At 68.7% G+C, this 114403-nt stretch carries 108 protein-coding genes, 1 tRNA gene, 2 pseudogenes and 2 riboswitches (2 of these 113 only partly in view); of the genes and pseudogenes, 76 read left to right on the top strand and 35 right to left on the bottom strand.

What is annotated here, in order from left to right; translation table 11 throughout:
• Together IEZ09_RS15205 and IEZ09_RS15200 are read left to right on the top strand one after the other, a co-directional pair.
• Positions 1-506 carry the 3' portion of a hypothetical protein gene (locus IEZ09_RS15205; RefSeq protein ID WP_229812575.1) on the top strand. The gene continues 445 nt to the left of window position 1, outside the view, so the window shows 506 of its 951 coding nt (coding positions 446-951); its start codon lies off the left edge, out of view; the stop codon is at positions 504-506.
• Complete coding sequence (locus IEZ09_RS15200) at positions 478-1311, top strand: alpha/beta fold hydrolase (RefSeq protein ID WP_189254314.1); 834 nt, start codon at positions 478-480, stop codon at positions 1309-1311. Before IEZ09_RS15205 ends, IEZ09_RS15200 begins: the two co-directional genes overlap by 29 nt.
• On the opposite strand, the gene soxR is transcribed toward IEZ09_RS15200, so the two are convergent.
• Positions 1308-1754: a redox-sensitive transcriptional activator SoxR gene (gene soxR, locus IEZ09_RS15195; RefSeq protein WP_229812580.1), complete on the bottom strand. Its 447-nt coding sequence runs from the start codon at positions 1752-1754 to the stop codon at positions 1308-1310. The two genes, IEZ09_RS15200 and soxR, sit on opposite strands and share 4 nt — an antisense overlap.
• 73 nt (positions 1755-1827) lie before the next feature.
• Here soxR and IEZ09_RS15190 point away from each other — a divergent pair, with 73 nt between their 5' ends.
• The 6 genes from IEZ09_RS15190 (at position 1828) to priA (ending at position 7277) form a co-directional block, all read left to right on the top strand.
• Positions 1828-2490 carry a thiamine pyrophosphate-binding protein gene (locus tag IEZ09_RS15190; protein WP_229812574.1) on the top strand — a complete coding sequence of 221 codons (663 nt, stop codon included), beginning with the start codon at positions 1828-1830 and terminating at the stop codon, positions 2488-2490.
• Complete coding sequence (locus tag IEZ09_RS15185; protein WP_189254312.1) at positions 2490-3383, top strand: transketolase family protein; 894 nt, start codon at positions 2490-2492, stop codon at positions 3381-3383. The genes IEZ09_RS15190 and IEZ09_RS15185 overlap by 1 nt, the downstream gene beginning before the upstream one ends.
• A 166-nt stretch (positions 3384-3549) precedes the next feature.
• Positions 3550-4362 carry a hypothetical protein gene (locus IEZ09_RS15180; protein WP_189254311.1) on the top strand — a complete coding sequence of 271 codons (813 nt, stop codon included), beginning with the start codon at positions 3550-3552 and terminating at the stop codon, positions 4360-4362.
• A gap of 10 nt (positions 4363-4372) precedes the next feature.
• Positions 4373-5008, top strand: coding sequence for an imidazole glycerol phosphate synthase subunit HisH (hisH, locus tag IEZ09_RS15175; RefSeq protein ID WP_211337202.1), 636 nt, complete (start codon positions 4373-4375; stop codon positions 5006-5008).
• Entirely contained in the window at positions 5005-6549 is a 1545-nt protein-coding gene (locus IEZ09_RS15170; RefSeq protein WP_189254310.1) for a LamG-like jellyroll fold domain-containing protein, read from the top strand. The genes hisH and IEZ09_RS15170 overlap by 4 nt, the downstream gene beginning before the upstream one ends.
• Entirely contained in the window at positions 6546-7277 is a 732-nt protein-coding gene (priA, locus tag IEZ09_RS15165; protein ID WP_189254309.1) for a bifunctional 1-(5-phosphoribosyl)-5-((5-phosphoribosylamino)methylideneamino)imidazole-4-carboxamide isomerase/phosphoribosylanthranilate isomerase PriA, read from the top strand. Before IEZ09_RS15170 ends, priA begins: the two co-directional genes overlap by 4 nt.
• Here the strand turns inward: priA and IEZ09_RS15160 are convergent.
• Positions 7243-7944 (bottom strand): Clp protease N-terminal domain-containing protein, encoded by a 702-nt coding sequence (locus tag IEZ09_RS15160; protein WP_229812573.1) that lies wholly within the window; start codon positions 7942-7944, stop codon positions 7243-7245. The two genes, priA and IEZ09_RS15160, sit on opposite strands and share 35 nt — an antisense overlap.
• 38 nt (positions 7945-7982) lie before the next feature.
• The gene (locus tag IEZ09_RS15155; protein ID WP_189254308.1) at positions 7983-8366 is read right to left on the bottom strand and encodes a PPOX class F420-dependent oxidoreductase; all 384 of its coding nucleotides are present in this window, start codon (positions 8364-8366) and stop codon (positions 7983-7985) included.
• Positions 8367-8411: 45 nt separating this feature from the next.
• Here IEZ09_RS15155 and hisF point away from each other — a divergent pair, with 45 nt between their 5' ends.
• The 3 genes from hisF to hisI are packed head-to-tail and all read left to right on the top strand — an operon-like array spanning position 8412 to position 9873.
• Positions 8412-9170 carry an imidazole glycerol phosphate synthase subunit HisF gene (hisF, locus tag IEZ09_RS15150; protein WP_189254307.1) on the top strand — a complete coding sequence of 253 codons (759 nt, stop codon included), beginning with the start codon at positions 8412-8414 and terminating at the stop codon, positions 9168-9170.
• The gene (locus IEZ09_RS15145) at positions 9167-9526 is read left to right on the top strand and encodes a hypothetical protein (protein ID WP_189254306.1); all 360 of its coding nucleotides are present in this window, start codon (positions 9167-9169) and stop codon (positions 9524-9526) included. The genes hisF and IEZ09_RS15145 overlap by 4 nt, the downstream gene beginning before the upstream one ends.
• The gene (gene hisI / locus IEZ09_RS15140) at positions 9523-9873 is read left to right on the top strand and encodes a phosphoribosyl-AMP cyclohydrolase (protein WP_189254305.1); all 351 of its coding nucleotides are present in this window, start codon (positions 9523-9525) and stop codon (positions 9871-9873) included. Before IEZ09_RS15145 ends, hisI begins: the two co-directional genes overlap by 4 nt.
• On the opposite strand, the gene IEZ09_RS15135 is transcribed toward hisI, so the two are convergent.
• Positions 9870-10481, bottom strand: coding sequence for a TetR/AcrR family transcriptional regulator (locus IEZ09_RS15135; protein ID WP_189254304.1), 612 nt, complete (start codon positions 10479-10481; stop codon positions 9870-9872). The genes hisI and IEZ09_RS15135 overlap by 4 nt on opposite strands.
• A gap of 38 nt (positions 10482-10519) precedes the next feature.
• Between IEZ09_RS15135 and IEZ09_RS15130 the strand changes: the two genes are divergently transcribed.
• The 6 genes from IEZ09_RS15130 (at position 10520) to IEZ09_RS15105 (ending at position 16350) form a co-directional block, all read left to right on the top strand.
• Complete coding sequence (locus IEZ09_RS15130; protein WP_189254303.1) at positions 10520-12058, top strand: anthranilate synthase component I; 1539 nt, start codon at positions 10520-10522, stop codon at positions 12056-12058.
• Complete coding sequence (locus IEZ09_RS15125) at positions 12048-12449, top strand: Trp biosynthesis-associated membrane protein (protein ID WP_229812572.1); 402 nt, start codon at positions 12048-12050, stop codon at positions 12447-12449. The genes IEZ09_RS15130 and IEZ09_RS15125 overlap by 11 nt, the downstream gene beginning before the upstream one ends.
• A 132-nt stretch (positions 12450-12581) precedes the next feature.
• Positions 12582-13391: an indole-3-glycerol phosphate synthase TrpC gene (gene trpC, locus IEZ09_RS15120; protein WP_189254302.1), complete on the top strand. Its 810-nt coding sequence runs from the start codon at positions 12582-12584 to the stop codon at positions 13389-13391.
• 21 nt (positions 13392-13412) lie between these two features.
• Positions 13413-14633: a tryptophan synthase subunit beta gene (trpB, locus tag IEZ09_RS15115; RefSeq protein WP_189254301.1), complete on the top strand. Its 1221-nt coding sequence runs from the start codon at positions 13413-13415 to the stop codon at positions 14631-14633.
• The gene (gene trpA / locus IEZ09_RS15110; RefSeq protein ID WP_370467712.1) at positions 14633-15421 is read left to right on the top strand and encodes a tryptophan synthase subunit alpha; all 789 of its coding nucleotides are present in this window, start codon (positions 14633-14635) and stop codon (positions 15419-15421) included. The genes trpB and trpA overlap by 1 nt, the downstream gene beginning before the upstream one ends.
• A 359-nt stretch (positions 15422-15780) precedes the next feature.
• Entirely contained in the window at positions 15781-16350 is a 570-nt protein-coding gene (locus tag IEZ09_RS15105) for a Uma2 family endonuclease (protein WP_189254300.1), read from the top strand.
• On the opposite strand, the gene IEZ09_RS15100 is transcribed toward IEZ09_RS15105, so the two are convergent.
• Complete coding sequence (locus IEZ09_RS15100; RefSeq protein WP_189254299.1) at positions 16347-17495, bottom strand: FAD-dependent monooxygenase; 1149 nt, start codon at positions 17493-17495, stop codon at positions 16347-16349. The two genes, IEZ09_RS15105 and IEZ09_RS15100, sit on opposite strands and share 4 nt — an antisense overlap.
• Before the next feature lie 123 nt (positions 17496-17618).
• Here IEZ09_RS15100 and lgt point away from each other — a divergent pair, with 123 nt between their 5' ends.
• The 3 genes from lgt (at position 17619) to IEZ09_RS15085 (ending at position 20774) form a co-directional block, all read left to right on the top strand.
• On the top strand, positions 17619-18596 hold the full coding sequence (gene lgt, locus IEZ09_RS15095; RefSeq protein ID WP_189254360.1) for a prolipoprotein diacylglyceryl transferase: 978 nt from the start codon (positions 17619-17621) through the stop codon (positions 18594-18596).
• A gap of 3 nt (positions 18597-18599) precedes the next feature.
• Positions 18600-19262 (top strand): response regulator transcription factor, encoded by a 663-nt coding sequence (locus IEZ09_RS15090; RefSeq protein ID WP_189254298.1) that lies wholly within the window; start codon positions 18600-18602, stop codon positions 19260-19262.
• A gap of 162 nt (positions 19263-19424) precedes the next feature.
• Positions 19425-20774: a sensor histidine kinase gene (locus IEZ09_RS15085; protein WP_189254297.1), complete on the top strand. Its 1350-nt coding sequence runs from the start codon at positions 19425-19427 to the stop codon at positions 20772-20774.
• Here IEZ09_RS15085 and IEZ09_RS15080 read toward each other — a convergent pair.
• Positions 20764-21663: a TAXI family TRAP transporter solute-binding subunit gene (locus IEZ09_RS15080; RefSeq protein WP_189254296.1), complete on the bottom strand. Its 900-nt coding sequence runs from the start codon at positions 21661-21663 to the stop codon at positions 20764-20766. The two genes, IEZ09_RS15085 and IEZ09_RS15080, sit on opposite strands and share 11 nt — an antisense overlap.
• 111 nt (positions 21664-21774) lie before the next feature.
• Between IEZ09_RS15080 and dctA the strand changes: the two genes are divergently transcribed.
• The 6 genes from dctA to IEZ09_RS15050 all read left to right on the top strand — a co-directional run bounded on the left by dctA (position 21775) and on the right by IEZ09_RS15050 (position 32385).
• On the top strand, positions 21775-23124 hold the full coding sequence (dctA, locus tag IEZ09_RS15075) for a C4-dicarboxylate transporter DctA (RefSeq protein ID WP_189254295.1): 1350 nt from the start codon (positions 21775-21777) through the stop codon (positions 23122-23124).
• A gap of 544 nt (positions 23125-23668) precedes the next feature.
• The gene (gene gltB, locus IEZ09_RS15070; RefSeq protein WP_189254294.1) at positions 23669-28192 is read left to right on the top strand and encodes a glutamate synthase large subunit; all 4524 of its coding nucleotides are present in this window, start codon (positions 23669-23671) and stop codon (positions 28190-28192) included.
• Complete coding sequence (locus IEZ09_RS15065) at positions 28185-29690, top strand: glutamate synthase subunit beta (RefSeq protein WP_189254293.1); 1506 nt, start codon at positions 28185-28187, stop codon at positions 29688-29690. Before gltB ends, IEZ09_RS15065 begins: the two co-directional genes overlap by 8 nt.
• A gap of 404 nt (positions 29691-30094) precedes the next feature.
• Positions 30095-30412, top strand: a complete 318-nt coding sequence (locus tag IEZ09_RS15060; RefSeq protein ID WP_189254292.1) for a hypothetical protein — start codon at positions 30095-30097, stop codon at positions 30410-30412.
• Between the two features lie 154 nt (positions 30413-30566).
• Entirely contained in the window at positions 30567-31043 is a 477-nt protein-coding gene (locus IEZ09_RS15055; RefSeq protein ID WP_229812571.1) for a carbonic anhydrase, read from the top strand.
• Positions 31044-31056: 13 nt separating this feature from the next.
• A complete protein-coding gene (locus tag IEZ09_RS15050) occupies positions 31057-32385 on the top strand; it encodes a SulP family inorganic anion transporter (RefSeq protein WP_189254290.1) in 1329 nt (442 codons plus the stop codon).
• 44 nt (positions 32386-32429) lie between these two features.
• On the opposite strand, the gene IEZ09_RS15045 is transcribed toward IEZ09_RS15050, so the two are convergent.
• Positions 32430-33314, bottom strand: a complete 885-nt coding sequence (locus tag IEZ09_RS15045; protein ID WP_189254359.1) for a tetratricopeptide repeat protein — start codon at positions 33312-33314, stop codon at positions 32430-32432.
• A gap of 81 nt (positions 33315-33395) precedes the next feature.
• Complete coding sequence (locus tag IEZ09_RS15040) at positions 33396-34616, bottom strand: CHRD domain-containing protein (protein ID WP_189254289.1); 1221 nt, start codon at positions 34614-34616, stop codon at positions 33396-33398.
• A gap of 167 nt (positions 34617-34783) precedes the next feature.
• Here IEZ09_RS15040 and IEZ09_RS15035 point away from each other — a divergent pair, with 167 nt between their 5' ends.
• Together IEZ09_RS15035 and IEZ09_RS15030 are read left to right on the top strand one after the other, a co-directional pair.
• On the top strand, positions 34784-35236 hold the full coding sequence (locus IEZ09_RS15035) for a COG4315 family predicted lipoprotein (protein WP_189254288.1): 453 nt from the start codon (positions 34784-34786) through the stop codon (positions 35234-35236).
• An 81-nt stretch (positions 35237-35317) separates the two neighbouring features.
• On the top strand, positions 35318-36130 hold the full coding sequence (locus IEZ09_RS15030) for a DNA/RNA non-specific endonuclease (protein ID WP_189254287.1): 813 nt from the start codon (positions 35318-35320) through the stop codon (positions 36128-36130).
• On the opposite strand, the gene IEZ09_RS15025 is transcribed toward IEZ09_RS15030, so the two are convergent.
• Both IEZ09_RS15025 and IEZ09_RS15020 read right to left on the bottom strand, forming a co-directional pair.
• Positions 36120-38987: an NACHT domain-containing protein gene (locus IEZ09_RS15025; RefSeq protein WP_189254286.1), complete on the bottom strand. Its 2868-nt coding sequence runs from the start codon at positions 38985-38987 to the stop codon at positions 36120-36122. The two genes, IEZ09_RS15030 and IEZ09_RS15025, sit on opposite strands and share 11 nt — an antisense overlap.
• A gap of 52 nt (positions 38988-39039) precedes the next feature.
• Entirely contained in the window at positions 39040-40959 is a 1920-nt protein-coding gene (locus tag IEZ09_RS15020; RefSeq protein ID WP_189254285.1) for a helicase-associated domain-containing protein, read from the bottom strand.
• Between the two features lie 75 nt (positions 40960-41034).
• On the opposite strand from IEZ09_RS15020, the gene IEZ09_RS15015 reads away from it, so the two are divergent.
• Positions 41035-41682: a DUF2461 domain-containing protein gene (locus IEZ09_RS15015; RefSeq protein WP_189254284.1), complete on the top strand. Its 648-nt coding sequence runs from the start codon at positions 41035-41037 to the stop codon at positions 41680-41682.
• On the opposite strand, the gene IEZ09_RS15010 is transcribed toward IEZ09_RS15015, so the two are convergent.
• The gene (locus IEZ09_RS15010; RefSeq protein ID WP_189254283.1) at positions 41630-41974 is read right to left on the bottom strand and encodes a VanZ family protein; all 345 of its coding nucleotides are present in this window, start codon (positions 41972-41974) and stop codon (positions 41630-41632) included. The two genes, IEZ09_RS15015 and IEZ09_RS15010, sit on opposite strands and share 53 nt — an antisense overlap.
• Before the next feature lie 64 nt (positions 41975-42038).
• On the opposite strand from IEZ09_RS15010, the gene pyk reads away from it, so the two are divergent.
• From pyk to IEZ09_RS14990, 4 genes are all read left to right on the top strand, one after another.
• Positions 42039-43463 carry a pyruvate kinase gene (pyk, locus tag IEZ09_RS15005; protein WP_189254282.1) on the top strand — a complete coding sequence of 475 codons (1425 nt, stop codon included), beginning with the start codon at positions 42039-42041 and terminating at the stop codon, positions 43461-43463.
• A gap of 9 nt (positions 43464-43472) precedes the next feature.
• Positions 43473-44369, top strand: a complete 897-nt coding sequence (tesB, locus tag IEZ09_RS15000) for an acyl-CoA thioesterase II (RefSeq protein WP_189254281.1) — start codon at positions 43473-43475, stop codon at positions 44367-44369.
• 144 nt (positions 44370-44513) lie between these two features.
• Positions 44514-45038 (top strand): Uma2 family endonuclease, encoded by a 525-nt coding sequence (locus IEZ09_RS14995; RefSeq protein ID WP_189254280.1) that lies wholly within the window; start codon positions 44514-44516, stop codon positions 45036-45038.
• Between the two features lie 22 nt (positions 45039-45060).
• Positions 45061-45384: a hypothetical protein gene (locus tag IEZ09_RS14990; RefSeq protein ID WP_229812570.1), complete on the top strand. Its 324-nt coding sequence runs from the start codon at positions 45061-45063 to the stop codon at positions 45382-45384.
• Positions 45385-45387: 3 nt separating this feature from the next.
• Here the strand turns inward: IEZ09_RS14990 and IEZ09_RS14985 are convergent, their stop codons facing one another.
• The gene (locus IEZ09_RS14985; protein ID WP_189254278.1) at positions 45388-45894 is read right to left on the bottom strand and encodes an Lrp/AsnC family transcriptional regulator; all 507 of its coding nucleotides are present in this window, start codon (positions 45892-45894) and stop codon (positions 45388-45390) included.
• 59 nt (positions 45895-45953) lie between these two features.
• On the opposite strand from IEZ09_RS14985, the gene IEZ09_RS14980 reads away from it, so the two are divergent.
• Positions 45954-46547 carry a LysE family translocator gene (locus IEZ09_RS14980; RefSeq protein ID WP_189254277.1) on the top strand — a complete coding sequence of 198 codons (594 nt, stop codon included), beginning with the start codon at positions 45954-45956 and terminating at the stop codon, positions 46545-46547.
• Here the strand turns inward: IEZ09_RS14980 and IEZ09_RS14975 are convergent.
• Entirely contained in the window at positions 46544-46831 is a 288-nt protein-coding gene (locus IEZ09_RS14975; RefSeq protein WP_189254276.1) for a DUF2218 domain-containing protein, read from the bottom strand. The genes IEZ09_RS14980 and IEZ09_RS14975 overlap by 4 nt on opposite strands.
• Before the next feature lie 121 nt (positions 46832-46952).
• Between IEZ09_RS14975 and gnd the strand changes: the two genes are divergently transcribed.
• Together gnd and dacB are read left to right on the top strand one after the other, a co-directional pair.
• Entirely contained in the window at positions 46953-48383 is a 1431-nt protein-coding gene (gene gnd, locus IEZ09_RS14970; RefSeq protein ID WP_189254275.1) for an NADP-dependent phosphogluconate dehydrogenase, read from the top strand.
• Positions 48380-49924 (top strand): D-alanyl-D-alanine carboxypeptidase/D-alanyl-D-alanine endopeptidase, encoded by a 1545-nt coding sequence (gene dacB / locus IEZ09_RS14965; RefSeq protein WP_189254274.1) that lies wholly within the window; start codon positions 48380-48382, stop codon positions 49922-49924. Before gnd ends, dacB begins: the two co-directional genes overlap by 4 nt.
• Positions 49925-49994: 70 nt before the next feature.
• Here dacB and IEZ09_RS14960 read toward each other — a convergent pair whose 3' ends face one another.
• Both IEZ09_RS14960 and IEZ09_RS14955 read right to left on the bottom strand, forming a co-directional pair.
• Positions 49995-52208 carry a SulP family inorganic anion transporter gene (locus IEZ09_RS14960; RefSeq protein ID WP_229812569.1) on the bottom strand — a complete coding sequence of 738 codons (2214 nt, stop codon included), beginning with the start codon at positions 52206-52208 and terminating at the stop codon, positions 49995-49997.
• Positions 52209-52625: 417 nt separating this feature from the next.
• Entirely contained in the window at positions 52626-52943 is a 318-nt protein-coding gene (locus IEZ09_RS14955; RefSeq protein WP_189254272.1) for a hypothetical protein, read from the bottom strand.
• Positions 52944-53091: 148 nt separating this feature from the next.
• Between IEZ09_RS14955 and IEZ09_RS14950 the strand changes: the two genes are divergently transcribed.
• The 11 genes from IEZ09_RS14950 (at position 53092) to IEZ09_RS14900 (ending at position 68875) form a co-directional block, all read left to right on the top strand.
• The gene (locus tag IEZ09_RS14950; RefSeq protein WP_189254271.1) at positions 53092-53940 is read left to right on the top strand and encodes a helix-turn-helix domain-containing protein; all 849 of its coding nucleotides are present in this window, start codon (positions 53092-53094) and stop codon (positions 53938-53940) included.
• A gap of 32 nt (positions 53941-53972) precedes the next feature.
• Positions 53973-54155: a DUF397 domain-containing protein gene (locus IEZ09_RS14945; protein ID WP_229812568.1), complete on the top strand. Its 183-nt coding sequence runs from the start codon at positions 53973-53975 to the stop codon at positions 54153-54155.
• 321 nt (positions 54156-54476) lie between these two features.
• Positions 54477-57311, top strand: coding sequence for an AfsR/SARP family transcriptional regulator (locus IEZ09_RS14940; protein ID WP_189254270.1), 2835 nt, complete (start codon positions 54477-54479; stop codon positions 57309-57311).
• A 71-nt stretch (positions 57312-57382) separates the two neighbouring features.
• Positions 57383-57538 (top strand): hypothetical protein, encoded by a 156-nt coding sequence (locus tag IEZ09_RS14935; RefSeq protein ID WP_189254269.1) that lies wholly within the window; start codon positions 57383-57385, stop codon positions 57536-57538.
• An 11-nt stretch (positions 57539-57549) separates the two neighbouring features.
• Entirely contained in the window at positions 57550-60531 is a 2982-nt protein-coding gene (locus IEZ09_RS14930; RefSeq protein ID WP_189254268.1) for a helix-turn-helix transcriptional regulator, read from the top strand.
• 119 nt (positions 60532-60650) lie between these two features.
• A complete protein-coding gene (locus IEZ09_RS14925; RefSeq protein ID WP_189254267.1) occupies positions 60651-61409 on the top strand; it encodes an ABC transporter ATP-binding protein in 759 nt (252 codons plus the stop codon).
• A gap of 5 nt (positions 61410-61414) precedes the next feature.
• Positions 61415-63937 (top strand): ABC transporter permease, encoded by a 2523-nt coding sequence (locus tag IEZ09_RS14920; protein WP_189254266.1) that lies wholly within the window; start codon positions 61415-61417, stop codon positions 63935-63937.
• 463 nt (positions 63938-64400) lie between these two features.
• Positions 64401-65663, top strand: a complete 1263-nt coding sequence (locus IEZ09_RS14915; protein WP_189254265.1) for an ABC transporter substrate-binding protein — start codon at positions 64401-64403, stop codon at positions 65661-65663.
• A 74-nt stretch (positions 65664-65737) separates the two neighbouring features.
• Positions 65738-66637 (top strand): carbohydrate ABC transporter permease, encoded by a 900-nt coding sequence (locus tag IEZ09_RS14910; protein WP_229812579.1) that lies wholly within the window; start codon positions 65738-65740, stop codon positions 66635-66637.
• A 2-nt stretch (positions 66638-66639) separates the two neighbouring features.
• A complete protein-coding gene (locus tag IEZ09_RS14905) occupies positions 66640-67464 on the top strand; it encodes a carbohydrate ABC transporter permease (RefSeq protein ID WP_189254263.1) in 825 nt (274 codons plus the stop codon).
• Between the two features lie 4 nt (positions 67465-67468).
• A complete protein-coding gene (locus IEZ09_RS14900) occupies positions 67469-68875 on the top strand; it encodes a GH1 family beta-glucosidase (RefSeq protein ID WP_229812567.1) in 1407 nt (468 codons plus the stop codon).
• A 79-nt stretch (positions 68876-68954) separates the two neighbouring features.
• Here IEZ09_RS14900 and IEZ09_RS14895 read toward each other — a convergent pair whose 3' ends face one another.
• On the bottom strand, positions 68955-70142 hold the full coding sequence (locus IEZ09_RS14895) for an esterase-like activity of phytase family protein (protein ID WP_189254262.1): 1188 nt from the start codon (positions 70140-70142) through the stop codon (positions 68955-68957).
• 164 nt (positions 70143-70306) lie between these two features.
• On the opposite strand from IEZ09_RS14895, the gene IEZ09_RS14890 reads away from it, so the two are divergent.
• Positions 70307-71332, top strand: a complete 1026-nt coding sequence (locus tag IEZ09_RS14890) for a GNAT family N-acetyltransferase (RefSeq protein ID WP_189254261.1) — start codon at positions 70307-70309, stop codon at positions 71330-71332.
• Positions 71333-71413: 81 nt separating this feature from the next.
• Entirely contained in the window at positions 71414-72433 is a 1020-nt protein-coding gene (locus IEZ09_RS14885) for a LacI family DNA-binding transcriptional regulator (RefSeq protein ID WP_229812566.1), read from the top strand.
• 1 nt (position 72434) lies between these two features.
• Here IEZ09_RS14885 and IEZ09_RS14880 read toward each other — a convergent pair whose 3' ends face one another.
• Together IEZ09_RS14880 and IEZ09_RS14875 are read right to left on the bottom strand one after the other, a co-directional pair.
• Complete coding sequence (locus IEZ09_RS14880) at positions 72435-72821, bottom strand: hypothetical protein (RefSeq protein ID WP_189254259.1); 387 nt, start codon at positions 72819-72821, stop codon at positions 72435-72437.
• Between the two features lie 137 nt (positions 72822-72958).
• Positions 72959-73309, bottom strand: coding sequence for a hypothetical protein (locus IEZ09_RS14875; protein ID WP_189254258.1), 351 nt, complete (start codon positions 73307-73309; stop codon positions 72959-72961).
• Positions 73310-73370: 61 nt separating this feature from the next.
• Here IEZ09_RS14875 and IEZ09_RS14870 point away from each other — a divergent pair, with 61 nt between their 5' ends.
• Together IEZ09_RS14870 and IEZ09_RS14865 are read left to right on the top strand one after the other, a co-directional pair.
• On the top strand, positions 73371-73895 hold the full coding sequence (locus IEZ09_RS14870; RefSeq protein WP_189254257.1) for a DM13 domain-containing protein: 525 nt from the start codon (positions 73371-73373) through the stop codon (positions 73893-73895).
• 216 nt (positions 73896-74111) lie between these two features.
• The gene (locus IEZ09_RS14865; protein ID WP_189254256.1) at positions 74112-75062 is read left to right on the top strand and encodes an AraC family transcriptional regulator; all 951 of its coding nucleotides are present in this window, start codon (positions 74112-74114) and stop codon (positions 75060-75062) included.
• Here the strand turns inward: IEZ09_RS14865 and IEZ09_RS14860 are convergent.
• From IEZ09_RS14860 to IEZ09_RS14850, 3 genes are read right to left on the bottom strand one after another with little or no spacing between them, the layout of a single operon-like run.
• Positions 75059-77089, bottom strand: coding sequence for a 3-hydroxyacyl-CoA dehydrogenase NAD-binding domain-containing protein (locus tag IEZ09_RS14860; protein ID WP_189254255.1), 2031 nt, complete (start codon positions 77087-77089; stop codon positions 75059-75061). The two genes, IEZ09_RS14865 and IEZ09_RS14860, sit on opposite strands and share 4 nt — an antisense overlap.
• A gap of 1 nt (position 77090) precedes the next feature.
• A complete protein-coding gene (locus tag IEZ09_RS14855; protein ID WP_189254254.1) occupies positions 77091-78293 on the bottom strand; it encodes an acetyl-CoA C-acetyltransferase in 1203 nt (400 codons plus the stop codon).
• A gap of 56 nt (positions 78294-78349) precedes the next feature.
• The gene (locus IEZ09_RS14850) at positions 78350-78784 is read right to left on the bottom strand and encodes a GNAT family N-acetyltransferase (protein WP_189254253.1); all 435 of its coding nucleotides are present in this window, start codon (positions 78782-78784) and stop codon (positions 78350-78352) included.
• Positions 78785-78891: 107 nt separating this feature from the next.
• On the opposite strand from IEZ09_RS14850, the gene IEZ09_RS14845 reads away from it, so the two are divergent.
• The 8 genes from IEZ09_RS14845 to glyA all read left to right on the top strand — a co-directional run bounded on the left by IEZ09_RS14845 (position 78892) and on the right by glyA (position 86201).
• A complete protein-coding gene (locus tag IEZ09_RS14845; RefSeq protein ID WP_189254252.1) occupies positions 78892-80028 on the top strand; it encodes an acyl-CoA dehydrogenase family protein in 1137 nt (378 codons plus the stop codon).
• Entirely contained in the window at positions 80025-81149 is a 1125-nt protein-coding gene (locus IEZ09_RS14840) for a CaiB/BaiF CoA transferase family protein (protein ID WP_189254251.1), read from the top strand. The genes IEZ09_RS14845 and IEZ09_RS14840 overlap by 4 nt, the downstream gene beginning before the upstream one ends.
• Positions 81150-81484: 335 nt before the next feature.
• On the top strand, positions 81485-81664 hold the full coding sequence (locus IEZ09_RS14835) for a hypothetical protein (RefSeq protein ID WP_370467711.1): 180 nt from the start codon (positions 81485-81487) through the stop codon (positions 81662-81664).
• 164 nt (positions 81665-81828) lie between these two features.
• A complete protein-coding gene (locus tag IEZ09_RS14830) occupies positions 81829-82323 on the top strand; it encodes a transcriptional regulator (protein WP_109633389.1) in 495 nt (164 codons plus the stop codon).
• Between the two features lie 475 nt (positions 82324-82798).
• Positions 82799-83182, top strand: coding sequence for a hypothetical protein (locus IEZ09_RS14825; RefSeq protein WP_189254249.1), 384 nt, complete (start codon positions 82799-82801; stop codon positions 83180-83182).
• A 14-nt stretch (positions 83183-83196) separates the two neighbouring features.
• A complete protein-coding gene (locus tag IEZ09_RS14820; RefSeq protein ID WP_030466691.1) occupies positions 83197-83499 on the top strand; it encodes a DUF3817 domain-containing protein in 303 nt (100 codons plus the stop codon).
• A 45-nt stretch (positions 83500-83544) separates the two neighbouring features.
• Positions 83545-83635: riboswitch (glycine riboswitch) on the top strand.
• Between the two features lies 1 nt (position 83636).
• Positions 83637-83722, top strand: a riboswitch (glycine riboswitch).
• A gap of 99 nt (positions 83723-83821) precedes the next feature.
• Positions 83822-84916: a glycine cleavage system aminomethyltransferase GcvT gene (gene gcvT, locus IEZ09_RS14815; protein WP_189254248.1), complete on the top strand. Its 1095-nt coding sequence runs from the start codon at positions 83822-83824 to the stop codon at positions 84914-84916.
• A gap of 13 nt (positions 84917-84929) precedes the next feature.
• A complete protein-coding gene (glyA, locus tag IEZ09_RS14810) occupies positions 84930-86201 on the top strand; it encodes a serine hydroxymethyltransferase (protein ID WP_189254247.1) in 1272 nt (423 codons plus the stop codon).
• A 157-nt stretch (positions 86202-86358) separates the two neighbouring features.
• Here the strand turns inward: glyA and IEZ09_RS14805 are convergent, their stop codons facing one another.
• Complete coding sequence (locus tag IEZ09_RS14805; protein ID WP_229812565.1) at positions 86359-87042, bottom strand: COG4315 family predicted lipoprotein; 684 nt, start codon at positions 87040-87042, stop codon at positions 86359-86361.
• Between the two features lie 126 nt (positions 87043-87168).
• On the opposite strand from IEZ09_RS14805, the gene IEZ09_RS14800 reads away from it, so the two are divergent.
• From IEZ09_RS14800 to IEZ09_RS14790, 3 genes are all read left to right on the top strand, one after another.
• Positions 87169-88194 carry a class I SAM-dependent methyltransferase gene (locus IEZ09_RS14800; protein ID WP_370467710.1) on the top strand — a complete coding sequence of 342 codons (1026 nt, stop codon included), beginning with the start codon at positions 87169-87171 and terminating at the stop codon, positions 88192-88194.
• The gene (locus tag IEZ09_RS14795) at positions 88191-88961 is read left to right on the top strand and encodes a DUF1295 domain-containing protein (protein WP_189254245.1); all 771 of its coding nucleotides are present in this window, start codon (positions 88191-88193) and stop codon (positions 88959-88961) included. Before IEZ09_RS14800 ends, IEZ09_RS14795 begins: the two co-directional genes overlap by 4 nt.
• A 101-nt stretch (positions 88962-89062) precedes the next feature.
• Positions 89063-91111 carry a S9 family peptidase gene (locus IEZ09_RS14790; protein WP_189254244.1) on the top strand — a complete coding sequence of 683 codons (2049 nt, stop codon included), beginning with the start codon at positions 89063-89065 and terminating at the stop codon, positions 91109-91111.
• Positions 91112-91262: 151 nt separating this feature from the next.
• On the opposite strand, the gene IEZ09_RS14785 is transcribed toward IEZ09_RS14790, so the two are convergent.
• From IEZ09_RS14785 to IEZ09_RS14770, 4 genes are all read right to left on the bottom strand, one after another.
• Positions 91263-92078, bottom strand: a complete 816-nt coding sequence (locus IEZ09_RS14785) for a spermidine synthase (protein ID WP_189254356.1) — start codon at positions 92076-92078, stop codon at positions 91263-91265.
• Between the two features lie 29 nt (positions 92079-92107).
• Positions 92108-92503 carry an adenosylmethionine decarboxylase gene (gene speD / locus IEZ09_RS14780; protein ID WP_030466682.1) on the bottom strand — a complete coding sequence of 132 codons (396 nt, stop codon included), beginning with the start codon at positions 92501-92503 and terminating at the stop codon, positions 92108-92110.
• Between the two features lie 33 nt (positions 92504-92536).
• Positions 92537-93703 (bottom strand): type III PLP-dependent enzyme, encoded by a 1167-nt coding sequence (locus tag IEZ09_RS14775; RefSeq protein WP_189254243.1) that lies wholly within the window; start codon positions 93701-93703, stop codon positions 92537-92539.
• Between the two features lie 108 nt (positions 93704-93811).
• Positions 93812-94981 carry a metallophosphoesterase gene (locus tag IEZ09_RS14770; RefSeq protein ID WP_308202396.1) on the bottom strand — a complete coding sequence of 390 codons (1170 nt, stop codon included), beginning with the start codon at positions 94979-94981 and terminating at the stop codon, positions 93812-93814.
• A gap of 188 nt (positions 94982-95169) precedes the next feature.
• On the opposite strand from IEZ09_RS14770, the gene IEZ09_RS14765 reads away from it, so the two are divergent.
• The 3 genes from IEZ09_RS14765 (at position 95170) to pabB (ending at position 98605) form a co-directional block, all read left to right on the top strand.
• Complete coding sequence (locus IEZ09_RS14765) at positions 95170-95667, top strand: SigE family RNA polymerase sigma factor (protein ID WP_189254242.1); 498 nt, start codon at positions 95170-95172, stop codon at positions 95665-95667.
• Entirely contained in the window at positions 95664-96515 is an 852-nt protein-coding gene (locus tag IEZ09_RS14760; protein WP_189254241.1) for a hypothetical protein, read from the top strand. The genes IEZ09_RS14765 and IEZ09_RS14760 overlap by 4 nt, the downstream gene beginning before the upstream one ends.
• A 92-nt stretch (positions 96516-96607) precedes the next feature.
• Complete coding sequence (pabB, locus tag IEZ09_RS14755) at positions 96608-98605, top strand: aminodeoxychorismate synthase component I (RefSeq protein WP_189254240.1); 1998 nt, start codon at positions 96608-96610, stop codon at positions 98603-98605.
• Positions 98606-98725: 120 nt separating this feature from the next.
• On the opposite strand, the gene IEZ09_RS14750 is transcribed toward pabB, so the two are convergent.
• Positions 98726-99067 (bottom strand): histone-like nucleoid-structuring protein Lsr2, encoded by a 342-nt coding sequence (locus IEZ09_RS14750; RefSeq protein ID WP_030466676.1) that lies wholly within the window; start codon positions 99065-99067, stop codon positions 98726-98728.
• 323 nt (positions 99068-99390) lie between these two features.
• Here IEZ09_RS14750 and IEZ09_RS14745 point away from each other — a divergent pair, with 323 nt between their 5' ends.
• The 3 genes from IEZ09_RS14745 to IEZ09_RS14735 all read left to right on the top strand — a co-directional run bounded on the left by IEZ09_RS14745 (position 99391) and on the right by IEZ09_RS14735 (position 100808).
• On the top strand, positions 99391-99672 hold the full coding sequence (locus tag IEZ09_RS14745; RefSeq protein WP_189254239.1) for a metal-sensitive transcriptional regulator: 282 nt from the start codon (positions 99391-99393) through the stop codon (positions 99670-99672).
• Between the two features lie 51 nt (positions 99673-99723).
• Positions 99724-99797, top strand: a tRNA-Leu gene (locus IEZ09_RS14740).
• A gap of 423 nt (positions 99798-100220) precedes the next feature.
• The gene (locus IEZ09_RS14735) at positions 100221-100808 is read left to right on the top strand and encodes a hypothetical protein (protein WP_189254238.1); all 588 of its coding nucleotides are present in this window, start codon (positions 100221-100223) and stop codon (positions 100806-100808) included.
• Between the two features lie 650 nt (positions 100809-101458).
• On the opposite strand, the pseudogene IEZ09_RS46430 reads toward IEZ09_RS14735, so the two are convergent.
• Positions 101459-102042 (bottom strand): annotated as a pseudogene (locus IEZ09_RS46430) (DUF5753 domain-containing protein).
• Between the two features lie 559 nt (positions 102043-102601).
• On the opposite strand from IEZ09_RS46430, the gene IEZ09_RS14720 reads away from it, so the two are divergent.
• Positions 102602-103153: a transposase gene (locus IEZ09_RS14720; RefSeq protein ID WP_268247626.1), complete on the top strand. Its 552-nt coding sequence runs from the start codon at positions 102602-102604 to the stop codon at positions 103151-103153.
• A gap of 556 nt (positions 103154-103709) precedes the next feature.
• On the opposite strand, the pseudogene IEZ09_RS14715 reads toward IEZ09_RS14720, so the two are convergent.
• The 6 genes and pseudogenes from IEZ09_RS14715 to IEZ09_RS14685 all read right to left on the bottom strand — a co-directional run bounded on the left by IEZ09_RS14715 (position 103710) and on the right by IEZ09_RS14685 (position 110642).
• Positions 103710-104918 (bottom strand): annotated as a pseudogene (locus IEZ09_RS14715) (IS110 family RNA-guided transposase).
• Positions 104919-105117: 199 nt separating this feature from the next.
• Positions 105118-106113, bottom strand: a complete 996-nt coding sequence (locus IEZ09_RS14710; protein WP_189254234.1) for a zinc-dependent alcohol dehydrogenase — start codon at positions 106111-106113, stop codon at positions 105118-105120.
• Positions 106110-106985: an alpha/beta fold hydrolase gene (locus IEZ09_RS14705; RefSeq protein WP_189254354.1), complete on the bottom strand. Its 876-nt coding sequence runs from the start codon at positions 106983-106985 to the stop codon at positions 106110-106112. Before IEZ09_RS14705 ends, IEZ09_RS14710 begins: the two co-directional genes overlap by 4 nt.
• Before the next feature lie 12 nt (positions 106986-106997).
• Positions 106998-109451, bottom strand: a complete 2454-nt coding sequence (locus IEZ09_RS14700) for an acyl-CoA dehydrogenase family protein (RefSeq protein ID WP_229812564.1) — start codon at positions 109449-109451, stop codon at positions 106998-107000.
• A gap of 142 nt (positions 109452-109593) precedes the next feature.
• Positions 109594-110010: an ImmA/IrrE family metallo-endopeptidase gene (locus IEZ09_RS47870; protein ID WP_368856149.1), complete on the bottom strand. Its 417-nt coding sequence runs from the start codon at positions 110008-110010 to the stop codon at positions 109594-109596.
• Positions 110001-110642, bottom strand: coding sequence for a helix-turn-helix domain-containing protein (locus IEZ09_RS14685; RefSeq protein WP_189254232.1), 642 nt, complete (start codon positions 110640-110642; stop codon positions 110001-110003). The genes IEZ09_RS47870 and IEZ09_RS14685 overlap by 10 nt, the downstream gene beginning before the upstream one ends.
• 383 nt (positions 110643-111025) lie before the next feature.
• Here IEZ09_RS14685 and IEZ09_RS14680 point away from each other — a divergent pair, with 383 nt between their 5' ends.
• The 7 genes from IEZ09_RS14680 to IEZ09_RS14660 all read left to right on the top strand — a co-directional run bounded on the left by IEZ09_RS14680 (position 111026) and on the right by IEZ09_RS14660 (position 114377).
• Positions 111026-111883, top strand: a complete 858-nt coding sequence (locus tag IEZ09_RS14680) for a cellulose-binding domain-containing protein (RefSeq protein ID WP_229812563.1) — start codon at positions 111026-111028, stop codon at positions 111881-111883.
• Between the two features lie 77 nt (positions 111884-111960).
• Positions 111961-112728, top strand: coding sequence for a hypothetical protein (locus IEZ09_RS14675; protein WP_229812562.1), 768 nt, complete (start codon positions 111961-111963; stop codon positions 112726-112728).
• On the top strand, positions 112725-112859 hold the full coding sequence (locus tag IEZ09_RS47445) for a hypothetical protein (protein ID WP_268247625.1): 135 nt from the start codon (positions 112725-112727) through the stop codon (positions 112857-112859). The genes IEZ09_RS14675 and IEZ09_RS47445 overlap by 4 nt, the downstream gene beginning before the upstream one ends.
• On the top strand, positions 112856-112993 hold the full coding sequence (locus IEZ09_RS14670) for a hypothetical protein (RefSeq protein WP_189254231.1): 138 nt from the start codon (positions 112856-112858) through the stop codon (positions 112991-112993). The genes IEZ09_RS47445 and IEZ09_RS14670 overlap by 4 nt, the downstream gene beginning before the upstream one ends.
• Positions 112990-113121, top strand: a complete 132-nt coding sequence (locus IEZ09_RS47440) for a hypothetical protein (protein WP_268247624.1) — start codon at positions 112990-112992, stop codon at positions 113119-113121. The genes IEZ09_RS14670 and IEZ09_RS47440 overlap by 4 nt, the downstream gene beginning before the upstream one ends.
• 57 nt (positions 113122-113178) lie before the next feature.
• Positions 113179-113793, top strand: a complete 615-nt coding sequence (locus tag IEZ09_RS14665; protein ID WP_189254230.1) for a ClpP family protease — start codon at positions 113179-113181, stop codon at positions 113791-113793.
• Entirely contained in the window at positions 113790-114377 is a 588-nt protein-coding gene (locus IEZ09_RS14660; RefSeq protein WP_189254229.1) for a ClpP family protease, read from the top strand. Before IEZ09_RS14665 ends, IEZ09_RS14660 begins: the two co-directional genes overlap by 4 nt.
• On the opposite strand, the gene IEZ09_RS14655 is transcribed toward IEZ09_RS14660, so the two are convergent.
• On the bottom strand, positions 114374-114403 hold the 3' portion of the coding sequence (locus IEZ09_RS14655; RefSeq protein WP_189254228.1) for a helix-turn-helix domain-containing protein. The gene runs 291 nt beyond the window's last position; 30 of the gene's 321 nt are visible here — the last part of the coding sequence; the start codon falls outside the window, past its right edge; its stop codon occupies positions 114374-114376. The two genes, IEZ09_RS14660 and IEZ09_RS14655, sit on opposite strands and share 4 nt — an antisense overlap.

The following is a 114403-nucleotide window of genomic DNA, read 5'->3' as shown; positions in this document are numbered from 1 at the left end:
CGTTCGTGTTCTTCGGCAACTACTCCGAGGAGCACTTCCTGGCGCGGTGGTGGCAGTTCGCCTACGCGGGCCTGGCCATCGTGGTGCTGATCGTTTTCGCGTTCCGGGTCCGGGTGGCCGGCGAGCGGCCCGGTGCCGCGCCATCACCACTGCTGGTCGGCTTCGCGTCGGTGGTGGGCACCAGCGCGTACTGGGGCTCGGTCACGCTGATCGGCGCCGACTGGTTCGAGTGGGTGGGTGTGGCGATCTGGTGCGTGGTCGTGGCGCTCGGGATCGTGCTGGTGACGCGCTGGTCGCGGCAGGCGGGGTGGGATCAGCGGCACCGGTTCGCGCTGGCCGCCGGTGCCGTGCTGACCTACGTGTGGTGCTCGTTCCCGGTGAAGCCCGAGCTGGGCGGCACCGAGGCGGGGGATTTCGTGTTCAGCGGCATCGCGCTGGTGCTGCTGCTCTGGTGTGTGGTGAAACTTCGGGGGGAACGTGTTCCGCGAACGAATGGTGCCCGGTGAGCCGGAGATCTTCGTGGCCTGGCAGGAGGGGACGACCGATCGGACGCTGCTCGCGATCCACGGCGGCCCCGACTGGGACCACAGCTACCTGCGCGACCCGCTGGAACGCCTGGACTGCCGCCTGCTGATGCCGGACCTGCGCGGCTGCGGGAGGTCGGGCCGCGTGCCGGAGGAGGAGTACCACCCGGACGGCATGATGCGCGACCTGGTGCGCGTGCTGGACGAGTTCGGCGTCGAGCGTGCGGACGTGCTGGGCCACTCGTACGGCGGCATGGTCGCGCAGCGGTTCGCCATCACCCACCCGTCCCGCGTGCGCAGCCTGATCGTGTCGGGCAGCAGCGTGCTGCCGGTGCCGCCGGACGCCTTCGCCGGGTGGACGGAACGCGACGAGATCCTGGCCCGCCAGGAAAACCCGTGGCAGCGCGAGGACCTGACGCCGGAGGAGTGCGTGCGAGCCGAGGCGTTCGCGGCCGTCGCCGCCAACGTCCGGCGCGCCGAGGCGGTCCCCGGCTACCTGCGGCGCCTGGAGGAGGTCCGGTTCAGCGCCCAGTATCTGCGGCCGTACCTGGCCGGAACGCTGGTCACGCCACGGCTGCCCGACGCGGCACAGCGGATCGCCAAGCTCGGCCTCCCGGTGCTCCTGCTGCACGGCAGGCAGGACATGACGTTCCCGGTGAGCCTGGTCGAGCCCACGCTGGAGCTGATCCCGCGGGCCCGCGCCGTCGTGCTGGAGGCGGGGCACATGCTGCACGTCGACGATCCGGACGGATACCTGGCCGCGGTGCGGGAGTTCCTCGCGGCCTAGAGGGTGCCGCCCTCCAGCACCGGCTTGAGCTTCGGCGCACCCGGCCCGTGCGAGGCCTGCTCGTCGTCGATGTTCTGCAGCGCGCAGCTGCGCAACGACAGGCAGCCGCACCCGATGCACCCGGTCAGCCGGTCGCGCAGGCGGAACAGGGCGTCGATGCGGGCGTCGAGCTCGGCCTTCCACGAGCGGGACAGGCGTTCCCAGTCGGACTTCGTGGGCGTGCGGTTGTCGGGGAGCTGCGCGAGGGCGTCGCGGACGTCCTCGAGGCTCAGGCCCACGCGTTGCGCGGTGCGGATGAAGGCGAGGCGGCGCAGCACCGAACGCTGGTAGCGGCGCTGGTTTCCCGCGGTGCGGACGGAGGAGATGAGGCCCCTCTCCTCGTAGAAGCGCAGGGCGGTGTGGGGGACGCCGCTGCGTTCGGCCACCTGGCCGATGGTCAGCATTTCCGGCAACTTGCTCACGAGATCATCGTAACCGCTTGACCTCCAGCATGGTCGAGGTTGAACAGTTGGTGGCATGCAACGGATACCAGAGCTCTTCGCGAGGATGACCGGGGACGAGAAGCACGAGTGGGCGGCAGCATCCACGATCGACGTGCTCTGGGTCCTCTACGACCGCGTCCTCAACGTCACGCCGGCCACCGTCGACGACCCCGACCGCGACCGGTTCCTGCTCTCCAAGGGGCACGGGCCGATGGCGTACTACGCGGTGCTGGCCGAGAAGGGGTTCATCAGCGAGTCCACTTTGGACGATTGGACGTCGTGGGACAGCCCGCTCGGCCAGCACCCCGACCGGGTGCTCGTCAACGGTGTCGAGATCAGCAGCGGCTCGCTCGGTCACGGCCTGCCGATCGCGGTGGGCACGGCGCTCGGGCAGCGGATCGCAAAGAGCACCGGACGGACGTTCGTGCTGGTCGGCGACGGTGAGCTGGACGAGGGCAGCAACCACGAGGCCATCGCGGTGGCGGCACGGCTGAACGTCGCGAACCTCACCGCGATCGTGATCGACAACCAGAACTCGATGCACGGCTGGCCCGGTGGCATCGCCAGCAGGTTCGCCGTCGAGGGCTGGCAGACCGCCGAGATCGACGGTCGCGACCACGAGGCGATCTTCACCGCACTGACCGCGCCGCACGACCGCCCGTACGCGGTGGTCGCCAAGATCGAGAAGAGCAGCTGATGACGACGATGCGCGAGGCCTTCATCACCACGGTCAACGAGGAGCTGGAGAACGACCCCCGGATCGCCGTGGTCACCGCGGTGATCTCCGCCAGCAATTTCCCACGGGACCGCGAACGCGTGGTGGACGTCGGAATCCGTGAGCAGACCATGGTCGGCGTGGCGGGCGGTCTGGCGTTGGCCGGTCTGCGGCCGGTCGTGCACAGCTACGCGCCGTTTCTCGTTGAACGGCCGTACGAGCAGATCAAACTCGACATCGGCCATCAGGACGTGGGTGCGGTGTTCGTGAGCATCGGGGCGTCCTATGACGACCCGGTGTGGGGGCGCACGCACCAGTCTCCTGGGGACGTCGCGTTGTTCGACACGTTGCCCGGCTGGACCGTGCACGTGCCCGGGCACGCGGACGAGGTCACGCCTCTCCTCAGGCAGGCGCTCAAGGACGACAACCGGGTCTACGTCAGGCTTTCGCTGCACGAGAACGCGCAGGCGTATCCGGTGGGTGAGGGATTCACCGCGTTGCGTCACGGAAAACGCGGTGTGGTGCTCGCAGTCGGACCGATGCTCGACCGTGTGCTGAAGGCAGTCGACGCGGAAAACGCCGACCTCACGGTGCTTTACGCGGCCACGGTTCGACCGTTCGACTCGGACGGACTGCGCAGGGCGGTGGAGGAGACGGACCACGCCGACGTCCTGGTGGTGGAGCCGTACCTCGAGGGAACTTCAGCTCATCTGGTTTCCGAGGCACTGCAACAAATCCCGCACCGCGTTCGTTATGTGGGTGTCAAACGACACGCAGAACTCCGCAACTACGGCACGGCAGAGGATCACGACGCCGCGCACGACCTCGACGTGGTGGGGCTGGGGAGCGCTGTGCGGAGTTTCTTCAGGGGGTGAAGAAACATGTTCGCAGTCATGGGGGATGACTGGACCGGCGCGCCTTCCCGCGCCGTGTAGGTGACGCGTGGTGCCGTGGCCGCCTCCCCGGCGGTCACGGCACGAACGTGAAGTTTCTGGCATGTCTGGCCCGGACCTGGGCGACGGACCAGGAATGATGTTGCGCGTGAGAATGCTGATCTGGACCCCGTTGAACGCCGCCGAGCTGCAGCAGGCCATGCACAGCGGCAACGTGGGCCCCGCGGCGCTGGTCCCGGTGCAGTCCGGCACGGTGCTGTTGCCTCCGCCGGCGACCAAGCTCAGCGAGGCCGCCTACATGGCGAACAGGGTGCGCAAGATCGCGGGCGGGGCCGCGCTGGCGGTGTGGAACGACGCCGCCGCCTTCCTCTACCTCTTCACCACGTCGATCGGCCGTGCCTCGATGTGGGGCTCGCGCGAGGCCGTGCTGGAGCTGTCGGCCCAGGCCAAGCAGTCGGGTCCGATCGGCAGGTTCTTCGACCGCACCACCGCGGGCCTGGTGAACCTGCGCGAGAAGGAGAAGTGGCAGCTCGACGCCATCGACAAGCTCACCGCGCTGTACCCGGCGGCCGGCCGCAAGGCCCCGCTCGAACGCATCCGCGACTTCTCGAACGCCGACCAGGCGATCCCCGACTTCTTCCGCGCGGCGGGCCTGCCGGAGGTCGCGCAGGTCGCCGAGCTCACCGAGCAGGGCCGTGCGGACGGCGTGCTCCAGCCGCTGGAGCCGCCGCGCGCGCAGATGTGGCCGCTGGCCGCGTTCCTGCCGTTGATGGTCCTGACGGCGTTGGCCACCGTCCTGCTCAACATCCCGCCGGTCGTCTACTACGGCATCGGTGCCGCGCTCGTGGCATTGCTGGCCACCGTCCTGGTGGTGCTGAGGCGGCGGCTCGTGCGCAGGAAGCCGATCAACACGGTGTTGCCGGTCATACCGGTGACGCAGGGTGCGGTTCCGACCGACTAACCTGGTCGTCGTGGCACGTGTCGTCGTACTTGACTATGGCTCCGGCAACCTGCGCTCGGCCGAGCGCGCGCTCCAGCGGGTCGGCGCTCATGTCGAGGTGACGGCAGACCCGAAGGCCGCGCGCGAGGCCGACGGCCTGGTCGTGCCCGGCGTCGGCGCCTACGCCGCGTGCATGGAGGGCCTCAACTCCGTGCGCGGCGCCCGCATCATCGGCGAGCGCCTCGCCGGTGGCCGCCCGGTGCTCGGCATCTGCGTGGGCATGCAGATCCTGTTCGAGCGCGGTATCGAGCACGGCGTGCTGACCGAGGGCTGCGGCGAGTGGCCGGGCACCGTCGAACGGCTCGAAGCGCCGATCGTGCCGCACATGGGCTGGAACACGGTTCGCGCGCCCGAGGGCTCGCAGCTCTTCGCGGGCCTCGACAAGGACACCCGCTTCTACTTCGTGCACTCCTACGGCGTGCGCAAGTGGGAGCTGGAGGCCGCGGACCACATCAAGCCGCCGCTGGTCACGTGGGCCGATCACGCCGGTGACGAGTTCGTCGCCGCCGTCGAGAACGGCCCGTTGTGGGCGACGCAGTTCCACCCGGAGAAGTCCGGTGACGCCGGGGCGCAGCTGCTGAAGAACTGGTTGACTACCTTGTCGTGATCACACGACTGCTGACGGTGGCCGCGCTCGTCGTTGCCTCCGTCGCTGTGCCTGAGGGTGCGCACGCCGCGCCGCGACCGTTCCACGACAACTTCGACAACGCCGTCGACGCCGATCCGACGTACGGCCTCAACGACAACCTCAGGCAGCGACAGGGCACCGGCGCTGTCACGTACAGCCGCGTGTCCGGCAAGTGGAACACCGGCGAGGTGCCACGCCCGTGGTACGCGCAGGTCAACCATCCGAACCACCCCGGCACGCTGTCGATGCACCTCGGCACGACCGCGGTGCGGCTCGACGCGCCGTCCACCGGGTCGTCCATCTCGGCGCGGCTCACGCCGGTCGCGGGCGACCGCACGTCCGGCGACTGGTCGTCGATCGTGCTCAGCCGCTCGGCGAACAGCTGGGGGTACGTGTCCAATCAGGACGTCGATCTCGGCTTCCTGGTGCGGGCCAACGGCGGCGTGCAGCTCTTCCAGCCGGGCAAGCCGGTCGTGAGCATGCCCGCGTTCGCCTCCGCGCACTCCGACGGCTCGTTCGACGTCACACTGACGCTCTCGGGCGGCACGCTCGACCTCGCCGTCAACGGCAGTCGCAGGGCGATCGCGCTGGGCACGCCGGTGCCGACCGACAGGCTGTGGGTCTACCTCGGCCGCTACTCCGACGTGAGCACGACGGTCAGCCGGGTCGACGACCTGCGCATCGAGCGGCTGAACTCCGACGACCTGCGCAAGCGGCCGGGTTCGAACCTGCGCTACCACGGCTACTTCGGCGCTCGTCTGAACAAGGCAGGCGGTAACCACCTGCCGGAGGTGCGCGGCCGCAGCAATCTCAACTGGGTGCAGATCAGCGACGCCGACGCCTACCGTCCCGAGGTGCTGAACGACTGCGCGCCCGAGGGCTGCGTGATCCACACCGGCAACGAGTTCTTCGACTGCGATGCGGCCGGGTGCCCGCTGTACCCGAACGCCGCCGCCCGCTGGCAGGTTCTCGCCGACAAGGTGCGCCCGTACCTCGACCGCGTCGCCGGATTCGTGCTGCAGGACGAGCCTTTCCACCACGGCGCGAGCTTCGCGGACGTCGAGCACTCGGCTCAGCAGATCAAGAAGACCTTCGGGGACAAGAAGGTCATGCTGATCGAGGCCGGCATCGAGGTCGACGACAGCTTCACCGTGCCCGCCGACGTCGACTGGGTGGGTTTCGACGAGTACTGCGTCGGCTACGACCAGCTCGAAGCGCGCATGACCAAGCTCGAAGAGCGCGCGCCGGGCAAGGAGCTCTTCGTGCTGCCGGAAGCGGCGCCGCAGTCGTGGTGCGCTGGCAGGACCGACGCGGACCTCGAAAGCACCCAGTACCTGTACCGGGCGCTGGTGGAGCAGCACCCGCGGTTCGTGGGAATCATGGTCTTCGGGCCGTGGACGGGCGTCGGGCCAGCCGCGACGGGCCCAGGCACCCCGGTTCCCTCGAAGTTCCCGCGCGCCACCGACGCCCAGGAGCGCGTGGCCGCGTTCGTGCTGGGGGACGCTAGGCTGAGCGGGTGACGTTCACACTCCTCCCCGCTGTTGACGTGGCCGATGGCAAGGCCGTCCGGCTCGTGCAGGGCGAAGCCGGTACCGAGACGAACTACGGCGAGCCGCTGGACGCGGCGTTGCAGTGGCAGCGCGACGGAGCGGAGTGGATCCATCTCGTCGACCTCGACGCCGCGTTCGGCCGCGGCTCGAACCGCGACCTGATCGCCCGCGTCGTCGGCGAGCTCGACGTGAAGGTCGAGCTGTCCGGTGGCATCCGCGACGACGCCTCGCTGGAGGCCGCGCTGGCCACCGGCTGTGCCCGCGTGAACCTGGGCACAGCGGCCCTGGAAGACCCGGAGTGGTGCGCGAAAGCCATCGCGGCGTACGGCGAGAAGATCGCGGTGGGCCTCGACGTCCGCATCACCGAGCAGGGCCACCGGGTCAAGGGCCGCGGCTGGACGTCCGACGGCGGCGACCTCTGGGAGGTCCTCGACCGGCTCGACCGCGACGGCTGCGCGCGTTACGTCGTCACGGACGTGTCGAAGGACGGCACGCTGACGGGCCCGAACCTGGAGCTGCTGAGCGAGGTCTGCGCCCGCACCGACGCCCCGGTCATCGCGTCCGGCGGTGTGTCCACTGTGGACGACCTGGTCGCGCTGTCGAAGCTCTCCCGCGACGGCGTGGAGGGCTCGATCATCGGCAAGGCCTTGTACGCCGGCGCTTTCACGCTCCAGGAAGCACTCGCTGCGGTCCGTTGACGACACTCTCGATGTGAGCGGCCGCGGCCGCGTGCGTGACTCCGGTGGAGTGCAGCACTGCGGCCGCGGTCCCGTCCTCTTCGAGCAGCACGCCGAGCAGGATGTGCTCGGTGCCGATGAACATGTGGCCCATCCGCAGCGCCTCGCGGACGGCCAGTTCGAGCGACTTCTTGCAGTGCGTCGAGTACGGCTGCTTCTCCGGGCGCTGTCTCGCCTCGGCGTCGAGCCGGTGCAGCACGGCGATGCGCGTGCTCCCCTCACCGGACTCCAGCTTCGCGATGGTCTTGGCCGCGAGCCCGCCCGACTCGTCGAGCAGTCCCAGCAACAGGTGTTCGGTGCCGATCCGCTCGCTGAACCGCGCGTGGTGCCGCGCCAGCGCGATGACCCGGCGCGACCGCTGGGTGTAGCGCTCCATCGACGGCTTGGACAGCTCCGGCGACTCCCTGGGCACGAACCGCTTCTGCGCGGCCTGCTTCGTGACGCCGAGGCTCTCGCCGATCTCCGCCCAGCTGGCACCGCCGCGCCGGGCCTCGTCGACGAAGTGGCCGATGAGGTGGTCGCCGAGCTCGGTGAGCTGGCCGCTCATCTCCACGGCCTTCGCGAGGCGCGCGAGGGCGTCGTCGGCTTCTTGAGCGACCCTGACGATGAGGTCGGTCAACTGGATCACGCGTCAACTCTAGGTTGACGCGGTTCCACGGGTCAACCTCAGGTTGACGCCGGGGTGATCTCGATGCCGACGGTGCCCGTCCGGCCGCGGCGCAGCTTGCTGCCCGTCATCGTCAGCCAGCCGATGAAGCCGTACTTCTTCACGATGCGCGCACGGACGTCGTCGCTGGCGTTGTCGTCGAGCAGCCTCGCGCGCGCCTTGACGGGCTCGCCCTCGGGGTTGCCGCGGAAGTCGCACGCGCCGATCTCCACGTCCCCGCTGCGCCGGATCCGCTTGACCTTGCCGGTGTCCTTGGCGCTCCAGGCGTAGATGACGTCGTCGCTCGGGCCGGGCGCGACCCAGACCGGCGTGGGCACCGGGGTGCCGTCCTTGCGGAACGTCGTCAGCAGCAGGTACTGGCCGCGGCCCAGCTCGGTGATCATGGTGTCCCAGCGTAGTCCTCGGGCGTCCCTTGTAGGCTTTCGCGCATGTCAGTGGCTGTTCGCGTCATCCCGTGCCTCGACGTCGACAGGGGCCGGGTGGTGAAGGGCGTCAACTTCACCAACCTCGTCGACGCGGGCGATCCCGTCGAGCTCGCCAGGGCGTACGACGCCGAGGGAGCCGACGAGCTGACGTTCCTCGACGTGACGGCGTCGAGCGGTGATCGCGAGACGACGTACGACGTGGTCCGGCGCACGGCCGAGCAGGTGTTCATCCCGCTCACGGTCGGCGGTGGCGTCCGCAGCCCCGAGGACGTGAACAAGCTGCTGCGCGCGGGGGCGGACAAGGTCAGCCTCAACACCGCGGCGATCGCCCGTCCCGAGCTGCTGCGCGAGTGCTCAGAGCGGTACGGGGCGCAGTGCATCGTCCTGTCGGTCGACGCGCGGCGCGTGCCCGGCGGCACCGGGTTCGAGGTCACCACGCACGGCGGGCGCAACGGCACGGGCATCGACGCCGTGGCCTGGGCCGCGAAGGGGCAGGAGCTGGGTGTCGGCGAGATCCTGCTGAACTCGATGGACGCCGACGGCACCAAGGCCGGGTTCGACCTCGAGCTCATCGAGCTGGTGCGGCGCGAGGTCGACGTGCCGCTGATCGCGAGCGGTGGCGCCGGCGCGATCGACCACTTCCCGCCCGCCGTCGCGGCCGGTGCGGACGCGGTGCTCGCGGCCAGCGTGTTCCACTTCGGACAGCTCCGCATCGGCGAGGTCAAGGACGGCCTGCGCGCGGCCGGCGTCGTGGTGCGATGACACCGGTCGAGGTGCGGGTGGCCTCGACGGTCGCGTTCGGCGGGGCGTTGGTGTTCTTCGTGGTGGGGCTCGTGCTGTGGCGCTCGACGGGCGACGCGGACGTGCTGAAGCTGCCGTCGTTCGTCGCGCTGGTCGAACTGCCCGTGGCGGCGGCGTTGTTGCTGCGCCTGCGGTTGGTGCACTACCCGGCGATGGTCCTGTTCATCCTCATCGCGCTGCTGCACCTGGTGATCGTGCTGGCCGACGGACCGGCGTGGGCCCGTGTCGCGTCCGGCGTGCTGTCCGCTGTGCACATCTACGGAGTGGTCCTGCTCAACACCGGACCCGCTCGCGAACACCTGGGAGGCCCCCGTTGAGCAGCCCGCTCGATCCGGCTCTGTCGGCCAAGCTCAAGCGCACCCCGGACGGCCTGGTGTGCGCGGTCGCCCAGCAGCGCGGCACCGGCGAGGTGCTCATGGTGGCGTGGATGGACGACGAGGCGTTGCACCGCACGTTGACCACGCGCCGTGCGACTTACTACTCGCGCAGCCGTCAGCAGCTGTGGGTGAAGGGCGAGACGTCCGGCCACACCCAGTACGTCCACGAGGTGCGGCTCGACTGCGACGGGGACACGCTGCTGCTGGTCGTCGACCAGGTGGGCGCCGCGTGCCACACCGGTGACCGCACGTGCTTCGACGCCACGGTGCTGCTGGCGGACGCCTAGTCCAGATCGCCGGTCAGGTAGCGCTGCATGTTCGGTGCGATCGCCTTGACCACCGTGTCGACGTCGACCGACGCGAGCGGTTCGAAGTGGACGACGTACCGGACGATGCCGAGTCCCACCATCTGGGTCGCGCACAGGGTCGCCCGCAGCTCCCGTTGTTCCGCCCCGATCTCCGTCAGCAGGTTCTTGAAGATGGCGTTGACGAAGAACGACTTCAGCGCGTTCGCCACCTCCTGCTGGCTCGTGACGCTGCGGATCAGCGCGGCGAACGTGCCACCGCCGGTCGCGTCCCAGATGGTCACGAAGTTGCGGATGATGCGCTCGCCTGCCTCTTCCACCGGGCCGTCGACCAGGCGTTTGAGGATCTCGGCCGGGTCGAACGGGAGCTGCAGCACGGCCTGGCCGAACAGGCCCTCCTTGCCGCCGAACCAGTGGTTGACCATGGCGGCGTCGACACCGGCCTTGGCGGCGATCGCGCGGACCGTCGCGCCGTCGTAGCCCTTCTCGACGAACACCTCGCGCGCCGCCGCGATCAGCGCCGCCCTGGTGTCCTCGCCCGCGGCGCGGCGGCCGCGCCGTTTCTGGTTGACTTGCTCCACACGGGTCATAGTTCAACAGATGTTGAATTTATGCAACAATGACTGTCATGGTGAGCGTCATCGGGGCTGTGGCCGCCGCTGGTCTGGGGGCCGTGAGCCCAACGCGTGAGGAGTTCCGCGAGCTCGCGGTCAACCGCCGGGTCATCCCGGTGGTGCGCAGGCTGCTGGCGGACGCGGAGACCCCGGTCGGTCTGTACCGCAAGCTCGCGGCCGACCGGCCTGGCACGTTCCTCTTCGAGTCGGCCGAGAACGGCCGCTCGTGGTCGCGATGGTCGTTCATCGGCGTGCGGTCCTCGGCGGCGCTCACGGCAACCGGTGGCGAGGCGTACTGGACGGGTACGCGGCCCGTCGGCCTGCCGGACGGCGGCGACCCGTTGCAGGCCCTGCGCGAGACCGTCGAGGTGTTGCGCACCGACCCGTTGCCGGGGCTGCCCCCGCTGACCGGCGGCATGGTCGGCTACATCGGCTACGACGCGGTGCGGCGGCTGGAGCGGCTGCCGGTCATCGCCGAGGACGACCTGAAGATCCCCGAGCTGGTCATGCTGCTCGCGACCGACATGGCCGCGCTCGACCACCACGAGGGCACCGTCACGCTCATCGCGAACGCGATCAACTGGGACGACTCGCCCGAGCGCGTCGACGAGGCGTACGACGACGCGGTGCGCCGCCTCGACGAGATGACGACGCAGCTGCACACGCCGGCGCCGCCGACCGCCGCCGTGTTCTCGCGGCCCAAGCCCGAGTTCCGGCGCCGCCGCACGCAGGCGGAGCACTTCGCGGCCGTCGAGAAGGCCAAGGAGGCCATCCGGGCGGGCGAGGCGTTCCAGGTCGTGGTGTCGCAGCGGTTCGAGATCGAGACCGACGCCGACGCGCTCGACATCTACCGGGTGCTGCGCGCGACGAACCCGAGCCCGTACATGTACCTGCTGCGCCTCGACGGCTTCGACATCGTGGGGTCGAGCCCCGAGTCGCTGGTCACGGTGCGCGACGGCAAGGCGACCACCCACCCCATCGCGGGCACGCGCTGGCGCAGCGAGGACCCGGAGGAGGACGCCCTGCTGGAGAAGGACCTCCTCGCCGACCACAAGGAACGCGCCGAGCACCTGATGCTCGTCGACCTCGGCCGCAACGACCTGGGCCGCGTCTGCAAGCCGGGTTCGGTGCACGTCGTCGACTTCTTCAAGGTCGAGCGGTACAGCCACGTCATGCACATCGTGTCGACCGTGACCGGTGAGCTGGCCGAGGGCAAGACGGCCTACGACGCCGTGGCGGCCTGCTTCCCGGCCGGCACGCTGTCCGGTGCGCCCAAGCCGCGCGCGATGGAGCTGATCGAGGAGCTGGAGCCGACCCGTCGCGGCCTCTACGGCGGCGTCGTGGGCTACTTCGACTTCGCCGGGGACGCGGACACCGCCATCGCCATCCGCACCGCTCTCGTGCGCGGTGGGGTGGCGTACGTGCAGGCCGGTGGTGGCATCGTGGCCGACTCCGACCCGCTGGCCGAGGACAACGAGTGCCTGAACAAGGCGGGCGCGGTGCTGGCCGCGATCGCCACCGCGCAGACGATGGCCCCCGCTGTTGACCGGTAGCCGTCCACTGTGGATCGCCGCGCTCCTGTTGGTGGGCGCGGCGGGTGCCTTCTGGGGTGCGGGTTCCGTGCCGCTGGCGTTGCTGAGCCTCGCGTCCGTCGCCGCGGTGGTGGCGCTCAGCGGCGTGGCGCGCCGGATTCTCGGTGTGCTGCTGGTGGCCGTGGGCGTTGCGGCGGCGTTCACCGGCCATTGGCTCGCGATCGCCGGTGGCGTGCTCGTGGCGGGCTCCGGCGTGCTTCAGGTAGCACTCGGGGCCCGGATGCCGAAGATCGGTGTGGGCGGGCAGAAGACCCGCACGCGGGATCAGGAGACGGACATGTGGCGCGCGCTGGAGCGTGGGGATGATCCGACCGACGATAAGGCGCCCGGCGGGGCGTCCTCGAACGAGTGAAGATCATCCATCCGCGTTCCCGCATGTGACACGTGCACAACCACGGCTAGCTGCATCGACAGTGAACCCCCGGTGGCTGGGGCCTTACTCCGCCGGGGTTAGCATCCCCATAGCGGGAAGGGGAGCAAGACTGTGACGGTTCTCGAGTCGATCCTCGAAGGTGTGCGTGAGGATCTCGCCGCTCGCGAGGCTCAGTTGTCCTTCGACGTCGTCAAGGAGCGCGCGGCCAAGGCAGCCCCGCCGCTCGACGTGATGTCAGTGCTGCGCGGGCCGAACGTGGGTGTCATCGCCGAGGTCAAGCGCCGCAGCCCCTCCAAGGGCGCGCTGGCGGAGATCCCGGAGCCGGCCGAGCTCGCGTCCGCCTACGAGGCGGGTGGCGCGTCGGTCATCAGCGTGCTGACCGAGCAGCGCCGGTTCGGCGGGTCGCTCGCCGACTTCGACGCCGTGCGCAGAGCGGTGAAGATCCCCTTGCTGCGCAAGGACTTCGTCGTCTCGCCGTACCAGGTGCACGAGGCGCGCATGCACGGCGCGGACCTGGTGCTGCTGATCGTGGCGGCGCTGGAGCAGAACGCGCTGGTGTCGCTGCTCGACCGGGTCGAGTCCCTCGGGATGACGGCGCTCGTCGAGGTGCACACCGCCGAGGAGGCCGACCGCGCGCTGGAAGCCGGTGCGTCGGTCATCGGAGTGAACGCGCGCAACCTCCACACGCTGGAGGTCGACAAAGACGTTTTCGGCAGGATCGCTCCCGGACTACCCTTCGAGACGATCAAGATCGCCGAGTCGGGCGTGACCGGGCCCGGCGACCTGATGTCCTACGCAGGGGCGGGCGCCGACGCGGTGCTCGTCGGTGAAAGCCTCGTGACCAGCGGCGACCCCAAGGCCGCCGTGAACAAGCTCGTGACCGCCGGCTCGCACCCCGCCTGCCCCCGGCCGAGTCGATAACAGCGCTAGAGGAGCTATCCGATGGGCCAGTTCTCGCCCACGCCGCACGATCCCGACGCACGTGGCCACTTCGGCCCGTGGGGCGGCCGGTTCGTCCCGGAGGCCCTGATCGCGGCGGTGGACGAGCTGGCCACCGAGTACGACAAGGCGCGCGTCGACCCCGACTTCGTGAACGAGTTCCAGCGCCTGCTGAAGGACTTCGCGGGCCGCCCGTCGCTGTTGACGGAGGCGCCGAAGTTCGCCGAGCACGCCGGGACGCGCGTCTTCCTCAAGCGCGAGGACCTGAACCACACCGGCTCCCACAAGATCAACAACGTGCTCGGCCAGGCGCTGCTCACCAAGCGCATGGGCAAGAAGCGCGTGATCGCCGAGACTGGCGCCGGCCAGCACGGTGTCGCGACCGCGACGGCCTGCGCGCTGCTGGGCCTCGACTGCGTCGTCTACATGGGCGAGGTCGACACCGAGCGGCAGGCGCTGAACGTCGCGCGCATGCGCCTGCTGGGCGCCGAGGTCATCCCGGTGAAGTCCGGCTCCCGGACGCTGAAGGACGCGATCAACGAGGCGTTGCGCGACTGGGTCACCAACGTCGACGAGACGCACTACCTGCTCGGCACGGCGGCGGGCCCGCACCCGTTCCCGCTGCTGGTCCGCGACTTCCACCGGATCATCGGCATCGAGGCGCGCGAGCAGATCCTGGAGAAGGCGGGCCGTCTCCCCGACGCCGTCGTGGCGTGCGTCGGCGGCGGGTCGAACGCGATCGGCATCTTCCACGGCTTCATCGACGACGCGGACGTGCGTCTGATCGGCGTCGAGCCCGGCGGTTCCGGCCTGGACAGCGGCAGCCACGGCGCGACGCTGACGGCTGGCACGCCCGGCTCGCTGCACGGCGCGATGTCGTACGTGATGCAGGACGAGGACGGCCAGATCACCGAGGCGCACTCGATCTCCGCGGGCCTCGACTACCCCGGCGTCGGCCCCGAGCACTCGCACCTGAAGGACATCGGCCGTGCCGAGTACTTCCCGGTGACCGACGCGGAGGCCATGGAGGCGTTCGCGCTGCTGTCCCGGACCGAGGGCATCATCCCGGCGATCGAGTCCTCCCACGCCCTCGCGGGCGCGCTGAAGCTCGGCCCGTCGCTCGGCCAGGACGGCCTGCTGGTCGTGAACCTCTCCGGCCGCGGCGACAAGGACATGGACACGGCCGTGAAGTACTTCGGCCTCGCTGATGGGGGACAGGCCTGATGTCACTGGCAGACGTTTTCGCCACGGCGCGCGCCGAGTCGCGGGCCGCCCTGGTCGGCTACCTGCCCGCGGGATTCCCGACGGTCTCGGGCTCCAAGGGCTACCTCCGTTCGATGATCGATTCCGGTTGCGACCTGCTCGAGATCGGCCTGCCGTTCTCCGACCCGGTGATCGACGGCCCGACGATCCAGGCGGCGGCCGAACAGGCCCTGAGCGCCGGGTTCCGCGTGCGCGACCTGTTCGACGTGGTGTCCTCCGTCGCCGACGCCGGTGGGCGCGCGGTTGTCATGACGTACTGGAACCCCGTGCTGCGCTACGGCGTGGACGCGTTCGCGCGCGACCTCGCCGCGGCGGGTGGCCTCGGGATGATCACGCCCGACCTCATCCCGGACGAGGCCGACGACTGGATGGCGGCCTCCGAGGCGCACGGGCTGGACCGGATCTTCCTGGTGGCGCCGTCGTCGACCTCGGAGCGCATCGCCATGACGGCGCGTGCCTCTTCCGGGTTCCTGTACGCCACCGCGGTCATGGGTGTCACCGGTGCTCGGGACGTCGTGTCGTCCGAGGCTCCTGAGCTCGTTGCCCGGGTTCGGGAGCACACCTCCATTCCGGTCGGGGTCGGGCTCGGCGTGCGGTCCGGGGCGCAGGCCGCGGAGATCGCCGGGTTCGCGGACGGGGTGATCGTCGGGTCGGCGTTCGTGTCCGCTGTGGCCGAAGGTGATTCGGCGGTGCGGGCGTTGGCCGCTGATCTGGCCAAGGGCGTGCGGTCGGCTGCCGCGGCTGTGTGATCCCTCCTCGGTTTGTGGAACCGCTCGGCTCTCCGGGGCTGGGCGGTTCTGCTTTGTCCGCGCGGCGAAGCCGACTCTGCAGCGACGGCTTCACCTCTGGTTGTCGGGTGGCGCGGTAGAGCTTCGAACGGTGTCGAACTGTGCCCGTAGGGGAGAAGTGCCTCCTTTCGGAGTCCTTGGAGTACCTCCAACAGCATGACATGGATTCGAACACCTGATCGAGTGAAGTTGTGTCGGTTGGGGGCAAAAACCGGGTTTCATGTCGGTCTGACCTGCGATCGTGGTGCTGTGCACAAGCCAGCTGTCCACCCGGCGTGCCACACTGGTACTGGCCGGGCGGACTTCGGAGGTGATGTTCAGTGGCGGCTCCAGCCGAAGCCAAACCTGACTACCTGCTGCCCAACCACGAGGGCCCCTGGACGCTCGAAGACGTCCTCGCGCTGCCGGAGGACAACAGTCAACGCATCGAACTCGTTGACGGGATGCTCTACGTGAGCCCGCTGGGGACCTCCGAGCACCAGCACCTGGTGTTCGAGGCGGCGTCCTGTTTGCGTGGAGCATGTCCGAAAGAGCTCCAGACCACCATCGAGCTGAACGTCCAGTTCGACGGCGATCGGCTGTTCATCCCCGACTTCACAGTGCTGAAGCGCAGGGGTCTGAAGGGCCTGGCCGTGCCGGCGGCGGACGTGCTCCTCATCGGCGAGGTGATCTCTCGGACCACGAAGGTGAACGATTTGGTGCTCAAGCGCCAGATGTACGCGGAAGCCGGCGTGCCCTACTACCTGATCATCGATCCGGCCAACGGCGCCCCCAAAGCGAAGTTGCTCGAACTCGGAGAAGAAGGGAAGTACGTCGAGATCGCTCGTAGCGAGAACGGCGTGCTGGAGATCGAGCGACCGTTCCCGGTCACGATCGAACTGCCCTCTTAGCCGTAGAGCCACTCCAGCCGGTCGTGCAGGTCAGCCGTGGTCCACGAGGCGAACATCGCGTCACGGGCCGCAGCGGCGTCACCGGCCGGGTGGTAGACCTCCCGTCCCATCAACCGCGAGACGTGATGGACGCGCGCGGTCCGCGCATGACGCATTGAGACATAACGCGCAAAAGAGCCATCCACGTCCCGCGAATCGAACACCGACGAGAGGCACACGGCGTCCTCCAACGCCTGGCACGCCCCCTGCGCGGCGTACTGCAGCACGGGGTGAGCGGCGTCCCCGAGCAACACGACCCGCGCGTCCTGCCACGTCGTGACCGGCTCCCGATCGCACAACACCCACGCCCGCCACTCGCTGGCGAGGTCCACGACCCGCGCGGCGTCGTCGCACAACGGCGAGAAGTGCCGCAGCACCTCTTCGTGCTCGACGGGCTTGCCCGTCATGGGGTCAGTGGCGCCGTTGTCGGTCGTGGCCACGAGGTTGACGTAGCGCCCGCCGGCGATCACGTACCAGACGACGTGGTAGCGCGGCCCGGCCCAAAGCGTGACCACGTTCTCCTTCAGGTCCTGCGGCACGTCCTGGGCGGGGATCACGGCGCGGAACGTCGTGTGGCCGGAGACCTGCGGGTCACCGTCCCCGACGAGCTGGCGGCGCACGGCCGATCGCAGGCCGTCCGCGCCGATCAGGGCCGAGCCCCGCACGCGGTCGCCCGACCTCAGCACCGCGGTGACGCCCAGGTCGTCCTGCGTGTAGGACTCCACGCCGCTGTTGACGCGGAGGTCGACCCGTTCGTCGTTCTGGCAGGCGTCGAGCAACGGTGTCAGCACGTCGTTGCGGTGCACCACCGCGTACGTGCCGAACCGCTCGCGAAACCCGGTGTCGATCGGCAGCTGGGCGATCACCTCGCCGGAGATTCCGCAGCGCAGACGCAGGGCGTCCACGTGCACGGCCCGTGACCGCACGACCGGTCCCACGCCCAGTGCGTCGAGCATGCGGAAGCCGTTGGGACCTACCTGGATACCTGCGCCGATCTCCTCGAACACCGCGGCGGCCTCCAGCACCGTCACGCGGTGCCCGGCCCGCGCGAGGCCGAGCGCTGTCGCCAGGCCACCGATACCGCCGCCGACCACCAGGACCGTCATGCGTCCGAGTATCTCGGCTCGGCGATCACGAACCCCCTAGGTTGACCGTCAAGGTCGCGAACCTCTAACGAAGGTGCGTCCGGGCGAGACGGGATCGGGGCCACCGGTACGGTGGTCGCTGTGTTGAACGCCGTCCTGGCCACGATCCCGAGCCCCGACCAAGGTGTGTGGTACCTCGGTCCGCTCCCCATCAGGGCCTACGCGCTGTGCATCATCGCCGGCATCATCGTCGCCATCTGGTGGGGTGAGCGTCGCTGGGTCGCCCGTGGAGGCATCAAGGGCGAGGTGACCGACATCGCCGTGTGGGCGGTGCCGTTCGGCCTCGTCGGCGGGCGGCTCTACCACGTCATCACCGACAACCAGAAGTACTTCGGGCCCGGGAAGAACCCGCTAGCGGCGCTGGAGATCTGGAACGGCGGCCTCGGCATCTGGGGTGCCATCGCGCTCGGTGCCGTCGGTGCGTGGATCGGGTGCCGGCGCAAGGGCATCCCGCTGCCGGCCATGGCCGACGCGCTGGCGCCCGGCATCGTCACGGCGCAGGCCATCGGACGGCTCGGCAACTACTTCAACCAGGAGCTCTACGGCGGCGACACGACGTTGCCGTGGGGTCTGGAGATCTACCGCCGCGTCACGCCGGAGGGCAGGGAGGACGCGCTGGCGGGTGTGGCGATCGACCACACGCCGATCCAGGTCGTGCACCCCACGTTCCTCTACGAGCTGCTGTGGAACCTCGGTGTCGCGCTGCTGATCGTGTGGGCCGACCGCAAGTTCCGGCTGGGTCACGGGCGGACGTTCGCGCTGTACGTGGCCGGGTACACGGCCGGGCGGTTCTGGATCGAGCTCATGCGCACCGACGAGGCGACGCTGATCTTCGGCCAGCGCGTCAACGTGTTCGTGTCCGGGCTCGTCTTCATCGGTGCGGTGATCTATTTCGTCCTCGCCAGGTCGCGCGGCGAGCGTGAGGACATCGCCGCTCTGCGCGCCACCGCGGAACCGGAGTCCCAGGCCGTCGTGGAGAAGAACGAAGAGACCGACGACGCCGAGGAAGAGAAGACCTCCTCGGAGTCCGTCAACTCCCCGGAGTCCGTCAAACCGGAGTGATCTGTGCGCGTGCTCGTCGTCGAAGATGACGACCGGGTGGCCAGAGGCCTGCTGACCGCGCTGCGGCACGCCGGCTACGAGGTGCATCGGGTGGCCACGGCCGCCGACGCCCTCAAAGCCGCACCGGCCGACGTCGTGCTGCTCGACCTCGGGCTGCCCGACCGCGACGGCCTGGACGTGCTGCGCGAGCTGCGGCACCGTCCGGGCACCGCGGTGATCACCGTGACGGCCCGCGGCGAGGAGCGCGAACGCGTGCTCGGGCTGCGCGCGGGTGCCGACGACTACGTGGTGAAGCCGTTCGGCACGTCCGAGCTGCTGGCCCGCATCGAGGCCGTCCTCAGGCGGACGCGCGCTCACCGTGCCGAGCCGGAGAGCGACGGTCCGATCCAGGTCGGCGCACTGGAGATCTCCGCGTCCACGCGCGCTGTCACACTGGCCGGCGCGCCGTTGTCGTTGACGCGCAAGGAGTTCGACCTCCTCGCACTGCTCGCCGCCAGGGCGGGCGAGGTCGTGAGCCGCGACTTCATCGTGGATCAGGTGTGGCAGGCGCACTGGGAGGCGCCGTCACGGACGCTCGACACCCACATCGCGGCGTTGCGCGGAAAGCTCGGCGAGCACGTCAAGATCGAGACGGTGCGCGGGGTCGGGTACCGGCTCGCGGGATGACGAACTGTTCGGTGTCCGTGGAGATCACCCGCGCCGATCCCGAGCCCGCTGGAAACCTGGACAAGACCCGGATCGTGGCGGACTCACGTCCACTCGCACGTCGGGTAACGGTGACGAAGCTCCGCAAGACATCCACTGGCGGGTGCGGAACAATCGCGGCTGATGCTCCGCCGACTGCTTGTCATCACCGTCCCGTTGCTCGTCGCCCTGGTCGCGGCGCTCGGCATCCCGCTGGCGTCCGCGGTGGTGCAGCGCGAAACGCAGACCACCTACCTCGACCGGCTCGGTGACGCGCGGCGGTTCGCCTCGCTCGCGGAGAGCGCGCTGCAGTCGGACCGGCTTCTCGCGCTCGACTTCGAGATCCAGCGCTACGACCAGCTCTTCGACATCCCCGTCGCGCTGGTCAGCGCCGACCGGCGGCTCCTGCTCACCTCCCGCCGCGGCTTCAACCCCACCAACGATCCCGAGGTCGTCGCGGTCCTGGCCGAGGCGCTCAACGGGATCCAGCCCGACACCGACTACGCGGCCTGGCCGTGGCGGACCGGTCCGATGGTCGTCGTCGAACCCGTCGGGCGCGACAGCGAGGCCGTCGCCGCGGTCGTCACCGTCTCGCCGACGGGTGCGCTCAGGGGCGAGGTGCTGCGCCAGTGGGGGCTCATGGCGCTGGCGGGGCTCGCCCCGATGCTGGCCGTGGTCGCCGCCGCCTGGCCCATGTCGCGGTGGGTGCTGCGGCCGGTCCGCAGGCTCGACGAGGCCACCGCGGCGGTCGCGGCCGGCAACCTCGACGTGCGGGCGGACGAGGTCGGCGGGCCTCCTGAGCTGCGCAGGCTCGCGAGGAGCTTCAACACCATGGTCGACGTCGTCGGAAAGGCGCTGAACAGGCAGAAGGCGTTCGTCGCCGACGCGTCGCACCAGCTGCGCAATCCGCTCGCGAGTCTCCGGCTCGCCGTCGACAACCTCGCGCCGCACGTGGACGACGAGCACGGCAAGGAGGCGCACCAGATCGCCGTCGACGAGGCCGAGGAGATGGGCCGCGTGCTCGACACGCTGCTCGCCGCGACCCGCCTGGACAGTGCCCGGCAGACCGAGCCCGTCGAGATCGACCAGCTGCTCGTGACCCACAAACCCGCCTGGGAGGCGCTCGCGGCGAAGTCGGGCGTCACGCTGAAGATCGACGTGCCGGCCGGCCTCACCATGCAGGAACCGCCCGGCGGGCTCGGCAGCGTGCTGGACGAGCTGGTCAGCAACGCGATCCGGCTCGCGGGCGCCACCGAGGTCCGGATCACCGGCAAACCCGGCGAGCTGCACGTCGTCGACAACGGCGAGGGTCTCTCCGCCGACGAACGCGAGCTGGCGCTGCAGCGGTTCTGGCGCGCCACCAAGCACCAGAACATCGCGGGCACCGGGATGGGTCTCGCCATCTGCGCGGAACTGATCGAGTCGGCGGGCGGGACGCTCACGCTGCACGACGCCGGGCCCGGCCTCGACGTGAAGGTCTCGCTCAGCGCTTGACGGACCGGAACCAGCGCGCGGCGCCGTCGTGCAGCGGCACCCGGCCGGTGGCGATGCCGGTGCGGACGTTGATCCGCGCCGCCTCGGGATGTCCCTCGACGATCCGCGCGGTCTCGGTGAACACCGTGCGGGTCACGACCTCGACGACGTCCGCGCTCAGCGTCTCGTGCGCGAGCAGCAGGTTCGGCACCGCGAACGTCTTGTTCGACGGCAGCGCCTCGTAGGTCTTCGCGGGGATCGTCGCCGGGATGTACGGGCCGCGGAACGTGTCGGAGAACTCGATCGCCTCGTCCGGGATGTCGATCAGCCGGACGTTGCCGCGCAGATCGGTGATCGCGGGCGTGGGGATGCCCGTCAGGGCGAGCATCGCGTCCAGTGATCCCTCTGCCACCCGGCGCGAGGCCTCCGCGTGCGCCATGCGTTCGGCCACTGTGGACACGCCGAAGTGGTTCAGCATCCGCGTGCCGGTGAACTCGGTGCCGGAACCGATGGGGCCCAAGGAGATCCGCTTGCCCGCGAGGTCGCGGAACTTCTCGACGGGGGAGATCGCCGGGACCGCGATCTGCATGAAGCTGTCGTAGAGCCGCCCGACCGCGCGGACCTTCTCCGGCTCGTCGATGGGGTCCAAAGAGGACAGGGCGAGCTGGGCACCGCCGGACTTCAGCAGCCGGAGGTTCTCGACGGAGGCCGCGGTCGGCAGCGGGATGACCTTCGTGCCGGGCAGCTGCTCGGCCAGCGCCTCCGCCAGTGCGCCGCCGACCTCGCGGAACACGGCGCCGTCCGGCCCGGTCGCGAGCACCAGTTCTGCGGGTGCCTCGACCTTGCGCGGGGTACACCCGGCCAGAGCCAGGCCGGCCCCTAACAGAAGTGTGCGACGGCTGAGCGACACGGAAGAAGACTAGCTGTTACGTCAGAGCTGTCTGAAGTTTCCGTGTGTCGCCTTGTCGCTGTGCGTGGCGCGGCTCACCCTCCTACCCAACACGAAGTTCGAGGAGGAACCGTGGCGACCACCACAGCAGGCCGCAAACCGATCTACAAGCACCTGTACTTCTGGGTGCTGGTCTCCATCGTGCTGGGCGCAGCGGTCGGCTTCCTGTTCCCGAAACAGGCATCCGAGATGAAGTGGCTCGCCGACCTGTTCGTCAACCTCGTCAAGGTCGTCATCGCGCCGACCATCTTCGCGACGATCATCGTCGGCATCGCCGGTCTCGGAAACCTGGCCAAGGCGGGCGGGCTGGCGCTGCGGACGATTCTCTACTTCACCGCGATGACGACGGTGGCGCTCGCCATCGGTCTCATCGTCGTGAACATCGTGCAGCCGGGTCACCACGGCGGTGAGATCGAGCTGAACGCGAAGGCCGCCGACGCCACGCTGAAGTCGGCCTCGAGCGCGGAAACCGGTGTCACCGGCTTCATCCTGAGCCTGATCCCGAAGTCGTTCGTCAGTGCCTTCACGGACGGTCAGCTGATCCAGGTCCTCGTCATCGCGATCCTCGTGGCCGTCGCCGTCGCGGGCATGGGCGAGCGCGGTGCCAGGGTCGTCTCCGCGATGGAGACCCTGTCCAAGGTCATGTTCGGCATCATCAAGATCGTCATGTACGCGGCGCCGATCGGTGCCTTCGGCGGCATCGCCTACACGGTCGGCAAGTTCGGCGGCGGCATCCTCAGCAAGCTGCTGTGGCTGATGGGTTCCTTCTACGCCACCTGTTTGCTGTTCATCGTCGTCGTGCTCGGCATCGTGGCGAGGATCGCGGGCTTCAGCCTGTTGAAGTTCCTGCGCTACATCAAGGACGAGATCCTCATCGTGCTCGGCACGTCGTCCAGCGAGTCCGTCCTGCCGCGCATGATGGTCAAGCTGGAGGCGGCGGGCGCCCAGAAGTCGGTCGTCGGCCTCACCATCCCGACCGGCTACTCGTTCAACCTCGACGGCACGTGCATCTACCTGACCATGGGCGCGATCTTCATCGCCCAGGCCACCGGGCACGACGTGTCGATCGGCGTGCAGATCGGCCTGCTGCTGTTCATGCTGATCGCGTCGAAGGGCGCGGCGGGCGTCACCGGCGCCGGTCTCGTCACCCTGGCCGCCTCGCTGCAGGCCTTCGAGGCCCACTCGGCCATCCCCGCGGTCGGCATCGCGCTGATCGTCGGCATCGACCGCTTCATGTCCGAGGCCCGCGCCATCACCAACGTGATCGGCAACGGTGTGGGCTCCCTGGTCGTCGCCGCCTGGCAGAAGGGCCTCGACAAGGAGCGCCTGAACGAGGTGCTGGACAACCCGGACCTGGTCGACGTGGACCACCTGCTCGAGCAGCAGCACGCGGAGTCCGACAAGGCGGCTGCCGCCCACTGAGAAACGTCCGTGACCGGAGGCGTCTCTCCCCGCCTCCGGTCACGAGACCATCGACCTCCATGTATGCCGAGGTCCCGCTCTCCCCGCATGCGGCGCGGGGTGAACGGGACCTCGGTCTCGTTTGGTGGAAAACAATCCCGGTTAACGCGAATGGACGGTGCGCACACGGCTACGGGCAGCGATGTGAGCGTCCGCTAACTGAGACGGTAGGCGGCTGACCAGCCAACATGCTCGGGTACCCGGCGGATCCAGTGGTAAACCGCGAATGTCGCGCAGCTCTCATCAGCCTGGATGACCTTGAACGTTCGGTTACGCTTACCCGGATGTAACGAACCTCGACGTCCGCTGCAATGTCGCTCAGCGCTGGGAAATCGTTACGCTTCCATGACCTAGATCACCCATTGGCGGGTGTCCCTGGGTTTCGCGGCTGTTAAAGTCGCGTCAACACGCGGGCCATCGTCGTCCCGTGCTCCACCTGTTGGTTCGAGGTCTGAGCACGAGGACTTTAGTTCTTTACGCGAGGACGACGAAGGAGGTCTGCGCAGTGATCTTCTCCGCCATCCCCGGCCCCCCGGGTCTCTACGACCCCGCTGACGAGCGCGACGCCTGCGGTGTCGCCATGGTGGCCGACATCCAGGGCAGGCGTTCGCACGGCATCGTGAGCGATGCCCTGACAGCGCTGGCCAACCTGGAGCATCGTGGCGCCGCCGGCGCCGAGCCCACCTCGGGTGACGGTGCCGGCATCCTTCTCCAGCTGCCGGACGAGTTCCTGCGCGCCGTGGTCGACTTCGACCTGCCGGAACGCGGCCGGTACGCGGCGGGAATCGCCTTCCTGCCGTTTGAGGCCGAAGAACGTGCTGCGGCGGTGGAACAGATCGAGCGCATCGCCGAGGAAGAGAACCTGGTGGTTCTCGGCTGGCGCGACGTGCCCGTCGACCCGGAGACGGCGAACGTCGGCCCGACCGCGCTGTCGGTGGCGCCGCACTTCGCGCAGCTGTTCGTCAAGGGCACGCGCGACGAGGCCGGCATCGCGCTGGACCGCCTGGCGTTCTGCCTGCGCAAGCGGGTCGAGCACGAGGGCAGCGTGTACTTCCCGTCGCTGTCCGCGCGCACGATCGTCTACAAGGGAATGCTGACGACCGAGCAGCTGCCTGCGTTCTTCCCCGACCTGCACGACGAGCGCCTCTACACGGCGATCGCGTTGGTGCACAGCCGCTTCTCCACGAACACCTTCCCCTCGTGGCCGCTCGCGCACCCGTTCCGGTTCGTCGCGCACAACGGTGAGATCAACACCGTGCGCGGCAACCGCAACCGCATGCGCGCCCGCGAGGCGTTGCTGGACAGCGATCTCATCCCCGGCGACCTCGCGCGGCTCTTCCCGATCTGCGACCCGGACGGCTCGGACTCGGCGTCGTTCGACGAGGTGCTGGAGCTGCTGCACCTCGGTGGCCGCAGCCTGCCGCACGCGGTGCTGATGATGATCCCGGAGGCGTGGGAGAACCACGCCACGATGGACCCGAAGCGCCGTGCGTTCTACCAGTTCCACGCCTCGCTGATGGAGCCGTGGGACGGCCCGGCGTGTGTCACGTTCACCGACGGCGAGATCGTCGGCGCGGTGCTCGACCGCAACGGCCTGCGTCCCGCCCGCTGGTGGCAGACCGCGGACGGCCGCGTCGTGCTGGCATCCGAGACCGGTGTGCTCGACGTGCCGTCCGACCAGGTGGTCGCGAAGGGCAGGCTGCAGCCGGGCCGCATGTTCCTGGTGGACACCACCCAGGGCCGCATCATCGACGACGACGAGCTCAAGTCGGCGCTCGCCTCGGAACAGCCCTACGACGAGTGGCTGCACGCGGGTCTGCTCGACCTCGCCGACCTCGCCGACCGCGAGCACGTGGTGCAGAGCCACGAGTCGGTCGTGCGCCGTCAGCTCACCTTCGGCTACACCGAGGAGGAGCTGCGGATCCTGCTCACGCCCATGTCGATCTCGGGCGCCGAGCCGCTCGGCTCCATGGGCACGGACACGCCGGTCGCCGCGCTGTCGCAGCGTTCCCGGCTGCTCTACGACTACTTCGTGCAGAACTTCGCCCAGGTCACCAACCCGCCGCTGGACGCGATCCGCGAGGAGATCGTCACGTCCGTCAAGCGCGTGATGGGGCCTGAGCAGAACCTGCTCGACCCCGGCCCGGTGTCGTGCCGCCACATCACGCTCGACTACCCGGTCATCGACAACGACGAGCTCGCCAAGCTCATCCACATCAACGACGACGGCGACCTGCCGGGCTTCGCGTGCACCGTCCTGTCCGGACTGTACGAAGTGGACGGTGGTGGCGAGGCTCTCGCGGCGGCGATCGAGCGCGTGCGCCGCGAGGCGTCCGAGGCGATCGCGAACGGTGCCCGCACGCTGGTGCTGAGCGACCGCGACTCCGACCACCGGATGGCGCCGATCCCGTCGCTGCTGCTGGTCTCCGCGGTGCACCACCATCTGGTGCGCACCAAGGAACGCCTGCGCGTCGCGCTCGTCGTCGAGTCCGGCGACTGCCGCGAGGTCCACCACGTCGCCGCGCTGCTGAGCTACGGCGCCGCCGCGGTGAACCCGTACCTCGCGTTCGAGACGATCGAGGACCTGATCAGCCAGGGCGCCATCACCGGCGTGCCCGCGCACAAGGCGATCCGCAACTACGTCAAGGCGCTCGTCAAGGGCGTCCTGAAGATCATGTCGAAGATGGGCATCTCGACGGTCGGCGCCTACACCGCGGCGCAGATCTTCGAGGCCGTCGGCCTGTCCAACGACCTGCTGGACGAGTACTTCACCGGCACGCAGTCCAAGCTCGGCGGTGCCGGGCTGGACGTGCTCGCCGAGGAGGTCGCGCTGCGCCACCGCCGCGCGTTCCCGGACAACCCGACCGACCGAGCGCACCGCAAGCTCGAGGTCGGCGGCGAGTACCAGTACCGCCGCGAGGGCGAGCTGCACCTGTTCACGCCGGAGACGGTGTTCCTCCTGCAGCACGCCACGAAGACGCGCAAGGAGGACGTCTTCCGCCGCTACACCGCGGAGGTCGAGCGCCTCTCGCGGCAGGGTGGCACGCTGCGCGGGTTGTTCAAGTTCCGCACCGAGGGCCGCACGCCGATCCCGATCGACGAGGTCGAGCCGGTCAGCTCGATCGTCAAGCGCTTCAACACCGGCGCCATGTCGTACGGCTCGATCTCGGCGGAGGCGCACGAAACCCTCGCCATCGCGATGAACCGCCTCGGCGGCCGGTCGAACAGCGGTGAGGGCGGCGAGGACCGCGAGCGCCTGTACGACCAGGAGCGCCGTTCCGCGGTCAAGCAGGTCGCGAGTGGACGGTTCGGCGTCACGAGCGAGTACCTCGTGAACTCCACGGACATCCAGATCAAGATGGCGCAGGGCGCGAAGCCCGGCGAGGGCGGTCAGCTGCCCGGCTTCAAGGTCTACCCGTGGATCGCGCGCACCCGGCACTCGACGCCGGGCGTCGGCCTCATCTCGCCGCCGCCGCACCACGACATCTACTCGATCGAGGACCTGGCGCAGCTCATCCACGATCTGAAGAACGCGAACGAGCAGGCGCGGGTTCACGTGAAGCTCGTCTCGTCGATCGGTGTCGGCACGGTCGCGGCGGGTGTCGCCAAGGCCCACGCGGACGTCGTGCTGATCTCCGGCTACGACGGCGGCACGGGTGCCTCGCCGATGAACTCGCTCAAGCACGCGGGAACGCCGTGGGAGATCGGCCTCGCCGAGACCCAGCAGACGTTGCTGCTCAACGGTTTGCGCGACCGCATCACCGTCCAGGTCGACGGCGCGCTGCGCACCGGCCGTGACGTCGTCGTCGCGGCGCTGCTGGGCGCGGAGGAGTTCGGCTTCGCCACGGCACCGCTGATCGTCGCGGGCTGCGTGATGATGCGCGTCTGCCACCTGGACACGTGCCCGGTCGGCGTCGCCACGCAGAACCCCGACCTGCGCGCCCGCTACACCGGCCAGGCCGACCACGTCGTGAACTTCTTCGAGTTCGTGGCGCAGGAGGTCCGCGAGCTGCTGGCGGAGCTCGGTTTCCGCACGATCGACGAGGCCGTCGGTCACGCCGAGCTGCTCGACAAGGACGAGGCGATCGAGCACTGGAAGACCGCGGGCCTCAACCTGAACCCGGTCTTCGAGGTGCCGGAAACCCCGTACCCGACGGCGAAGCGCAAGATCCGCGAGCAGGACCACGGCCTGGACAAGGCGTTGGACCGCACGCTGATCCAGCTCGCCGAGGCGGCGCTGGAGGACGCGCACCAGGTCAACCTGGAACTGCCCGTCCGCAACGTCAACCGCACCGTCGGCACGCTGCTCGGCGCCGAGGTCACCCGCCGCTACGGCGGCGAGGGCCTGGAGGACGACACGATCCGGGTGAAGCTCACCGGATCGGCGGGCCAGTCGCTCGGCGCGTTCCTGCCGCGCGGCATCACGCTGGAGATGGTCGGTGACGCGAACGACTACGTCGGCAAGGGCCTGTCCGGCGGCCGGATCATCGTCCGCCCGCACGACGACGCGCCGTTCCGCGCCGAGGACCAGGTGATCGCGGGCAACGTGATCGGCTACGGCGCCACGTCCGGCGAGGTGTTCCTGCGCGGCCGCGTGGGTGAGCGCTTCTGCGTCCGCAACTCCGGCGCCCTGCTGGTGGCGGAAGGCGTTGGCGACCACGCGTTCGAATACATGACCGGCGGCCGGGCCGTGGTGCTCGGGCCGACCGGGCGCAACGTCGCGGCCGGCATGTCCGGCGGCATCGCGTACGTGCTCGACCTGGACCCGTTGTCGGTGAACCAGGAGATGGTGCAACTGCAGCGCCTCAGCGCCGAGGACCTGCGTTGGCTCAAGGACGCCGTCACCAAGCACTACGAGCACACCGGCTCTGCCGTTGCTGCTTCGCTGCTCGGTGACTGGACCCGACGGGCCGGTGCGTTCACGAAGGTCATGCCCGGCGACTACCAGCGCGTTCTCGAGGCCATGCGCCTCGCCCGCGCCGAGGGCCGGGACGTCGACCAGGCTGTCATGGAGGCGTCTCGTGGCTGATCCACAGGGTTTCATGAAGTACACCCGCTCCGACGCGCCGAAGCGTCCGAAGCCGGAACGGTTGCAGGACTGGAACGAGGTCTACCTCCAGGAGGCCCCGGAGGAGCGCAACGCCGCCGTGCAGACGCAGGCGACGCGCTGCATGGACTGCGGCATTCCCTTCTGCCACAGCGGAACCGCGGGCTGCCCGCTCGGGAACCTGATCCCAGAGTGGAACGACCTGGTGCGCCGCGGCGACTGGGAGCTCGCCTCCGACCGCCTGCACGCCACCAACAACTTCCCGGAGTTCACGGGCCGGCTGTGCCCGGCGCCGTGTGAGGCCGCGTGTGTTCTCGCGATCTCGCACGACGCGGGTGGTGCCGTCGCGATCAAGCGCGTCGAGGAGACGATCGCGGACATGTCGTGGGAGAACGGCTACGTCCAGCCGTTCACGGCCGCGGTGTCCTCCGGCAAGCGCGTCGCGGTCGTCGGCTCCGGTCCGGCAGGTCTGGCCGCCGCACAGCAGCTGACCCGCGCCGGGCACGAAGTCGTGGTGTACGAACGGGACGACCGCCTCGGCGGCCTGCTGCGGTACGGCATTCCCGAGTTCAAGATGGAGAAGAAGGTCCTCGACCGCCGTCTGGCTCAGCTTCGCCGTGAGGGCACCAAGTTCGTCACCGGCTGCGAGGTCGGCGTCGACGTCACGGTCGAGCAGCTGCGTGCCGAGTTCGACGCCGTCGTGCTGGCCGTCGGTGCTCTGCGCGGCCGCGACGACAAGTCGACTCCTGGGCGTGAGCTCAAGGGCATCCACCTCGCGATGGACCACCTGGTTCCCGCGAATCGCGCCTGCGAGGGCGACGGCCCGTCCGCGATCTCGGCAGAGGGCAAGCACGTCATCGTCATCGGCGGTGGCGACACGGGCGCCGACTGCTACGGCACCGCGACCCGCCAGGGCGCGCTGTCGGTGACGCAGCTCGACCAGTACCCGATGCCGCCGACCGTCCGCGACGACGAGCGCTCGCCGTGGCCGGTGTGGCCGCACATCCTGCGCACGTACCCGGCGCACGAGGAGGCGGGCGAACGCCGCTTCACCGTGGCGGTCAAGCGTTTCGTCGGCGACGACGACGGTCACGTGCGCTTCATCGAACTGCAGCAGGTGCGCGTCGAGAAGGACTCGTCCGGCCGCCGCTCGGTGATCCCGGTGTCCGACGAGATCGAGATCCTGCCCGCGGACATGGTGCTGCTGGCGATCGGCTTCGAGGGCGTCGAACACATGCGCCTGCTCGACGACCTGGGCATCTCGCTGACGACGCGCGGCACCATCTCGTGCGGCTCCGACTGGCAGACGACCGCGCCCGGCGTGTTCGTGTGCGGCGACGCCCACCGCGGTGCTTCGCTCGTGGTGTGGGCGATCGCGGAGGGGCGGTCCGTGGCCAACGCCGTGGACAAGTTCCTCACGGGGTCCTCGAACCTGCCCTCGCCGGTGATTCCGAACCAGCTTCCGCTCGCTGTGGTCTGACAACGGGGTCAGATCAGCGGAGAGCAGCATGACGCCCCGGCCGACAACGGAGTCGACCGGGGCGTTCGCCTTCTCTGCGGTGGACGGTCATGAAACCTCGCCTCGATCCGCAGCGAGTTCAGAGGCGCGCTCTGGGACGCCCCGAGCCTCGGCGTGCTCGCCCTACGCGGTGTGCACCTTTCTCGCGACTGCGGTCGGCCGCATTCATGAAGCCTGGTGTGGCAAGGGGGCATCGGACGAATACGGGGCGAATTCTGTGACTAGCCGTTCCATTGAGTGAGACCAGAAGTTCTTTCGGGTGAATTCGACGCGTGATACGGGCGATCTACGTCTCGCATATCGCGCAACTTGTCCCGTTCGGGCGAAACTGGTAGCTGTAGATCAACTCGGTCGGGGGGTGTGTCGTGCGCAGTGTGCTGCTGGCGGTCGTCATCGCCCTGTGCGCCGTGCTCGCCCCCGCCGTGACGCCCGTGTCGATCGGCGCGCCGCCGCCGAAGTCGAAAACCTCCGTGCCCAAGGAGGAAGCGCCCCGCGAGGAGCGCGAGCCGAGCCGGCTCCGCCTCACCGTGACCCCCGTCGACCGCGTGACCAGCGTGGCGAGGCCGTCGGAAGTGACGGCGCACGCGCACCGCGAAGAGCACGGCGTCGTCGTGCTGGTGTCCGCGGCCGAATCGACAGCGGTGTGGCGCACACCGCCCGCATTGCAGGTGTTCCGGAACTGATCGGTCCCCACTGTCCGATCAAAACCGAACATTTTCCTAGCAGTGAGGGATTCCCATGGACTTCCATCGCTTTGTTCAGCATGCCCGGGCACACGCCAAGACGCGTTCCCGTGCCGCTGGTCAGAAGCTCGCGGCTGGTCAGCAGCCCACGACGATGTTCATCACGTGCGCCGATTCCCGCATCGTGACGGCCGAGATCACCGGGGCCGAGCCGGGTTCGCTCTTCGAATTGCGCACCGCGGGCAACGTCATTCCTCCGTACTCGCTCACGGCGCCCACCAGCGAGATGGCCACGATCGAGTTCGCGGTGCTGCAGCTCGGGGTCAGCGAGATCGTCGTCTGCGGCCACTCCTACTGCGGCGCGGTCATGGCGCTGAACGGCGCGAAGATCGACCACCTGCCGGCGATGCGGGGCTGGCTGCGCCCACGGCAGCGGACGCGGCAGCCGAGCGACCCGGCGATGCGCGCGGAGGGGCAGGAGCACGTGCGCGAGCAGCTGGACGTGCTGCTGGCGTACCCGTTCGTCGCCGAGAAGGTGGCGAACGGCGAGCTGCGCGTGCACGGCTGGTTCTACGACATCGAGACCGGTGAGGTCTCGGCCTGTGCCGAGCAGGCTTTCCTTCCGCTGTAGGGGTTTCGCGCAGATGAAGAAGTATTGGGCCGATCTCGGGGCGTCGGTCGTCGTGTTCCTCGTGGCGCTGCCGCTGTGCGTTGGTGTGGCGGTCGCGTCCGGGGTGCCGGCCGAGCTCGGCATCGTGACCGGTGTGGTGGGCGGCATTGTCGTCGGCATGCTGCCGGGAAGCAGCTTGCAGGTGAGCGGGCCGGCGGCCGGGCTCACCGTTCTCGTCGCGGATGCCGTTGCCAGGCACGGCATCCAGGCGCTTGGTGTGATCGTGCTGGGGGCCGGCCTGCTCCAGGTCGCGCTGGGCTTAGCCCGGTGCGGACGGTGGTTCCGCGCCATCTCGCCGTCGGTCGTGCAGGGCATGCTGGCGGGCATCGGGCTGGTGCTGATCTTCGGGCAGCTCAAGCACGTGGTGGTGTCGCCGGTGGCGATGGCGCTGGGCGTGCTCACTGTCGTGATCATGCTGCTGTGGCAACGGACTCCGCTGAGTCTGGTGCCCGGCATGCTCGTCGGTGTGGTCGTGTGCACTGGGATCGCGGTGTTGTTCGGTTCGGAGGTGGCGCGCATCGAGGTCGGCACGCTGTCGACGGACGTGCACCTGCCGGACTTCTCGTTGCTCGACACCGGAGTCGTGGGCACCGCAGTCGTGTTCGCCCTCGTCGCGTCGGCGGAGAGCATGTTCAGCGCGGCCGCGGTGGACCGGATGCACGACGGGCCGCGCACGCAGTACAACCGTGAACTGGTGGCGCAGGGTGTGGGCAACTCGATCTGCGGTCTGCTGGGGGCACTGCCGATGACGGCGGTGATCGTGCGCAGCGCGGCCAACGTCCAGGCCGGTGCGCGCACCAAGGCGTCGCGGGTGCTGCACGGCGTGTGGCTGCTGTTGTTCGTCGTGTTGCTGCCCGGCCTTCTCACCCTCATCCCCATCGCCGTGCTGGCCGCGGTGTTGGTGCACGCCGGGTGGAAGCTGCTCGGTCTCAAGCAGGTCGTCACGTTGTGGCGCACGGACAAGCCGGAGGGCGCCGTGCTGGTGCTGACGGCGGGGCTCATCGTGGCAACCGACCTGCTGACTGGCACGCTCGTCGGTCTCCTGGCCGCGGTCGTGAAGACGGCGTGGGACGTCTCGCGCCTGTCCGTCACGATCACCACGGACGGGGTCGCGCTCAAGGGCAACGCGACCTTCCTGCGGTTGCCGCGGCTGCTCGACGCGCTGGACCGCGTCGACACCGAGCACGTGCGGATGGACCTCAGCGGGGTCCGGCACCTCGACCAGGCCTGCGGACAGGCCATCGACCAGTGGGTGGACCAGTCGCGCCGGGCGGGGCGCACCGTCGAGCTGGTCGGCAGATAGCGCGATGACGGGGCCGGTTCAGCGTCGCACCGGTCTCCTTCGTCCTACTGGAGCCGGCCGCAGCACTTCCCGTACGTGCTGCCGGAGCCGCACCAGCACGGCGCGTTCGGCCCCGGCGGCCACGCGGTGGCGAGGTCGTCGTTGATGGACTCCGTGACATAGGCGCACAGGGTCTCTTCGTCCATCGGATCGCCGCCCGTGCGGCTCGCGAGCTCGGTCAGCCGGTCCACCATCAGCGGCACCATGACGAAGCGCTCACCGGATTCGGACAGCTCGCGGTGGTACAGCTCGTTGTCGCGCATCATGGCGTCGACATCGGTGCGGGGCACGAGCTCCGGCCACTTCTCGTGGGCGCGCGGCACCTCGGCACGAGGCCAGAACGCCACGATCGTCGCCTCGATCCCTTTCTGGGACCTCTCGGCGGCCAACGTCGCCCTCATTTGCCGCACGAGCTCCTCGAAGCGGCGGGCCGCGGGTTCGGCCGCCTTGTCCAGATCGTCCTCCGGCAGGCCGAGCTTCTGACGCACCTCGCGCCGGCTCATGGCGAGAGGCCGGTCGGCCAGGCCGCGGGGTTCCTCCTGGGCGACCGCGAGGTCGTACCAGTTCAGCGCTTCCTCGAACTCGCCGCGTCGGCGCATGAGTTCGCCGGCCTGTTCGTACGGTTCGGGGTAGTCCGGCCACGTCTTGCGGAGAGCGCGGAGCTGAGCCCGTGCTTCGTCGTCCCGGCCGAGGTCGAACAGCACCTCCGCCAGGAGAACTCTCGGGTGGTCGTGATCCTCGACGCCGAGTTCGACCGCTTCGGTCAGCAGCTCGATCGCCCGGTCGTGGTCTCCGGCCTCGTGCCACGCCCTGGCGGCGTCCAGCAGAAAGCCCTCCCGATCCTCCTCGAGGTCTTCGTCGAGGAGGCGGGCTTTGTCGGCGGCGTCCATTCGGAGCAATCTACTCCGGAAATGGGAGGCGCCTCGGCCGTGGGGGTCGCGGCCGAGGCGCCTGGTATTCGGATGGTCTGGCTAGTGAGAAGTGAACTGGCCGCGAACGGCTCCACCGGGGAACGGACCGGTGTGCAGGTTCGAGTAGAAGTCCTTCGGCGACTTCTTGAGCGCGTCCAGCGTGGCTTTGTCAGCCGTGGCCGTGCCGGAGACCGCGAAGATGCCCTGCGGGACGGCGGTGCCGAAGAACGTGATCTTCACCGGGCCGTTGACGCCCTTGGCGCCCTGGTGGACGTGGCCCAGCGTCGGCGCGTCGATGTTCACCCACGCCAGCGAGAAGTCGACACCGCTGCCAGAGGGCTGCACGAACGTGACGGCCTGGCCGTCAGGGTCGCCGACCTTCGGGCCGCCCTGCACCGGCACCTCGTTGCGGCCGTTGGAGAACGCGCGGAGCTTGCCGCCCTTGATGATGTCGAGCGGGTTGACGTGCTTGCCGAGCGGCTTGAGCTGGGCGCGCACGGCGCCGCCCGGCCGGTCGGTGCTGTGCAGGTTCACGTAGAAGCCCGCGGGGTTCTTGCGGATGTCCTCTGCCAGCTTCGGGTCGATCACCGTCTGCCCGGCGGCCGCGGACACCGTGTCCGGCATCGGGGTCGTGAACAGGCCGACCTTCACCGGACCGTTCTGACCCGCCACGCCCTGGTGGATGTGGCCGAGCGTGATCGGGGCCGTCTTCTTCCACTCCAGCGCGAACGTCACGCGGTCGCCGCGGACCTCGACCAGCGCCTTGGCCGACCCGTCCTCGTCACCCACGGCCGGACCGCCGGGCGTGGGCACCTCCTGCTTGCCGTCGAGGTCGGCGGAGAAGAAGAACGGCTTGCCCTTGACCGGCGCGGGCGCGGGTTGACCGGTGGTCGGCGCGGGGTTCTGGCCACCGTGCTCACCGTGGCCGCCGCCGGCCTTCGTGGCGGTCGGCTTGTCGGCGGAACCACCGGCGTCGATGTTCAGCACGGGGCCGTCGGCGGTGAAGTTCTGGAAGACCGAACCGCCGTTCTTCACGACCACGCGGACCTCGATCGGGCCGTTGCCCGGCTTCACGGTGAAGGTGCGCGACTCGCCCTTCTTCGCACCGTCCAGACAACGCCCTTCGAGGACGTCGGCGGCGCAGAACGTGGCCTCGTACCCGGCCTGGTTCGTGATCTTGACGGTCACGGCGTCCTGAGCGGCGGACGCCGGCGTCACCACCGCGAGGCCGAGCGTGGCGCCCAGCAGGCATGCGGCAGCGACAGTTTTGTTGCGAGACATGGGATGTACTCCAAGGCTCCTCAGTGGGAGTCGGGGGGTCTGGCGGACCCGACACCACCAACACGGATGCCGGCCGGATCCGGTTCAACCAATTTTCTTTGGTTGAACCAAAGGTCGCCTGCGGACGTGTCGTCGTCGGAACAGGGACACCCCGCAAGGAGACGAAGATGCACGTACGTATGGGAATTCTCGCTCTGCCCGCACTGCTCGCGACGCTGGTGGCCTGCGGAAACGAGGCGCCACAACAGGTTTCGCAGCAGGAGGTGCCCGTACAGGCCGAGGTGAGGATCGCGCAGTCCGACCTCGGGCCGATCCTGGTCGACCAATCAGGACGGACGCTCTACGCGTTCACCAAGGACGAGAACTCCTCCAGCGCGTGCGACGCCGACTGCATCGCCGTCTGGCCCGCCCTGACCGCGCAGTCCGAGGTGCAGGCGAAGGAGGGCGCGGACGCGAACCTGGTCTCGCAGATCGAGGAGAGCTCCCAGGCCGTGTACGGAAAGTGGCCGCTCTATTACTACGTGGGAGACAAGGTCGCGGGTGACCTGAACGGCCAGGGCGTCGACGAAGAGTGGTTCGCGATCGCCCCGGACGGCAAACTGGTCAAGAAGACCGCATGAACACTGGGCCGATCGGGTGTATCCGGCTAACGGTCCCATGAGATGAGTCGACCCCCAAGGTGAACCAGTAGGGGGCGACACATGACCAGTGCAGGATTTGACGCGAAGTTCCTCGGGACGCTCGCCGGCATCCCGGTGCTGAGCGAGTCCGGAGCCGCGGACGCGGTCGAGCTCGACGGCTCGACCACGATCGACTACACGCACTTCTCGCTCGCGATGAGCAAGTCGCGCAGGTTCGCGAGCTGGGTCGCGTGGAACATCGACGGCGGTGAGCTGAAAGCGCTGAGCCGCAGCAACATCCCGTTCGTCAAGGACCCGCGCGTCCCGGCCGAGTTCCAGGTCGGCGACGAGCTCTACCGCGACAACAGGCTCGACCGCGGCCACCTGGCCCGCAGGGCCGACCTGTGCTGGGGTCCGAAGGCGGAGGCGCAGAAGGCGAACAGGGACTCGTTCTTCTTCACGAACATCACGCCGCAGATGGACGACTTCAACCAGAGCACGAAGGAAGGGCTCTGGGGCAGGCTCGAGGAGGCGGTGCTCGCGGACGTCGACGTCGACAACCTCAAGGTCAGCGTGTACGGCGGCCCGGTCTTCAACGTCGACGACCGGCTGTTCCGCGGCGTCGCGATCCCGCGCGAGTTCTACAAGGCGATCGCGTTCGTGGTGAACGGCGAGCTGCGCTGCAGCGCGTTCCTGCTCACGCAGAACCTCGTCCTGGCCGAGGCGCTCGACCTGGACGAGTTCCGCGTGTTCCAGGTGTCGCTGACCGAGCTGGAGAAGCGGGTGAACCTCACCTTCCCTGCCGAGCTGCACGCCGCCGACACCGCGTCGGTGCAGCTGCTCGACGAGACCGAGCGCAAGCCGCTCGACAGCCTCTCCGACATCAGGTGGTGATGCGCACGGCAGGCAGCTGCTGACGCAGTTTCTCCAGCCGGGCAAGCGATTCCGGCTGGTGCACGACGAGGTGTTCCAACGCCGGCAGCACGCGCACGTCGTCCGCCGACGGCACACCGAACACCTCGAGCACGACGATGGTCGGCCACCGCTCCAGCCCCGCCAGCAGGTAGGGCGGGCGGTGGTCGATCGCCAGCTCGCGCAACGCGGGCAGGTCCGGCAGCGCGGCCAGCCCGTCGTCAATCGCCTCGTCGTGGATCTGCAGCCGCCGCAGCGTTCCGCCTGCCAGCGTCGCCAGGTCGACCTTGCTGAAGTGCAGGTGCAACTCGTCGAGGTTCTTCACCGGCGACAGGTCGATCCGGCCGAGCGGACGGCACCGGCTCAGGTGCAGTTCCTTCAACGACCGGGACCGCGCCAGCGGCGAGAGGTCGTGCATGACCTCGTTCTGCCACAGCTCCAGCCGGTGCAGCGACGGCATCTCCGCGAGCGGGTCGAGCGGGTTGATGTTGCCGATGCACCGGACGTTCCGCAGGTACTTCAGGTGCTTGATGAACTGGATCCGGTGCCAGCCCCGCACGTCGACCCTGCGGTCACCGAAATCCACTTTGGACAGCACGGTCTCGGCGTACTGCTCAGTGTCCGGTGTGTTCCGCCACGCCCGCAGCAGCTCGTCGATGACCATCGCGTGATCGACGGCAGCGAACTCGGCGATTCGCTCCCACGCGCCCTCACCGCCGATGTTGGCCAGCGTCCGCACGATGTACGGGGCCTCCTTCACGGCTTCCGGGCCGGGCAACAGGTCCACGACGAACGGCCCCGCCTCGGACAACGCGTCGGCGTGCACGAAGCTCTTCGGCGGGATCAGCGACGCCGCGGCCCGCGTCACCTGCTCCCGCGCCGTCTCCGGCTCGATCACGTCGGCCTGGTCGAGGCACGCCAGCGCGAGCAGCCGCAGCTTGTCGCGTCCGCGCTCGTCCTTGCGCGTGTCGTCGTTGCCGGCCAACAGTTCCATCAGCACGCGGGCCCGTTCACGCGGACGAGCGTGCGCGACCGCCATCACCACGACGTCGTGCCACTCGTCGAGATGTGCCCTGTCCACCAACAGGTTCAGGTCACCGGCGTCGACGACCTCCTTGGCCGCCAGGTAGTCCCGGAACGTCCGGTGCACGAACTGCACCCGCTCGGACGAGACCTCCCGCAGCAGCCCCGCCCGTTCGAGCAGCCGCTGCATCGCGTCGTCCGGGTCGATGTCGTGCGACCGCAACCCGCGCATCGCGTTCCCCAGCCGGTGCACGGCTTCCGATCGCGGCACCATCAGCTCCCGGTTGCGCACCAACGAGTACGCGAACCGTTGCAGCAGAACGAGCTGCTCCTCCTTGGAGAACGACGGCAGAGCCAGCCCGCGATCCTCGTCCCAGCGCACCAGCAGCAGGTCCAGAGCTGCCTCGTACAGCGACCGCCGATCGCGCGGCAGGTGCATGTTCCGGTCCTGGTGCAACGCGCACAACAGCCCTGCCAGCAACGGACTCGACGCCAGCCGTCGCAGGTCGGGCCGTCTCGCCAGCGTGGCGATCAGCCGCGTCTCGCACTCGGTCAGCCACACCCGGGCCTCCCGTGTCAGGCCTGGTTCGTCGCGCGCGGCGGTGTGCCAGGCCTCCACGAAGTCGCGGACTCCCTTGTCGCTCAACGGCAACAGGTCGAACGCCGTGAAGTCGCACTCCTCCATCCAGTCCTCGGGCACGGCGGAGGGACGGGTGGTGATCGCGTACCGCGCCTGCGGATAGGCGTTCACCAGCCGGCAGAGCCACTGGCGTGCCTCCTCCCGCCGTTCCGAGACCAGTTCGTCCACGCCGTCGACGAGAACGAGCGCCCGCCCTTCCCTCAGCCGCGCGGTGACCCACCCGGCGGGCTTCTCCTCCTCGATCATCGAGGCGGTCGGTGAGATGAACTCCTCCGGCTTCGGCAACGTCGTGTACTGCCGCAGCGGCACGAAGAACGGCACCAGCCCGAGCCACTCGTTGCCGGAGGTCCGCGTCTCGCCCAGCGCGTTCATCGCGAGCCAGCGCAGGAACGTCGTCTTGCCCGCGCCCGCACCACCCCGGATCAGCACCCGAGGCGTGTTCACCAGCGCGGTCTCCACCGGCAGCCCGGCGCCGCTCAGCTCGTCGTCGGCGTCGCCGACCCGCGCCACCGCCAGCGACACGTACGAGCTGTCGAACGAGTGCCGCCGCGGCGCGCGTCCCCGCGACACCCCGAACAGCTCCAGCCCGCCCAGCGAGTGCGCGACCTGGTCGGCGTAGCGGTCCTCGAAGTCCCGATGCGCCGCCATCAGTGCCCGCTGCTGCTGGTCGGGGAGCCGTGCCACGGCCTTCGCTGTCGCCTGGCTGATCTGGAGCGTCTCCACCGCGAGCCGCCGCGCGTACTCCGGTTGGGACTGCACCAGTTCCACGACGGCGACGCACACGCGCTCCAGCAACGCGTCGTAGACCGCCGTCGCCAGGTCGGACAGGCCGGCCGACCGCCGGATCTTCTCCGACCGGGACAGCACGTACTTCCGCAACGACGCGGGCGTCAGCATCACCTGCAGCGCCTCGTCCTCCCGCAGCGGCAACGAGGCCTCGATCGACTCGAGCACCGCGTCCACCGCGGCCTGCCACTCGTGCCGCTCGATGGCGCTCAGCTCACCGCGGGCGAGCTCGGCGCTCACCCGTTCGATCAGCGGCCCCGGCCTGGTCAGCTCGCGTTGGCGCTTCTTGTCCCTGGCACCTTTGTGCACGATGTCGAAGAGACCGAGCAGGACGCGCTCCAGCACGGTCTCCAGCACCATCAGCAGTCCGGCGGAAAACGGATCGGCCACCTGTCCAGTATCAGCGCGTGATCACCTGCGTCAGCCGGACTTCACCAGCTGTTCACGCGGGCACCGCGACCTCGCGGACGTGGCCGATGTCGAACTCCCGTGTCGAGCCGTCCTCGCATTCCGCGGTCAGCACGCCCTCCAGGTGCTTGGCCGGCGTGATCACGTGCGTCTCCAGCTGGCGGGGGCCGCTCGCGTACTTGATCTCGACCCGGTGGCCCGCGACGAGGGCCGTCGCGAGAATCAGCACCTCCTCGTCGCGCAGGAAGACGTTCTGGTCGCGCAGCATTCGCGCCGCGTTGGCCCGCGGTGTGCCCCGTCTGACGGTCGGCCGCTCCTGCTCGACCAGCCGGACCGCGAGCTGGATCAGCTCCTCCTCGGCCAGTTCGGTGCGCCACCACCGGTCAGGGCGCCGCTCACCCCTGGCAGGCGCCCGCCGCCGTTCGACCCGCTCCACAATGGACTGATCACCGGCGTTCAGCCCGGTCGGCGCGTACCCGGCCCGCCGCAACGCCGCGAGCGTCTCCGTCATCGGCTGCGCGGACGCCAGCACCGTCGGCGTGAGGAACCGCAGCTTCAGCGACGCCAGCCGCTTCGACCTGGCGATCTCCTGCAGCAGCGCCGGATCCTCCGCCCGCACGCAGCTCGCCACGTCGGTCACGGTGAGCTGCCCGTGCCGCCGTGCCACGTCCTGCACCTGGTACTCGATCACCTGCGGCAACGGCGCTTCCGACACGGCGGCGAGCTTCGCCAGCACCTCCTCGGCGCCGAGCCCGGTGTCCAGCGCCCGCCGCACCGACCCGGCGGACAGGCGCCACACCCGTGCCGCGTCGTTGTCCTCCAGGTCCGCCACCAGGTTCAGCGTCGCGCTCAGCCGCGGCGACGGCAGGCCGTTCACCACCGCCGTCATGTCCGTCTGGAACGCGGCCTTCTCGGTGGCGGGCGGCATCAGTTCGGTGGCGGCGGCCTCGACGTCACCGTTGTTCTTCACCGCCACACCTAATGGCGTCAGCGCGCCACCGGCGACCAGTCCCAGCGACTCGATCTCACTGATCACGGCCGCGGTCGCACGTGGATCGTGCACGGCGGGCCGCTCCCACACCAGGTCGTCCACCAGCTCGGTGACGTCCACGAAGGCCTGGTCGGCCGAGAACCGCTCCAGCGTCGTGCGCCGCAACGCGAGCCCGGCGGCACCGGTGTAGTCGCGCAACGCCGCCCGCGCCTGATCCGGCTCCGGCCGCCAGTCCATCCGCCGCCAGGCGTTGACCAGCGCCGCGAGCCGCGCGCCCGGATGCGAGTCGAGCCAGGCGTCACCGTGCTTGGTCGGCAGCAGCCGATGGCGTTCGACGCCGATCAGCTGCGCCTCGACCGCGAGCTCCAGCCACAGCCGCAGCACGGAGTCCGCGACCCGCAACACCCGTGCGACCCTGCGGATCTCCACCGTCGCCACGCCACCGGTGTAGCGGGCGTCGAACCCGTCCTGTTCGCAGTGCGCCAGCAACCGCGCGACACCGTCCACAGTGGACATGGTGGCGACCACGGGTGACACCGACGACGCCTTGCGCAGACGCGGGGGCGCGGGTCGCAACGTGAGCTGGTCGCGCACCGCTCCGTTCGCCCGCACCGAGTTCACCGCGATGAGCCTGGCCCCGTCCGGCCACGCCAGCGCCCGTTCCTTGAGCCGGCCGAACGCCCGCTCGAAGTCGTCGGCCGAGCAGTGCAGCTCGGCGCACACCTGGTCGACCGTCCCGGTGTTGCCCATCGCCACGATGGACCCGAGCACGTCGAGCGCGCCCTGGTCCAGTGTGTCCTCCGCGGCGTGCACCGAATCGGAGTCGGTGAGCTGTGTGGCGAGGTCCTTCAGCGTCCGCACGTAGCGGTCGGCCACGTCGCGGCGGTGCAGGAGGATCGCGGCCACCTCGTCCGGCTCGAGTCGGTGGAGCCAGGTCGCGAGCGCGTTGATACGGCGGGCCATTCGCCTGATTATGGCCGTGATTGTGTGCGCTCAAACGAATTTCACGCGCTTGGGCGATCAGCCTAGGCTGTTGCGGTGACGTTCAGCGGTTTCGGCGAGTACGCCATCGACTTCTACGACGGCCTCGAACTGGACAACTCGAAGGCGTACTGGGACGACAACAAGGAGACGTACCTGCGGGACGTGAAGGCGCCGATGGAGGCGCTGCTCGCCGCTCTCGAGAAGGAGTTCGGGCCGGGCAAGGTGTTCCGCCCGTACCGCGACGTGCGGTTCGCCAAGGACAAGACGCCGTACAAGACGCACTGCGGCGGAGTGATCGAGAAGGGCCGCGGCGGCGGCGCGTACTACGTGCAGGTCAGCTCGGAAGGTCTGGTGACCGGTGGTGGTTCGTACCACATGGCCCCTGACCAGCTCGCTCGTTACCGCGCCTCGGTCGACGCGCACGGCGTGCTGCTGCGCAAGATCATCGACAAGCTCGTCAAGCAGGGTTGGGAGCTGCACGGCGACGTGATGAAGTCGAAGCCCCGCGGGTTCGCCGACGACCACACCCACCTCGACCTGCTCAGGCACCGGTCGATCTGGGTGCGGAAGGTCTGGGAGCCCGACGACGTGCTGCACGAGCCCGCGTGCCTCGACCGCGTGCGCAAGTCGTGGCGGCAGCTCAAGGACTTCAACGCGTGGTGCGAGGACCACGTCGGCGTGAGCGAATCCAGGACCAGGTAGCCCAGCCCAGCGCGATGCCGAGCACGTCCACCAGCGCGTCGAGCACGTCGCCGCTGCGGTGCAGGGGCGTGATCAGTTCCTGCAGCACTTCCGAAACACCTGCGTAGACCACCAGCACCGGAAGAATGCGAGAAATCCTCGCGTAAAGGCCCGTGCAGGCGAGCAGGGCGAACAGCAGGGTGTGGATGACCTTGTCCGTACCCGGTGGCGCGGTCGGCACACCTGACTCCGGGGTGAACAAAACGACGACGCTGAGCAACGCCGCGGTCACGAACGGAAGGACTCGCCCCATTGTCAGAACATTACCCACGGGTAGTTCGGGATCGGTCCAGGAACCAGGACTAGTCTCTCTAGACGTGAGTCGACGCGCAAAGATCGTCTGTACCCTCGGTCCCGCCACTGGCACGCCGGACAAGGTCCGCGACCTGGTAGCGGCCGGTATGGACGTGGCCAGGATGAACTTCAGCCACGGCAGCCATGCCGACCACAAGCAGGTCTACGACATGGTCCGGGCGGCAGCCGACGAGTCGGGCCGCGCCGTGGGCATCCTGGCCGACCTCCAGGGCCCCAAGATCCGGCTCGGCCGGTTCGCCGCGGGTCCTGTCGACTGGAACACCGGCGACGTGGTCCGCATCACCGTCGAGGACGTCGAAGGCACGCACGACCGCGTGTCCACGACGTACAAGGAGCTCGCGAAGGACGCCAAGGTCGGCGACCGCCTGCTCGTGGACGACGGCAAGGTCGGCCTCGTGGTCGTCGACGTCGAAGGTTCCGACGTCGTGTGCGAGGTCGTCGAGGGCGGACCGGTCAGCAACAACAAGGGCCTCTCGCTGCCCGGCATGGACGTCTCCGTGCCGGCGCTGTCGGAGAAGGACATCGAGGACCTCGAGTTCGCGCTCCAGCTGGGCGTGGACTTCATCGCACTGTCGTTCGTGCGCTCCCCGGCCGACATCGACCTGGTCCACCAGGTCATGGACCGCTCGGGCCACAAGCGCCTCCCGGTGATCGCGAAGATCGAGAAGCCGGAGGCCGTGGACAACCTCGAGGCCATCGTGCTGGCCTTCGACGGCGTCATGGTCGCCCGCGGCGACCTGGGCGTCGAGCTGCCGCTGGAGAGCGTGCCGCTGGTGCAGAAGCGGGCCATCCAGATCGCCCGCGAGAACGCCAAGCCGGTCATCGTCGCGACCCAGATGCTGGACTCGATGATCAGCAACTCCCGCCCGACCCGCGCCGAGACGTCCGACGTCGCGAACGCGGTCCTCGACGGCGCGGACGCCCTGATGCTCTCCGGCGAGACCTCGGTCGGCCGCTACGCCATCGAGTCGGTCAAGACCATGGGCCGCATCATCGAGGCCGTCGAGACCGAGTCGGTCGTCGTGCCGCCGCTGACCCACGTCCCGCGCACCAAGCGCGGCGTGATCTCCTACGCGGCCCGCGACATCGGCGAGCGCCTCAACGCCAAGGCCCTGGTCGCCTTCACGCAGTCCGGCGACACGGTCCGCCGCCTGGCGCGCCTGCACACGCACCTCCCGCTGCTCGCGTTCACGCCGGAGCAGTCGGTGCGCTCGCAGCTCGCGCTGACGTGGGGCACCGAGACGTTCCTGGTCCCGAAGGTGGAGTCCACCGACGAGATGGTCCGCCAGGTCGACACGTCCATGCTGGAGATCGGCCGTTACCAGGCCGGTGACCTCATGGTGGTCGTCGCCGGATCACCGCCTGGCACCATTGGGTCGACGAACCTCATCCGGGTGCACCGGCTGGGGGAGGACGACCACGCTTAGGAGTTCGACGTGACCGAGGCAGCCCGCGCCGTTGCCGCGAGCCCATCAGGGCTGAGTGGACAATCCGCAGTGGACGACCTGGTCGCGTTGCTCGACCTGGAACGCATCGAGGAGAACATCTTCCGCGGTGTGTCGCCCGCCGAGTCGCCGGTGCGCGTCTTCGGCGGGCAGGTGGCGGGCCAGGCCCTCGTCGCCGCCGGTCGCACGGTCCCGGTCGAACGCCGGGTGCACTCGCTGCACTCGTACTTCATCCGGCCCGGCGACCCGCGCGTGCCGATCGTGTACGAGGTGGACCGCATCCGGGACGGCCGCTCCTTCACCACGCGCCGCGTCGTGGCCATCCAGCACGGCAAGGCGATCTTCGCGTTGTCCGCCTCGTTCCAGCTGGAGGAGCAGGGCGTCGAGCACGCCAACGAGATGCCGTCGGTGCCGGACCCGGAGTCGCTGCCGACGTGGCACGAGGCGGCCGAGGGCTACCTGCTGCACTCGTCGAAGTTCCCGCGCCCCATCGACGTGCGGTACGTGACCGAGCCGCCGTGGGAGTCGCGTGAGGACGGTCCGGGCGAGGCCGCCTCGCGGGTGTGGATGAAGGCCGACGGCAAGCTGCCGGACGACCCGATGCTGCACATCTGCATCATGACCTACGCCTCGGACATGACGTTGCTGGACGGCGTTCTGGCTCGGCACGGCGTCTACTGGGGCCTGGACAAGGTCCTCGGCGCGTCTCTCGACCACGCGATGTGGTTCCACCGGCCGTTCCGGGCGGACGAGTGGTTGTTGTACGACACCGCTTCGCCGTCGGCGTCCGGCAATCGCGGGCTCGCGACCGGGCAGTTCTTCTCGCGGGACGGGCAGCTGGTGGCGACGGTGGTGCAGGAGGGCCTGATCCGGGTGCTCAACCCGTGACCCGAAGGGGTCTCCAGTTCGCACCCCTGTTCGAGTGATCAAGCCGTGTGCGCGTTGAGCCGATGCCTAGACTGACTGGTGGCGGATGCTCCGGGGCGGAAAAGAGGTGCGCGCGTGACTGCGGGAGCGTGGCGAGATCACCTGGTGAGCCTGGACGAGTGGGACGCGATGCCAGAGGACAAGAACCTCGAGCTCGTAGACGGAGTCCTGCACGTGGTACCTGCGGCTGTCCCTCTTCACCAGAGGGCTCAGAACCGGTTGACCTATTGGCTTGATGAGCAACTGCCTGAGGATCTGACGGCATTTGACGATGTCGACGTGGTGATCGATGACTCGGACCGGCCGACGGTGCGCAAGCCGGACATCGTCGTGGTCACGACCGAGGCCGCGGAGCGCAAACCAAAGCGGTTCCTGGCGGCAGACGTGGTGCTTGCCGTTGAGATCGTGTCTCCTGGCTCGGAGCGCACAGATCGCCTCACGAAGCCGATGCAGTACGCCAAAGCGGGAATCCCGCATTACTGGCTGGTCCAGCTCGACGATCCCGTCAGCCTGACTGCCTACGATCTCGTCGCTGGCGTCTATCACGTCGTCGAGGATGTCGTGGGACGAGTGAAGTTGAGCCGACCTGCTTCGCTGGCGTTCGACCTCGACGCGTTGTCACGTCGGTGATGAGCTTCCGAGTGGCGGAGTGTTGACCACCGGGGCGGTTTGGCGCCTGTACCACGGCGATCAGGAGATCGCCCGGCTGACGGTGACCGGCGGCGACTTCCCGTGGATGCACGCGGACGTGGAAACCCGGCCCGGCTTCGAGGAGTTCCGCTCGGTGTTCGCCGAGCAGGAGCAGGCCGTCGACGACGAGGACTGGGAACGAGCCGACGCCTGCTACGAGCGGATCCGGAAGTCGCTCACCATGACGTTCCCCGACGGCGAGCCGGTGGCCGAGTTCCTGCTCCACATCCACGCCGACGGCACCGCCGGGTGGCGCTGGAGCGACGAACCGTTCGACGAGGACTGAAGCTCAGGCCTTGCGGCGCCGGTGCGTCGGCCGCAGGTTCGCCGGCGGCGTCAACGCCCGCGTCTCCACCCGCTCCAGCACCACCGAGCTCGTCAGGTTCCGCACCTCGGTCCGCGACGCGATCTTGTCCATCAGGAACGCCTGCAGGTGCGTGGAGTCCGCGACCGCGATGTGGATCAGGAAGTCCGCCTGGCCGGACACGTGGAAGATCGAGCGCGTCTCCGGCTGAGCCATCACGAACGCGCGGAACGCCGCCACCACGGGCCGGGTGTGCGGCCGGACGTTCACCGACACCACGGCCTCCAGCGGCAGGCCTGTGGTGGCCGGGTCGACGACGGCGTGGCACCCGGTGATCACGCCGAGTTCGCGCAGCCGCCGCACCCGCTGCAGGCACGACGAGGGTGCCAGGCCGACGATCTCCGCCAGGGTGCGGTTCGGCAGGGTCGCGTCGTTCTGCAACTCCTCCAGGATGTGCCAGTCGACCGAATCCAGTTCGGCTTGTTCGCGCATAAGCGAACATCGTACTGACCAGGTGGAACGCGGCAGAACAAAGCACAACGATCGGGCGCATGCACATCGCGTGGACGTCGTTCTTGCTCGCGCTCGTGGTGATCACGATCGTGCCTGGTCCCGACTTCGTTCTGATCATGGGGAACGCGGTGCGCAGCCTGCGCCGCGGTGTGGAGGCGGCGCTCGGGGTGATCACCGGGCTGCTGGTCCACGCGACGCTCGCGACCGTCGGTCTGAGCGCGCTCGTCGTGGCGGTGCCGACCGCCCTGTTCGTCGTCAAGGCCGTCGGTGCGCTGTATCTGGCCTACCTCGGGTTCATGACCTTCAGGTCAGCGAACCAGCCGCTCGGCGACCAGGTCCAGAAGGGCAACGTGTTCCTGCGCGGCATGCTCTGCGACCTGTTGAACCCCAAGGTGATGCTCACGTTCCTGAGCCTCATCCCGCAGGCGATGGACCCGAACGCCGCGCCGCTCCCGCAGGCCGCGCTGCTCAGCGCGGTCACGGTCGGGGTGTTCGCGGGGTTCTGGGTCATCGTCGTGCCGCTCGCCCGTCAGCTGGCCGGCCTGCTGAACAAGCCGAAGATCCGCGCGACGTTCGAGCGGGTCTGTGGTACCGCTCTCATCGGGATGGCCGCGTCAGTCCTCGCGGCCTAGGACCACGTGACGGTCAGCTCGTCCCTGGTTCCGAACCGGACCAGGTGCCGTTCCACGACGTCGCGCAGGCGCGCCACGTCCTCCTCCGACGAGGACACCACGCGCATCACCAGCGCGTCGTCCTGCGCCTCGAACTCCGCGAGCCCGGCCGAGAAGCGGACGAAGCCGCGTCCGTCCTCCCAGGACCCTTCCAAGTCCTTGTGCGTGAAGTGCTTCACCAGTTGTGAGCCGTACCTGGAGGCACGGTCGGTCGCCGAGCGTCCCACGCTCGTGAATTCCGTCATGAAGCCAACTTACGCCTAGCCATACGTATTGCGGCGTGATGCGGTTCACCTGGCAAAACGGAGTCTGAGAACACCCTGTGACGTCTCGCGTAAACAAAAAGAACACGGCAGGCTGTCGCGTATGACGGAAGGCAAAGCACGCATCGCGGTCACCGGTCTCGCCACCATGGGCAGCAACCTCGCGCGCAACCTGGCGCGCCACGGCTTCAAAGTCGCCGTGCACAACCGGACGCCCGCGAAGATGAAGGCCCTGCTCGACGAGCACGGTCACGAGGGTGACTTCGTCGGCGCGGAGACGCTGCAGGATCTCGTGGACAGCCTGCAGACGCCGCGCCAGATCATCATCATGGTCAAGGCGGGTGGGCCGACCGACGCCGTCATCGACGAGCTGAGCGAAATCCTCGAACCCGGCGACATGGTCATCGACGGCGGCAACGCCCACTACGCCGACACGCGCCGCCGTGAGGCCGCCCTGAAGGAGAAGGGGCTGCTGTTCGTCGGCGCCGGCATCTCCGGTGGCGAGGAGGGCGCGCTCAACGGCCCCAGCATCATGCCGGGCGGCCCCGCCGAGTCCTACAAGCACGTCGGTCCGGTGTTCGAGGAGATCGCGGCCAAGGTGGACGGTCAGCCGTGCTGCGTGCACGTCGGGCCGGACGGTGCCGGGCACTTCGTGAAGATGGTGCACAACGGCATCGAGTACGCCGACATGCAGCTGATCGCCGAGGCGTTCGACCTGCTGAGCCGCGTCGGCGGACAGACGCCCGCGGAGATCTCCGAGGTCTTCACGCAGTGGAACTCCGGTGACCTGGAGTCGTACCTGGTCGAGATCACCGCAGAGGTCCTCAAGCACGTCGACGCGAACGGCACGCCGCTCGTGCAGGTCATCGAGGACGCGGCCGAGCAGAAGGGCACCGGCCGCTGGACCGTGCAGGAGGCGCTGGAGCTGGGCGTGCCGGTCACCGGCATCGCCGAGGCCGTGTTCGCCCGCAGCCTGAGCGGTCACACCGACCAGCGCAAGGCCGTGCGCGACGCGTTCGGTGCGAGCGAGGTCGTCGCGAAGCCGGACGCGGACCTGGTCGACGACGTGCGCCAGGCGCTCTACGCGTCGAAGGTCGTCGCGTACGCGCAGGGCTTCGACATGATCCGCGAGGCCTCGAAGAACTACGACTGGAACATCGACCTCGGTGCCATGGCGACGATCTGGCGCGGTGGCTGCATCATCCGCGCGCAGTTCCTCAACCGCATCCGTGAGGCCTACGACGCGAACCCGGACCTCGCGTCTCTGTTGGTGGACAACTACTTCCGCGACGCCGTGCAGAACGCGGAGGCCGCTTGGCGCAGGGTTGTGGTCCGTGCGGTCGAATCCGGTGTGCCGACTCCTGGCTTCGTGTCCGCTTTGGCCTACTACGACGGCCTTCGCAGCGAACGACTGCCGGCCGCGCTCGTCCAGGGACAGCGGGACTTCTTCGGTGCCCACACGTACCGGCGCGTTGATCGTCCGGGTAGCTTCCACACGTTGTGGTCGGGCGATCGATCAGAGGTGGAAGCGTGAAATTTCGTGTACTGGGGGCGGTCGTCGCTGTGGCGGCAGGGGTGACCCTGACGTCCAGCGGCGGCGGCGCGGTGGCGGCAGGCAACGAGGCACTGACTCGTGATCTCGACGCCATCCTCGCCGACCCCGGGCTTCAGGGCGCCGACATCGGCGTCACGGTGCGGGACGCCAACACCGGTGAGGTCGTCTACACCAGGTCCGGTGGCAGGCGCTCGCAGGTGGGCTCGAACCTGAAGGTCCTCACCACGGCGGCGGCGCTCGACCTGCTCGGACCGGACTACCGGTGGAAGACCGAGCTGAAGTCGTCGGGTGCCAGGAACGGGTCGACCCTGAACGGTGACCTGGTTCTGCGCGGCACCGGCGACCCGACGATGTCCGCCTCGCGCTACCAGGCGCTGGCGGCCACGTTGAAGAACAGCGGTGTCACGACGATCAGCGGCGCGCTCGTGCTCGACGACACGGCGTTCGACTCCCAGCCCTACGGTCTGGGCTGGGCGTGGGACGACGAGCCGTACTCGTACAGCGCGGAGACGTCGGCGCTGACGCTGTCGCCGGACGCGAAGTTCAGCGCCGGCACGGTGGTCGTGCGCGTCAAGCCGGGTGCCGCGACCGGTGACCCGGTCCAGGTGAGCGTCGAGCCGGCGAACGACCAGGTGCAGATCCAGAACACGGCGACCACCAACGGTGACGCCGGGATCAGCGTCGAGCGCGAGCACGGCACGAACGTGATCAAGGTCAGCGGTTCGACCTGGGTCGAGACGACGGCGCTGTCCACCGTCAAGGATCCGACCGGCCTGGTCGGGTCGGTGTTCCGCAAGGCGTTGGAGCAGAACGGGATCCAGGTCCAGGGCGGGGTGCGCAGGGGCGCGGCGCCGCAGGGTGCCGCGGTTCTCGCGTCCGACGAGTCGATGACGCTCGGGCAGCTGATCAACCCGTTGCTCAAGAACAGCAACAACATGCTGGCCGAGGTGCTGGTCAAGTCGGCTGGTGGCTCGTTCACCAACGGCGTCAACCAGCTCAGCCGCAAGTGGGCCGGGCTCGGCATCGACCCGAACTGGGTCGAGATCTTCGACGGTTCCGGCATGTCCAGGATGGACGAGATCTCGCCGGACGACCTGACGTCCGTGCTGATCAAGGGGAAGACCAGGCCGTGGTTCGGCACCTGGTCGGCGTCGCTGCCGGTCGCCGGTCGCGACGGCACCCTGGTGAACCGGATGAAGGGCACCAAGGCCGAGGGCAACGTGCAGGCCAAGACCGGGTCGATGTCCGGTGTCTCGGCGCTGACCGGCTACGTCACCACGCAGACCGGCCGGCAGCTGGTGTTCTCGATCGTGCAGAACAACCTGGTGCTGTGGTTCAGCCCCAAGACGATCGAGGACAAGATCGCCGTCCGCCTGGCGTCCGACGGCGCGACCACCACCATGGCCACGCCGAAGGTCGAGTCGGTGCCGCAGCAGCGCAAGGCTCCGGCACAGGACCGCAAGAAGGTCCCCGCCAAGGAGCGCTACGACGTCGAGTGCTCGTGGATCGGTACCTGCTAGGTCCCGAACTGCTTTGCGATGAACGGCGCATTTGTCCACCTCAGGTGAACAAATGCGCCGTTCATCGTTTTCAGGCGGGGGAGGGAACGGGCTCCAGGCCGTTGCGGTCGGGATCGACCAGGTAGACGCGGGCGTTCGAGATGTCGAAGTACATGCCCTTCAACGTCAACGTGCCCGCCGCGATCGCCTCCCGCACGCTCGGGTAGCCGAGCAGGTTGTCCAGTTGCTGCGCGACGTTCGCCACGGCGAGCCGGTCGGCCACCGGCAGATCCGCGCAAGCGGGCGACGTGGGCGCGTGGAACCGGATCAGCGACGGTTCCGCGTTGCGCAGCCACGAGTGCAGGTGCGTGCCGCGCGCGGCGGAGCCCTTCACCAGCGCCTTCATCGCGCCGCAGTCGGAGTGTCCACACACGACGATCGAGCCGACGTTCAGCACCTCGACCGCGAACTCGATCGCCGCGCCGACGGACCTGTCCTCCGCCGAGGCCATCGGCACCAGGTTGCCGATGTTGCGCACGCAGAAGAGGTCGCCAGGACCGGACGTGGTGATCAGGTTCGGCACCACGCGGGAGTCCGCGCAGGTGATGAACAGCTGCTGCGGCTGTTGCCCGCGCAGCGCCAGCTCGTGCAGGAACGGCCGCACCAACGGCGCCGACCGCAGCTCGAACTCGTGCATTCCCAGGATCATCGGATCGCTCTCGGCCGAGGACCGTTGTGCGGGAAGCGTCACCGAGCTCGGCTCGCCCTGCCAGTGCGACCACGGCGCGAACCAGCGGGGCAACGGCCCCGGCAACGTCTTGCGCCGCCCCGGCTTGCCCTGGTTCGCCCGGTCGTACCAGGTGTCGTGCACCTCGTCGACGCGCACGTGCCCGCCGAGCCGTTCGTAACCCTCGCGCCAGTCGTTGATCGCCTCGTACGACGCGTGGTCCAGGTAGTCGATGTGCAGCTCCAGCACCACGTCCTGGCCCAGCGGGAGCCGCCGCAGCTCACGCACGAGCCGCCCGACCCCGAGGAACACCAACGATCCCCGCACGCACACCCGGTTTCCCTCGACACGCACCGAGCAGTGCGTCAACCGGTACAACGCGCGCAGCAGCGCGATGGCGAGCCCGACGACCACGCCCTCCAGCAGTCCGAAGAGGACGACCCCGAGCACGGTCGCCGCGTACACCAGGAACTCCCGGTGCCGCCACAGCGTCCGCATCCGGTCCACCGACACGAGCTTCAGGCCGACGACGAGCAGCACGCCCGCCAGCGCGGCCAACGGGATCAGCTCCAGCACGGCGGGGAACGCCAGCACCGCCACGGCGATCCACACGCCCTGCAGGATCGCGCTGTACCGGGTCTTCGCGCCCGCCGCGACGTTCGTGGAGCTGCGGGCGAGCCCGCCGCTGATCGGCAGCCCGCCCAGCGCCCCGGCGACCACGTTGCCGGTGCCCTGCGCGATGAGCTCCTTGTCCAGCCTGGCTCGCGGCCCGTCGTGCAACCGGTCGGTCGCGACCGCCGACAGCAACGACTCCATGCTCGCCACCAGTGCGACGGTGACGATGGCCGTGGCCACCGCACCGACGCTGCCCTGCGGCATCTGCGGGAACACCAGCGCGTGGCTCTCCGGCAGGTCGACGCGCGCGACGTCGAGCTTCAGCACGGACGCCAGCAGCGTCGCCGCTCCGACCGCGACCAGCGGCGCGGGCACCAGGGACACGCGCGGAACCCGTGGCCACAGCAGCAAGGCCGCGATGGCGACGGCACCGGTCATCAGCGACCCGACCTGCGAGCTGGCCAGTTCGCCCGGCAGCAGCGCGAGGTTCTCCGGCACCGACGACAGCGCCGTCCCGCCCAGCACCACCACGAGCTGCCCGACGGCGATCGAGATGCCGATGCCCGCGAGCATGCCGTGCACCACGGCGGGAGACAGCGACATCACCAGACGGCTGATCCCGGTGAGCCCCAGCGCGACCTGCAGCACCCCCGCGGCCAGCGTGATCGCCGCCGTGGCCGCCCAGCCGAACTGCGCCACCAGCCCGGCCACGATCACCACGAGCCCGGTGCCGGGCCCGCTGATCTGCAACGGCGCTCCGCTGAGCGCGCCGACCACCACACCGCCGACGACGGCGGAGATGATGCCCGCCATCAACGGCGCGCCGGTGGCGTGCGCGATCCCGAGCGACAACGGGATCGAGATCAGGAACAGCACGAAGCTCGCCGGCAGGTCGTGCCGGAGGACCACCGGTGGACCGTGCGGGGTGTGATCGCCGGCGTCGGACTTCTGCAGATGGTTCACAGCAACGTTTTCCTTTCGTGGAACAGCGGCCCAGGGAAATGCGGCCCTGGAAATGCGGCCCTGGAAATGCGGCATGGCCCTGTGCGCGCAGCACAGAGCGAGGGGGGAAGGGGAGTTCGCTAGGAGCGCCGTAAGGGCAGCATGCGGCGCGGCCGAACTGCGGCGAGCGCGTCGGCGCGGTCATGCGGGGTCGGCACGGGAACACCTCCGTGTCGGCACAGGCATCGGGTCTCGATCAGGCCGCGTCGCCACCATGATGACGGCGGAATCGCTGCTGTGGCAGATGTTTCAGCCAACCGTGTTGATCTTGCCCGGTAACGTCACGCGAGGTGATGAAGAAGACGGGCCGGCTCCGGTCGGGGGTGCGGAGCCGGCCCAGGTCAGGACGGAACTTGAAGAACTATCGAGTTTCGGAATTCAGCCGACCGAGCGCAGGTGCTTGCCGTGCGAAGTCTCCTGGCCCACCACGGTGAGGATCAGCTGCGCCGAGAGGTAAGCACGGCACGGTGCGGGCAGCCTGCGGGAGAACCAGCCGCGCTTGCAGGTCGCGCACCGGCCGTGCTCGTCGGGCTGGTGCTCGTCCAGCAACGCCTTGACCACCGCAACCACCCTCGGCAGCTCTACCCTGGCGAGCACGAGGGCGGTCTGGTCGTCGCCGTGCTGGGCGAGATCGGTGAGTGTGGCCAGGTGTGAGTGCAGCGACTTGTCCAGTTGGCTGAACACCGTGACGGCCATCAGGCTCAGAGCTCCAGTCCGTGCGTAAGCAACCCATGCAGACTGTCCTGGTCCATATGAGATCTGCAAGTTGCAGTACACGAATGGATGACGTCCCTTTGCGACCGCCTCCTTTGCTCTCAAACTGAGATGCGACCAGGAGGTGTGGATGCCACGGGGTAGCAGCCCGACCCTGCGCAAGCGACGGCTCGTGAGCGAGCTCAGGCGACTGCGCGAAGCGGCCGAGCTGACGATCGAGGAGGTGGGCGAGCGGCTGGAGTGCTCGGCCTCCAAGATCAGCCGCATCGAGACGGGACGGGTGGGGGTGAGCCCGCGCGACGTGCGGGACATGCTCACCGCCTACGGTGCGGACCGCGCCACCCTCGACGAACTGGTCCAGCTGGCCAGGGAGGCCCGCCGCAAGGCGTGGTGGGACGAGTTCGGTGACATCGTGCCCGGTCGTTACGTGGGGTACGAGGCCGACGCCGACTCGATCAGGACCTACCAGGGGCTGATGATCCCCGGCCTGCTGCAGTGCGAGGCGTACACGAGGGCGTTGATCTCCCAGGTGCTGCCCGACTCGAGCACCGCGGAGATCGACCGGCGAGTCCGGTTGCGCAAGGCGCGGCAGGCCTTGCTGAGCGAAGACGACCCGTTGCGCCTGCACGTCGTGATCGACGAGGCGGCCCTGCGCAGGCTCGTCGGCGGCACCGGGGTGATGCGCGCCCAGATGGCGCGTCTCCTCGAGGTCGGTGCACTGCCGAACGTCACGATGCAGGTCGTGCCGTTCAGCGCCGGTGGTCATGCTGCGATGGACGGCCCGTTCGTCATCCTGAGCTTCCCTGAGCAGCTCGACCCCGACGTGGTGTACATCGAAAGCACTAGGAGCGGCGTCTATCTGGAGCAACAGTCAGACGTCCATTGGTACGCCGAGATGTTCGAGCGTCTGGTGAACTCCGCCCTGAATCCGAGGGAATCGGCAACCCTGATCACTGAGATCGCTCGCACTCTCGCGTGACTGCGACCGGGAGTGAACAGACAGTGGAAAGCTTGCGTTGGCGCAAGAGCAGCCGTTCGTCCGCCGGTGGACCCGAGTGCGTGGAGATCGCGCTCGTCTCGTCCGGCGCGGCCGTGCGTGACAGCAAGAACGCGGACGGGGCGCGGTTGAGGTTCGGCGACGCGGGATGGGAGACCTTCCTCGCCGCCGCGAAGACCGGCTCTTTCGTCAGCTGATCACCGAAACTCGCAGGGCCCCGGCTGGGTGTGTCAGCCGGGGCCCTGCGCTTTGGTAAGGGGACGTGGGCCGACCGGCGTTCCGCCGCCGCGGGCTGGATGCCCCTTGCACGCCGGCCGACCCACGTCGATCATGGGGAGCAGCGGGTGTTCCGCTGTCCGGTCCAACCTGCTCCGACTACTCGATCTCCGGTTTCCGTTGATCTCGCCGTCTGTGGTTGGTTGGACACGCTAAGCGTAAGAATGCCTTCTACAGCACGACTGGAGCCCGACTGAAGTGATCTTCAAGCTCCAGGTGACCACCAGGCGAAGGACAGGTCGGTGACGCACGGCGAGGAGCCCCTGCGGTTCGAGGTTCTCGGCCTACTCCGAGTCGTTCGCGCAGGTCAGGAGGTTGATCTCGGTGCGGCGAAGCAGCGCGCCGTCCTCGCGGTGCTGCTGTTGGCGCGCAACACGCCGGTCAGCCGCGGACAGATCATCGAGGCCGTCTGGGGCGACAACGTGCCCTCGAGTGCGGTGAATTTGGTCCAGACCTACGTGGCCGGCCTGCGGCGCGCGCTCGAACCGACCCGTGCTCGCCGGGCTCCCGCCGAGCTGCTGACGTCGGTCGGCGACGGCTACCTGTTGCGCGTCGAGCCCGGCGCGCTGGACCTCGACGTGTTCGAACGTCAGGTCCTGCTCGCGAACCGCATGCGCGCGGCCGGCGATCTCGCTGGAGCGGCGGTCGAACTGGACGACGCACTGGCGTTGTTCCGCGCCGAGCCCCTCGGCGGTGTCTCCGGTCTTTTCGCCGACGTCGAACGCGGCCGTCTCGTGGAACGCCGGCTGGCGGTGCTGGAGGAACGCGCCGAGCTGGGGCTCGCGATCGGGCAGGGCCCTGAGCTGGTCTCCCAGCTGAGCTCGATGGTCGTCGACCACCCGTTGCGGGAACGCGGCTACGGGCTGCTGATGCGCGCGTTGGTCCAGGCCGGCCGCCAGGCGGAGGCGCTGGCCGCCTACCGCGAGGCCCGTCGCGTGCTGATCGAGGAGCTGGGCGTCGAGCCGGGGCCGGAACTGCGCCGCGTGCACCAGGCCGTGCTGGCGGGTGAAAGCCCCGAGCCGGAACGCGCGCCCGTGCGCGTACCTCCGCAGCCCGCCGCACCGGAACCCGCTCCCGTGACGATCCCCGCGCAGCTCCCGCGCGCTCCCGTCGCGCTGATCGGCAGGGACGCCGAGCTGGCGCACATGGACGCGCTGCTGCGTGCTCACGACGGCCCGGTGCTGCTGGTGACCGGCCCGGCGGGCGTGGGCAAAACGGCGCTCGCGCTGCACTGGTCGCACCGCGTGCGCGAGGAGTTCCCCGACGGCCAGCTCTACGTCGACGTGCACGGCTACGACCCGAACCGCGAGCCGCTGGAGATCGGCGAGGTGCTCAACCGGTTCCTGCGCGCGCTGGGCGTTCCGGCGAGCGACACCCCCGTCTCGGTCGACGAACGCTCCGCGCTGCTGCGGACGTTGCTCGCCGACCGCCGCATGCTCGTGATGCTCGACAACGTCCGCAGCTCCGCCGACCTCCTGCCGCTGCTGCCCGGCGCGCCGTCGTGCGTCGTGGTGACGTCCCGCCGCCGTCTGGTCGGTCTGGTCGCCCAGGTGGAGGCCAAGCTGATCGAGCTGGACATGCTCGACCAGGACGCCGCCGTGGACGTGCTGGGCCGCATCGCCGGCCGTCCGGACATCGAGACGCACGCACTGCGCGAGCTGGCCGAGCTGTGCGACGGGCTGCCGCTCGCGTTGCGCATCGCCGCCGCACGGCTCGCCGTGTCCCCGCGTTTGCGCGTGGCCGAACTGGTCGAGGAACTGCAGGACGAGCACGGCCGGCTGGCAGCACTCGGCCTGGAGGACGGTGAGGGCACCGTGCGGGCCGCCCTGGACGCGTCACGGCGTGCGCTGCCGCCGGTGGAGTCCCGGTTGCTGGCGATCATCGGCCTGCACCCCGGCGCGGACCTGAGCACCCACGTGGTCGCGGCGATGGGCGACGTCGGGCTGGCGGAGGCCCAGCGGGCCCTGGACACGCTGACCGCCGCGAACCTGCTGTCCGTCAGCGAACCGGGCCGTCACGTGGCCCACGACCTGGTCCGCGTCTACACCAAGACGCTGGCGGGCGAGCTCTCCGAACCGGAACGCCGTGCCGCCACCGGCCGCATGCTCGACTACTACCTGCACTGCGCCGACCTGGCCGACGGCATGCTCCCGATCAACCGCGGCAGCGTCCTCGTGGCACCGGAACACCGCCCGGTCCACGTGCCCGCGCTGTCGGGTGCGGCGGACGCGATGGCGTGGTTCGACACCGAGCGCGCCAACCTGATCGCCGCGACGGAACACGCCGCCGCCACGGGCTGGCACGTCCACGCCTGGCAGCTGCCGTACACGTTGTCGCGCTACCTGTGGCTGCGAACCGAGCGCGAGACCTCGTTGCGCATCACGGAAGCCGCACTGCAGGCCGCGATCGCGCTGAACGACGACGACGCCCGGTTCGTCATGCAGTTCAACCTGGGCGTGGCCCTGCTGCAGCTGGAACGCTACGAGGAAGCCCTGCACGCCCATCGCGGAGCGCTGGAGGTGGCTCGCCGCAAGGGAGACGTGCACCAGCAGGCCCGCGCGCTGACGACGGTGGCCGACACCCTGCAGGACATGGGCAGGACTGCCGAGGCGGAGGCGCACTACCGCGAGGCCATGGAGATCTCGCGGATCGCCGGGTCGAAGTGGGCGGAGGCCAACGCCCACCACCACCTCGGGCTGCTGTACCTCGCGACGCAGCGGTTCGACGACGCGATGCCCTGGCTGAGGGTCGCGCTGCGGATGTACCACGAGGTCGGCGAGCAGTGCGGTGAGGCGGCCTGCCACGTCGACATCTCCACGGCGTTGCTGGAGACCGGTGACACCGAGGGCGCGTTGTCGTCGGCCCGCACGGCGCTGGCGGTGGCCTGCGACGCGGTGTCGCCGTACCACCAGGCGCTGGCGCACGACCGGCTGGCGGCGGTGTTCGACCGGCTCGGTGCGGCCGGAGCGGCGGCGCACTGGCAGCGGGCGCTCGCGTTGTTCACCGAGCTGGGTGCCTCCGAGGCGGACGGGGTGAGGGCCCGGCTGGCCAGGGCCCGTGCCGTCTCGGTGGGGTAAGGGGTTCGCGGCCGAGGGACTGCGTGATCGTCCGATGCCTGAGGTGAGGCCTCAGGACCACTCTGGTCGTCATGACGGAATGGACGCCTGAGGCGATCAAGGCGGAGATCGAGTACCGGCGCGGCAACGCCCGTTGCAACTGGCAGCGGTCACAGGGCCGGACGCCGTCGTGGCTGCGGCGCGTGATCCACCACACGAGTACGAAACCCAGCGGCAACGAGACATGACATGTGCGAGCATGCCACTCGTGGCGCGTCTCGGTTCCGGAATCCCGTTGGTCGCGCGCGACCGCGAGCTGGACCGGTTGCGCGCCATGTTGGCGCAGGCAGGTGACGGTGTCGCGGGGGCGGTGCTGCTCGCCGGTGACGCGGGCGTCGGCAAGACGCGGCTGGTGGACGAGCTCGCCGCCAGCGCCGAGGACACGCTCGTCCTGATGGGACGGTGCCTGGACGCCGGCGAGACCGGCCTGCCGTACCTGCCGTTCGCGGAGGCGCTCAGCGGTCTCAACGACATCCCGAACCGCCCGGCGCTCGCGATGTTGCTGCCCCAGCTGGCACTTCCCGCCGAACGCGAGCCCGGCACCGAGGGCATGATCGCGCCCAGCCTCATCCCCGGCCGCCGGCCCGAGCAGGACGTCGGCCAGCTCCAGCTGTTCGACGCCGTGCTGGGCCTGCTCACCGATCTCTCCGAACGTCAGCGCGTGCTGCTCGTCGTCGAGGACCTGCACTGGGCGGACGCCTCGACGCGGTACCTGCTGTCGTTCCTGTTGTCCCGCCTGCGTTCCCAGCGCCTGCTCGTCGTCGGCACGTACCGGGCGGACGACCTGCACCGCAGCCATCCGTTGCGGCCCTTGCTGTCCGAGCTGGTCCGGCTGCCCGCGGTGGAACGTCTCGACCTCTCGCCGTTCAACGCGGCGGACGCCCGCAGGTTCGTCGAGGCCCTGTCCGACGACCTGCCGGAGGACGTCGTCGCGGAGGTCGCGCAACGGTCGGAGGGCAACGCGTTCTTCGCCGAGGAACTCATCGCGGTGGCCACCTGCGACGACAGGTCGTCGCTGCCGTCCGCCCTGGCCGACGTCCTGCTCAGCCGCGTCGAACGGCTGAGCCCGCAGGCGCAGCACGTGGTGCGGGTCGCCTCGGTGCGCGGCCGCCGGGTCCGGCACGACCGGCTCCGCGAGGTCGCCGGCCTGTCCGACGTCGACCTCGACACCGCGTTGCGCGAGCTCGTCCAGCACCACCTGCTGGTGGTGGACGACAACGAGGTCTACACGTTCCGGCACGCTCTGCTCAGGGAAGCCGTCTACGGCGACCTCCTGCCGGGCGAACGGGTCCGGCTGCACGCCGCGTACGCCCGCTACCTCGCAGAGCACCTGGAGGAACGCGGTGCCGCGGCGGCTCTCGCGCACCACGCGTTCGAGAGTCACGACCTGCCGCTGGCGCTGAAGGCCTCGATCAAGGCGTCCAGGGAGGCCGAACGCGCCGGTGCTCCCGCCGAGTCGTTGCGGTACCTGGAAAAGGCGCTCAACCTGTGGAACGCGGTCCCCGCGGGCGACCGTCCGTCCGATGTGGACGAATCCGTGCTGCTGAGGCGGGCCTCCTGGGTCGCCGGCACGGCAGGGCAGCCGGAACGGGCCGTGGCGTTCGCCCGCAGCGCCACCAAGGCGCTCACCGCGGAGCAGACGCCGGAGGAGGCAGCCGAGGTGTGGCTGCGGCTCGCGCAGGCGTTGTCGATCCTGGACGGCAACGAGGAGGAGCACTTCCTCGTCCTGGCGAAGGCGCTCGACCTCGTCTACGACCGCGAACCCAGCCCCACCCGCGCTCGTGTGCTGGCGGGCAAGGCTTCCGCGCTGCGCCAGCAACGCAAGGACGACGCCGCGCGCGAGGCCGCCGAGCAGGCGATCGCGGACGGCCAGACGGCGAACGCTCCGGGTGCCGTCGCGGACGCGCTCGGCACGCTCGCGATCCTCGACGACCACGCGATGCGGCACGCCGAGGCCAAGGTGAGCTTCGAGCGCGCGATCAAGAGCGCGCGCGAGGTCGGCGCGTTCAACAACGAGCTGAGGGCTTGGTACTACTACGGCCTGATGCACTACGACCAGGGCGAACTGGCCGAGGCGGCCCGCGTCTTCAACGAGGCGGGCAACCGGGCCAAGGAGACCGGCCTGACGTGGAGCTCGTTCGGGCTGGAGATCCGCATCCTCCAGTTGCTGGTGCACTACTACATCGGCGACTGGGACTACGCGGCGTGGGCCAGCGAGCCGCCCGGCATGTCCGTGTCGTCGACGGTGCTGGCCAGGCTCGCGGCGGCGAGGACGCACCTCACGGTCGGCCGCGGCGAGCTGGCCGAGACCGAGCGGCAGATCACCAAGCTGCGCAGCGACTGGCACCGCGACATCCAGATCGCGCTGATCACCGGTGGCACGGGCGCGGAGGTCGCGTTGTGGCGCGGCAGGCCGGAGCTCGCCGTCGAACGGATCACGGACGCGATGGAGTGGACCCGCAAGCTCGGCGGTCCCTGGATGCTCGCGGACATCCGGATCGGCGCGATCGGCATCGCGGCGTACGCGGACCTCGCCGCGAAGGCACGGCGCAAGCGCGACACCGAGGCCGAGAAGAACGCCGTCGAAGCAGGTCACAAGCTCGCCGAGCACGTGCGGCTGACGGCGGTGCACGGCAAGCCCCGCACCGGCACCCTCGGTCCGGAAGGGCGTGCCTGGCTGGCCCGGTCCAACGCCGAGGAGTCCCGGCTGCAGGGCCCCGGCGACCCGGAGCTGTGGCAGCAGGCGGTCGACGGGTTCGCCTACGGCCTCGTCTTCGAGCAGGCGCTGTGCCGGTGGCGGCTCGCGGAGGCGTTGCTGGGCGCAGAGTCCAGGGAGAACCACCGCGAGGAGGCCGCCGAGCAGCTGCGGCTGGCCGACGAGGTGGCGACCAGGCTCAAGGCCGTGCCGCTGCAGGAAGCCGTGGCGTCGTGCGCCAAGCGGGCCCGCATCACCCTCAGGGCTGACGAACCAGCGCGGGAACACCTCGATCTCTTCACCCCTCGTGAACGGGCGGTGCTCGCGCTGGTCGCGTCCGGCCGGACGAACCGCGAGGTCGGCGAGGAGCTGTACATCAGCGAGAAGACCGTTTCCGTGCACCTTTCCCGGATCATGGCCAAGCTGGGGGCGTCGCGGCGGGCGGAGGCGGTGGCGATCGCGTACGACCGGGGTCTGCTGGAATAGCGCCGGTTGTCATACCTCAGGCTGATGCGCAACGCGTCGCGGAGTTGATGTCCGCGTACTCAGCTGACTCATAGCTTCTTCCTCGTCAAGGAACATCCCCTGTGAGGAAGGCACGAGACATGTCTGCACTGGTGTCCGATGTTGGCGCAGTCGGCACTACCGCTGCGGCGGCCCACAACCTGGTGAAGGTCTACGGCAAGGGTGACACCGCGGTGCGGGCGCTCGACGGCATCAACGTCGCGTTCCAGGCGGGGAAGTTCACCGCGATCATGGGCCCGTCCGGCTCCGGCAAGTCCACGCTGATGCACTGCCTCGCGGGACTGGACACGGTGGACAGCGGCGCGATCCACATCGGACAGACCGAGATCACCAAGCTGAACGACAAGGACCTGACCAAGCTGCGCCGCGACCGCGTCGGCTTCGTGTTCCAGGCCTTCAACCTGCTGCCGACGCTGACCGCCGAGCAGAACATCCTGCTGGGCCTCGAGCTCGCCGGCCGCAAGCCCGACAAGCAGTGGTTCGACACCATCGTCAACGTCCTCGGCCTGCGCGACCGCCTGACCCACCGTCCGACCGAGCTGTCCGGTGGCCAGCAGCAGCGCGTGGCGTGTGCCCGTGCGCTCGTCGCCCGTCCCGAGGTCATCTTCGCCGACGAGCCGACCGGCAACCTGGACTCCCGCAGCGGTGCCGAGGTCCTCGACTTCCTGCGCATGTCGGTCCGCAAGCTGGGCCAGACCGTGATCATGGTGACGCACGACCCGGTGGCCGCGAGCTACGCGGACCGCGTGGTGCTGCTCGCCGACGGCCGGCTCGCGGGCGAGATCCACCAGCCCACCACCGAGTCCGTCGTCAACGCCCTCACGCACCTGGGGGCGTGAGGTAGATGCTGAAGACCATCCTCGCGGGCCTGCGCGCCCGCACGGCGCGGCTGGTGCTGTCCAGCATCGCCATCGCGCTCGGCGTCGCGTTCGTGACGGGCACGCTCGTGCTCGGCGACGCCGTCGAGGCCCAGACCAGGGACAACTTCGCCCGCAGCGCCCGCAACGTCGACGCGGCGGTGCACCTCGCGGACAACAGCACCTCGGACCAGATGCAGAACGGCATCCCCGCCGACGTGCTCCAGAAGGTCCGCGCCACCAGCGGTGTCGCCGGTGCGGACTCGCGGGAGTTCGGCAGCGCGGCCCTGCTCGGTGCTGACGGCAAGGCCCGCAACGCGCTGGTCCAGCCGCTGCCGACGGTGGAGAAGCTGCGCGACTTCAACCTCAAGGACGGCAAGTTCCCGGTCAAGGCCGACGAGGCCGCGATCGACGCCAAGACCGCGCAGATCGCGAAGCTCAAGGTCGGCGACAAGCTCAAGCTGCTCGACAAGGACAACGCCGAGCACGCCTACACCATCGTCGGCACCTACCAGCAGGGCGCGAGCAGCATCTCGATGTCCGGCAGCGACCACGTGATCCTGTCGCCGGAAGGCGTGCGCACGGTCCTCCCGGACCAGCGGATCTACGAGATCGTCGCGGTCGCCAAGGACGGCGTGTCGCAGCAGCAGCTCGTCGACAACATCACCAAGGCCATCGGCTCCGGCTACCAGGTGCAGACCGGCGAGCAGCTGACCAAGGCGACGCTGGAGCAGGTGGGTGACGCCGCCGGCGAGATCAGGTCGTTTCTGCTCGCGTTCGCGGCCATCTCGCTCGTCGTCGCCGGCATGGTCATCTACAACACGTTCACCATCCTCGTCGCCCAGCGCACGAAGGAACTCGCCCTGCTGCGCTGCGTCGGCGCGGAACGCGGGCAGGTGTTCCGCAGCGTGCTCGCCGAAGCGGTCTTCATGGGTCTCGCGGCGTCCGTGCTGGGAATCCTCGGCGGCCTCGGCGTTTCCGCGGGCCTGCAGGCGCTGGTGGGCACGGTCGGCGGCCCCAGCGGCGACGACGTCCAGATCCGCCTGCCGATCACGTGGGTGACCGTCGTCGCGGGCTTCGCCGTCGGCGTGCTGGTGACCGTGCTGTCGGCCGTGCTGCCTGCCCGCCGCGCCACGAAGGTCGCCCCGGTGGCCGCCCTGCGCTCGCAGCCGGACAGCCACGACGACGTCGCCCGCACCGGCAAGGTCCGCATCGCGGTCGCCCTGGTGATCGGCCTGATCGGCGCGGCCGGTGTCTACTTCGGCCTCCAGCAGGAGAAGGAAGAGCCCGCGCTGTTCATCACCGGTGGCGCCACGATGGTGCTGCTGCTCGCGGTCCTGCTCCTCGGCCCGCTGTACGTGCCGCTGGTGAACCGCCTGTTCGGCAAGGCACTGCGCGGCGTCCCGGCCAAGCTGGCCTCGGCCAACGCGGGCCGCAACCCGAAGCGCACGGCCGCCACCACGGCGGCGTTGATGATCGGCGTGACCATCGTGGCGATGGTGACGGTCGTGGCCGGCAGCGGCCGCGAGACGATGAACCAGCAGGTCGACAAGCGGTTCCCGGCCGACTACGAGGTCAGCTCGAACGTCTACAGCCAGCCGCTGACCCAGAAGTTCGCCGACGAGCTCGCCAAGGTGAAGAGCGTCGCCAAGATCGCTCCCGAGCTCACCGCGTACGGCGAGTCCGACAAGCTCAAGTACGCCGACGTCACCGGCTACCCGTCCGACGCGATCGGTTCCCTGGTGCGCCCCGAGGTCGCCAGCGGCACGCTGACCGGGCTCAAGGACAACGAGATCGCGATGCGGGAGAAGGAGGCCAAGGAAGCCGGCCTCACCGTCGGGTCCACCGTCCCGATCAGCGGCAAGGACTTCAAGGTCGTCGCGCTGATCAAGGACAACAGCTACGGCACCGGCATCGTCACGCTCGCGTCGGCGCAGTCGATCCTGAAGGAGCCGGCGAAGGGCTACCAGAAGCTGCTGGTCAAGCTCGCGCCGGGCACCGACATCACGGCCGCCCGCGCCGACCTGGAACGCGTCATCGCCACCTCACCGGTCGCGGTGCTGAACTCCGCGGCCGAGACCAAGGCGGAGCTGAACTCGCAGATCGACCAGGTGCTGCTGTTCATCTGGGCCCTCGTCGGCCTGGCGCTGATCATCGCGCTGTTCGGCATCGCGAACACGCTGACGCTCTCGGTCCTGGAACGCACCCGCGAGTCGGCCCTGCTGCGCGCCCTCGGCCTCACCCGAGGCCAGCTGCGGCAGATGCTGGTGGTCGAGTCGATCCTGATGGCCCTGATCGGCGCGGTGGTCGGCGTGCTCCTCGGCGCCGGGTTCGGATGGCTGCTGGTCGAGGCGCTCTCCAGCTCGGAGTTCCAGATCAGCTTCTCCGTCCCGTTCGGCCAGATCGGGATCATGCTCGGGCTGGCCGTGGTCGCGGCGATCATCGCCGCAGCCCTGCCCGCCCGTCGCGCGGCTCGCAACTCCGTGGTCGCGGGGATGGCCGAGGCATAGAAAACGCCCTGCCTGGCTCCGGTAGTCGGGGACCGAACCAGGCGGGTTCGGGCGTGCGGAAACAGGGGCCGCACGGCCGGGGGATCGGTGGAGGTCCGGTGCTGTCGGGGCGCCGGGCCTCCGCTGCTTTCTGCCAGCGGTTCGGCCTCGCTACCCACCGCAACAGCATCTCAACCCAAAGTTGCCGAAAAAACTTCGAGAGCACGCGTCACTTTCGGCCAGAAAACCCCTCTACCTGGTATGAGGGACGACCGGAGCGAGGGCCCGGTCGTCCCTCTTTCGTGTCTCCGAGGGGCACGCGGGCCGAATGAGATGCTCGCGGGCTTTGGGCGCGTTTGTTGCCAGCCTCCACAAAGTTACGGAACGATGTCGACCGCTTGACACCCGCGCCTCGCCGGTTGAGTGTGAGAGCGCTCTCACAACAGTCAGCTGCGCCCGTGGCGCCGCCCGTCGAGGAGGACGGATGAGCAGAAGGCTGGTCGGCAGCGTCGCTGCGACCCTCGTGATGGTTCTGGCCGCAGGCTGCGGCGGGAGTTCCGAGGCCAATGGCAAGATCGAGCTGTCGCTTGGCCTGTTCTCCGACTTCGGCTACGACAAGCTCATCGAGGAGTACATGGCCTCGCACTCGAACATCAAGATCGAGCAGCGCAAGGTCAAGATGGAGCAGCACAACACGCAGCTCGCGACGCAGCTCGCGGGTGGGCGTGGTGCGGCGGACATCGTCGCGCTCGAAGAGGGTGTGGTGAGCCAGTTCCGGGCTTCCAAGGACAAGTTCGTGAACCTCGCCGAGTACGGGGCGAAGGACCTCAAGGCGCAGTGGGCCGACTGGAAGTGGAACCAGGGCACCGCGGACGGCGGTGAGTTCGTGCTGGGGCTGGGCACGGACATGGGCAGCCTGGGGCTCTGCTACCGGCGCGACCTGTTCGAGGCGGCCGGCCTGCCGACCGACCGCAAGGAGGTCGCGAAGCTCTGGCCGACGTGGGCCGACTACGCGAAGGTCGCCGACGAGTTCACGGCCAAGACGCCGAACGTGAAGTTCGTCGACACCGGCCGCAACGTCTACAAGGCCATCCTCGACCAGACCGAGGAGGGCTACTTCGCGAAGGACGACTCGTACATCGCGGAGAAGAACGACAAGGTCAAGACGGCGTTCGACACGGCGGCGGCGCTGGGCACCAAGAAGCAGACCGGTGCGCTGGAGCCGTTCAGCCAGGAGTGGAACGTCGCGCTGAAGCAGGGATCGTTCGCCACCACCACGTGCCCGGCCTGGGCGCTCGCGCTGATCAAGGCGGGTGCCGGTGACGCGGCGGCCGGGAAGTGGGACGTGACGACGGCGCCCGGTGGTGGCGGCAACTGGGGTGGCTCGTTCCTCGCGATTCCCAAGCAGAGCAAGCACCCCAAGGAGGCCTACGAGCTGGCCAAGTGGCTGACCGCGCCCGAGCAGCAGAAGCGGATTTTCAAGGAGACCGGCAACCTGCCCAGCCAGCCCAAGGTCTACCAGGACGCCGAGGTGCAGGCGACCGTGAACGAGTACTTCAACAAGGCACCGGTCGGGCAGATCTTCGCGTCGTCCGCCGAGTCGCTGAAGCCGACCTACCGCGGCACGAAGGACTCCAAGGTCGGGCCGGTGTTCGGCACCGCGCTCACGCGGGTCGAGCAGGGCAAGCAGTCCGCCGCGGACGCGTGGACGCAGGCGCTGAAGGAAGCGCAGGACGCCGTCAAGTGACGGCGGTCCGCACGAGGACCGAGGCGGCCCCGGCCGCCTCGGTTCCTTCTTCTGGAGAGTCGAAGCGCTTCAGGCTGAACAGCTGGGACGCGAAGTACACGCCGTACCTGATCGTCGCGCCGTTCTTCGTGGTGTTCGCGATCTTCGGGCTCTACCCGCTGGTGTACACGGCGTGGGTGTCGCTGCACGACTGGCAGCTGATCGACGGCAACCAGGGGTTCGTCGGTCTCGACAACTACGTCCACCTGTTCGGTGACGCCAACTTCTGGAACGCGCTGTTCAACACGATCAGCCTGTTCGTCCTGTCGACGGTGCCGCAGCTGCTGGCCGCGCTCGGCCTGGCCGCGCTGCTCGACAGGGGACTGCGCGGAAGCGCGTTCTGGCGTGCGGGTGTGCTGCTGCCCAACGTCATCTCGGTCGCCGCGGTGGCGCTGGTGTTCGCGCAGTTCTTCGGCCGCGACTTCGGCATCGTGAACTTCCTGCTCGGCCTGGCCGGGATCGACCCGGTCGACTGGCGCGCGGACACGTGGGCGTCGCACCTCGCCGTGTCCACAATGGTCATGTGGCGCTGGACCGGCTACAACGCGCTGCTCTACCTGGCGGCGATGCAGTCGGTGCCGAAGGACATGTACGAGTCGGCCACTTTGGACGGTGCGTCGCGCTGGCGGATGTTCTGGTCGATCACCGTGCCGTCGATCCGTCCGACGATCCTCTTCACCGTGGTGACGTCGACGATCGGTGGCCTGCAGCTGTTCGCGGAGCCCGCGCTGTTCGACCCCGGGTTCGCCGCGAACAACTCCACCGGTGGCTCCGACCGGCAGTTCCAGACGCTGGTGCTCTACATGTACGAGAAGGGTTTCCGGCTGTTCGACGCCGGCTACGCCGCCACCGTCGCGTGGATGCTGTTCCTCGTCGTCCTGCTGGTCGCGATCGTCAACTTCTCGCTGACGCGGCGCATCGCGGGCAAGGGGTGAGCATGAAGAACGCCAAGGCAGGGCCGCTGCTCTACGGGTTCCTGGTCGCCGTGCTGGCGGCCTCGGTGTTCCCGCTCTACTACTCGTTCATCGTGGCGTCGAAGGACAACTCCGTCCTCGGCGAGAAGGTGCCACCGCTGGTTCCCGGCGGGAACCTCTTCGAGAACATCGCCAGGGTCTTCGACACGGTCGACTTCTGGCTCGCCATGCAGAACTCGTTCATCGTGGCCGCGACGGTGGCGATCTCGAACGTCGTGCTCGGCACGCTCGCGGGCTTCGCGTTCGCGCGGCTGCGGTTCAAGGGGCGTGACTCGCTGTTCCTCGTCGTGCTCGGCACCGCGATGGTGCCCACGCAGCTCGGCGTGATCCCGCTGTACATGCTGATGTCCGACCTCGACTGGTACGGCACGCTGCAGGCGGTCATCGTGCCGGCGCTGATCGGGTCGTTCGCCGTGTTCTGGATGCGCCAGGCGTGCGAGGAAACCGTGCCGTATGAGCTGATCGAGGCCGCTCGCGTGGACGGCTGCTCGGTGCTGCGGACGTTCTGGCACGTCGGTTTCCCCGCGGTGCGGCCACAGGCGGCGGTGCTCGGCATGTTCACGTTCATGACGGCGTGGAACGACTTCTTCTGGCCGTTGATCGTGCTGGACCCCAACGACAGCCCGACGGTCCAGGTCGCGCTGTCGACGCTGGCCAGCGGGTACTACACGGACTACTCGTTGATGCTCGCCGGCGCCTCCCTCGCGGTGCTGCCGGTGATCGCGATCTTCGTCCTGCTGTCCCGTCAGATTGTTGGAGGAATCATGCAGGGCGCGGTGAAGGGATGAGTGAATGACGACCGACTCGGACGTCAAGGTCGGGCGGGAGGTGCTGACCTTTCCACCGGACTTCCTGTGGGGAGCAGCGACCGCGGCGTTCCAGATCGAGGGCTCGACCACAGTGGACGGTCGTGGTGCCTCGATCTGGGACACGTTCGCGGCGACGCCCGGCAAGGTGCTGGCCGGCGACACCGGTGACCCGGCCTGCGACCACTACAACCGCTACCAGTCCGATGTGGACCTGATGGCGTCGCTGGGACTGGCCGCGTACCGGTTCTCCGTCGCGTGGCCCAGGATCCAGCCGACCGGCAGCGGCGCGGTGGAGGAGCGCGGTCTCGCGTTCTACGACCGCCTCGTGGACTCGTTGCTGGAGAAGGACATCCAGCCGCTGGTGACGCTGTACCACTGGGACCTGCCGCAGGTCCTGGAGGACTTCGGCGGCTGGCGCAACCGGGACACGGCCTACCGCTTCGCCGATTACGCCGCCATCGTGCACGACCGGCTCGGCGACCGGGTGCAGGCCTGGACGACGTTGAACGAGCCGTGGGTGTCGGCGTTCCTCGGCTACGGCAACGGAATCCACGCGCCGGGCATCACCGACGCCGTGGCGTCCCTGGAAGCGGCGCACCACCTGCTGCTGGCCCACGGCCTCGCGACGCAGGCGTTGCGGGCGCAGGCACCCGAGTCGCACCGGCTGTCGATCGTGCTGAACTTCAGCACCGTCTGGGGTGACGACGAGGAGGCGGTCCGCAAGGTCGACGGGCTGCAGAACCGCATCCTGCTCGACCCGATCTGCGGCCGCGGCTATCCGCTCGACGTCCTGCAGGACACGACGTGGCTGGGCGACTGGACGAACGTGGTGCGCGACGGTGACATGGAGACCATCGCGACCCCGATCGACTGGATCGGCGTCAACTACTACAGCCCGACGCGGGTCGTGCCCGCCGACCCCGATCACGTGCCCTTCGGTCCGCACGCGGGGCTGCGCGGCGCCGCCATCGCGCCCCCGCAGGGCGAGCTGACCGGGTTCGGGTGGGAGCAGAACGCCGACGCGTTCACCGAGCTCCTCCTCCGGCTGTCCCGCGACACCAACGGGATCCCCCTGGTCGTCACGGAGAACGGCTCGGCGTTCCCCGACGTCGTGGACCCGATGGGCCGCGTGGTCGACGTCGAGCGGACGAAGTACCTGGTGGACCACGTCCGCGCGGTGCACAGGGCCATCTCGGAAGGCGCCGACGTCCGCGGCTACCTCGCGTGGTCGCTGCTCGACAACTTCGAGTGGGCGGCCGGGTACTCGCAGCGGTTCGGCATCGTGCACGTCGACTACGAGACGCAGCGGCGCACGGTGAAGGAAAGCGCGGTCACGCTGTCCCGGATCATCGGGCAGAACGGCCTTCCCGCGCACGGTTACACCATCTAGACCAGCAAGGCGGGCCCGAGGGGGCTGACGCTCTCACCTGCGGACACCTCTGTGCCGCAGGTGAGAGCGCTCTCTCGTTCTACCTGCGGCGCAGCACGCGAGGATCGGCGTGCAGGTTCTCCGCGAGCCGGATGGTGATGAACTCGTCGTTGTCCGGCTTGCCCGGCGTGCGGCCCGACGACGACGGGAAGTTGTTGTCGTTGAGCACCGCGAGCGTGCGGTCGTCGAGGATCGTGACGCCCTCGATGGTGACGAACGGGAACTTGAACGGGTCCGCCTGCCCGCCGACGTGCTTGGGGTTGGCGAGGTTCAGCAGGTCGGCGACCATCGTCTTGTCGAGCTTGCCGTCGTGGTCGCGGTCGCGCTTGTCGGCGAGGTAGACGCGCTTGACGATCGCGTCGGCACCCTGCGCGCTGTCCCGTTCGATGATCAGCAGCCGGTTGTGGTCGACCGCGATGGCGTCACCGATGGCGAAGTTCGTGGCCTCCAGCTGGTAGCGCCACGTCTTGCCGGTGAAGGCGTTGCTCGCGATGTCGAACTCGTTGAGCCGCAACGTGCCCGGCTCGTCTCCGGCGACCGTGCCCTCCAGCAGCGCGTTGATCGTCTTGCCGTCGGGGGAGAGTGTGATGCCCTCGAACCCCTTGCTGCCACCGATGTTCGGGTTGCCGGCGGGGTTCTCGGGAGCGCGGACGCCCGGCAACGGCACCGGCGGCGCCATCAGCCGTCCGGCGCGGTCGAAGTGCAGCAGGTACGGGCCGAACTCGTCGCCCATCCAGTACGTGCCGTCCGCGGTCCTGGTGACGGACTCGATGTCGATGTCAGCGCCGGTGATCACGCGGTCCGGCCTGGTGAGCGGGAACGGGATGTGGCCGTGCGGGTCGGTGAGCGTGATGCCGCCGACGACGTCGACCTCGCCGGTCTTGAAGTTCGGCGCGATGCGGTTGATGCGCAGCAGCCAGTCCGCGCTGTTGGCCTTGGTGCCGTAGCCGTTGTCCGAGATGACGTCGAACGTTCCGTCGCTGTTGCGGACCAGGCCGCTGAAGCCCTGGATCGGCTGGTCGGCGAACGGCGGCGTGATCCCGTTGATCGGGCTCGTCCCCAGTGCGGCGCCGCTCGGCTCACTGCCGGGCAGGTAGGTCTCGGCAGGGAGTGAGGCGAAGTTCGTCAGCGTGGCCTGCTTCGGCCTCGTCGCTGGTGCTGCGGTGGTGGGCGTGGCCAGCGCGGTGACGGTGAGCAGGGTGAGGCCTACGGCCAGTGTTCTCCTCATGGCGCGAACCCTAGTGCCGTGACCGCCGCCTTCCACCACTCAGCGGGCCGCCCGTCTGAGCGGCGAAATCCGGGGCGAAGGCCGACGGTCGCGGCACTTGTGTGACCTGGATCGTTTTACCCGCAGTTCGCACCGAGGCAACAGGTCGCGGGAACTCTGGACGCATGACCACGACGACTTGGCGCATGCGCATCGAACTCAGCGACAGCCCCGGCGCGCTCGCCCGCGTCACGGTCCGGCTCGCCTCCGCCGACTGCAACGTCCTCGCGTTGCAGGTGATCCCGGTGCCCGGCGGCGTTCTCGACGAGATCGTGGTGCAGGCCGCTCCGGGCGTGCTGCCCGCCGACCTCATCGACGCCATCCGCACCGAGGGCGGCAAGTGCGTGGGCATCACCCGTGCCGACGTGCGAGACCTCGTCGACGAACCGACGGCTGTCCTGCGCGCCGCCGGGATGGCGCTGTCCGACCCGTCCCGCACGGCCGAGGCCCTCCGCCAGGTGCTGTCGGCCGACGCGGTGACGCACGGCGAAGCCGCGGATGGTCAGGTCCAGCTCGGCGACCTGGCGGCACGGCGCGGCTGGTCGCCCTTCACCCAGGTCGAACTCGCGCGGGGCCAGGCGTTGCTCGACCTGCTCGACGCACCAGCGCCCGCGATGCGAGGAGTGCTCAGCGATGACGGCGTGGCGCTGGTTCTGCGGCCGGGCACCAATGACGACGAGGACGCCGTCGCCGGCCTGCACACCCGGTGCTCGATGAAGACGTTGTTCAACCGCTACCACTCCGGCATGCGCACGGTGCCGCGCCGCTGGCTGCACCGGCTGCTGAACCCGCCGCGCGGCACCACGATGCTCGCGCAGTGCGCGGACCAGGTCGTGGCGCTCGGCCAGCTCCTGCACACCGGCACGCCGACCAGCGCCGAGGTGTCGCTGCTGGTCGAGGACTCGTGGCAGCGCCGGGGCGTGGGCACCGCACTGCTCGGCGCGCTCGCGGCGGACGCCCGTGCCGCGGGGTTCCAGGAGCTCGTGGCGTGGTGCCTGCCGTCGGAGACCTCGTTGGTGCGCACGGCCGCACGGGCCGGTTTGGACACCACGACACGCCGGGAGGACGGGTTGCTGCGCGTGTCCATTGCGCCACGCGGGCGTGCTCTTTCGAACCCAATTGCGACGGTTGTTGCTGAAAAAACACGTTGAACAGCGCGTAAACCCTCCTCGGAGATCGCTTGCGGCTAAGCTGACCTGCGACTCAAAGGTTTTCATCGAGGAGTGGTGCTCGTGTCCATCCACGCGCGTCCGACGTTGGAGGACGTGGCCGCGAGGGCCGGGGTCTCCCGCGCCACGGCGTCACGAGTGCTGAACGCGTCGCCGCGGGTCAGCCCCGAGGCGCTGGAAGCGGTCAACGCCGCCGTGCTGGCCCTGGGCTACCAGCCCAACCGCGCCGCCCGCGCGTTGGTGACGCGTCGCACGGGCGCGGTGGCCGTCGTGTTCTCCGAGCCAGAGCCCAAGATCTTCGACGACCCGCACTTCGCCCGCCTGATCCGCGCGGGCGCGCGTGCTCTCGCCGACGTCGACGTGCAGATGGTCCTGATGCTGGTGCACTCGCCCGACGATCAGGCCCGCGCCCACCGCTTCCTCGCCGGCGGTCACGTCGACGGCGCGCTGGTGTTCGCGCCGCACCGCAACGACGAGCTCGTGTCGATCGTGAAGAAGCTGCCGCTGCCGGTCGTCTACGCCGGCAAGCCGTGGGGCTCGTTGCGCGGCATGCACCTCGTCGACAACGACAACGAGGGCGGTGCCGTGCTCGCCACCGAGCACCTGAAGTCGCTCGGCCGCAAGAAGATCGTGCACGTGTCGGGCCCGTTGGACGAGCTGTCCGCGATCGACCGCCTGAACGGCTTCAAGTCCGCGATGGGCCTCGACGACAAGGGCGCCGCGAAGGTCACCGAGGACGGCGGCTTCACGCGTGAGGGCGGCCGCAAGGCGATGGCCGCGCTGCTCGCGAAGGTGCCGACCCTGGACGCGGTGTTCGTGGCCTCCGACCTCATGGCCGCCGGTGCGCTGGAGACGTTGCAGGAGGCCGGAAAGCGGGTGCCGCAGGACGTCGCGGTCGTCGGCTTCGACGACCACGTGGCGATCGCCGAGCACACCACCCCGCCGCTCACGTCGGTGCGCCAGGACTCGGACGAGCAGGTCAAGCACATGGTCGAGCACCTGATGAAGCTGCTGCGCGACGAGACCGTCAAGACGAAGAAGCAGGTGCTGCCGACGGTCCTGGTGCGCCGCGAGTCCGCCTGACCTAGTTGCTGAAGTTCTTGCAGGTGGGCGGCGGCAACGGGTTCAACGGGCTGCACGGCCACCCGGACGACGTCGCAGTGGTCGTCGTGGTGACCTGAGGCGGCGGTGGCGCGGGGTTGACCACGGCAGGCGGCGGAGTCGTCGTCTTCTTCGGTGTCTGCTGCGTGCTCGGCGCCGGGCTGCTGGAGCTCGACGGCGCGCTGCTCTCGGGGGCCGAGCTCTCGACGGAGCTCGACGGGGTGGTCGCCGTGGACTTGATCCACGTGGACGCGGGTGTCCGGCTCAGCGGATCGTCGTCACCGGCGCCGTGGAACGCCATTCCCACCAGCACCCCGAGCAACGCGGACCCGAGCACGGCGGAACCACCTGCGGCCCACAGTGCGCGCACAGCGGTCCTCCTCAAATGCTCACGTTGGAAGTAAGGCGATCACGCTCAACGGCAGATTACCGGCTGGGCCAGGCGCAGGAGAACGCTCACCTGCTTGCCTTATCGGCGTCTTGATGCCCCTGGTTGAGTGATCGCTGTCACTGATCTGTGATCCGGGCGAGCACCAAACTGGCCCCGGAAAGGCCTGCCACCAGCACGGTTCCGGTCAGATGCCACGTCGGAGCGTCACCCGTGCAGGTGAACACGTCGGTGAAGCGCTCCGAGGAGCAGGTGACGAACGGGACCGACGACAGGGCGATCGACGACGCCGCCACACCGCCCAGCAACGCCGAGCCGAACGTGCGCATCAACGGGAACGCCGCGTTGGCCGTGCCGACCGCGGCGACGGCGAAGAGCAACGGCACGGGTCTGGGGAACAGGCCCGTCAGGGCGCAGCCGACCATCAGGACACCGAGCACGGCCTGGCCGATCCTCGCCTGCGTCGCCACGGGCAGGACCCTAACAACTCCGTAAGCTCTTTTCGGTCCGATTCGGGTCAGGATTTTCGGTATGCCGCATCGTCGATTTCTGATCCCCGTCGCAGTCGTGGTCGTCGTCGCCCTCGGGATCGGGTTGTACCTGTTCCAGCCGTGGCGGCTGCTCACGGTTCGCGAAACGCACGACGCGCTGCTCGTGCCGACGGCGCCGGTGACGACCAGCGTGCAGACCAGTGCCGAGAAGCCGGCGGAAACGCCGCGGGAGGTCGCGACAGGTGAGTGGCGCTCACTCGAACACGCCACCACCGGCAGGGCGAGCCTGATCGAACTGCCCGGCGGCGGGCATTCCGTCCAGTTCGCGTCCCTGAACACCAGCGACGGCCCTGACCTGTACGTCTACCTGTCCCCGCACCCGTCGAGCTCGGCCGAGAAGACGTTCGGTGAAGGATTCACCAGTCTTGGTAAGCTGAAGGGAAATCGTGGCGATCAGGTGTACGAAATTCCGGCCGGTGTGGACGTGTCGTCCATTCGGAGTGTCGTGATCTGGTGTCAGCGGTTCTCCGCGGGGTTCGCCGTAGCACCGCTGGAACAAGCCTGAAACATCTGATCAGGACGTGCTCTCTTCGCACTATTGACTTTCCTGGTCTAGACCACATAGCGTTGACATGAGGACACAACATCGTCCCTTGCCGATGGGCGTGCGGAAGCCCTGTTGGTGAGGAGCACGGCTCACTGGGTGGGCCTTCATCGGCGGTGGCGCGACTCCAACTCTCCCCGGAGCCGCGCCACCGCCGATGGCGTTTTAGGGTGGTTCGTGCACACCAGGACCGTGGCGATCCACTACGTGCGCGCGGCATTGCGCGCATGCCCGTCGCCGTCCGAGGTCCTCGCCGGCGCCGGCATCCCGCCGAGCCTCCTGGCCGACGACCGCGCCCGTGTCACGCCGGCCCAGTACACGAAGCTGATCCAGATCCTGTGGGAAGTCCTCGACGACGAGTTCATGGGCTTCGGTCCGCGTCCGTCCAAACGCGGCACGTTCGCGATGATGTGCCTGCTCACCGTCCACTGCCCGGATCTCGAGTCGGCGCTGCGCCGCGGCCTCGCGTTCTACGCCCTGTTCGACGAACCGCTGGAACTCTCGCTGGACGACGGCCGCTTCTCGTTGCACGTCCCCGGCGACCCGGACCACTTCCTGACCGAGTCGCTGCTCGTGCTGTGGCACCGCTTCTCGTCGTGGCTGATCGGCCGCAGGATTCCGTTGCGGGAGGCCGAGTTCGCCTACCAGGAACCGGCGCACGCCGCCGAGTACCACCTGATCTTCGGTTGCCCGCTGACGTTCGACGCACCCGCCACGGCGATCTCGTTCGACCAGAAGTTCCTGCGCATGCCGGTCGTGCAGGACGAGGCGGGCCTGCGCAGGTTTCTGCGGCACTCGCCGGCGGAGTTGTTGTCGCGCAGGGACTACGGCGCGAACACGGCGGGGCACGTGCGGAGGCTTCTCGGCAGCGGCGTGAGCGGGCTCGAGGCCGTGGCGGCACGTCTCGGGGTGAGTGCGCCGACGTTGCGGCGCCGGCTGGCCGCGGAGGGGACGTCGTTCCGCGAGGTGCGCGAGCAGCTGCTGCGCGACCAGGCGGTCGCCTCGCTGGTGCGGGGCGGGGAGTCGGTGGAGGAGTTGGCGCTGCGCCTCGGGTTCTCCGAGGCGAGCGCCTTCCACCGGGCCTTCAAGCGCTGGACCGGGTCCTCGCCCGGTTCCTACCGCGCCTAGAACTTCTCGCGCTCCCGCAAGGAGGCAGGCGGCCGGAACCGCTCCCCGTAGGTGTCCGCGAGGTAGTCCGCCCGCTCCACGAACGCCTGCACGCCGTAGGAGTTGATGAACTGCAACGTGCCACCGCTCCACGGCGCGAACCCGAACCCGAAGATCGAGCCGATGTTCGCGTCCGCCACCGACGTCAGCACGCCCTCGTCCAGGCACCGCACGGTTTCCAGCGCCTGCACGAACAGCAGCCGGTCCCGCACGTCCTGCTCGGAGACCCCGGCGTCGGCCTTCACGTACCGGGTCGTGAGCTCGGGCCACAGGAACTTCTTCGAGCCGTCGGAGGGGTACTCGTAGAACCCCGCCCCACCGGCCTTCCCGGTGCGCCCCAACGACACCATCTCGCGGATCAGGTCGTAGGCGGGGCTGTCCGACACCAGCGACGGGTCGTCCGCGAGCGTCTGGTCGTGGATCTTCAGCTGCAACGACAGCGTCACCTCGTCCGACACGGCCAGCGGTCCGACGGCCATCCCGGCCTTCTTCGCCACGTTCTCGATCAACGCCGGCGCCACGCCCTCGGACAGCATCGTGATCGCCTCGATCACGTACGTCGCGAACGTCCGCGACGTGTAGAAACCGCGCGAGTCGTTCACCACGATCGGCGTCTTCCCGATCTGCCGCACGTAGTCGAGCGCCCGCTGCAACGTCTCCTCTGACGTCTTCTCACCGCGGATGATCTCGACGAGCCGCATCTTCGGCACGGGTGAGAAGAAGTGCAGCCCGATGAACCGCTCGGCGTCCGGAACCGCCGTGGCGAGACCGGTGATCGGCAGCGTCGACGTGTTGGACGCGATGACCGCGTCCGGCAGCGCCTGTGCTTCCGCGGCCGCCAGCACCTTGTTCTTCAGCTCGCGGTTCTCGAACACCGCCTCGATGATCAGGTCGCAGCCCGCGAGGTCGTCGTCGGAGTCCGTCGGCGTGATGCCTTCCAGGCCCCCAGCGCCCTTCTGGGCGGCTTCGAGGGTCACGTCCTTCAGTACGACCTCGATGCCCGCTTTCGCGGACACCTCGGCGATTCCAGCGCCCATCATGCCCGCGCCGAGCACGCCGAGCTTCGTCACGCGCCTGCCCGACGAGGACGCGCGGCCGTTGACCTCGTTGAGGTTGAACCAGAACGCCGTGATCATGTTCTTGGAGACCTGACCCGCGGCCAGTTCCACGAAGTAGCGGCCCTCGATCTTCAGCGCCGTGTCGAAGTCGACGTAGGCACCCTCGACCGCCGCCGCCATGATCTTCTCCGGCGCCGGGTACACGCCGTGCGTCTTCTTGCTCAGCACGGCGGGCGCGGCGGCGAGAACGCCGTAGCTGTTGGGGTCGCCGAACTTCAGGTCCGGCACCCCGGCGCCCGGCACGTCCCAGGGCTGCACCGGCGCCGGGTTCGCCTTGATCCACTCGCGGGCCTCGGACAGCAGTTCCTCGCGCGTGTCCACGAGCTGGTGCACGATCCCGGCCTGCAGCGCGCGTTCCGGCCGCAGCTGCTTGCCCTCCATGAGCAACGGCAACGCCTTCTGCACGCCGAGCAGCCGCACCATGCGCGTCACGCCACCGCCGCCGGGCAGCAGACCGAGCGTGGCTTCCGGCAGGCCGAGGCGGATGCCGTTGTCGTTCAGCACGATCCGGCGGTGCGAGGACAGCGCGATCTCGAACCCGCCGCCGAGCGCGGACCCGTTGATCGCCGCCACGACCGGCTTGCCGAGCTTCTCCAGCCGCCGCAGCTGCGACTTGATCTCCTCGACGCCGTCCAGCGCCTCGGAGGCGTTCTCCGGTGTGATGGCGATCAGCACGTTCAGGTCGCCGCCCGCGAAGAACGTCTTCTTGGCCGACGTGATGATCACGCCGGTGATCTCGTCGCCCTCCAGCCGGGAGACCGCCTCGTTCATCAGCTCCCGGTACTCGAGGTTCATGACGTTGGCGGAGCCGGACATGTCCATCGTCAGGGTGACGATGCCGTCGGCGTCCTTGTCGTAGTGGAACGGCATCTCAAACCCTCTCGATGATCGTCGCGATACCCATGCCGCCGCCCACGCACAGCGTGGCCAGGCCGCGGCGCAGGTCCCGGCGCTCCAGCTCGTCCAGCAGCGTCCCGAGGATCATGCAGCCGGTCGCGCCGAGCGGGTGGCCGAGCGCGATCGCGCCGCCGTTGACGTTGACCTTGTCCTCCGGGATGTCCATGTCCCGCAGGAACTTCAGCACGACCGACGAGAACGCCTCGTTGACCTCGAACAGGTCGATGTCCTCGACCGAGAGTCCCGCCTTGTCCAGCGCCTTGCGCGCGGACGGCGCCGGTCCGGTCAGCATGATCGTCGGCTCGGTTCCCACCACGGCGACGGAGACGATCCGGGCACGCGGGGTGAGTCCCAGCGACCTCCCTGCGGCCTCCGAGCCGATCAGCACGGCCGCGGCACCGTCGACGATCTGCGACGAGTTGCCCGGCGTGTGCACGTGGTTGATGCGCTCGACGGTGGGGTAGCGGTCGATCGCCACCGTGTCGTAGCCGAGGTCGCCGTGGAACTGGAAGCTGGGCTTCAGCTTGCCCAGCGACTCCACAGTGGACTCGGGCCGGATCGTCTCGTCCTCCTTCAGCACCACCGTGCCGTTCTGGTCGACGACCGGGACGACGGACCGCTCGAAGAAGCCGTTCTTCTGCGCCTCGAACGCGCGGGCGTGCGACCGGGCGGCCCACGCGTCGACGTCCGTGCGGGAGAAGCCCTCCAGCGTCGCGATCAGGTCGGCCGACACGCCCTGCGGCACGAACGACAGGTCGAAGTTCGTCTGCGGGTCGATCGCCCACGCACCGCCGTCGGACCCCATCGGGACGCGCGACATCGACTCGACGCCACCCGCGACCACCAGGTCCTCGAAGCCGGAGGCGACCTTCGCGGCCGCGAGGTTCACCGACTCCAGGCCCGACGCGCAGAACCGGTTGAGCTGCACGCCCGCCGGCCGCTGGTCCCACCCGGCCGCCAGCACCGCGGTCCTGGCGATGTCACCACCCTGCTCGCCGAGCGGTGACACCACGCCGAACACGACGTCGTCGACCGCGGAGGTGTCGAGGGAGTTGCGTTCGGACAGCGCGCGCAGCACACCGGCGGCCAGCGCGACGGGCTTGACGCTGTGCAGCGACCCGCGCTTCCCCTTGCCGCGCGGCGTGCGCACCGCGTCGAAGATCAAGGCTTCGCTCATGGCACCCACGCTAGGCCGGGCCTCTCGGCCTGGCCATGACCGTGAAGGGTGACCGATTAGCTCAGCACGAACTCCATGTGCTCCGGTTCGTCGGCGTCCACGAACCCCAGCCGCTGGTAGAGCTTGCGCGCAGGCAGGTTGTGCTCCCAGACGCGCAGCCGGACCCGCTTCCAGCCCTCCTCCGCCGCCCACGCCAGCACGGCCTTGACCAGCGCTTCTCCGACTCCTTTGCCGCGATGGGAGCTCCGCACCCACATCGAGTAGAGGTGGAGGTCGCCGGGTTTGGAGGTGGCGCCGACCAGGCCGACGGGGCCGGGGTCCAGTGCGACGAGGTTCAGGCCGCCGACGATGCGCTCGCGCCACTCGTTCTCGCCGTAGGCCTGCTCACGGGCCAGCGTCGAGCCGAACTCCGCGGGGTCGCTGGCCAGCGCCTCCAGCCGGATGTCGCGCCACAGCCGCCACTCGTCCGGCGTGATCTGGTGGATCTGCACACCGAGCAGTCTGGCCGACCGAGGTGGTTTTTTCGCTCAGTTTTTCGGGTGACGCCCTGGCGCGCCGGTCATGGCGTGGACCACCGCCCGGTGGTTTCGTGGACCGCATGGCAGAGCGTCGATCGCGGTGGATGGACAGCGACCTGGACCAGTTGCGCCAGCTCGCCCGCACGTTCATGGAGAAGGAGGTCGCGCCGCACCAGGAACGCTTCGCCGAGCAGAAGCAGGTCGACCGCGACCTGTGGCGCAAGGCCGGTGACCTCGGACTGCTGTGCCTGAGCATCCCAGAGGAGTACGGAGGCGGCGGCGGCACCTTCGCACACGAGGCCGTGCTGCTCGAGGAACAGGCACGCGCCGGTGACAGCGCCTGGGGCAACAGCGTCCACAGCGGAATCGTCGCCCACTACCTCAACTCCTACGGCTCCGAGGAGCAGAAGCGCCGCTGGCTGCCCAAGCTCGCGTCCGGTGAGTACGTGGGCGCGATCGCGATGACCGAACCCGGCGCGGGCTCCGACCTCCAGGGCATCCGCACCAGGGCCATCAGGGACGGCGACGAGTACGTCATCAGCGGCTCGAAGACGTTCATCACCAACGGCGTGCACGCCGACCTCGTGATCGTGGTCGCGAAGACCGACCCGTCGCAGGGCGCCCAGGGCATCTCGCTGATCGTCGTGGAAGGCGACATCCGGCGCGGCCGCGTGCTGGACAAGGTCGGCATGAAGGGCCAGGACACCGCCGAGCTGTTCTTCGACGACGTCCGCGTGCCCGTCGCGAACCTCCTCGGCGACCAGGAGGGCCTCGGGTTCATCCAGCTCATGCAGCAGCTGCCGCAGGAACGCCTGATCATCGGCGTCTGCTGCATCGCGGGCATCGAGGCGGCCGTCGACGTGACGCTGAAGTACGTGAAGGAGCGCACGGCGTTCGGCAAGGAGCTGATGAAGTTCCAGAACACCAGGTTCAAGCTCGCCGAGTGCGCCACCGAGGCGGCCGTGACCAGGGCGTTCATCGACGAGTGCATCGAGAAGCACCTGCGCGGCGAGCTCGACGTGCCGACCGCGGCGATGGCGAAGTGGTGGGCCAGCGACCGGCTGGGCAAGGTCGTCGACGAGTGCGTGCAGCTCTTCGGCGGCTACGGCTACATGAACGAGTACCCGATCGCACGTGCCTGGTCCGACGCCCGCGTGCAGCGGATCTTCGGCGGCACGAACGAGATCATGAAGGAAATCATCGCGAGGTCGTTGTGAGCGGGCCGCTGGCAGGACTTCGCGTCGTCGAGCTCGCGGGGCTCGCGCCCGCGCCGTTCGGCTGCATGGTGCTCGCGGACCTCGGCGCGGACGTGATCCAGGTGCACAAGCCGGGCAGCCACCTGACGGTCCCCGGCGACTTCCTGACCCGCAACCGGCGTTCGGTCGCGATCGACACCCGCAAACCCGAGGGCGCCGAGCTGGTGCTGCGCCTGGTCGAACGCTCGGACGTGCTGGTGGAGGGTTTCCGGCCGGGCGTGACCGAGCGGCTGGGCATCGGTCCGGCGCAATGCCTCGCCCGCAACCCGCGCCTCATCTACGGCCGCATGACGGGCTGGGGCCAGGACGGGCCGCTCGCCGACCGGGCCGGTCACGACATCAACTACATCGCCGTCGCCGGCGCGTTGGAGCCGCTGGGACGGGCCGGTGGGCCGCCGTCGTTCCCGATCAACCTCCTCGGCGACTTCGGCGGGGGAGGGATGTTGCTCGCCCTCGGCGTGCTCGCCGCGCTGTATGAAAGGGAACGCTCCGGACGTGGCCAGGTCGTCGACGCGGCCATGGTCGACGGGGCCGCGCTGCTGACGACGTTCCTGCACGGGATGAAGAACGCGGGCATGTGGTCCGGTGCGCGTGGCGAGAACATGCTCGACGGCGGCGTGCCCTTCTACGACGTCTACGAGGCCGCGGACGGGCGGTTCGTGGCCATCGGCGCGTTGGAGGAGAAGTTCTACGCCGACCTGGTGCGCGTGCTGGGGCTGGAGGACGCGCCGTCGCGCAACGACCCGGCGAACTGGCCCGAGCTGCGTGAAAGCATCGCGGCGGCGATCAAGACCAGGACGCGGGACGAGTGGGCGGACCTCGCTCGCGACACGGACGCGTGCCTGGCGCCGGTGCTGACGCCGTCCGAGGCAGCGCGGCACCCGTACAACGAGGCACGGGGCACGTTCGTCGACGTCTCCGGCGCGCTGCACCCGGCGCCCGCACCTCGCTTCGACCGCACTCCGGCGGCTGTTCCGACGGCGCCGGTTTCCACCGGGATGAACACCGGGGAAGTGCTTGCCGACATGGGTGTGGCGGACGCCCAAATTATGGAACTGCGGCGGTCAGGAGTAATTGCGTGAATGCGGGTGCGCATTAATAAGGACACGACGGGGTGACAGAGCGTGATGCCGGCGGGTCGGCATCCGGGTGAGGCTCGATGCAACAGTGTCTGGTCCAAGCTGTGGGATGCGAGGGTGTCCGTGTTCACCTCGTGCCCAGGACATCGGCGCTGGATCCGGGGCTCTTTAGCCGCCATTCGGGTGACATTCCCCGTCGTGCAGGCGTGCGCCGCTGGTGGATCCTAGGACGAGTTGGGCGTGGTCGTTGTTCATCGCAAGGGTGAATGAGGGACCATGTCGGGTGACACGGGCGGTCCGCCGCCTCACCTGTGAGCGACATGGACGGAGAGGTACCTGTGAACCTCAAGAAGGTGCTAGTGCTGGCGGGCGTCGCGCTGGTGCTGTTCCTCCTGATCACCCAGCCCGAACAGTCCGCGGCCGCGGTCCAGACGGTCCTCGGCTGGCTGCGTCAGGGCGCGGAGTCGATCATCACCTTCATCAGGAGCCTCTTCGGGACGGCCACCCCGATCAGCTAGTGACTCTGGGTGATCCTCGGCCGTTCGGGTTGAGCCGGATGGGTGGAATGAGGCCAATCACGCACTGGTAACGGGTGTTCTGAGGATTCAGGGTCTGGCGATTGTCAGACCTACCGAATACCTTCCGCTGCAATGGCCGATCCCCGACCGACGAGGAGGCATGGATGGTCGAGGACTCCGGGGTCCACGAGCTGTTGAAGCAGTGGGCGGCTGAACGGTCTGATGACGCAGAGATGCAGGAGGTGAACCGGATCAAGAACGCGTGGCTCGCGGAGGCTCCCCCCTCGGCGCCCGGCATCCCCGTGCAGCGGGGAGGCAGCAAGGGCGGGTCGCGTGGCTTGGTCAAGGTCGACTCGGCGGATCCGGCCTACGTGGCCGCGATGCGCAAGCGGGCGCCGGAGGCACCCGAGGCACTGCTCGCTGCCGCGGCGAGCTACTGGCAGCTGGTGGGCGACGTCAGCGAGGCCGAGCAGTGGTGGGACGCGGGCATCAGCCCGTTGGACCAGCGCGCGCTCGACTACCGCGCGGCGGGCCTGACCCCTGCCGACCTCGGGAGGCGCCTGGGACCGATGACGGTTCTCCAGCACCTCCGCCGTGGTTCTGCCGCGGCCTGGTGCGTCGCACGTCTGCAGAGGCAGCGCCGGGACGGCGTGGCGTAGGGCGTAACGAACGGGAGAGGTGTGCTCGCGAAGAGCGCTCGCCGATGTTCGTTCCGCGTGTTTTGTGGGGGCCGAGCCCCCACACCCCAGCCGGGGGCAAGCCCCCGGACCCCCAACCGGGTCCGGCCTCCTGACGAGGAGGCCCCTACCCGAGCGGTTCCCTCAACGGGTTGGCCTCCTGGGTGGAGGCCCTTACCCGAGCGGTTCCCTGAACGGGTTGGCCTCCTGGGTGGAGGCCCTTACCCGAGCGGATCCTTCAACGGGTTGGCCTCCTGGGTGGAGGCCCCTGCCCGAGCGGATCCATCAACGGGTCGGCCTCCAGGTGGAGGCCACACCCAAGTCATTCGAGGGCAGGCTCTCGGAGGCGGGAGCCCCGCCCACTCGCAAGTGGATTCGCGTGCTCGCCAGGGCTTGTTCGTCGTGTTGAGCTGGGGGCGGACCCCAGATCCGCGGAACAGCCTCTAGTCTGGAAGCCGTGCGCGGCCTCCTCACCCCCCAGCGGATCCTGATCGGGCTCGGATGCCTGGTCGCTCTGATCGTGTGCTGCGGGCTCGCCTGGTGGCAGTGGCAGCGCTTCGAGTCCGCCAGCGGCACGTTCCAGAACCTCGGTTACGTGCTCCAGTGGCCGCTCTTCGGCCTCTTCCCGCTCTTCATGGTGTGGCGCTTCCGCCGCCTTGCGCGCCAGCGTCGTGACGAGGCTCTCTCCGAGCCGGAGCCGGTTGTGTCCGCGCAAGAGCCGGTGACTACGGTTGACGCCGTCAAACCCGCGCCTGTCGAGCACTTCGACGACGAAGAAGACGCGGAGCTCGCGGCCTACAACCGCATGCTCGCGGACCTCAACGCGCGGGACGGTCGTTGAGCGAAGGCGGGCAGATGAAGGGTGCGTTGACCCGGTTCCGGGTCATGGCTTACGTGGTCGGTGTCTTCCTCCTGCTGCTGGTCGTGGCGATGGTGCTCAAGTACGCCGCGGACATGGGCCAGTTCATGAAGGTCGTCGGCCCGGTCCACGGCTTCCTCTACGCCATCTACCTGGTGATTTCCGTCGACCTGGCGCTGAAGCTGCGCTGGTCGATCAAGGGCACCGCGCTCGTGCTGCTCGCCGGCACGGTTCCGTTCCTGTCGTTCTGGGCCGAGCGCAAGGTGGTCGAGAAGACTGCGCAGGGCGTGCCGCTGTGACGTTTGGCCTGCTAGCGTCTGGGGCTACCAACTGAACACGGCCGTCGATGTCGCGCGGGAGAGCTCCCTTCAGCGGGAGCGCCGAAGGAGCAACTCCTCCCCGGAATCTCTCAGGCACAGATACCGCACGACGAAGGCAACTCTGGAAAGCAGGCGTCCACGCCTCGCCCACGGTGCAAGCCACTGAAGGTGGCGAAGCTCTCAGGCTCATGACAGAGGGGGAGGCTGCTCTGGAAGAGGAGTCTCCGATGGACCGTGTCATTCTTCTGTTGCCTCAGCCGGCCTCGTCCGGCTCTTCGGCGCACCCTGGAGGAGCGTTCTGATGTCCCGCCTCACGCCTCTGAACGCCGAGCACGAACAGCTCGGCGCGATGTTCACCGACTTCGCGGGCTGGCGGATGCCGCTGCGCTACTCGAGCGAGCTCGCCGAGCACCACGCGGTGCGCACCACCGCCGGCCTCTTCGACCTCACGCACATGGGTGAGATCGTGCTGACCGGTCCGCAGGCGGGCGAGGCGCTCGACTTCGCGCTCGTCGGCCACATCTCCGCGCTGGCGGTCGGCAAGGCGCGCTACACGATGATCACGCAGGCCGACGGCGGCGTGATCGACGACCTGATCGTGTACCGCCTCGGCGACGAGGAGTTCATGGTCGTCGCGAACGCCTCCAACGCCGCCGTGGTGGCCGAGGCGCTCGTCGAGCGTGCCGCCGGGTTCGACACGGTGGTCACCGACAAGTCCACCGACTACGCGCTGATCGCGATCCAGGGCCCGAAGTCGGTCGAGGTCCTCGCCGGGCTGACCGGCACCGACCTCTCGACGGTCAAGTACTACGCGTCCTACCCGTCGAAGGTCGCGGGCGTCGACGCGCTGCTGGCGCGCACCGGGTACACGGGCGAGGAGGGCTTCGAGCTCTTCCTGGCGCCCGCCGACGCCGCGGCCGTCTGGAACGCGCTGCTTCAGGCCGGTGCCGCGCACGAGCTCAAGCCGTGCGGTCTCGGCTGCCGCGACACGTTGCGTCTCGAAGCCGGAATGCCGTTGTACGGCAACGAACTCACGACGTCGCTGACGCCGTACCACGCGAACCTCGGCCGGGTCGTGAAGCTCGACAAGCCTGGCGACTTCGTGGGCCGCGACGCGCTCACCAAGGTCGCCGAGTCCGGTGTGGACTCCGTCCTGGTCGGGCTGAAGACGCCGGAGCGCAGGGCCCCGCGGCACGGGTACGCGGTGCTGAGCGGCGACGAGGTCGTGGGCGAGGTGACGTCGGGCGCGCTGTCCCCGACCCTCGGCTACTCCGTCGCCATGGCCTACGTGACGAAGGCGAGTGCCGAGCCCGGCACCCAACTGCTGGTGGACGTCCGCGGCAAGAAGCAGCCGGTCGAGGTCGTCGCACTTCCGTTCTACAAGCGCGCCAAGTAGGGAGATCTTCCAGATGTCCGACCAGTTCAACGCCTCCCTCGCGGAGTACGACCCCGAGGTTGCCGAGGCCGTTGCGGCCGAGCTGGCGCGCCAGCAGGGCACCCTCGAGATGATCGCCTCGGAGAACTTCACGCCGGTCTCCGTCCTGCAGGCGCAGGGCTCGGTGCTCACCAACAAGTACGCCGAGGGCTACCCCGGCCGCCGCTACTACGGCGGCTGCGAGCACGTCGACGTGGTGGAGCGCCTCGCCATCGAGCGCATCAAGTCGTTGTTCGGCGCCGGTTTCGCGAACGTCCAGCCGCACTCGGGCGCGCAGGCCAACGCGGCCGCGATGTTCGCGCTGCTGCAGCCGGGCGACACGATCCTGGGCCTGGACCTCGCGCACGGCGGCCACCTGACCCACGGCATGCGCATCAACTTCTCCGGCAAGCTCTACAACGTCGTGCCGTACCACGTGTCCGACACCGACGGCCGCGTCGACATGGCCGAGGTCGAGCGCCTCGCCCAGGAGCACCGCCCGAAGCTGATCGTCGCCGGCTGGTCCGCCTACCCGCGTCAGCTGGACTTCGCCGAGTTCCGCCGCATCGCCGACTCGGTCGAGGCCTACCTGATGGTCGACATGGCCCACTTCGCCGGCCTGGTGGCCGCGGGCCTGCACCCGTCGCCCGTCCCGCACGCGCACGTGACGACGACGACCACGCACAAGACCCTCGGCGGTCCTCGCGGTGGCGTGATCCTTTCGAACGACGCGGACATCGCCAAGAAAATCAACTCCGCGGTCTTCCCCGGCCAGCAGGGCGGTCCGCTGGAGCACGTGATCGCCGCGAAGGCCGTGGCGTTCAAGCACGCAGCCTCGCCGGAGTTCGCCGACCGCCAGCGCCGCACGCTGGAGGGCTCGAAGATCCTCGCCGACCGCCTGTCGCAGCCGGACGTCGCGGCCGCGGGCGTGAAGGTGCTGACCGGCGGCACGGACGTCCACCTGGTGCTGGTCGACCTGGTGAACTCCGAGCTCGACGGCAAGCAGGCGGAGGACGTGCTGCACCAGATCGGCATCACGGTCAACCGCAACGCCGTCCCGAACGACCCGCGCCCGCCGATGGTCACCTCGGGCCTGCGGATCGGCACGCCGGCGCTCGCGACGCGCGGTTTCGGCGAGGTCGACTTCGCCGAGGTCGCCGACATCATCGCGGAGGCCCTGAAGCCGGGTGCCGCGCTCGACGAGCTGCGTGCCCGCGTCGAGGTGCTGGCTGCCAAGCACCCGCTGTACCCGACGCTCTCCAGCTGAGTGGGAAAGGGGCGCCACCGGAGTCTCCGGTGGCGCCCCTTTCGTGGTGCGAGAGCGAAACGACGGGAACCCCGGCCCCTTCCCCAGGGCCGGGGTGTCACCGTGTCAGGGTGTTGTGTGTCTCAGATGGACCGTCCTAACGGAACGCTGTGGGGGATTACGCCGCGGGAGCCGTCACACCGGGCGGGAGGCACTCGACGTTGCGCTTGCCGTCGGGCTGGATCACGAACCACGTGCCGCCAACGCCCTGGCCGGCCCACTTGCCCGGCCCTGGGTCCTTCGAGTAGGCGTAGATCGCCCAGCCGTCGATGGCGACCTGCTTCTTGCCGTCCGCGCGGGTGATCAGCGAGACGAGCTTCGGGTCAATGCCCTCGAGCTGCGGGATCGTGTCCGACAGCAGCGGCGGCCACGTGACGGCGCACTGGTTGTTGCAGTTCGACTTGCCTTCGGGCTTCGGGGTGTCCTTGTCGAAGCGGTACATGGTGCGGCCGTCGCCGTCCTGGACGACCATGCCCATCTTGTCGACCGCCTTGCCGACCAGGCGCAGAGTGCTCACCGGGGCCGCTGCGGGAGGCTGCGCGGCGGGAGGCTGCGCGGCCGGGGTCGGGGTTTCCGGTGCCTGCTGCTGAACAGGGGTTTCTGGCGCCTGAGCGGGCTCCTGGAGTACCGGGGCCTGACCCGTGTCGCCGTAGTCGCCGAGGACGCCGAGGTCGGTTTCGGTCTGTGCCACCGGTTTCGAGTTCGTGCCACTTCCCGTGGCACTCCAGACACCCAGACCCAGCACAACTGCCAGCCCCGCGGCGAGCCCGATGGCAATGCGGTTACGTCGGATCACACTCATGTCCTCCTTGTCCGTCGTTCGCTCTATCGAGGCCATACGGGCGTGGTTGCGTCTCGGTTCAGAAACGAACCGAACCTCCTCCCGTCTCGAACGTCTGGCGGAGCCAGGTCACGCAGGAGGTGCAGGGTGGTCGTCGCTGGTCAGCTGGCAGGAATGGCCGAACGCGTGCTGGGCGCGCCGTTGCCGATCGGAATTCGGGCGTGGGAGGGCAGCGTGGCGGGTCCGCAGGACGGCACGGTGCTCGTGATCCGCTCCCGCGACGCTCTCCGCCGCCTCGTCTGGAGCCCGAACGAGCTCGGTCTCGCGCGCGTACGTGAGCGGCCGTCCCAGATCTGGGGCCTGGTGCGGCGCGGCGTCACGCGGCGGCCGCGGATCTCCGAGATCGTGAAACTTGCATTGCGACTGAAAGTGCTGGGACCCAACCCGTCCACGCCTCGTGAGGAGGCACGGCTGCGCGGCGCCCCGCACACCCGGTCGCGCGACCGCGCCGCGATCTCGCACCACTACGACCTGAGCATGGCCTACTCGTGCGGTTACTTCGCGTCCTCATCGGACTCACTGGCCCAGGCCCAGCACAACAAGCTGGATCTGGTGTGCCGCAAGCTCGGCCTGCGACCGGGGATGAGGCTGCTGGACGTCGGCTGCGGCTGGGGATCGATGATCATCCACGCCGCCCGCGACCACGGGGTGCACGCCACCGGCGTCACGATCTCCACCATCGAGATGGGTGAACACGTCGGCGAGCGGAACTACCCGGCGTACGCCTCGCAACAGATGTCGCGCGGCCGCAACGCACCCGGCGGCGGCGCGTTCATCGAGTCGTACGTCGCGCCGGACACGCACATGCGACCTGTCAGTCAGACGATGAGCTTCCTCGAAAGCGCCGGCTTCGAGATCCGTGACGTGCACGCGTTGCGCGAGCACTACGTCTGGACCGTGAGGGCGTGGGCGCAGACACTGGAAGACAGGTGGGACGAGGTCGTCGCACTGGTCGGCGAGGGACAGGCGCGGGTGTGGCGGCTCTACCTCGCGGGTGGCGCGCTGACGTTCGAGGAAGGGCGGATGGGCGTGGACCAGATCCTCGCGGTGCGCAGGAGCGAGCACGGCCGCAGCGGCATGCCGCGCGTGCGCGCCGAACTGGTGGCGCGATGAGCTTCCTGATCAGCCTGGTCGCCGTCTTCCTGCTGCTCAGCGGCCTGTTCCTGTACGCGGACGCACGCCGCCGCTACGACCTGATCGACTCCGCGTGGGGCCCCGGTTTCGCCGTGATCGCGGTGATCACCCTGCTGTTCGCGGAGGGCGAACCAACTCGGCAGTGGCTGGTGACGGCCCTGACCGTCGTGTGGGGCGCACGCCTGGGAGTGCACATCTTCGTGCGCAACTCCGGCAAGGAGGAAGATCCCCGCTACCAGGAGATTTTGAGGCGTGCCAACGGAAATCAGCGCCTGCGGATGTACCGCGTCTACCTGATCCAGGCCGCTCTGATGTGGATCGTGTCGCTGCCGGTGCAGGCGGCGCAGCATCTTTCGGCCCCGATCGGAGTGGTAGATTGGGTGGGCACTGGCGTGTGGATGGTCGGCTTCGTCTTCGAGGCCGTTGGCGATTGGCAGCTCTCCCGGTTCCGCGCGGACCCCGCGAACAAGGGTGCCGTGATGGATCGCGGACTGTGGCGCTACACGAGGCACCCCAACTACTTCGGCGACGCCGTCGTGTGGTGGGGCCTGTACCTGTTCGCGTTGCACTCGTGGCTCGCCGCGCTCACGATCATCGGTCCGGTGATCATGACGTGGCTGCTCGCGAAGGGCACCGGCAAACCGTTGCTGGAGAAGGACATCGTGTCCCGGCGTCCCGGTTACGCCGAGTACGTCCGGCGGACGAGCGGGTTCGTGCCGCTGCCTCCGCGCACTCGCGTGGGCTAGGGCTGTGTCGCTCGTCCGCAACCCCCGACGGGTCTGTATCGCGCCAGGTGCGGCGCCTCACGGCACCGGCCTCGCCCGGGCCCTCGGGTTAGTGTGGGCGGGTGGGCAACGACATCTCCTTCCCGCGCCAACAGGCGCGCACCCAGCGGTTCACCGTAGGCGCACCCAGGACCTTCGCGGTGTCGTCAGACGGGGCACGTGTCTTCTTCCTGCGTCCGGCCACGGCCACGAGTCGTGCGAACGGCCTCTGGGAGCTGAACACGACCACCGGCGTCGAAAGGCTGCTCGCCGACCCGGCGCAGCTGCTGACCGATCCGGAGGACCTGCCTGCGGAGGAGAAGGCCCGCCGCGAGCGCACGCGTGAGTCCGGCGCGGGCATCGTGGGCTACGCCCTGTCGAAGGACGCGACGGTCGCGTCGTTCGCGCTGTCCGGCCGCCTGTTCGTGGCGGACCTCGTCAAGGGTGCTGTCCGCGAACTGCCGACCGAGGGCGGCGTCATCGACCCGCGGGTCGACCCGACGGGCTCGCGTGTGGCCTACGTCACCCGCGGCACGCTGCGCGTGGTCGAGCTCGACTCGGGCGACGACTACGCCGTGGCCGTCCCCGACGGCGAGGACGTGACGTTCGGCCTGGCCGAGTTCATCGCGGCCGAGGAGATGTCGCGCTACCGGGGCTACTGGTGGGAGCCGAACGGCACCCGCCTCATCGCCGCGCGCGTGAACAACGCCCCGGTGCAGCGCTGGTACATCGCCGACCCGGCCAACCCCGGCACCGCCGCCACCGAGATCGCCTACCCGGCCGCCGGTACCGCCAACGCCACGGTGTCGCTGCACGTGGTGTCGCTGGACGGCACCTTCGTCCCGGTGCTGCTCGAGTTCGACTACCTGAACGACGTGCACTGGTCTTCCGGCGGCGCGCCGCTGATCACCACCCAGACCCGCGACCAGCGTACCCGCAGGATCTACGCACTGGCGCCGGAAACCGGCTCGGTGTCCGAACTCGTCACCGAGACCGACCCGGTGTGGCTCGAGGTCACCGACGGAGCCCCGGCGTGGACCCCGGACGGCCGCCTCGTGCGGATCGTGGGCAACGGCGACGAGTACGCCCTGCAGGTGGGCGACGACGTCCTCACCGAGGGCCTCCAGGTGCGTCGTGTCCTCGACATCGCCGACGACTCGATCCTGGTCGCCGCCTCGTCGGACGACCCGACCCAGACGCACGTCTACTCGGTCGGCACGACGGTCGAGCGTCTGTCCGCCGAGGACGGTGTGCACGCGGCGATTCGGGGCGGCAGCACGGTTGTGCTGCTTTCGGCCACTTTGGACAGGTTCGGCACCCGAGCGACTGTCGGCGACCACGTCATCGAGTCGTGGGCCGAGACCCCGGTCCTCAAGGCGTCCCCGCGCATGCTGACCCTGGGCGAGCGCAAGATCCGCGCCGCCCTGCTGCTCCCGACCGGCCACACCCCGGGAACCAAGCTCCCCGTCCTCATGGACCCGTACGGCGGCCCGCACGCGCAGCGCGTGGTGTCGGCCCAGAACGCCTTCCTCGCCTCGCAGTGGCTGGCGGACCAGGGCTTCGCCGTCCTCGTGGCCGACGGCCGCGGCACCCCTGGCCGAGGCCTCGCCTGGGAACGCGCCATCGCGTACGACTTCGCCGGCGCCACCCTGGAAGACCAGGTGGACGCCCTGCACGCGGCCGCGGCCCTCGAACCCGACCTGGACCTGAGCCGCGTGGCCATCCGCGGCTGGTCCTACGGCGGCTACCTCAGCGCCCTGGCCGTCCTGCGCCGCCCGGACGTCTTCCACGCGGGCATCGCCGGCGCCCCGGTGACCGACTGGCGTCTCTACGACACCCACTACACCGAGCGCTACCTGGGCCACCCCGACGAGAAGCCCGAGGTCTACGACGCGAACTCGCTGATCGCCGACGCCGACAAGCTCTCCCGCCCGCTGATGATCATCCACGGCCTGGCCGACGACAACGTGGTGGCAGCCCACACGCTGCGCCTCTCCAACGCCCTGCTGGCCGCGGGCCGCCCCCACACCGTGCTGCCGCTCTCGGGCGTCACGCACATGACCCCGCAGGAACAGGTGGCCGAGAACCTCCTGCTGCTGCAGGTCGACTTCCTGAAGCAGTCACTGGCCTGAGCGAGGCGGGCGGGACCAGGACCGGTCCCGCCCGCACCCCGACACGACCGACTCCGGCGGTTCAGCCACCAGCTCGACCAGCTCCGGTGCCCAGCAACAGCGAAAGGGGCGCCTCCCGCAACGGGAGACGCCCCTCTCACAAGCCGAACCGTCAGGCCAGCGAGTGCCGCACCCGGTAGGGCGGAATGCTGTTCCCGACCAGCGCGAGGTCGTCGATCGACTCCGGCTGGTACCCGGCGGTCTTCAACCGCTCCACCATCAGGGCGGTCGGGTCCTCGACCACGTCGGCGCGCCCGAACAGGTACGCCCACTCGTGCTCGTCCGAGCCGTAGTAGGCGACGGTGTCGAACACCTCGTTGAACCGCTGCCAGGAGCGGATCAGCGTGGTGTTGCGCCACATCGTCTGGCAGCCGGACTGGTTGACGACGACGCCGCCCGGACGCAGCAGGGCCTTGCACATGCGCAGGAAGTCGGCGCCGTACAGGCGGTTGTGCTGCGCCTCCTCCTCGCGCTCGTCGGGCAGGTCCACCAGCACGATGTCGTACTTCTCCGACGTCGTGCGGATGTACTCGAACCCGTCGATGTACTGCACGCGGATCGGGCCCTCGCCCTTCTCAGCGAGTGCCAGCTCCTCGAGCGTGTACCCGTACGGCAGGTGCTCCGCGCACAGCTTCACGGCCTGCTCGTCGATGTCGATGTGGTCGACGACGGAGGCACCGTGCTCCACCGCCATCTGGCACACGACGCCCTCGGAGGAGCCGATCACCAGCACGCGCTCGACCTGGTCGGCCAGCAGGAGCGCCGGCACCATCAGGGCCTCGTGGTAGGTCAGCTGGCTGAACTCCGTCGACTGGCGGTCGTTGTCGCAGAACAGCGACACGCCCTGGGCCGTGCGGGCGATCACCAGGTGCTGGAAGTCGGTCTTGGTGTCGACCAGCACCTCGTCCACTCGCCAGTGGCGGGTCATGCCCTCGGCGAGCGGCTCGTTGATGGTGTTCACGCGGCGTGCTCCTTGATGCCACGAGTGACGAGATCCGTGCTCACGTGAGCGGCGCCCAGGGCGTCAGCGAGTAGCTGGACGGCCAGTGCGGGTTTCGCACGAGTACCGCAGGTGAACACGTCGACGAACACCGACCCCACTTCGGGATAGGTGTGGATCGACGCATGGGATTCCGACAGCAAAGCCAGCACGGTGACTCCTTGGGGATCGAACTTCTTGGAGATCACCTCCAGCACCGTTGCGTCGGCCTGCGTGAGAACCTCACCAAGGGCGTGTCGGAGGAACTGCTCGTCGTCGAGCAGATCGGCGCTCACACCCGAGAGCTCTGCAAGTACGTGCTGTCCCGCGAACAAACCGACGGTTTCCTCGGTCTGACAGGGCGCTTCGGACATCAATCACTCCAAACTATGTGAATAACTACGGACTCAGATGCAGTACGTGGCCAGCGGCGGGAAACCGTTGAAGCACACGGACGAATAGGAGGACGTGTAGGCGCCCGCGTGGAGGATGTCCACGTGATCACCGGCCACGAGGTCGAGCGGCAGGTCGTAGCGCGTGTGCTGGTAGATCACGTCGTCGGCGTCGCATGTCGGGCCGGCCAGCACGACCGGGCCGGTCGGCGAGCCGTCGCGCGAGGTGCGCAGGCGGTACGCGATCGCCTCGCCCTCGGTCTCGGCGAGGCCCTGGTAGCGGCCGATGTCGAGGTACACCCAGCGGCGTTCGTCCGAATAGGACTTCCGCGACACCAGCACGACGGAGGAGCGGATCATCCCGGCCTCCGCGGAGATCGCGCGGCCGGGTTCGATCATCACGCGTGGACGCACAGCACCGAAGTGTCGTGCGATCGACGCTTCGATGGCAGAGGCGAAAGCCTCGAGTGAGGGTGTGGAGTCCTGGTACACGGCGGGAAGGCCGCCGCCCAGGTTGACCGTTGACGTCTCGATGCCCTCCGCGCGCAGCTTCGCGGCGATCAGCGCCGCGTCGGCGATGCCGGAGTCCCAGCCGGAAACGGACATCTGCTGCGAGCCCGCGTGGAAAGCGACACCCAAAGGAACGAGTCCCAGCTGGTGCGCCAGCCGCAAGAGATCCGTCGCCATCTCCGGATCGCAACCGAACTTGTTGCCGAACGGGTAGGTGGAACCCTTGCTCTGCACGAGAATCCGCACCAGCACGGACGCCCCCGGCGCGTGCTCGGCCACGAACCGCACGTCCTGCTCGCTGTCCGACACGAACAGTCGCACCCCGCGCGAGTAGGCGTACGCGATGTCCGCGGCCTTCTTGATGGGGTTGCTGTAGGAGATCGACGCGGGTGAGGCACCGCGCTCGAGGCACAGGTCGATCTCCGCGGGCGACGCCACGTCGAACCGCGAACCCTCGGCCACGAGCGTGCCGACCACGTCCGCCTCGGGGTTCGACTTGACGGCGTAGTAGATGTCGACGGACGGCAGTGCCGCGTGAATCGCCTGGTAACGCGCGCGGATCGTCTCGAGGTCGATCACCAGACACGGTGTCGACGGGTTCTCCTGGTCCAGGAAACGCCGAATACGAGCCTCTGCCTCGTAACGCCGGTCAACGGCGAAGCTCTCGGTCATTTCCCCAGGGTTCCCCCTTCATCCGCCTCGCGGTCCGTACGCGGGCACGGCCGTCCACTCTACGGCCTGGACACCCCAAGTGCGCAATCCAGTCCGGCCGAGTGTGACTTAGCCAGCAGAACGCAGTTCGATCATCGTGATGTCCGGAGGCGCGCCGACGCGCACCGGCGGACCCCAGAAACCCGCGCCACGACTGACGTAGAGCCACGTGTCGTCCACCTTCGACAGCCCCGCGACGCTGGGTTGCTGCACCGGTACCACGAAGTTGAACGGCACCATCTGACCGCCGTGTGTATGACCGGACAACTGGAGGTCGACACCACGTGAAGCCGCGTCGCTCACCTGCACGGGCTGGTGTGCCAACAGGACGAGCGGGTTGTTCCGGTCGCGGCCCGTGAGAGCGCGCTCGAAGTCCGGCGCGTCGCCGTAGGACTTGCCGATCACGTCGTTCACGCCGGCGAGCTCGATGCCACCGGCAATGGTCAAACCCTCGTTGCGCAAGGGGTTCACCCCGAGCTTCTCCACCTCCGAGATCCACTGCTCGTGGCCGGAGAAGTACTCGTGGTTGCCCGTCACGAAGAAGCTGCCGTGCCTGGACACGAGGTCCCGCAACGGTGCCGCGGCCTCGCCCAGCTCGGCGACGGTGCCGTCCACCAGGTCGCCGACGATCGCGACGAGGTCGGCGTCCTGCTCGTTGATCATCCGCACGATCCGCTCGGTGTGCGAACGGCCGAGCAGCGGCCCGAGGTGAATGTCGCTCACCACCGCGATCCGGAAGCCCGACAGGGACTTCTGGAGCTTGTCCAGCGTGACCGGCACGGTCAGCAGCTGCGGCGCGCCCAGCGCCTGCGTCATGCCGTAGCCGACGACGCTGCCCGCCGCGATGCCGGAGCCGATGGCGACCGACCGCGAGATGAACAGTCGTCGCGACGGGTCGGGCACGACCTCGACCGGCTCGGCGCCCACGGCGGCGGGTACGAGCGTTGCTCGCTTCAACAGGATCCGGCGGGGAATCTCCGCGATGCCCAGCGCGATGGCCAGGTAGAACAGCACGGCGAGCCACACGAACCCCGGCCAGGCGAAGAACTTCCCGAACTCCGGCGGCACCCGTCGCGTCACGACCAACGTGCTCATCAGCAGCACGAACGCCCCGATGATGGCCCACGTGCCGATGCGTCGCCCGAGCGTGCGCGGACGCGTGGTGTCCACGACGAGCCGGCGCCACAGGTACACATGGCCCAACGCGGTCGGGACCCCCAGGAGCAACAGGAAAATCACGACATCAGTATGCGTTTCGCCCGTCCGGGCTTGATCGTCGGCGCCGTTGTCCCACTTTCGGCACGCGAGCCGTCACAGCCGGTGGCACCCTGGCCCTGCCGCCCCGGAAAAAAGTCGCTCAGGTTCATGCAACCCGCCGGGCCGCAGGTGGCGTGAGTAACCCGGTACCGCAGATAGGGGGAAACCTGATGAGTGATCGGGACGCCGCGTTCCAGGACTACTTCGCGGCCCGTTCCGACGTCATGCGCGGCACGGCGTACCTGCTGTGCGGCGACTGGCATCGCGCGGAAGACCTCGTGCAGCAGGCGTTCACGAAGCTCTACCTGGCGTGGCGGCGGGTTGAACGGCACGAGGCGCTGGACGCCTACACCAGGCAGATCCTGGTGCGGACGTTCCTGTCCGAGCGGCGGCGCGGGTGGTTCCGGTTCGAGTCGACGAGCGACGAGCTCACCGACTCGGCTGCTCCACCGGGCGCGTACCCCGAGGACCGGATGATGTTGCTGGAGGCTCTGGCGAAGGTGCCTCCGAAACAGCGTGCGTGCCTCGTCCTGCGGTACTGGGAGGACATGTCGATCGAGCAGACGGCGGCTGTCCTCAGGTGTTCGGAAGGAACGGTAAAGAGTCAGGCCGCGCGGGGGCTGCAGACGCTGCGCGGCCTGCTCTCACAGCAGGAGAGGGTTCGATGAACGAACAGGACCTCAAAAGGGCTTTCGAGGACGTTGTGGTGGCGAGCAGCCCGCCGCCGGCGATGGATCCGGGCAGGGCGCTCGACCTGGCGCGCAAGGCCAGGTCGAAGCGGCGGTCGTCGATCGTCGGCGCCGTGGTAGCGGTGCTCGTGGTCGGCGTCGGCCTCGGGTCGGCGTTCGCGCTCAACCCGAAGGGCACGCAGGAGTACCTGACGGGTGCCGGGCCGAGCAGCAGCTCCAACGCGGGCATGCCGGACACGCAGTGGGGCGACAAGTGGCCGGTCGGGCAGAGCGACCGCACGGCCACCAGCGGCCCGCAGGCCGACCGCGGCACGCAGCTGTTGAACCTGGCCAAGGCGTCCGTGCCCGCCGGGTACGACACGCCGGATCTGAACTACAAGGATCCCACCATGTACGGCGGCATGCTCCGCGCCCAGGCGCAGATCTCCACGAACAAGGGTCAGGTACCGGAGGTCTGGCAGTACACGGCGTACGTGCCGGTGCGCAAGGGCGACAAGGTCGGCAGGCTGATGGCACAGGTGTCGATGCCGAATCCGAAGGATCCGGCCGACCCGTGTGCGCTGGCCAAGCGCTTCCAGGGCATGAACGACGCCGAGTGCAAGATCATCGAGGTCGCCGGGAAGCAGGTCGGGGTCGCCTCTCCCGCGAGCCCCGAACGAGGCTCCGGCACCTGGGCGTCCTACCGCGCGGCCAACGGCTGGACGGTCACGATCATGCAGGAGGCGGAGTACCCCTACGGCGGATATCCGGCGCTGGACGCGCAGCCGTTCCTGTCGCCTGAACTGGCGGCACTCGCGGCGGATCCGAAGTTCCTCCTCGGGAGCTGAGTCATCGCGTTGCCCGGAGGGCGGTCACGTCTGTGGCCGCCCTCTCTCGTTGCTCCTTTTGGGTGTTTTGGCAGGTAGAGTGCCGTATTGCAATGCGGACTCTCCTCATCGACAACTACGACTCGTTCACGTTCAACCTCTTCCAGCACCTGGCTGAGGTGAACGGTGTCGAGCCCGTGGTCGTCCACAACGACGACCCGCGCTTCCGGCTGGCCTCACTGCGTTCGTTCGACAACGTGGTGATCTCGCCAGGACCGGGCCGGCCGGGGGAACCGGCCGACTTCGGCATCTGCCGCGCGGTGATCGACCACGCCGAGATCCCGTTGCTCGGGGTGTGTCTGGGCCATCAGGGCCTTTGTTTGTCGTACGGCGCTGTTGTCGGTCCTGCGCCCGTGCCGCGCCACGGGATCGTCTCGCCGGTCACACACACGGGTGTCGACGTCTTCGCCGGGCTGCCGTCGCCTTTGGACGTCGTGCGGTACCACTCGCTGGCCGTCACGGATCTGCCGTCCTCTCTGGAAGCCATCGCGTGGAGCGACGACTCCGTGCTGATGGGAGTTCGCGCTCTCGACCGGCCGGCGTGGGGTGTGCAGTTCCACCCCGAGTCGATCTGCACCGACTTCGGGCGGGAGCTGCTCGCGAACTTCGGCGCGCTGACCCCGACCCGGACCGCCGCCGTGCCCGAACCGGTGCTGGTTCGTCCAGAGCCTCAGAAGCGCCCTGTGCACGTCCGGCAGCTCGACGTGGCCGTGGACCCCGAAGAGGCGTTCGCGGCGCTCCACGGGGCTTCTGGGACCGCGTTCTGGCTGGACAGCGGGTCCGGCGGGCGGTTCTCGTTCATGGGGGACGCGTCGGGGCCTCTCGCGCGCGTCGCGCAGTACTCGGTGCCGGACCAGGTGCTCACGCTCGACGGCACGCGTCTGCATTGCCCGTCCTTCTTCTCGTGGATGGACGACGACATCGCGGCGTGGGGAGTCGAACAGCCCGATGTGCCGTTCGACTTCGCACTCGGGTGGGTCGGATATCTGGGCTACGAGCTGAAAGCGGAGTGCGGCGGCGACTTCGCCCACCGTGCGGAACAGCCTGACGCGTCGTTCGTGTTCGCGGACCGTGCGGTGGTCATCGATCACGTTGATGAGTGTGTCTATTTGCTGTCGTTGACCGATGACACGTGGTTTGACGATGTTTCGGCAGTTCTGGCCGATCTGAGGCCGTTGGGGGAGCCTTCCCGGCCGGTGGTGTCCGAGGTGACGCTGCGGCATCCGCGTGCGCACTACCTGAAGCTGATCAGCGCGTGCCAGGAGGCGATCACGGCGGGGGAGACCTACGAGGCGTGCTTGACGAACATGATGTCGTGCACGACGTCCGGTCGTGCCCCGCTCGACCCTTGGGACACTTATCGGCTGCTTCGCGCCGCTAATCCCGTTCCGTTCGGTGCGTTGCTGCGTTTCGGTGAACTGTCCGTGCTCAGCACGTCACCCGAACGATTTATCCGGGTAGACCGACATGGTGTCGTCGAGTCATCGCCGATCAAGGGGACACGCCCCCGAGGTGTTGATGCGCCGGACGACGAGATGTTGCGCACAACGTTGGCCCGTTCGGTCAAGGACCGCGCGGAGAACCTGATGATCGTGGACCTCGTCCGCAACGATCTCGGCACGTGCGCGGAAGTCGGTTCGGTCGAGGTGACGCGGTTGTTCGACGTCGAGACCTACGCGACCGTGCACCAATTGGTGAGCACCGTGCGGGCGCGCCTTCGGCCGGACAGTTCTGCCGTCCGATGTGTTCGAGCCGCGTTTCCCGGTGGTTCCATGACCGGCGCCCCGAAGATCCGGACCATGCAGATCCTTGATGGGTTGGAAGCCGGTCCACGCGGGGTGTACTCGGGAGCGCTCGGTTACTTCTCGCTCAACGGAGCCGCCGACTTCAGCATCGTCATCCGAACGCTCGTCGCGAACGGCGACCGGGTGAGTTTCGGCGTGGGCGGAGCGGTCATCTCGCTGTCCGACCCCGACGAGGAATTCGAGGAGACAGCGGTCAAGGCGACTGCGGTGTTACGCCTGTTCGGAGCGCACTTTCCCGGTCGTTGATCCCACGTTCCGGGGTATAGCGCGAGTGTGAACGAACAAGACCGTGTTTGATCCTCTGGCGGGTTAACACGTCGGCCGGAGACCCGGCCGACGTGTGGAAACCTCGCGTGTTCGCGCAGGTCAGGAGGCGTGCGCTTCCTGGAACTGCACAACCAGGTTCTGCGGAATGCGACCGCGGTCCGAGATCTGGTGCCCCTGCGCACGAGCCCAGTCACGAATGCGCTGCGCCTCGGCCTTGTCGCTGGCCTTCACGGTGGACTTGCCGGTGCCCTTGCGCTGCTTGCGGCCACCCGCACGACGAGCCTTGGCGACGAAGTCCGCCAGCGACTCGCGAAGCCGCTCCGCATTTCCCTTCGACAGGTCGATGGCGTACTCGACACCGTCAAGTGCGAAGGTCACGGTCTCGTCGGCTTCTCCGCCGTCGAGGTCGTCGATGAGTTGGACGACGGTCTGCTGTGCCACTGTTCCTCCGTTGGGTACTCACATAGCACGCGGATCCTCGACGTAACCACGTGCTCCGGCAACACCATAGTCCACATGAGGAAAAACGGCGAACCTTTCGCCGCTAAAATGTGACCCAACCGCCCGGTCGGGGCATTTACCCCGGTAAACCACACGGGTGTTATGGGTCCAAAATGTGCAGCTAGTCGTCTCACTTCGGCCCGTTGCTGGGCTTGCCGGACGCTTCACCATTCCCGCTGACGGAGCAGCGTTGCACATAACGCACCCCCATCCGGTGCAGGTATCCTCGACATACCCGCCAGGGGTAGGGAAGGTCAGGAGCGATGCACGGGTACACCGCGGACAAGGACGCATACCTCAAGCGACTGCGCCGCATCGAGGGACAGATCCGCGGCCTGCAGCGCATGGTCGAGAACGACGAATACTGCATCGACGTCCTCACTCAGATCGCGGCGGCCACGAAGGCCCTCCAGGCGGTGTCGCTCGGGTTGCTCGACGAACACCTGAAGCATTGTGTGGCGCAGGCGGCGGCCGAAGGCGGCCCGGTGGCGGACGAGAAGCTGGCGGAGGCGTCGGCGGCGATCGGACGCCTGGTCAAGTCGTAGCGGCCCCGCGCGTAACTGGCTCGCGTGATCCGCTAGAGTTCACTCAGCTACGCCCCCGTAGCCCAATCGGCAGAGGCAGCGGACTCAAAATCCGTCCAGTGTGCGTTCGAGTCGCACCGGGGGCACGTACAGGATGCACACGGGCCGTGGTCTGCGAGTTCGCGGCCTGCTTCGTTGGTGCGGTTTGCAGCGTGCCAACGATTGCCGCGACTGTCTCACCGCGTTCCAGGACGGCATCGCCGCCGCGATCGGCAGCAGCGAGGCGGACTGGAGCGGCAAAGCCGCCGACCAAGCCCGCACCGCGGTCGCCGGGCTGGGCAACAAGGCCTCCGAGGCCGGAACGGCGGCGCAGTTCGCGGGCAAGCTGATCGCGCAGCAGTCGCGCGCGTTGAGCACCGCGAAGTCCACCGTGCCGCCGCCACCCGCTGTTCCGTACGACCCTGCGGCGGCGAATGCCGGGCGGATGGCGATCACCGACCCGATCCTCTACGGGCAGCAGGCTGCTGCCGATACCGCTGCAGAAGCAGCAGCACGAGGACGCTGCGCGAGTGGTGGAGACCTACGACCGCACGGTGGCACAGACCGCGGCTGCCCAGCTCGCGTTCGCGCCCGCTCCTCCGGCGCCGCCGTCCCAGCCTCAACCCGAGCCGCGGCCGCTGCCTCCGATCGGCACCGGTGACGCGAACGGACGCGGGTTCACGCCACCGCCGCAGGTCGGTGACACGACCAACACGGCGTGGACGGCGCCACCGGTGACCAACACCGTCGGCAACACCACCAGCACCAGCGGTCTGGGCGGTGGCCAGAACAACCTCGGCCTGGGCGGCAACCCGCCTGGTGACGGCAACAACAACCGCGGCGGCGGGCTCAACCCCGGTGGATCCGCGGGCGTGCTGCCCGGTGACGGCGCGGCAGGTCGTGGCGGCAGCACGGGCACCGGTGGCGCGGCGACTGGCCGCGGTGGTCCGGGTGCCGGTGCGATGGGTGTCATGGGGCCGACGGTGCGAAGGGCAAAGGGCGAGGAAGATCTCGAGCGGACCACGCCGTCGTACCTGTTGGAACCGGACCCTGACGAGACCTTCGGCAGCGACGCGCTGGTGACACCGCCGGTGATCGGTGAATGGACCGAGCCGTAAGCCGCCCCCTGTTCGGATGGAGGCGTGGTGGGCGGCTGGGTCGAGTTGTGTGCTCCTAACCAACTCGAGACCGTGGTCGAGTCGGTCGGCGCGCTCTCTGTCGTCGCCGGGCACCGGTTCGGCGGGCCAGGAGACGAGGACCTGCGTCCACACTGCTGGGTCAGCGGATGGCTGCGGCGTGTGATGTGGTCGCTTGCCCGGTCAGTCAGTTCGGCATAGCTCGCAGCACGGCATCGGCCACGGTGTTGAAACTCGGTACCTGCGCTGGGACCGGTGGGGTGATCCAACGCAGGCGGTGCCGTCCGAAGGTGCTGGGTGGTAGGTTGATCGACCGGCCGGACCGGATGTGGTCGACACCCCCGCACGGCAAGCTCCCGGAAGCGTCGGCCCGATGTGCGGCGCCGTGACGAAGGTCCAGCAGATGGCGTGATCGTCTGGCGCCCCGAACACAGGGACCGACTGGTCCAGCAGGTTCCAAGTACGGGAGCCAAGTTCCCTTGGTATGTCAAGGGCTTCGACTGCGCGCCCGGCGATCAGCCGTACACCGCAGCCGTACACACCAACGGTCCAGCCGTGTTCGTCCTGATAGGACTGCGCGGCGGCTTGGACCTCCGTCTGCGGCCCTTCGAGGTCGTCGATCCCCAGCCGCGTCACGCGGATTCACCTTGCTCGCGAACCGCATCGGCCTGAGGCATCGTTCCCTCGTTCAAGCGGTCGGTTGCCGACAACGCTTCGCCGGGGCGGGCTATCGCCGCTTTCGACTGCTCAGCGTCCAGGCTGCACCGGTCGAGGGAGCGGACAATCGCGTCGTAGCCCTCGACTGCGGCGGTGTCTTCGATGAACAGCGTGGAGTTCTCGTTCCTCAGGCACACCAGCGGCTCGTACCTGGCGAACGTCAACTGCGTGAACGACCCGCGTGAGCACCGATCGCCGCAGGCACGATCCGGATCGTGATACCCGACCGCACCGCCATCCTCAGAAGGTGGTGCACCTGCTCGACGTGCACGTCATGGCCACCGACCGGCAGGCGCAGCGCCAACTCGTGGATGAAGTAGGTGCACTGCACACCCGGCCGACGCAGGGCTTGCTGCGTTTCCAACTGCGCCTTGGCGCGCTCGTCCAGCTCAGCAGCAGGCTCATTACAGGACGCGATGATCGCCGAACGCGCGTAGGCGGGCGTCTGCAAGAAGTCCGGCACCACGCACGCCTGCCAGCAGACCAGCGTTTTCGCCATCGCCAGGGGTTCGACAAGGGTACGAAGACGGACGGGCGCGCACCTTCCGTGCTGCTGCCACCAACCCCTGACGTTCGTCTCCGGAAACAGCCTCAGCAAGTGATCACGCTCAGCGGCCACCGTCCGGCAGATCCCCAGCACAAAGTCAGATCGACCACGTTCGAACCGCCCTTGCCGTTCACCAGATCAGAGAGCTTGGCCTCATCCCGGTCCGCGAGCTCGGCCGCCGCACGCGAAGAGGCAGCAACCGTTCTGCCCGCCGCGCTCGCACCGGTGCGGGTGCTGGGGATCGACGAGACCCGCCAGGGCAGGCCGAAGTACCAGCTCAACCCGGAGACCGGAAAGAGCGAGGAGGCGGTGGGGCGCTGGCACACCGGCTTTGTCGACGTCACCGGGACGCAGGGGCTGCTGGGACAGGTCGAGGGTCGCACCGCTGAGGACACCGTCACCTGGCTGGAGCGACAGCCCGAGTCCTGGCGTCAGGGATCAGGTTCGTGGCCATCGACATGTCGGCCTCCTACCGCGCCGAGATCCGCCAGGCGCTGCCGGCGGCGCGACCGTGGTCGATCACTTCCACGTGGTCCAGCTGGCCAATAAGGCGCTGTGCGAGGTACGGCGGCGGCTGACCTTCCAGCACCGCGGCGGCCGCGGCCGCAAGACCGACCCGGAATGGAGCGCCCGCAACCGGCTGACCCGCAACTGGGAAGACCTCACCGATGAGCAGGTCACCACGATGCGGACCAAGCTCGAGGCGGCCGGGCCGCTCGGCACCGGCATCCTCAACGCCTGGATCGCCAAGGAAGAACTCCGCACGGTCCTGGCCTGCAACCGCGAGAAGGTCGACCCCGCCAAGATCCGCACGCGTCTCTACAACTTCTACCTCTGGTGCGCCGACAGCGACATCACCGAGATCACCCGCCTGGCCACCACCATCGAGACCTGGTGGCACGGCATCGAAGCCTTCCTGCGCACCGGCATCACCAACGCCAAGAGCGAAGGCATCAACCGAGCCGTCAAACTCGCCGCCCGCAACGCCTACGGCTTCCGCAACCCCGAGAACCAACGCCTGCGCACACGCAGCGTCACCAACAACGTTACGGTGCCCGGTTAAGTTCGAAGACCCACCATTCGGCGATACGGAAACGCCGTGAAACCCGAAGCGGAATTCGCGACGGTTCCTTTCCAGTGCACATGTCATGCGGCAAGCACGCCAGTATCGGCGCTCAGCCGTAATAGGCCATGAGATCGATCCTTTCCGGCCTCGTCACGCATTTGTGAGGACGGCCGGGTTCCGCTTTTTGGTGACGGCATCATTGGTGCAATTGATGGCTCCGGCCTGCGACTTCGGGTACGATCGGAGGTAGGCCCAGGTCCCCTGCGTGGTGACCTGATCCGGGGCGGTCATGGTCGAAGCTGTGGTGGCCGGACGTGCCCGTCGCGGCAGCCGCACCTGGCAGGGAGACGGTGATGCCGAGCGTCGCCATGGCGGAGCCGGCGCCGAACGCGATCTTGCGAAGCATTGGGATTCCTTCTTCAGCCACCTCGGAACAGGCTGGCAAAGGTACATTCGGATACCGAAATTGCGTTCTGACCGGGTGTCAGGCGATTGTCGACGCGCCCTTTCGGCGGGCGCTCTCCGTCACCTGTCGGGAGTTTCAATGATCAGGTCAAGCGATCTGGGCTGTGAGTGGTGAGCGATGAAACTCCCGGCCGTCGCACAGCAGTGCCCAGATGACGTCGACCAGTCGGCGTGCCAGTGCGATGAGCGCTTGGGTGTGATGCTTGCCCTCGTCTCGTTTGCGCAGATAGAAGCGTCGGGGTGGGTCGTCCTGGACCTTGATCGAGGGCAGGGCGGCCAGGTAGGAGACGCGGCGCAGGCCGCGGTGGTAGCGCTTGGGCCGGTGCAGGTTGCCCCGCACTCGCCCAGAGTCGCGTGGCACCGGGGCGAGCCCGGCGTAGGCGGCCATGCGGCCGGTGTTGCCGAACATCGCCCGCAGGCCACCGCCGGTGTCGGCCAGCAGTTGCGCATCCAGGATCGGGCCGAAACCGTCGACACTGGTGATCGGACCGGCATGCGGATGCTCACCGAAACGCTCGGTGATGTGCTTGTCGAGATCCTTGATCTCGCGATCGAGCTCGAGCAGCCGCCGCGCCAGCCGCATGATCAACGGCGCGGTGATGGTTTCTGTCTGCAGGGCAACGGTTTGCTCGCCGGCTGCGGCGAGAGCTTTGTCCACCATGGACGGAAAGCCGTTGGCCACGCGCCACCGGCACGCAAGTGCTCGGTCAGGTCGGCCGCGCCCGCGTCCCGGATACCGGCCGGGGTGCAGTAGCCGGTGAGCAGGACCAGCGCCGAGCGGGTGGATAGTCGAAAGCGCGTTCCAGGGCGGGGAAGATCGAGGCGAGCAGCTCGCGCAGCCGGTTGACCCCACGCACCCAGTCGGCCATCAGGTCCTCCCGGCGCGCGGTCAGGATCCGCAAGTCGGCCGCGATCTCGTCCGGGCTGCTCACCGGGGTGAGGTCGCCTCGCATGCGGGCGGTCTCGGCGATCGTGCGGGCGTCCTTGGCGTCGGTCTTGCCCTCGCCGGGAAACGCGCCGGCCATGCGGTTGACCAACCGGCCCGGCACATACAGCACCGGCTGACCCGTCTGCAGCAGCAGCGCCAGCAACAACCCCGCCTTGCCCGAGGTCATGTCCACCGCCCACACCACCCCGCGGGCCTTGCGACCGCGCGCGTGATCAGCGCCTCGATCGCGGCCTGGCCGTTGACCACCTTCTGGCTGAACACGACCTTGCCGGAGTCGTCGACCGCACACGCGTGGTGGCCGGCCTTGCCGACATCGACGCCCACCCAGATCCTCTCGCGCACCGCCACGCGGTCCGCCCTCCCCTTTCAGTCGTACAGCCCCGTGGACGGTCCCGCCAGCGACCACACGCACGTTTTTCAATCAGCTGCCAGGGCGTCCAGAACGGCGAGGCGGCCACTCCCGGAGAGCCACCCAGCGGCAAGGACACATCAGCCACACCCCGCCGTTCTGGGCATCCAGAACACCTCGTCCTGGACATCAACAAGCTTATGGAGCGATCATGACCACCTGGTGATCTCCGGGCCGTCCGGTGAGGGCGTCCATCATCGCTGAGACTCGGCCGGCGTCCAGGGGGACGACGTCGGTGATGATCCGCCCGACCGGGACACGGCCGCCTCCGAGGAGATCCAAGGCTGCCTCGAAGGCGCCTCTGTTTTGGGCGAAGCTGCCCACGATCCGGATCTCCTTGGTGACGAGAATGACGGAGTCCAGCTCCGCGGGCCGCTCGTTCACCCCGAGTGCGACGACCGTTCCCCGTGTCCGCACGCGTCGGGCCGCGTCCGTGAGCGCCGTCACCGAGCCCACGCACTCGAACACCACGTCTGCTTCCGGGCCCCGCTCGTCGACGTCCACGGTGGCGATTCCGGTCGCGGTCAGGCGTGCACGCCGTACGGGGTGCGGTTCCACTACCCGCACGTCCTCGACTCCCCGTAGCCGCAGCACGTGTGCGAGCAGGAAGCCGATGGTGCCGCCTCCGAGGACCGTGACGGTGTCCGCTGCCGAAGTTCCGGAGCGGTCGACCGCGTGGACCGCGCAGGACAGCGGTTCCGTCAGTGCTGCGTGCTCCAGCGAAACGCCGTCCGGCACCGCATACACCGTGTGCTCGGGGACGACGACGGCTTCGGCGTAGCCACCGGGACGTGTGCCTAGGCCGAGTGAACTCAGCCGCCAGGGCTGTGCGGCACAGAGGTGGTTGTCGCCTACCTGGCAGTCCTCGCAGTCCCCGCAGCCCGCTTTCGGCCACACCACCACGGCCTGCCCCACCGTCAGCCGCTCCCCGGCCGGTGCGGTGACATGCCCGGAGATTTCGTGTCCGAGAACCGCGTCGGCCGGGACGAGGTGCGGCATCGCCCGCAGGTGCAGGTCGGAACCGCAGATGGCGCAGTACGCCACGTCCACGCGAACCCAGCCGGGCTCCGGCTCGCGTTCGTCGACCTCCGCTAGGCGCAGCCCGCGCTCCTCGGTGATGACCAGTGCCCTCATTTCCCCTCCACTGCCCTCTCCGCGGCCAGGAAAGCCTGGATCCGGGCGATCAGGACGTCCGGCCGCTCCTCTGCCGGGAAATGCCCGCAGGAGTCGATCTGCGCCCCCTCGAGCCGGTCGGCGTATGCCCGCCACAGGTCGAGTACGGGCAGTGTCCCCACCAGCCCTTCGGCGCCCCAGGCCACGTGAACGGGCATTGTCAGGCGGCGACCCGCAGCAGCGTCGGCCTCGTCGGCTTCCAGATCCTCATGGCGAGCGGCGCGGTAGTCGTCGAAACTCGCACGAAGCGCCCCCGGCCGTGCGTACGCTTCCGCGTAGTGCCGCAGGTCCGCATCAGTGAACGCCTCCCGGCGGAATACTCCGGCGGCCAGCATGAATCGGACGTACTCCCCGGCTTTTCCTTCGGTGAGGAACTCGGGGAGGTCGGGGACGAGGTGGAAGAGCCAGTGCCAGTACGCCGCACCGACCCGTGCGTCCATGTGCCGCCACATTTCCCGCGTCGGTACGACGCTGAGCAGCATCAGATGGCTGATCTCGTGTGGCCGGTCCAGTCCCCACCGATGGGCCACGCGTGCGCCCCGGTCGTGCCCGACCACAACAGCCTGCGCGTACCCCAGCTCGTGCATGAGCCCGCTCATGTCGGCGGCCATGGTCCGCTTGTCGTAGCCGCCACCCGGCCGGCTGGACGCCCCGTATCCGCGCAGGTCCGGCGCGACCACCGTGTAGTCCCGCGCGAGGACGGGCAGAATGCGGCGCCAGGCGTGGCCGGTCTGCGGCCATCCGTGGAGCAACAGGATCAGCGGACCCTCTCCAGCGCGCCGTACGTGAAATCGCAGACCGTCTACCGTCCGCGTCTCTTCCCGCGTACGCATCGCCACGGTGGTCTACCGTCCCTGCACTGGGATGGGAATTCCCACGGCCCGCGCAGGGGACGTGAATTCCATCAGGTAACTGTCGTCGACCATGGGGGCGGTGACGAGCTCGGGCAGGGGCGAGAGCACCTCGGCCAGGAGACCGATCTTTTCCCTGTCTGCCGACACCGGCCGGTGCGGTTCCCCCAGCCGGTGTACGGCGAAATCGGCTACCAAGTCGTCCATGATCTGCTGTGGTACCCGCGGGTCGGCGGCGTGCTCACTCAAGATGAGGCCGAGCATGCGGGCGTGAACGAGCGTGACGGCCTCGGCATGGGTGAACGAACCGCCCGGACGGCTGCGCCACGCTTCGGTCAGCTCCTTCTCGACCCGCTCGGGCAATGTCCCAGGCGGGCGTAAGGCGAACCGGTCCGCACGCAGGGCGGCGCGCGCCACTTGGTAGGCCATCACGGAGTTGTCGCCCGCGAAGGTCACGTTGACCTCGAAGTCGGTTCGCATGGTGACAATCTGGTTGTGGCAGTGGAACCCCTGCGACCCGCACATCTCACGGCATGCTGCCAGGACGTCCAGTACCAGCCAAGAGCCGCATTTTCCGGTCGCGGTGAGCAGATGCAGGCCCTTACGGCTGGGGTCGGAGTGCCAGTCGCGTTCGACGCCCCTGACGACGGCGCCTTCCAACAGGCGCAGCGCGAGGCAACGCAGTTGAACCGGATACAGGCGGTCCAGGAACAGAGGCTCGTCCAGCAGGACCCTGCGGGCAGGCACGCGGCGGATTTCCCGGTGACCGGCGAACCGCCAGGTGAGGTGAGCCGCGAGTTCGGCAGCTCTTGCGCCGGCGCTGAGCGGGAAGATACGTTCCTGGACGAAGGTCTCGATGGATTTCACGAAGCGGGCGTCGGTATCGGGAAGTGTGCTGGAAAAACCTCCGCCCGCGTCAATGCGCGAGTACCGCCCCATCAGTGCCTCGCGGGGGAGCCGGACCCCGGTGAAGCGGACACCGCCGACCTGGTTGGCCTGGATCCCTCCCTTCGGGTCGCACGAGAGGATCGTGATACCCGGCAGGGGAGGACCGTTCTCCTGGCCTCGCAGCGGGACACGGAACCAGTGGTGGCCTACGTCTTCGCCGTCGATGACAAGGCGGGCCAGGACCATGCCGACGGTCGCGGCGTGTTTGATATTCCCGATCCAGAACTTGCAGGCGGCGTCCGTGGGGGTGTCGAGCGTGAAACTCTGCTCCGCGCGATTCCAGGAGACCACCGTGCGGATCTCCCGCAGGTTGGTACCGCCGCCGATCTCCGTGCAGCAGAACGCGTAGACCTGGTGCATCCGCGTGATTTCGTCGTGGTAACGGGCGACCTGCTCAGGAGCGCCGTGGTTGAAGAGCACGCTCCCCGCGATGAGGTGATCGGTGATGGTCGAGGTGAGCGCGAAATCGAAGGCGCCGGTCAGGCCCATCACCTCGCACATGGACCGGAACGCGTGTTCCCGGGACTGGCCCATCCACATGTCGTTGTTGACGAGCCCCTCCCGGAAGATCGCTCTCATCCGGTCGATGGTCAGGTCCATGTACTCTCGCAGGGGCAGATCGTGACGCAGCCGCGGATCGAACAGCTCCTGTCGAAACAGGTCGCCCATCGCCCGCCGGCAAGCGGCGACGTCCTGCTCCGCATCCAAGGCGGTCAACCGTTCCGCCTCTGTGTCATCGGCATGGGCAAAAGGCTTTTGCCCATTAAAGACTGCGGTTTCGGCCATGATCTGGATCCTCCCGGTTCGTGGGCAAGTTTCCACAGCGGGCAGTCTGATGCGAACGGTCCGCCAGGCGCAGCTTCCCCGGCCCTGCGCACTCGCCCGGCCAGACCACGACCATGAGTACACGGGCGGTGACGCAGGGTCGATCGAGACGTCAAAAGAGGCAACGAGCGGTAGCCGAAAGTACCTCGGCGGCAGCTGGTCGTGAGTGGTCACGATGGTGACGCGGTCGCCTTGCCAGTAGACGGTGGCGGTGCGGCCGGCCCAGGTGCGGCGGAGGACGACGGAGCAGCCGGAGAAGGCGATCACGTCGGTGGTGTAGACGGGGCGGGTGGTGACGCCGCTGCGCCGGCGGGGGCCGGTGGCGGGGGCGGCTTTCGGGCGGACGTCGTAGCGTTGCTGGGATGTCTGGCCGTCGAGGCTTTGGTGGCGGCGGTTGTTGTAGAACTGTCGGTATTCGTCGAGAAGGTCTTGCAGGGCGGTGAGGTTCTCGGCTGGAGGGCGGGTGGCGAGCCATTTCTGCAGGGTCTGGTGGCTGCGTTTGTTCTTGCCGCAGGTATGTGGGTGGTGCGGGGTGGAGGCGATGCTGGTGACCCCTCGCTCGGCGATGCGGCGTTCCAGGTCGACCATCCAGCCGCGGTGGTGGCCGGTGAAGGTGAGCCCGTTATCGGACAGGAGTTTGATGGGCAGGCTGTAGCTGGCGAAGGCCTGTTCCACCTGCCCAAGCAGTTGTCGGACTCTGGAGGCAGGCCATGCGAGCCCTTTCGCGTCATCCTTCAGCGTCAGGCCATGCTGCTCCGCCAGATCGAACGCACTCGTAAGGAGGGTCGGCGTCTCGCCTGGGTACCTGGTAATGGAGTCAGGGCGCAGTAGTCCAGCAGTCCGTAGTTGCTGTATGCGTTGATACGCCCGTCGCGCGGAGACCTCGGAGATTACGCCAAGTTCCTTGGACCGTCGCACTGGTGACGCAGGGGACACCCCAGACGCGACTGAGGTCCTCCAGGGCGGAGATGCGAAACCGCGATGGCAGTTCTCGCTCGATTTCGGCGGCTCGTGTCAGCAGCTCCGCTGCGAACCGGCTCGCTTCGCGTTCTTGTTCCGGATCTCCAGGAACTACATCCGTGTGGAGTAGCAGGTGACCAAGTTCGTGCGCCGCCGTAAAGCGATGACGGTAGATGTCGTTTGCCCGGTCCGGTGTGAGGATCACGATGGGCCGCGGCAGGCGCGACGTGCAGAACGCGTCGACCCGTGCGACGTCTTCGCCCGCTACCGACAGGACGAAACGATGACGCCCTTTAGTTCCATCGTGCGGACCAGGTGACGTAGGGGACCTTTGTCGATGTCCGACGTGGGAACGACAGGAAGGTCAACAGGCGGAGGTTCGACCCGTCGTTCAAGTGCATAGACCAGTTCCCAGAGTTGCTTGACGACAGCCGTCGCCTTCGCGCGCTGCGACACGCGTGTCGTTCGCAGGCTGCGGAAGTGCGCCATCGACGCGTCGAGCCGTGCGTGCGGCCTGCCCGTCGCGAGGAACGCGACGGGGTAGTCGAGCTCGACGGCCAACCGCTCCAGGTGATCGGGCCGGGGCTTGGTGATCCCGGCTTCGTACTGTCCGACGGCCGCGGCCGACACGCCGAGGCGTTCCGCCAGGTCCAGTGGAGAGCGTGGCCGGAGGTGGTGAGCGGCAGGAGTTCCGGCGTCGAACGCAGGGCGGCCGTCGGTTGTGGTGACGGCGCGTAGCTTGGAAGGGTCGGCGGGAGTGATTGCCAACGGCTCGCGGAATACCCAGTGCAGGTGCTCGTCCCCGCGCAGAGAGGCATAACCAAGGTAACTGCTCAGCAATGCGTCCGGGTTGCGCGCGTAGGCCAAGACAGCAACCAGGTGGTGTTCTGAGGCAAGCGTGACCATCTCTCTGCCGTAGGCGTCGAGTTCCTGCCGTTGCTCGGGCTGTCGTGGACCGGGCTTTGCGCATCCACATTGGATGATTGGGCGTCTGCTGCTCGTCCGGTGGACTGCTGGGCGAACTCTTCACCTTCTCGATGTCTTCTCTTCGTGTGGTGCGTCGGGTGAGCTTGGCTGTCTACAAAGGACTTCGAGTCGCGTCTGGACTGTCCACACTCCCTTTTGCGTAGTTGATCAAGGCCGAACGGCGGATTCGGGGGTGGCTGGGAGGCGATACGGTCGTCAAAGTTTCAACGACCGCGTCGGGAGCCCTGGTGGTGCGGAAGTTCTTGTCATTTCTCATGGTTCTCCTCGTGTGTGCGTGCACGGCGGAGGGTCCGGCGCCGCCGGTGGCCAGTCGTGTGCCGTCGCGGCAGCCCACTTTGATCACTGAGGCGCAGGAGAACGTGCCGATGTTCGTGCGTGAGGTGGTGGATGCGCGCACGGTCGAGTTCGACGGCGGTCAGCGTGTTCGCATCTCGTTCTTGGCGCAGCCCGCGGTGTGCTGGGCTGCCGCCGCGATTGCTTTTGCCACGAGAACATTGGTGGACAGGCCGGTTCGCGTCACCTCGATCATTCCCGGCGAAGTGAACCTGTGGCTCGAGGACGGAACCAGTTACGCGGTTCTCGCTGTGCGTGAGGGTGTGTTGCGGGCGCAGGACGCGGCGGGAGCGCTGGCCGACGCCGAAGCTGCTGCGGCGCGGGAGAAGCGCGGGCTGTGGGGGCCGCCCTGCAACGGTGTGGAGGTGACGTCGACGGCCGGCACGTCGCCGAAGCGGGTGCAGCCGACGAAGACTGTGGCGACGACGAGTGCGGCTCCCGTTGTGACGACTGCACCTGCCCCTGTCCCTGCTCCTGCTCCTGCACCCGTTCCCGCTCCTGCGCCGCCGCCGTGCACGGTCGCCTATCGGATCGCCGGGCAGTGGCCCGGTGGGTTCCAGGGTGGAGTCACGATCAGGAACACCGGTTCGTCGGCGATCAACGGCTGGACGTTGCGGTGGTCGTTCAGCGACGGTCAGACCGTGACGCAGATGTGGAACGCGACCTCGTCGCAGCGCGGTGCGGCGGTCAGTGCGACCAACGTCCACTACACGGCGACGATCGCGCCCGGCGGGGAAGTGTCGATCGGGTTCCTCGGTTCCCTGCGCGGTGGGAACGCTGTGCCGGCGTCGTTCACGCTCAACGGAACGGCCTGCGCGACAGGCTGAGGTGTTGGTCCCTGCGGTCGAACGTGGCAAGATAAATTAGTAATTAACCACGCACTCGATCAGATCAGGGGCGATCCGTGCAGGTCACGCTGTACGCCGAGGTCGACAACGCCCTCGGTGGGCGCTGGACGTCGCTCCGCACGGACCGCCGCGAGTGGCTGTGGCGTCGCGCCGACGGGGCTCGCGCGAGCGTGACCCTGGGCGTCCCGTTCGTCGACGCGGGCGGCCTGGAGGAGTGCGTGCCGACCGTTCGCGGCACTCCTGATCACGGCGACGCGTGGAGCAGGCCGTGGGACGAGACCGGTGTCGTCTGTCCCGAGTTCGTGCTCCGCCGCCGCGTCGAGTCCGAGGACGGCGCGGTCGTCGCGGACTACGAACTGACCGCCGAGCCCGGCTACCGGTTCGTCTGGGCGGCGCACGCACTGCTCGACGTCAGCCCCGCCGCGCATCTCGTCGCACCCGAAGGCACTCCGGTGCTCGTCACCGATCCCGAACCGGTGCTGCGCGAGTGGCCGGCGGGACTGTCCGCGCTCGGGCCGGACGACGGCACGGCGACGGGTGCCGTCCTGGAACGCGGCCAGATCCGCGTGGTGGACGGAGATCACCGGCTCGACGTGCGAGTCGAGTGTGCTGACCAGCCCGTCTCCATCGCGTTGTGGCGCAACCTGCGCGGCTGGCCGGAGGGCGAGCCGTACCGCAGCGTCGGCGTGGAGCCGATGCTCGGCCGCACCTTCGACCGCGACGACCTCACTCGTCCCGCGGCGATCGTGCCCGCCGACGGAACCGTGCGGTGGCGATTGACCTTCACCGCGTACGAGGGAGGGACAGGGAGCACCGTCCGATGACGTTGACGCAGTGGAACTTCGAGCAGCTCGAACTCGGCGAAGGCGCGCGCTGGATCAACGGCAGGCTGGTCGTGGTCGACCTCCTCGACGGCCCGATCCTGCAGTCCCTCGCGGGCGAGGCATGCGGGTGAACGACGCGGTGGCCGACCCGAACGGCCCGGCGTTCTCCCACGACGGCAAGCACATGTACCTGGCCGACAGTGCCCGCGGCATTGTGCACCCGCCCGGCAGCCGACGAGCGTCTGCCTCGGCGGCCAGGACATGACCCGGTTGTTCATCACCACCGCCAGATACGGCCTGCGCCGCCCGACTCTGCACGACGGCGCGCTGTTCGCCGTCGACGTGGACATCCCCGGCCGCCCGGCGGACGAGTACGTGCCTGCTCAGAGCTGATCTGCCCACAGCAGAGAAAGCGGCGAACCGTCGGCACCCGACGGCATCGTCGACGGCATGACGAACAACGAGAAGCTCTTCAGCCCCGGGCTGCGGGAACGGTTCTTCGGTCAGCGGGTGCTGATTCTCGACGGCCCGCTCGACGACGACAACGGAACGGTGCTGGCGACGCAGCTGCTGTCGCTGGCGAGCGAGGACCCGCGGCAGGACATCGCGTTGTGGATCAACTCGCCGGGTGGTTCGGTGCCCTCGATGCTGGCGATCCGGGACGTGATGCGGCTCGTGCCGTGCGACGTCGCGACGCTGGCGCTCGGCCTCGCGTGCAGCGCGGGGCAGTTCCTGCTCTCCGCCGGTACCAAGGGAAAGCGGTTCGCGTTGCCGCACGCGCGGATCCTGATGCACCAGGGCAGTGCGGGCATCGCCGGCTCGGCGGTCGAGGTCGAGGTGCAGGCGGACGACCTGCGCTACACCAGGGACACCGTGCTCGGGCTGATCGCGGAGGACACCGGGCAGCCGTTCGACCGGATCTTCACGGATTCGTTGCACGACAGGTGGTTCACCACCGAACAGGCACGTGAGTACGGCTTCATCGACCACATCGTGAGCGACCTCGCGCAGGTCGTTCCCGTCCGCACGCACAAGCTGGGACTGCACTCGGGAGCCGTCGCATGAGCACCTACACCATTCCCAACGTCATCACGCGGGACGCCCGTGGCGAGCGGATCATGGACGTCTACTCGCACCTGCTGAGCTCGCGGATCGTCTACCTCGGCACCGCGATCGACTCGGGTGTCGCCAACGCGTTGATCGCGCAGCTGCTGCACCTGGAGTCCGACAACCCGGACCTGGAGATCAACCTCTACATCAACTGCGAGGGCGGCGACCCGTCGGCGATGCTCGCGCTCTACGACACCATGCGCTACATCAAGGCGCCGGTCGCGACGACGTGCGTGGGTCAGGCGGTGGCGGCCGGTGCGGTGCTGCTGGCGGCGGGTGCGCCGGGGCGCAGGGCCGTGCTGCCGCACAGCAGGGTCGTGCTGCACCAGCCCGCGGCGCAGGGGCGTGGCACGATCCCCGATCTGATCCTCGCGGCGGACGAGGTGGTCAGGGTGCGCACGCAGCTGGAGGAGATCCTGTCCCGCCACACCGGCCGGAGCGTGGCCGAACTGCGCCACGACACCGACCGGGACCGCGTGTTCGACGCGGCGGGCACCGTCGAGTACGGCCTCGCGGACCAGGTGCTCGAACAGCGTTAGGCGACGGCCATGAGCACGGGACCAGA

Origin of the sequence: Lentzea flava, from assembly GCF_014648475.1 — a bacterium.
Lineage (GTDB): Bacteria > Actinomycetota > Actinomycetes > Mycobacteriales > Pseudonocardiaceae > Lentzea > Lentzea flava.
Note: the sequence above shows the minus strand (reverse complement) of the source record. Positions and strands in the feature narration are given on the sequence as shown.

Bases quoted from the DNA above. Each gene is read 5' to 3' on its own strand.
- soxR (WP_229812580.1), bottom strand. From the start codon at position 1,754: ATGCTGACCATCGGCCAGGTGGCCGAACGCAGCGGCGTCCCCCACACC.
- IEZ09_RS15190 (WP_229812574.1), top strand. From the start codon at position 1,828: ATGCAACGGATACCAGAGCTCTTCGCGAGGATGACCGGGGACGAGAAG.
- IEZ09_RS15185 (WP_189254312.1), top strand. From the start codon at position 2,490: ATGACGACGATGCGCGAGGCCTTCATCACCACGGTCAACGAGGAGCTG.
- IEZ09_RS15155 (WP_189254308.1), bottom strand. From the start codon at position 8,366: ATGATCACCGAGCTGGGCCGCGGCCAGTACCTGCTGCTGACGACGTTC.
- hisF (WP_189254307.1), top strand. From the start codon at position 8,412: ATGTCAGTGGCTGTTCGCGTCATCCCGTGCCTCGACGTCGACAGGGGC.
- IEZ09_RS15145 (WP_189254306.1), top strand. From the start codon at position 9,167: ATGACACCGGTCGAGGTGCGGGTGGCCTCGACGGTCGCGTTCGGCGGG.
- IEZ09_RS15135 (WP_189254304.1), bottom strand. From the start codon at position 10,481: ATGACCCGTGTGGAGCAAGTCAACCAGAAACGGCGCGGCCGCCGCGCC.
- IEZ09_RS15130 (WP_189254303.1), top strand. From the start codon at position 10,520: ATGGTGAGCGTCATCGGGGCTGTGGCCGCCGCTGGTCTGGGGGCCGTG.
- trpB (WP_189254301.1), top strand. From the start codon at position 13,413: ATGGGCCAGTTCTCGCCCACGCCGCACGATCCCGACGCACGTGGCCAC.
- trpA (WP_370467712.1), top strand. From the start codon at position 14,633: ATGTCACTGGCAGACGTTTTCGCCACGGCGCGCGCCGAGTCGCGGGCC.
- IEZ09_RS15100 (WP_189254299.1), bottom strand. From the start codon at position 17,495: ATGACGGTCCTGGTGGTCGGCGGCGGTATCGGTGGCCTGGCGACAGCG.
- IEZ09_RS15085 (WP_189254297.1), top strand. From the start codon at position 19,425: ATGCTCCGCCGACTGCTTGTCATCACCGTCCCGTTGCTCGTCGCCCTG.
- IEZ09_RS15055 (WP_229812571.1), top strand. From the start codon at position 30,567: ATGTTCATCACGTGCGCCGATTCCCGCATCGTGACGGCCGAGATCACC.
- IEZ09_RS15050 (WP_189254290.1), top strand. From the start codon at position 31,057: ATGAAGAAGTATTGGGCCGATCTCGGGGCGTCGGTCGTCGTGTTCCTC.
- IEZ09_RS15045 (WP_189254359.1), bottom strand. From the start codon at position 33,314: ATGGACGCCGCCGACAAAGCCCGCCTCCTCGACGAAGACCTCGAGGAG.
- IEZ09_RS15040 (WP_189254289.1), bottom strand. From the start codon at position 34,616: ATGTCTCGCAACAAAACTGTCGCTGCCGCATGCCTGCTGGGCGCCACG.
- IEZ09_RS15035 (WP_189254288.1), top strand. From the start codon at position 34,784: ATGCACGTACGTATGGGAATTCTCGCTCTGCCCGCACTGCTCGCGACG.
- IEZ09_RS15030 (WP_189254287.1), top strand. From the start codon at position 35,318: ATGACCAGTGCAGGATTTGACGCGAAGTTCCTCGGGACGCTCGCCGGC.
- IEZ09_RS15020 (WP_189254285.1), bottom strand. From the start codon at position 40,959: ATGGCCCGCCGTATCAACGCGCTCGCGACCTGGCTCCACCGACTCGAG.
- IEZ09_RS15010 (WP_189254283.1), bottom strand. From the start codon at position 41,974: ATGGGGCGAGTCCTTCCGTTCGTGACCGCGGCGTTGCTCAGCGTCGTC.
- IEZ09_RS14985 (WP_189254278.1), bottom strand. From the start codon at position 45,894: ATGCGCGAACAAGCCGAACTGGATTCGGTCGACTGGCACATCCTGGAG.
- IEZ09_RS14980 (WP_189254277.1), top strand. From the start codon at position 45,954: ATGCACATCGCGTGGACGTCGTTCTTGCTCGCGCTCGTGGTGATCACG.
- IEZ09_RS14975 (WP_189254276.1), bottom strand. From the start codon at position 46,831: ATGACGGAATTCACGAGCGTGGGACGCTCGGCGACCGACCGTGCCTCC.
- gnd (WP_189254275.1), top strand. From the start codon at position 46,953: ATGACGGAAGGCAAAGCACGCATCGCGGTCACCGGTCTCGCCACCATG.
- IEZ09_RS14955 (WP_189254272.1), bottom strand. From the start codon at position 52,943: ATGGCCGTCACGGTGTTCAGCCAACTGGACAAGTCGCTGCACTCACAC.
- IEZ09_RS14950 (WP_189254271.1), top strand. From the start codon at position 53,092: ATGCCACGGGGTAGCAGCCCGACCCTGCGCAAGCGACGGCTCGTGAGC.
- IEZ09_RS14935 (WP_189254269.1), top strand. From the start codon at position 57,383: ATGACGGAATGGACGCCTGAGGCGATCAAGGCGGAGATCGAGTACCGG.
- IEZ09_RS14930 (WP_189254268.1), top strand. From the start codon at position 57,550: ATGCCACTCGTGGCGCGTCTCGGTTCCGGAATCCCGTTGGTCGCGCGC.
- IEZ09_RS14925 (WP_189254267.1), top strand. From the start codon at position 60,651: ATGTCTGCACTGGTGTCCGATGTTGGCGCAGTCGGCACTACCGCTGCG.
- IEZ09_RS14920 (WP_189254266.1), top strand. From the start codon at position 61,415: ATGCTGAAGACCATCCTCGCGGGCCTGCGCGCCCGCACGGCGCGGCTG.
- IEZ09_RS14915 (WP_189254265.1), top strand. From the start codon at position 64,401: ATGAGCAGAAGGCTGGTCGGCAGCGTCGCTGCGACCCTCGTGATGGTT.
- IEZ09_RS14905 (WP_189254263.1), top strand. From the start codon at position 66,640: ATGAAGAACGCCAAGGCAGGGCCGCTGCTCTACGGGTTCCTGGTCGCC.
- IEZ09_RS14900 (WP_229812567.1), top strand. From the start codon at position 67,469: ATGACGACCGACTCGGACGTCAAGGTCGGGCGGGAGGTGCTGACCTTT.
- IEZ09_RS14895 (WP_189254262.1), bottom strand. From the start codon at position 70,142: ATGAGGAGAACACTGGCCGTAGGCCTCACCCTGCTCACCGTCACCGCG.
- IEZ09_RS14890 (WP_189254261.1), top strand. From the start codon at position 70,307: ATGACCACGACGACTTGGCGCATGCGCATCGAACTCAGCGACAGCCCC.
- IEZ09_RS14870 (WP_189254257.1), top strand. From the start codon at position 73,371: ATGCCGCATCGTCGATTTCTGATCCCCGTCGCAGTCGTGGTCGTCGTC.
- IEZ09_RS14860 (WP_189254255.1), bottom strand. From the start codon at position 77,089: ATGCCGTTCCACTACGACAAGGACGCCGACGGCATCGTCACCCTGACG.
- IEZ09_RS14855 (WP_189254254.1), bottom strand. From the start codon at position 78,293: ATGAGCGAAGCCTTGATCTTCGACGCGGTGCGCACGCCGCGCGGCAAG.
- IEZ09_RS14845 (WP_189254252.1), top strand. From the start codon at position 78,892: ATGGCAGAGCGTCGATCGCGGTGGATGGACAGCGACCTGGACCAGTTG.
- IEZ09_RS14830 (WP_109633389.1), top strand. From the start codon at position 81,829: ATGGTCGAGGACTCCGGGGTCCACGAGCTGTTGAAGCAGTGGGCGGCT.
- IEZ09_RS14820 (WP_030466691.1), top strand. From the start codon at position 83,197: ATGAAGGGTGCGTTGACCCGGTTCCGGGTCATGGCTTACGTGGTCGGT.
- gcvT (WP_189254248.1), top strand. From the start codon at position 83,822: ATGTCCCGCCTCACGCCTCTGAACGCCGAGCACGAACAGCTCGGCGCG.
- glyA (WP_189254247.1), top strand. From the start codon at position 84,930: ATGTCCGACCAGTTCAACGCCTCCCTCGCGGAGTACGACCCCGAGGTT.
- IEZ09_RS14805 (WP_229812565.1), bottom strand. From the start codon at position 87,042: ATGAGTGTGATCCGACGTAACCGCATTGCCATCGGGCTCGCCGCGGGG.
- IEZ09_RS14795 (WP_189254245.1), top strand. From the start codon at position 88,191: ATGAGCTTCCTGATCAGCCTGGTCGCCGTCTTCCTGCTGCTCAGCGGC.
- IEZ09_RS14785 (WP_189254356.1), bottom strand. From the start codon at position 92,078: ATGACCCGCCACTGGCGAGTGGACGAGGTGCTGGTCGACACCAAGACC.
- speD (WP_030466682.1), bottom strand. From the start codon at position 92,503: ATGTCCGAAGCGCCCTGTCAGACCGAGGAAACCGTCGGTTTGTTCGCG.
- IEZ09_RS14775 (WP_189254243.1), bottom strand. From the start codon at position 93,703: ATGACCGAGAGCTTCGCCGTTGACCGGCGTTACGAGGCAGAGGCTCGT.
- IEZ09_RS14765 (WP_189254242.1), top strand. From the start codon at position 95,170: ATGAGTGATCGGGACGCCGCGTTCCAGGACTACTTCGCGGCCCGTTCC.
- IEZ09_RS14760 (WP_189254241.1), top strand. From the start codon at position 95,664: ATGAACGAACAGGACCTCAAAAGGGCTTTCGAGGACGTTGTGGTGGCG.
- pabB (WP_189254240.1), top strand. From the start codon at position 96,608: ATGCGGACTCTCCTCATCGACAACTACGACTCGTTCACGTTCAACCTC.
- IEZ09_RS14745 (WP_189254239.1), top strand. From the start codon at position 99,391: ATGCACGGGTACACCGCGGACAAGGACGCATACCTCAAGCGACTGCGC.
- IEZ09_RS14710 (WP_189254234.1), bottom strand. From the start codon at position 106,113: ATGAGGGCACTGGTCATCACCGAGGAGCGCGGGCTGCGCCTAGCGGAG.
- IEZ09_RS14705 (WP_189254354.1), bottom strand. From the start codon at position 106,985: ATGCGTACGCGGGAAGAGACGCGGACGGTAGACGGTCTGCGATTTCAC.
- IEZ09_RS14685 (WP_189254232.1), bottom strand. From the start codon at position 110,642: ATGGTCACGCTTGCCTCAGAACACCACCTGGTTGCTGTCTTGGCCTAC.
- IEZ09_RS47445 (WP_268247625.1), top strand. From the start codon at position 112,725: ATGACGTTGACGCAGTGGAACTTCGAGCAGCTCGAACTCGGCGAAGGC.
- IEZ09_RS47440 (WP_268247624.1), top strand. From the start codon at position 112,990: ATGACCCGGTTGTTCATCACCACCGCCAGATACGGCCTGCGCCGCCCG.
- IEZ09_RS14665 (WP_189254230.1), top strand. From the start codon at position 113,179: ATGACGAACAACGAGAAGCTCTTCAGCCCCGGGCTGCGGGAACGGTTC.
- IEZ09_RS14660 (WP_189254229.1), top strand. From the start codon at position 113,790: ATGAGCACCTACACCATTCCCAACGTCATCACGCGGGACGCCCGTGGC.